Below are 115,343 nucleotides of genomic sequence, written 5' to 3'. Positions count from 1 at the left end.
GTTCTGTGGGGATGACGTTTCCCATTACCACATGGCCAACGGCTTCAGCTGGAACACCTGCACGTTCCAACGCAGCACCCACGGCGTGGGTAGCAAGGTGGCAGAGGGATTGGTCCTTTAGTGAGCCACCGAAACTGCCAATGGCTGTGCGTGCTGCACTGACGACATAAACCTGATTCTGAGACATACCCGTGTCCTCACTGATTGCTTCGGGAGAGTGAGCCGTTAGCCTTTCTCATTGTCCCGGTAGAAGTTCTGGATACTGGAAAAGTCCAGTGTTCCATTGCCCTGTTGGCCGTGGATTTGAAACAGGTTCCGGGCAAGCGATCCCAATGGGATGGGTGCCTTGTTGGTAACTGCATTGTCCAGTGCAAGGCCGAGATCCTTGCTCATCAGGTTCACCAGAAAGCCGCCCTGATACCCTTTGCTGGCGGGTGCATTTTCCATAACGCCTGGCCATGGGTTATAGCCGTTAAGTACCCAGTTTCCGCCAGAGCTTTGCTTCATGACTTCGGAAAGCACCTTCGGATCAAGCCCGTTCTTTTCCCCCAAAGCTAGGGCCTCGCTGGTACCACACATAAGAATGGACAGCAGCATGTTGTTGCAGATCTTTGCAACCTGTCCTGCTCCGTTAGCGCCGGCGTGGAAGATATTTTTCCCCATGGCTTTCAGAATTGGGTGTGCTTCATTGTAGTCACTCAGTGCTCCACCACAGATAAATGTAAGAGTGCCAGCGGTTGCACCGGCAACACCACCGGATACTGGCGCATCCAGGAACCGGATATCTGAACTTCGAGCAGCTTCAGCAACCTTGCGAGAGGTTTCTGGTGCGATTGTGGAGGAATCAATGACCAGGGTTTGAGCTTTCAACTTCTGCAATAGCCCCTCGTTCCCGAGATACAGAGATTCGACATGCTGTCCGGCAGGCAACATGGAAACCACTATAGTGGCTCCTTCTATTGCGGCGGTGGCCGACTCACATTTTCTGGCTCCAGCGTCGGCAACAACTTTAAGGGCAGCGTCAGATAGATCAAAAGCATTTACATGGTAGCCGGCCTTGACCAGGTTGCAGGCCATTGGCCCTCCCATGTTTCCGAGGCCGATAAACGCGATAGTTGTCATAACATGTTCCTTATTACTCAAAGAAGTGGTTGATCCAGGATGGCTCAAGATCCTCAATGGATGCGTAACGCCATCTTGGCTGCTTGTCCTTGTCAATTAGCAGGGCACGAACGCCCTCTGCCATTTCGCCTTTCTCCAGGCATCGAAGGGATAGCTTCCGCTCTTTTTCGAAGACCTCCAGAAGACTGTTGTAACGACACTCCTGATACTGTCTCCAGACTAGGGCTGCGGATGTTGGAGAGCCGGCTTCAAGCGTTGAAGCAGCTTTTTGCAGGGGTTTGGCGGCCCCCTTATAGCCAGTAATTCGTTTATGGATTACAGAAAGGGAAGTCGCGTCGGTCAGACTATCAATAGTGTCATACTCCTCCCAGATGACTGAGGGCGCCATGACTGACTGGCTCCGATCTTCCGCGTCACGGAGATGGGTGTCGATACACGTGCCGGGATCACTGGCAAGGGAGGTATCCGAGGTAATAGCTTCCATTACAGTGTCGCGGAGGCTGTGTTGAATACAGCGGTCTGCGAGGCCAACAAAGCGGGCGTCTTTTGCATTCAGGTGGATCCCTGTCAGCGCTATGAACAGGCCTGTCCGCCCCGGCATCCTGTTCAAAAACCAGCTGGCACCGACATCCGGGTACAAGCCAATAGTAATCTCTGGCATGGCTACCCGGGAAACTTCGGTGGCGACTCTGTGAGAAGCACCAGCCATCAACCCAAGACCGCCTCCCATCACAAACCCATTTCCCCAGACGATCAATGGCTTCCGGTACTGATGAATCAGGTAGTCCAGCTCGTACTCTTCAGTGAAAAAGCTGACTCCATCATTGAGGCGGTGTTTATTGGTCATGGATTCGTACAGGAAAACGACATCTCCACCAGCACAAAACGCTTTATCGCCTTCTCCCTCGAGCCAGACCGCTGCAATGCCTTTGTCGTCCTGCCAACGTTCAAGCTGTGGCTTCAGCATTCTGATCATTTCCAGAGTCAGAGCATTGAGTGACTTGGGCTGATTTAATCTGGCCACACCGATTTTCTTTCCACCGGCAGTATCGCGTTCTTCGAAAACGACTGATTGATTTGACATAGTTATTCCGGCCCTTACTGGTTTTTCCACTCAGGTTTGCGCTTTTCCAGAAACGCATTGACCCCTTCACGCTGGTCCTCTGTGTCGAACAGCTCCACGAACAACTCCCGCTCCATGCGCCAGCCATCCTCGTGGCTTCGACCGCTACGAGCACTCATAATCAGCTGCTTGCATCGTGCTATTGATGAAGGGCTTTGGTTGCAAGCTATCTGGGCTAATTCCATTGCCTGGCCGAAGGCTTCGCCTTTTGCAACAACCTGTTCCACCAACCCGATTCTTTCCGCAGTTTCCGCGGATATTCGTTCCCCACACAGAATCATCCGTTTGGCCCATCCTTCACCGACCAACCAGGGTAGATTTTGTGTGCCCCCGGCGCAGGGAAGTAGGCCGACACCGGCCTCAGGTAAAGCCATTTGGGATTGTTGTTCTGCAATTCGGATATCGCATGCCAGTGCGCATTCGAGCCCACCGCCCATGGCGTAACCATTAATGGCGGCTATGGATACACCTCTGAATTCGGTGAGTGCGCTGAAAGCATTACCAAAGGCTTGGGCCATTGCGTTCGCAGTACTTGTATTGCCTTCTGCAAACGTTTTGAGATCAGCCCCTGCAGAGAAGAATTTTTCACCCTCACCAGTAATCACCAGCGCATAGATCTCCGAGTCCTGATTCAGGCGTTTAACAGATTCCGCCAGTTGCTTAAGTGAAAATTCCGTCCAGGTATTGGCGGGTGGGTTGGCTATGGTCAGTACAGCGATGTGGCCTCGTTTTTCGAGTCTGACTTGTGCGTTCATAACAATGTCCTTACTGAATGGCTTCAACAACACCTGGCTCAAGCAATCGTCTCGCTGCGATCAGTCGCATGATTTCGTTGGTTCCTTCGAGTATCTGGTGAACACGAAGGTCCCTCACGTAGCGCTCAAGCGGGTATTCACGGATGTAGCCGTATCCGCCGTGAATTTGTAATGCGTCATTACAAACTTCAAAGCAGGCGTCAGTGGCAAAGCGTTTGGCCATTGCGCAGTGAAGGGTTGCTTCCGGATCCTGATGGTCCAGCTTCCAGGCACCGAGCCTCACCATCTGGCGGGCTGCAACCAGGTGGGTTGCCATGTCTGCCAGCTTGAACTGTAAAGCCTGGAAGGCGGCAAGTGGTTTGCCGAACTGCTGGCGCTCGTGCATGTAGTTTCGCGCTCGTAACAGTGCAGCCTGTGCGCCGCCCAGGGAGCAAGTGGCAATATTGAGTCGACCGCCATCAAGACCTTTCATGGCAATGGCAAACCCTTCACCTTCCTCCCCCAACCGGTTGCTGGCGGGAATACGCACCTGGTCGAAACTTACCAACCGGGTGGGCTGGCTATGCCATCCCATCTTATCTTCCGCCTTGCCGTAGTGAATACCCTCGGCATCTCCGGGGACGACAAAGGTACTGATGCCTTTGGCGCCACTGCCTGGTTCACCCGTGCGTGCCATTACAACCAATGCCTGGGTTGATCCGGCGCCAGAGATAAACACTTTTGAGCCGGTGATCAGGTAGTCATCTCCGTCCCGTTCAGATCGGGTCTTTAGGCTGGCAGCATCTGAACCGGCGCCCGGCTCCGTCAGACAGTAGGAGGCCAGGGACTCACCTGTCACCAGCTTTGGCAGAAATGATGCACGAACCTGGTCGCCACCAAAGTTGGCAATCATCCACGTCGCCATATTATGGATGGTTATGAATGCGGCAGTTGATGGGCATGCGGCTGCAAGCTCTTCCACTACCACCGAGGTGTCGAGCCGGCTAAGTCCCAAACCGCCATGATCTTCCGGAACATAGAGGCCGCAAAAACCCAGGGCGCCGGCTTCCCGAATGACATCAATCGGAAAGATGTGCTTCTCGTCCCACTCGGCTGCGGATGGAGCCATGCTTTTCTCGGCAAACGCCCGGGCGGCGTCCCGGAAAGCTTGTTGGTCTTCGGTCAGATTGAAATGCATTGATCACACTCTAAAAGTATTGATAATTATCATATGCTAGCATAGAGAATGGCGGCAGTGAACATTATCGAGCGTCGGCTTGTAGTTATAGTGCAAAGTATAGCAATGGTAACTGGTTGATCTATATATTAAATATTGAAATACAAGTTGACTTATTTATGATCTCATCGTTCTTCCTTGTTAAATATTTAAGCATTCGGTATGCTACCATACTATATTATTGGCTTTCCTGTATTGGCGGGCTGCATGTTGAAGAGAGGGTGTTATGAACTTCGCACTGACTGAAGACCAAATTGCTATCCGCTCAGCAATCGAGGATATCTGCAGAAATTTCGACGATGAGTACTGGACCCATAAAGACAAGGTTGGCGGTTTCCCGGAGGATTTCTATACCGCGATGGCCAGTGCCGGTTGGCTGGGCATTGCGATGCCGGAGGAATATGGCGGGGCTGGGCTGGGTATCAGCGAAGCGTGTCTGATGATGGAAACAGTTAGTGGCTCGGGGGCGGGTTTGTCCGGCGCCTCGTCCATTCATATGAATGTTTTCGGTTTGCATCCGGTGGTGGTTCACGCCAATGAGGAGCAAAAGGCACGTTGGTTGCCGCCGATTATTGAGGGTAAACAGAAAGCTTGCTTTGGAGTGACCGAGCCCAATACCGGACTCAACACCTTAAAACTGAAAACTACGGCAGTGCGCAAAGGCGACAAATACGTGGTTAATGGTCAAAAGGTGTGGATTTCAACCGCTCAGGTGGCTAACAAAATTCTGTTATTGGCCCGTACCACCCCCCTTGATCAGGTGAAATCCGCAGCCCATGGCTTGAGTCTTTTCTACACAGATCTGGATCGTAGCAAGATTGAGGTACACGAAATCGACAAGATGGGTCGCAAAGCGGTGGATTCCAACCAGCTGTTCATTGACGGCCTTGAGATCCCCGCAGAAGACCGGATCGGTGAGGAAGGAGAGGGCTTCAAGTACATACTTCATGGGCTTAATCCCGAGCGTTTGTTGCTGGCGGCGGAAGCAACCGGTCTTGGTCGTGCAGCTCTGAGAAGAGCTGCAAAATATGCGGGGGAGCGGGTTGTCTTCGACCGTCCGATTGGCAAGAACCAGGGTATCCAACACCCCTTGGCTGAGCGCTGGGTCGATCTTGAGGCGGGCACACTGCTGTATCAGCGCGGCGCGTGGATGTATGACCAGGGTTTGTCGTGTGGTGCTGAAGCTAATGCCGCGAAATTTTTCTGCGCCGAAGCCGGCTATCGTGCCTGTGAAACGGCGGTGATGACACATGGTGGCATGGGTTACGCCAAGGAATATCACGTTGAACGGTATTTCCGCGAATCGATGTTGCCGCGTATCGCTCCAGTCTCGCCCCAGCTGATTCTGTGTTTCATTGCCGAGAAGGTTCTGGGTTTGCCCAAATCCTATTGATCAAAATCCGGGAGAATTACCGTGAAACCGTTCTGGGAACCAACGTCTGAACGAAAAGCCAATGCTCGTCTTAGCCACTACACCCAGTGGTTATCCGAGCGTTCGGACAACACGGCCTTTAGTGATTACGACTCACTTTGGCAGTGGTCCGTGAGCGATATCGAATCGTTTTGGGGAAGTGTCTGGGAGTACTTCGGAGTAGAGTCCCCCGAGCCCTATTCAAGTGTTCTGGGCAGCCGGAAAATGCCCGGAGCAAAGTGGTTCCAGGGAGCCCGGGTTAACTATGTAAAACAGGTATTCAGACATGCTGGCAGCGACCGTCCTGCGATCATTTTTGAAGATGAAGCGGGCAATCGACAGCATGTTTCCTGGTCCGAACTGGAGCAGCAGGTTGCATCCCTGGCTTCATCCCTGAGGGCAATGGATGTGGTCGAAGGGGACCGGGTTGCGGCATTCCTGCCCAACCGCCTTGAAACCATTGTGGCCTTTCTGGCCTGCGCCAGCGTTGGTGCCGTCTGGTCCGTATGTTCTCCGGATATGGGGGCCATCAGCGTCCTGGACCGTTTCCGTCAGATCGAACCGAAAGTTCTGATCGCCTGCGATGGCTACAGCTACAGCGGCAAAATTTATGACCGCAGCAATGTGGTGAAACAGATTCGGGAACAGTTGCCGTCTCTTCAGCATTTCGTGTCTGTTCCGGTGCTGAATGCTGATGGGGCATCCGAGACGGCTGAGGATGCGCTTGACTGGCATGCACTGGTCGCGGACTCGGTTGAGCTTCAACCTGAGTGGCTGCCTTTCGATCATCCCCTCTGGATTGTCTATTCGTCAGGAACAACAGGCAAGCCCAAGCCGATTGTTCATGGCCATGGCGGCATCATTCTTTCCATGTCGGTGAGCTTGGGGCTTCATAATGATCTTGGTCCCCAGGACCGGTACCACTGGTACTCCACGACCGGCTGGATTATGTGGAACTGCCAAGTCGGTGGACTGCTTGTTGGCAGTACCGTCTGTATCTACGACGGCAATCCAGGGTATCCGGACCTTGGTCGGCTCTGGCGTTTTGCCGGTGATACCAGTGCTACGCTTTTTGGTGCAGGTGCGGCCTTCTATGAGTCCTGTCTGAAAGCCGGCATCAAACCAAAGAAAGAAGCCAACCTCTCCAAGCTTCGCTCAATTGGCTCCACCGGCTCACCTCTTGCCCCGGATTGCTACGACTGGATCCAGCAACAGTTGGGTTCAGACGTATGGATCGCACCCATGTCGGGTGGTACTGACCTTGCCGGCCCATTTATCGGGGGTAATCCCACCATGCCCGTCTATAAGGGGGAGATGCAGTGTCGGGTACTGGGTGCCGCTGTTCATGCCTTTGACGATGCGGGGAAGCCGGTGATTGATGAGGTCGGAGAACTGGTCTGTACCGAGCCCATGCCCTGCATGCCGCTGTACTTCTGGAACGATGAAGGCAATCAACGCTACCACTCGAGTTACTTTGATACGTTCCCAGGCATCTGGCGCCATGGCGACTGGATGAGTATCACGCCTCGCGGCGGTGTCATTATCTACGGCCGTTCCGATGCCACGATTAATCGACATGGCATAAGGATGGGGACCAGCGAGCTCTATCAGGCCATTGAGGTGTTGCCGGAAATAGTGGACAGCTTGGTGGTGGATCTGGAGTTTCTGGGTAAGCAGTCCTACATGCCCCTCTTTGTGGTGCTCAAAGAGGGAACGGTATTCGATCAGAGTCTTCGTGAAGAGATCAAGTCTCGAATTCGCAATGCGCTTACTGCGAGGCATGTACCTAACGATATTTTCGTGGTGCCTGCCGTGCCTCGGACCCTTTCTGGCAAGAAGCTTGAAGTACCGATCAAGAAGGTGCTTCTTGGCCAGCCCCTGGAGCAGGTGGTCAATCGGGACTCGCTGGCCAATCCGGAGAGTCTCGAGTGGTACAGAAAATTTGCTGAGCGATTTCTGAGCCAATCTCAAAACCAAGGCTGATTGTCTCGTTGCGCAGGACGCCTACACAAATCTTTTAAATTCCGAAAGGGTAAAGTATGTCACAGGGTAATATTCCAACGGTCAAGCTATTGATTGACGGCGAGTTTATTGAGTCCAGAACCGATCAATGGCGGGATGTTGTAAATCCGGCGACCCAAGAGGTGCTGGCTCGCGTGCCGTTTGCAACAAACGATGAAATCAATCGTGCTATTGAAAGTGCTAACAAGGCTTTCGAGAGCTGGAAGCGTACCCCAATCGGGGCCCGATCAAGGATTTTTCTGAAATACCAGCAACTCATTCGTGAAAACATGAAGGAACTGGCGGCTCTGCTAACAGCTGAGCAGGGCAAGACATTGGCCGATGCCGAAGGTGACGTGTTCCGTGGTCTGGAAGTTGTCGAGCATGCGTCTGCAGTCGGCAACCTGCAACTGGGAGAACACGCTAACAATGTCGCGGGTGGCGTGAACACCTATACCCTGCTCAAACCCATTGGAGTTTGCGCTGGAATCACGCCTTTTAACTTCCCGGCCATGATCCCGCTATGGATGTTCCCCATGGCCATCGCGACGGGCAATACCTTTGTGCTGAAACCGTCCGAACAGGATCCCATGGTAACCATGCGCCTGGTTGAGCTGGCTTTGGAAGCCGGCATCCCCGCCGGCGTGTTAAACGTTATCCATGGTGGGAAGGATGCGGTCAACGGTGTGTGTGACCACCCGGATATCAAAGCGGTTTCATTTGTGGGCTCGTCCCATGTAGGAACTCATGTTTATCACCGTGCCTCCCAATCCGGCAAGCGAGTGCAGTGCATGATGGGCGCCAAGAACCATGGTGTGGTTCTGCCAGACGCAAACAAAGAGCAAACTCTGAATAATATCGCCGGAGCCTCTTTTGGTGCGGCGGGGCAGCGCTGTATGGCATTGCCAGTAATGGTTCTTGTGGGTGAAGCTCAAAGCTGGCTACCTGACCTGATCGAAAGGGCGAAGTTATTGAAGGTTGGAGCAGGCATTGATGATGGAACAGATGTTGGTCCCGTCATCTCGAAATCAGCATTGGAGCGTATTCATGACCTGGTTCAGAAAGGTGTGGATGAAGGTGCTGATCTGGTTCTTGACGGCCGCAATCCAGAAGTGGATGGGTACGAAACCGGCAACTTTGTTGGCCCGACGATTTTTGCCAACGTGACGGCAGACATGACGATCTATCAGCAGGAAATCTTCGGCCCAGTTCTGTGTGTGGTTAACGTGGACACCCTGGACGAAGCGATCAAATTTGTTAACCGCAATCCGCACGGCAATGGTACCGCTGTCTTTACCCGTTCCGGCGGGGCCGCCCACCGCTTTGAAGAACACATCGATGTCGGACAGGTTGGTATTAATGTGCCAATTCCTGTACCTGTTCCTCTGTTCTCTTTTAGCGGTTCTCGGGGATCCAAACTTGGCGATTTAGGTCCATACGGCAAGCAGGTTATCCAGTTCTATACCCAAACCAAGACCGTTACCGCCCGTTGGTTTGACGAAGACGATGTGGGTGCTGGAGTGAATACCACCATTACCCTTAAATAAAGAAAGGTACTGATCTATGAAAGTCCTTGTCGCAGTCAAGCGAGTGATCGATTACAACGTAAAGGCGCGGGTCAAGCCAGACAAGTCAGGTGTCGACCTTAATAACGTCAAAATGTCCATGAACCCTTTCTGCGAGATTGCGGTGGAAGAAGCTGTAAGGCTGAAAGAGAAAGGCGTGGCCTCTGAAATTATTGTGGTATCTGTGGGTACCAAGTCTTCTCAGGAACAGCTCCGTACCGCAATGGCGTTAGGGGCAGACCGCGGTATCCTGATTGAAAGTGAGGACAACCTCAATGCTCTGCCAATCGCCAAGCTTCTCAAAAGCGTTGTCGCTAAAGAGCAGCCCAACCTGATCCTGCTGGGTAAACAGGCCATCGATAGCGACAGCAACCAGACGGGTCAGATGCTGGCGGCTCTGTCCGGCTTCCCGCAGGCAACGTTTGCCTCGAACATCGACGTCGTGGATGGCAAGGCAAAGGTTATGCGTGAAATAGACGGTGGCATGCAAACTGTAGAGTTGAACCTGCCGGCCGTTGTGACGACTGATCTGCGCTTGAATGAGCCGCGCTATGCCTCGCTGCCCAACATCATGAAAGCTAAAAAGAAACCATTGGATATCACAAACCCGGATGACCTTGGCGTAAACATCGATTCCACGTTGAAAATGTTGGAGGTGGAAGCGCCGGCGACGCGTTCTGCCGGAGTCAGGGTCGCGGATGTTGATGAACTTGTCGATAAACTCAAGAACGAAGCCAGGGTGATTTAAATGAGCATTCTTGTTATTGCAGAGCACGATAATGCCAAACTCAACGGTGCAACCCTCAGTGCTCTGGCTGCAGCGAAGCAAATCAGACAGGAAGACATTTCCGTACTTGTTGTCGGTAGCGGTTGTGGTGCTGTGGCAGAGGAGGCCGCTCAGTGTGAAGGCGTGTCGAGAGTTGTTATTTGTGACAATCCAGCTTATGAGCACCAACTACCGGAGTGCGTGGCGGATCTGGTGACTGAAATGAGCAAAGAGGCCAGTCATGTTCTGGTAGCGGCTACCACCTGGGGTAAAAGCTTCATGCCTCGAGTTGCAGCGCTGCTGGATGTTGACCAGATCTCTGAGATCATTTCAGTGGTGGATGAAGAAACCTTCAAACGCCCAATATACGCTGGTAATGCCGTTGCGACGGTCAAATCCTCCGCAAGTGTGAAGGTGATTACAGTGCGAGCGACGTCGTTTGATCCGGTGTCTATAAAGGACGATAAAGCCAATATCGAAAGCAGTGATTTGGTTCTGGGTAACGACAAATCCCGGTTTGTCGACGAGCAGCTAGCAACCTCAGATAGGCCGGACCTGGCCACAGCGGACATCGTTGTTTCAGGTGGTCGAGGCATGCAAAACGGAGATAACTTCAAGCTGCTTTATGGTCTGGCCGATAAGCTAGGTGCTGCAGTGGGGGCATCCCGAGCGGCTGTAGACGCCGGGTTTGTGTCCAATAACATGCAGGTTGGCCAGACCGGCAAAATTGTGGCACCGAAACTTTATCTGGCAGTGGGGATCTCTGGGGCGATTCAGCACCTAGCTGGTATGTCTGACTCGAAGGTCATTGTTGCGATCAATAAGGACGAAGAGGCGCCAATCTTTCAGGTTGCGGATTATGGGTTGGTGGCGGACCTTTTTGAGGCTATCCCCGAGTTTGATAGCAAGCTCTGATAACCGTTGCCCTCGATTCCGAGGATTTTTTGGGCATAGCGATAGGAGCTTGTAGTCATGCCCCTGATTAACCGGCTTCGTATCAGTTTTCGGATCCTGGTCTCAATTCTGTTTCCTGTTCTACTCACAGCATTTGCCATTGCGTGGGTGTCGATTGTCCAGATCAAGGCAATTGGAGAAGAAGAGCTTAATAGGCTCGAAACAAACTTGCTTGAGAGCCGGCGTTCTGGGCTAAAGGACACGGTGGATGTTGCTCACTCCGTAGTGATGGAGATCAAGGAATCGCCGGGCATTTCGGTTTCTGAGGCAAAAAGGCGAGCCCGCACAGCATTAAGGTCGATATCGTTTGGCAAAGATAACTATGTCATCGCCTTCGGACCCGAGATGGAAAATCTGGCTTACCGGCCAGATCCGTCCATGGAAGGCCCGACGGAAGATCCGAAGCTCAGGAAGTTGCTCACCGCGCTTGTCCAATCAACTAACGATGACGGGTTCCATACGTATACCTATATGAATTCGGAGTATGGCGAGATCCAGCCAAAACTTTCCTACCAGCGAATGATCACCGGATGGGGATGGCTGATTGGCGCTGGGGTTAATATTGCAGATGTCTCGGGAGCTCTGGAGCAAGCGAGGCGGGACATCACGGCCAGAATTTCCGAAACGCTAATGCTGATATCCTTGGTAAGCCTCGGGATCGTTGTGGTAGCGGTTCTGATTGGGATGTTTGCCAGCCGTAGCGTAAGCGCACCCATCGCCAAAATCAGCGCAATGATGCGAGAGATTGCCAGTGGGGAGGGTGATCTGCGACACAGGCTTCCAGAGTCAGGTGGTGATGAGTTGGCCGAGCTTGGCCGATGCTTCAACGCATTTGTTAGAAAAATACAACAAATAATCGGTGAAGTGGGGGTGACGACGAACAAAGTAGCGCATTCAGCAAAGGAACTGAGTCAGGTCGCAGCTGAAACCAACCACTCCGTTCAGGAGCAGGGGATTGAGACGGATCAGATTGCGTCGGCAATCAATGAAATGGCTACGACTATTCAACAGGTCTCAGAGAATGCCAACGGTGTAGAGTCTGCAGCATCTGATGCAGATCAGTTGGCGCGAGAGGGCGGGAGAAATATTGCCGAAACGCAAGAGGCTGTGAGGAAGCTGACTTCAGAGATACAGGAAAGCGCCACCAGCATTGAAGCGCTATCGGCAAAAACAGCGGGTATCTCACAAATACTTGATGTAATTCATGGCGTCACCGAACAGACCAATTTACTTGCCTTAAATGCGGCGATTGAGGCGGCCCGTGCGGGCGAGCATGGGCGGGGCTTTTCTGTTGTGGCGGATGAAGTGCGTCAACTTGCGCGCCGCAGTGCAGAATCTGCCGAGCAGATCCGTGAGATGCTAGACGGGTTTGTTGCAGAGTCCAGCAATGCTGTTGAACGCATGAAAACATCCCGAGGAAGTGCATTCGAAACCGTAGAACGGATTAACGGCGCTGCTGAAACATTGGGCACGATTGAGAAGTCAGTTGGTGATATTCACGATCAGGTTTCCCAGATTGCCACTGCAGCCGAGCAGCAAAGCCAGGTGGCGGAGGAGATCAATCAGAATGTTGTGCGCATTGTAGATGCGGCCCAACGAAGCGATTCGGGTGTCACGCGTACGAACGAAGCGAGCAGTGAGCTTGCACAGTTGGGCGATAATTTGCGCGAACTTGTCCAACAGTTCAAAACCTGACCCCTACGAGACTTTGTTCAGCGGACAAGTAAAAACTGGATGGTTGCAGCTGCGACTGGCTGGTCAGGGCTTTCCTGAAAGGCGATTACACGAACATTGGCAAATCGACGGCTTATTGATGAAATCGTGGCCCTTGCAAACGTATTTTTGGTGAGAGGGGAGCCAAGGTACTCGAGGCTGCAGCTCAGCATATGCGGGTGGACAGTGGCAGAAGTGTCTCGCGTAAGAACCATTTTTGCAGTGGCTTGTAATAGGGAGGCAACTGCGCCGCCGTGAATGGCAGGGACATAGGGGTTGCCAGTCAGATGTTCACGGAAAATCATATGTCCATCGGCTTTTTCTCTGTCGTTGTCTGGCCGGATACCCATCATTTGTTCGTAAGGATTTTCGGAAACCGAGCTATCGATTCTGGAGGCTGAATCGGCGGCATTACGAAAGCGAGCTGCTCCTGCACCAAACTTGTGAGGCTCGGCTACCCCCTGGAATATCGCAAACGTGCCGGTTGCAACCGCAATGGGGCTCTCCTCGTCGCTATCGTGCACCTTCGCGTGGGCGACACCAATATTCTGAGTAATCCTCAACGCACTCGCCTTGCAACATACTCCCTCACCGGGGCGAGCGCTCCTCAAAAAATCAATTCGTAAGTCCAGCGTGGCAGTCCTTCTCAGCTCTTCTCGCTGCGTCAGTATTACCGAGCCAGCCACCGCATCAACCAGCGACGTGATGCCACCCTCATTCAACGTGCGGGATTCCTTCGAGCCCACCAGATAATCTGCAAACGGCATATCTACCGAAAGGTGACCTTCCTGGCATTCAGTCACTTGGAATCCCAGAGCACTCTGGTGAGGGATGCAGTCGACGAAAAAATCCTGGAGATCTCGAAGAGGCCAACGCAATAGGGGACTCATTACCGACTAGCCCCCAGCATTCCAACAATACTGATAGCAGCTATACTATTATAGGGTACCCCGCCAAGGTTGTGACTAAGCCCCATGGTCATGTTTTTTAGCTGTCGTTCGCCGGCGCGCCCCTGTAGCTGCAGGTAGTTTTCGTAAACCATTCTCAGGCCACTGGCACCTACGGGGTGGCCGAAGCACTTTAGACCACCGTCCACCTGGCAGGGTACTTCGCCTTCCGCGTCGAACTTCCCTTCCAGTACATCGCGCCATGCCTGACCGTCCTCTGATAGACCAAGATCTTCCATGGTCACCAGTTCTGTAATGGAGAAGCAATCATGTACTTCCGTCATACTTAGTTGGGAAACCGGATCGGTTATCCCGGCCTCTTTATAGGCCGCCTTGGCGGCAAGCCGGGTGTTCTTCACATAACTACCGTCCCAGCCGCCGGTTGAAGATTCCCAACCACTGCTGGCGGAAAGCTGCAGAGCCTTGATCGTTACCAGATCATGTTTACCCAGGCTGCGGGCAATTTCGGGCGTGGTGATGATGGCGCAGGCCGCGCCGTCACTGACGCCGCAGCAGTCGAAGACGCCCAATGGATCGGCAATGATGGGGGCGCCGACAATGGTTTCCAAATCAATAGCTTTTTGCAGGTGGGCCTTGGAATTCTTGGCGCCATTCTGGTGGCTCTTCCAGGAGACACGGCCGATGGCCTGTTTCAGGTCTTCCTTACTGACACCGTATTTTTTGCGGTACCCGGAGGCGAGCTGTGCAAAACCGGCCGGTGCGGAAGAATAAGGCATCCAGAGGTCATTGAACGTGCCCTTGGTTGGAACCGGAAGCCCGCCAAAACCGGTGTCCTTGAGCTTTTCCACCCCAACAGCAATGGCGATGTCTACGGCGCCTGAGGCGACGGCATAAGCCGCGCCCCTAAGGGCTTCTGTTCCAGTAGCACACATGTTCTCAACCCGCGTAACCGGGATGCCTGTAATGCGCAGGGAGGTTGCCAGGGGAATGGCGGAGTTTCCGATATTGACCTGGTCCAGAGCGGAACCCAGCCAAGCTGCGCCAATTTGGGAGCGTTCGATACCGGCATCCTGTATTGCTTCACCGAAGGCTTCATTAATCAGTCCATCAGTGTCTGTGTCCCAGCGCTCACCAAATCGTGAACACCCCATTCCGATAATCGCAACTTTGTCTTTAATACCTGTAGCCATGGTTAGACCCTTACTAAATATTCCGTAGCTGGCGTGTGTTAGCCGTTCGTGGGCGTTGCTTTCCAGAAATACCGACTATAATTCCGCAGGTTGTCCTTCGCCTTGACCCTGAATACCATTCGCAATGGCGTGCCGACGTCTAGTTCCTGTTCGCCAACATCCACGATTTCCATGAGGACTCGTGCCCCAGAATTGAACTGAACAAGTCCAATGTATAAAGGAGGTGCCGGGCAGTATTGCAGCCAATCAGCGCTGTAGGTGGCGACTTCAGCCTTATCGTTGGCGAGGTGGAACGGCTTTTGGGTGTCTGGTGCGCTGCACTCGACACAATTGGTTGTGCTTGGGAATTGTACAGTGCCACAAGCGTGACATTTGCCACCTGTAAAGCTGAGAATCTGCTCGGCGGCCCGGTATTGCTGCGGGAATGAAGCTTTGGTATCAACTTCTGCTCTTGGTCCCCAGTCGACGTTGAGTTCGCCGTCGAAGGAGAGCATTTTAAGGTAGGAAGATTCCGGTATACGGTCAGCAAGTGTACCGGCTAGGCCTTTCTCAGGTTTGCGACTCCCACTCTCCTTACGGAATACAGCCACATCACACCCGGCGCCAAATGCGGCAATAACGATAATGTCTCCCGGGCTGGCTTCTTCAAAAGCTGCCGAGAGTTGCAGCATGGGATATGCAGTCCCTGTATCTCCAACATTTTCCTGAAAGTCCGGTAGGAGATTGGCGGGATCAATACCCAATTTCCTGGCAACGATTTTGTCGCTGCCTTTGGGGGCACCGGAAAGACCAAAATATTTCACTGCAGCAGTGTCGATCTCCGCGCGTTCCAGTAGCGTTTTAATGGATGTGGGTACCAGTTTGACCACGCCCTCATCGCGTATCCAACGCTCTTCCCCGTAGTAATCGTAGGGGTGACCGCTCATCCGGTAGTGATCCATAAAGGGAGTTGTTAGATGCGCCCCGCCGAGAAAGGAAGCTATCAAATCATCGTGTCCTACAAGCACCGCTGCCGCACCAGAGCCATAACGCATTTCAGCGGGACTTGCAGGTTGCGCCCGGCGACGGTCGCTGGCAATCAGTAGCTGGTCTTTCTCCGCTGGATTTACAAGGCTATCGATGAGACAGGCCAGACCTGCTCGCGTTGAACCCCCCGTATCCTGGCAGCCAATCCGGTGATCGAAGCTCAGTGCAGCCGCGATAATTCCGGAATTTTGAAGATCCGCAAAGGGCGCGGTGGTAGAGGCAAAGGTGACTTTTCCAATCTCGTCCTGATGGCTGCCCAGGCAGTCACGTGCAGCCTCTACGCCCAAGGTGATGGCATCCTCGTCCCATGAACAGATCGCTTTCTCACCCTTTCCCCGCATGGAGGGGAAAGCCCAGGAATGTGCATTGGCAATGGCTGCGCGGTCTAGCCGTAACCTGGGGATGAATGCGCCATAAGCCTTTATGCCAACAGTGCTGGTCTTGCTCATTATCCGGTCTCCGTTGTGTCCATGGCTGCGGGGAGAAGCGCTAGGCTCACCCTCGAAACTCTAAATTAGTCTAGCATATGGTATTGATGTATACTAAATTGGTTGAATGTAAAAGGCAATTTTGAAGAAGGTTTTTTATGTCTATCCCAAAGACGGATTCTCCCAGTATCAAAGAGCGCATTATTCGGTCCATCTTGTTTGTTCCGGCTGACAGCGACAGGAAGCTGATGAAATCCATTGATCTCGAGGCTGACGCGATCGCCTTTGATCTTGAGGATTCTGTCATGCCCGCAAACAAGTCTCTGGCACGGGACAAGCTTGGGGAGTTTCTGAAGAGTAACACCTGCAAGGCCCAACATTGGGTCAGGGTGAATGACGTGCGCTCCGGTGAATTGCTGAGCGATCTTGCCGCCGTTGTTCCGATGCAGCCGGTGGGTATTGTATTGCCCAAGATATACGGTCCAGAGGACCTTGATCTGGTTAGTCACTGGTTGGAAATGGCCGAAGCCATGGCCGATGTATCGGTGGGCCAGACTAAAATCCTGGCAGTTGCTACGGAGACTCCAGAGGCGGTTTTACGGTTGTCTGAGCTGGGTAACCGGCACAGGCCACGATTGACCGGGTTGATCTGGGGCGCGGAGGACCTGAGCAGCACCATGGGGGCCGGCGATCCTCGTAATGAGGATGGGTCGTGGCGTTTTCTCTATCAGCAGGTTCGTGGTCAGGTGTTGCTGGCCGCACATATGCTGGAGATTCAGGCAATTGATACCGTTTACGTGGACTTTAAAGATCCTGATGGTTGCCTGATCAATGCCAAAGAGGCGCGCCATGACGGGTTTACGGGTAAGGTGGCGATCCATCCCGGGCAGGTCGAGACGATCAACAGCGCGTTTACGCCGTCCGAGGACGAAATCGCATTTGCTAAACGAGTTATTGCGGCGTTTGATAAAGGAGAAGGTGTCGTTTCCCTGGATGGCAAGATGCTCGACATTCCTCACCTGAAAGCCGCACAACGTATACTGGCCAGTGTCGGACGAGGTTGAGCGCTGGCAGATAACCTAAAGGAGCCGAAGGCTTCTTTAGGTTATGAGGCCTGTTTGTTAAACCGGATCCCAGGTAAAGACTTCGCCTGAGCGATGCAGAGCATAGAAATCGTTCTCGAACATCGGGAAAACCCGCTCCAGAATGGTTTCCGGTGTCCAGCCATCTGAGGTATGGGCGGTGCGGATTGGGCGTGGCTGGGAGAACAGGTAAATCTCGTTGTTCCTCACGCCGAAAATCTGGCCGGATACATGGGCGGCCTGCTCGCTTGCCAACGCAGCCACAAAGGGCGCAATTTTTTCCGGGATCAGTTTCTTAAGGCCTTCCACTCGTTTCTTCTGTTCTGGTGTTTCATCCGGAATTGAGCTGACCATCCGGGTCCAGGCGAAAGGTGCAATGGTGTTGGAGCGCACGCCGAACTTTTGCATATCCAGGGCAATGGCTTTTGACATTCCAACGATGCCCATTTTTGCGGCACAGTAGTTCACTTGACCGAAATTGCCAATCAGGCCAGATGTCGAAGCCATGTGGACGAAGCAGCCGGATGCCTGGGCCTTGAAATGCGGAGCCGCCGCTCGGCTGACGTTGAAGCTGCCTTTGAGATGGACGGTAATAACCGCATCGAACTCTTCTTCCGACATCTTGTGGAAGATCACGTCCTTCAGGTTACCTGCGTTATTGACAACGATATCGATTTGACCGAATTTGTCGACAGCGGTTTGCACCATTTGCTGGGCCTGCGCCCACTCTGCGACGGAGTTCTTGTCCGCAACGGCTTCGCCACCGGCGTTAAGAATCTCTGTAACCACGGCGTCCGCTGGTGATTCGTTGGTAGGGTCACCATCGAGGGCGACCCCCAGATCGTTTACAACCACTTTGGCGCCAGCGGCGGCCAGTTCTAGGGCAATGCTGCGGCCAATACCTCGTCCGGCACCTGTGACCAGCGCTACCTTTCCGGTAAGTACACCTTCTGAATTGATGTTCATATATCCTCCTCACTCGACTTGGGGATGTTTGGTCATTGGTTGATGGGTACTAAAGGCCCCTGATAATGGCTTGCCACTCTTCGAATAGTTCATCTCTTCTTGATGGAGCAGCAATGGAAATGAGTGCCTCAGCGCGCTTATGTATTGATAGCCCGCGTAAGCTGGCGACTCCGTACTCAGTAATTACGAAGTCGGCGTCGTGTCTGGGCAGGGCAGTGCAGCATTTGCTGGACAGGGCAGGCACGATACGGCTGTGTTTCCCGTTATCGGTCGTAGACGGCAGAACTATGATGGAGCGGCCCCCTTCGGATAGTCGCGCACCGCCCACAAAACTGGGGAGGCCGCCGACACCGGCAAGTTGCCGGCCCTTGACCGAATCTGAGTTGACCTGGCCGAAAAGATCAACTTCCACAGCGGAATTAATGGCACAGAAGCCAGGAATATCTGCAATACGGCGGAGGTTGTGACTTTCGCTGACCGGCTGAAAGTAAAACGTGGGGTCTTTGCCGAGTCGTTTATAGAACTCCGAATCACCTAGGGCTACGCCGGCCCTCACAGCCCCCCACCCTTTGATGCTGCCGCTATCTATTAATGAGGTAACATTGGGCAGCACCATTCCCGAATAGATTTTCAGGTCGCGATGAGATGTAAGCCCCTCAACAATGGCGGAGGGAAGTTTGCCGATGCCCAGTTCCAGTGTGTCACCATCATCAACGAGGTTCACAACGTGTTCAGCAATATCGTGTTGAAGTGACTCAGGCACTGGGTTGCTGTAGTGAACCACATCGGATGTCTCCTCGCAGTAGACGTCGGCATCGCGATAACGGATACGGAAGGAGCCCTGGGTTCTGGGTAGGGCAGGGTTGATATGCAGTACCTTGATTTTGGCCTTGCCCCAGACTGCAGGTATGAAGTCTTGGGATAGTCCGAGCGAGCAAAACCCTTCAGCGTCCGGAGATGTTACCTGTGCAATGGCAAGGTCAATCTCAACATTCTGTTGGAGATCACGAAAAATGCCAGGGTAATCCAGAGGCAGGATTTCCGCGCGGCCATCTCCTAATCCTGCACGTAGACCAGGAAGCATAAAATAATTGCGCTGACGGGCCTCTGGGTGGAGTCCCAGATAATCCGACTGGTTTATCCCAGGGAAAAAGGCACCGACAAAGCGCACACCCCTGCATGCTTCCGGCGCTTCTTGCAGTGCTCTGTAAAAAGCCAGGCTCTCACCCGAAACGCCGGGCACGTAGACGGTCATGTCTGGTCGCAGTCGCTGGACAACGTTCCTAAAGGTTTCTGGCATCGGCATGATGGATTCCTTTTCAGGGAGCGACCGGGAGTGAGAGGTCGGCGAAGCCGGTAATCACTGTTTTATCAGTACTGTCGATACTTGCTTCGAGTTTCAGTACGATAACGGTGCTGTTCTTCTCTGCAACTTCCGCCCGGCATCGAATTCTGCTGCTCACAGGCATAATGGACACAAAACGTGAACTGAATCGCTTCAGGCTATCTGCCGGAAAAGTGTCGGTTAAAAGGTTGCCCAGAAGCGCCATCCCCAGCATGCCGTGAATAATCACATCGTCGAAGCCAGATCGCTGAGCGACCTCGCGATCCAGGTGGAGCGGATTGCTGTCACCGGAGGCTTCGGCATACGCAACAAGCATTTCATGGGTGATCGGACCAAAGACACGTTCCGCGACTATATCTCCAGGCTTTATTGTTTCCAGATTCAAGGGCATAACGGGCCTCCGTATTGTTAGAGTTGGCGAAGAATAATGACCTGACGGGATCTCCCTACCAGGTTGTGAGGCGCGATAGCTCTATGAATCTCAGACTCGACAACCAGAAACTCACGGGTACCATTTTTCTTGAAATAGTGATCCGACACCTTTCGTGAAACCTTTAGCCGGTCACCAGCACTAATCGGCTCCAGATAATCAAACTCCTGTTCCGCATGCAGGACCCGTTTCAGGTCAATATCCAGGTTTTCCAGAATCTTCCGGGAGCTGTCGCCCTGACCCTCGATAACTTTTTGAAAAGTGGGGGGAGCGATTGGTGCAGTTGCTGATGAGGGTTGTCCCCCAATGGACGCAATAAATCGGTTCAGGCTACTTTCAGTTACGGTGAAGTCGTAGGTCGGGTATTCGTAGCCAATATAGTGATTTTCAGTCATGCAAATCGTCCTTCTTCAGCCTTTTTGTTTCCGGTATTTGAAGGGGCCGCCGCTCCATGCCGGAAACACGCCGGCTAGTACGCATGCCACATCAACAAAGTTTGGGTCAGCCTGGTTGCTGGTAACGACATAATCGGAGGCAATTTGGGATGCTTTATCCAGAGGATTGTCGCCGGATGCTGCTAATTGGACGGTCTCTGCCAGGATTGGCATCAAGGGATGAGTGTGCTGTGTCAACAACGGCGCCGCGCCAAGCTTGCTGGCAAGCTTTAGTGCTGCATTAAGGGCACGACCGTCTTTTGGTTCGCCCTTGCAGAAAATCTCGGCGCTCTGTCCGTCAGCGGTTTTAGGGGAGAGCCAGAGGCCAACCTCGCCGTCCGCTATTGGCGTTGAGCTGGCGGTGATCAGCTTGACCGGAATGCCATTGTCGGCGACTTCACCATCAGCAATCAGCTGCAGGTCATCGCTTTTGAGTTCGTCGGCACTGACAATCTCGAATCGGCACTTTTCAAGTTGGGCCGCCAGCTTTGATGTGTCCGACTGGCTGATGATGGCAATGCGCTCTACCGGGCTTTCAATGCCGGCGGCCTGTTTGGCTGCTCGTTGGCGATCAAGGAATAACGTTCGCACCATATTGGCGGCGACTCGATCTTTGATCAGCTGTACGAAAACATCCATTTCCCAGGATACGGCTTTATCCATGGGCAATTTCAGGCCCTTTGTGACGCACTTCATGATGGCATCGTAGGCTGGGTAGTGGCTGTAGGTGTCAGGCTGAATATCGAGTTTTTCGTAAACAGGGCGGTAGGGGCTTCCATGCTCGCCTTCGAGTCCGATGTCTTCGGCCTGGAAGTCCTCGCTATACCAGGTTGCCTGCGTTCGCAAGGGTGACAGGGCCAGTATTTTGGCTTTTGCTATCAACTGATTCGCTTCGACGGCAGCGTCCACCAATCCTATCTCAAGCGCTTTTTCTGGATTCACCGGCTGCCCGGTCAGGAGCATATGTAGACCGATTTCATTGCCGACCAGTCTTGGCAGTCGCTGGGTGCCGCCAGCACCGGGAAGCAGCCCCAGCTTGATTTCCGGCAAGCCCAGCACTGCGCGATTGTCATCGACCACCACGCGCTGATGGCAGGCCAGCGCCAACTCCAGGCCTCCACCCAGTGCAAGGCCGTTCAACGCTGCGACAGTGGGTTTTTCAATTTGCTCAAGTCTTAGAAAAAGCCGTCCGAGTCGACCACAGAGATCGTGGAGTTGTTCGTCGGTATCCTTGGTCGCTCGCTCAGTGAACATCTTGATCATGCTCAGGTCAGCGCCTGCAAGGAACGTGTTTTTGGCTGAGGTAATGACCAAAGCCTTGATATCAGGATTCTGTTCAACCTCATTCATCAGGCTTTCCAGAGAATCCATCATATCGGCAGAAAACACGTTCATGGAGCGGCCAGGCATGTCGATGGCGGCTACCATAATTCCGTCGGATTCCAGTTCTGCTTTGAAGTTCAGGTCGGTAAACATGGCTCGGCTTTCGTTGAGTTTCGGTGGTCAGGAGGGCTGCACGATGAGGTACGCAGCCCTTTGCCCTGATGGGATAGTTACACGTATTTCTTGAAGTCAGGTTTGCGCTTTTCATTGAATGCGCGAACGCCTTCCTTCGACTCCTCACTCATGTAGTAGTGCTTCACTGACTGCACACCCATAAAGCTGATGCCGCGGATGTTCTCGCTATCGGCATTGAAGGAGCGCTTGCAGATAGAAATAGCTGAGGGGCTCATCTGGTTGATGTCGGCAGCCCACTCTTCAACTTCTTCCGCCAGTTTGTCGTGGGGGACAACCTTGTTGACCAGTCCCATGTCGCATGCTTCCTGCGCGCTATATTTTTTGCAGCGGAACCAGATTTCACGGGCTTTCTTTTCACCAACGTGACGAGCAAGTAGTGCTGTACCCCAACCCGGATCGGCAGAGCCAACTTTGGGGCCAACCTGACCAAATACAGCTTTTTCAGAGGCGATGGTCAGATCACAGAGGGTGGCGAATACGTTACCGCCCCCAATAGCGAAACCCTGCACCTGGGCAATAGACACTTTGCGCAGATCGCGAATGGCAGTTTGCAGTTCCTCAATCGGCAGGCCAACGGTGCCGCGAGGACCATAAAGACCATCTTCAGACAGGTGTGCCTTTTGGTCGCCGCCGGTACAGAAAGCTTTGTCGCCGGCGCCAGAAAGTACAACCGTATTGACCGACTTTTCTTCATTGGCGCGCTGGAACGCGACGATGAGTTCTTCCACCGTTTGCAGACGAAACGCGTTGAACACTTCGGGGCGGTTAATGATAATTCGAACGGCGTTTTCACCCACTTCGTAGAGGATATCTTTGAATTCATTGCTCATGTTTGTCTCCTATCAGGAAAGGTTGTGTTATCAACCGTGCATTGTCAGACCACCGGACACACTGATGGTCTGCCCGGTCATAAAGGAAGCATCGTCACTGGCAAAGAAAGCCACAAGTCCGGGGTAATCTTCCGGTTCACCAATGCGACCCAGTGGAACACCACGCACCATGGCATCCCGAATCTTCTGGCCCTCTTCGCCGGTGCCTACAAACGCGTCCATGGCGGGCGTGTTGGTGGGGCCAGGGCACACGCAGTTCAGCAGTACGTTCTTGCGAGAGACCTCGCGTGCCAGGGCTTTGGCGAACGCAATGGTTGCGCCCTTACAGCCGGAATAAACGACTTCGCCGGACGAGCCGACACGACCAGCATCGGAAGCAATAAACACAATGCGACCTCCGTTGCGCTCAACCATGCCGGGTGCAACCGCACGGGTCATGTGAAGGGGGCCGAGGTAGTTGATGTCCACCACCTTGCGCCAGAAGTCCGGTTCGGTTTTCAGAAACGGCATGGGACGGTCCCAGCCGGCATTGTTGACGAGCAACCAGGTAGGCCCGATCCGGTCTTCAATAGCGGCAACCGCAGCGGTGACGTTGTCAAAATCTGTGATGTCACACTTCTGGCAGTCTGCACTACCTCCTGCGTTTCTGATTTCTGTAACAACTGCTTCAGACGCCTTCTCATCAATGTCCAGAATACCGACGTGCATGCCTTCCTCAGCAAGGCGCAAAGCAATGGATTTTCCGATACCGCTGCCTGCTCCGGTTACCAGGGCTACTTTGTCCTTCAGTCCGCGCATAGTGGTTCCTCTTCAGTTGGGTGTGCCTATTAAATCAACATCACTAAAGTATGCATACATACTACATTTGAGTTGGTTGCGATGCAAGAAATAAAGCCTGGTTGAAAGGGTGGCCTTTGTTGGCAGAAATAGGTTGGGCGATTTTTTCGTAAGAACCTGTTGTATAGCAGAAAATATGGTGGCCAAGCTGTCTTGACGATAAGGGAGTAGCGGAATTTTGGTTTCCGGAGGAAGGCGCGAAGCTTTAAAAGCGCCTGACTTTTAAAGTATGCAGGTATATTACAATTCCTGTCTGTGAAAAAGGCCGGGGAGGGGCCTGCTGTGGAGACGGCAGGTAACATGTTTTGACCTGACTTTTGTCAGCTCCCCGGCAAAAGGGCTTGCGCCCGACAACAACTGTGACTTCAAACTATTAGGATATGGCTGTTACCCCTTGTTCTTTTTCGCTTCCTTGATTACATGTCGACCAATAATATGTTTCATGATCTCTATTGAGCCACCCGCAATCTTTACGATACGGGCATCGGCAAATGCTCGGGAAATTGGGTACTCCCACATGTATCCCCAGCCACCGAACAGTTGCAAACATTCGTCAGCCACCCGACAGTGAAGATTGGACAACCACATTTTTGCCATGGCGGCATCCACCTGATCCAGTTCTCCGTCCATGAACTTCTTGATGCACTCGTCAGTGAACACCCGGCCGATAACCGCATCAGTTTTGAGCTCGGCAATTTTGAACTGTGTGTTTTGGAAATCGGCGATGGTCTTGCCGAACGCTGCACGGTCGGAGGTGTAATCCACTGTAATGTCGATAAGGTGTTCTGCAACGGTGGCAGAACGTATAGCCTGAGCCAATCTTTCCTGCGAGAGCTTGGTCATCATGAGCTCGAAGCCTTTGCCTTCCTCTCCCAGCATGCAACTGGCGGGTACCCTCAGATCTTCGAAAAACAGCTCCGATGTGTCCTGTGCCTTCATCCCCAACTTGTCCAGGTTTTTACCCCTGTGAAAGCCGGGAAGGCTGGTATCAACGAGAAAAAGGGTGATGCCATTGTTCCGGTCAGCTACATCGGTTTTGGTCGCGAGAACCAGAACATCACAGAGCTGACCGTTGGAGATGAATACCTTCTGTCCGTTTATGACATAATCATCCCCATCTCTTACTGCCCTGGTGCGGATGTTCCGTAAATCTGAACCTGCGTGGGGCTCAGTCATACCCAGTGAGCCGATCGCCTCGCCACTGACCATCTTCGGCAGCCATTGTTGTTTCTGATCCTCTGTTCCAAAGGATTTGATGTAGGTTGCCACCAGATCGCAGTGTATTAGGAAACCCGGACCCGTGAAGCCGCTGCGGGCCATTTCCTCAAAGACAATGACATCAAACAGGTAGTCCAGTTCCAGGCCGCCGTATTGCTCAGGAATCGTGCAGCAGAGCATGCCAGCTTCTCCGGCCTTCAGCCAGAGATCACGAGGAACAACGCCATCTGATTCCCACTGATAGTGATAGGGTGCGATTTCCTTGTCGATAAACTTCCGAACCGTATCCCGGAACATTTCATGTTCTTGGTTGAAAAGCGATCTCTTAAACATAGTGTCACCGCATAGTCGGTTGATTTCAGTAAAGGCGTTATACCTCAGCTGCTTTCAGTACAGATCATGAGAGCTTGTCGTTTACATCGACAGACCACTTCGCCCTTCTGGTTAAACCCTTCGTGCATGAATGTAACAATTCCCGCGTTTCTCTTGGATTTACTTTTTCGGGTATCGACGACAGTTGTTACAGACTTGATTGTATCGCCGGTAAAGACCGGATTTGGGAAAGTGACATCACTGAACCCAAGGTTGGCAATGGTTGTTCCGAGTGTGGTGTCCTGAACGCTGACACCAACTACAAGTCCGAGAGTAAAAACCGAGTTGACCAGAGGTTTTCCGAATTCAGTTTTCGCACAATAGTCAGCATCGATATGAATCTGGGCAGGGTTGTAGGTTGCCGCGCAAAACCAACTGTTATCCGACTCGGTAACGGTTTTCCTCACCTCATGTTCAAAGACGTCATTGACGTTTAGTTGTTCAAAATATCGACCTGCCATCAGAAGTCTCCGGGAGTCATTGGGTTAAAGATATCTTGAAATCAGTTCTCGCATGATTTCAGACGTGCCACCATAAATGCGCTGTACTCGGGCATCGTTGAACAGGCGACTGATTTCGTATTCCTTCATGAATCCATAGCCACCGAAAAATTGCAGGCACTGATCAACAAGCCTGCCCTGCAACTCACTGCACCAAAGTTTTGCAATTGAGGCATTCGCTGGGGTGAGCTCCCCAAGCTCATGTTGTTTGATGCATTGATCTACAAATGCCCATCCCACAGCGAGGTCTGCTTTCAGGTCCGCCATTTTGTGGCTGTTAGCCTGGAATTTAAGAATCGGTTTTCCAAAAGCCGTGCGCTCTTCCATATAGTTGCGGGTGATATCAAAGGCATGCTGGGCTGCGCCGATGGAGGCAACAGCGATTGTGAGCCGTTCCTGGGGGAGTTCTGACATCAAGGCACCGAAACCGCTACCTTCAGAGCCAAGTAGATTCGATGCCGGAACCTCCAGATCAGAGAAGAAAAGCTCGGATGTGTCGGCGGAATGGTGGCCAATCTTGTCAAGGTTTCGGCCGCGTTCGAAACCACGCCTTGTGCTTTCCACCAGTATTAGGCTCACTCCCGCAGCTCCGGCCTCTTCTCCGGTCCTCGCAACAACGATCACGAGATCCGCATGTTGGCCGTTGGAGATAAAGGTCTTTGAGCCGTTGATGATGTAGTTGTCTCCCTCGCGTTTGGCTCGGGTTTTTATAGCTTGCAGGTCACTACCCGTCCCGGGTTCTGTCATGGCGATGGCGCACACGGTCTCACCGGAGACCATTTCGGGAAGCCAGGTTCTTTTCTGCTCTTCGGAGCCATAGCTCAACAAATAACCCGTGCATACATCACTGTGGACAGAAAAGTTGTTCACCGGACCGATGAATCCTTCACCGGTAAACTCTTCGATCACCATAGTGTTGTACTTGAAACTACATCCGGGGCCGCCATATTCTTCCGGTACCTGAGGGCACAGCAAACCAGCGGCTCCGGCTTTTTCCCAAAGCTCACGGCTTACGATGCCCTGCTCTTCCCAGCCCTGGAAAAAAGGCCTGACTTCTTTCTGTATGAATCCCTGCACGCTGCTACGGAACATTGAGTGCTCATTGGTTTCTTCAGTAAATCTGCCCATGCTGCCTGCCTCTCGTAGATATCAGGTGTGGAGTTACCTGTAATAAGCAATGGATCAATGATAATATGCAGAAGTATGATATGCAACCATACTATAGTTATGTGAGGTCGGCGGTCCCAATTAGAATGGTGATGGATACTTTAGCCTGCTGCACCTCCAAGCAGTCTGAGTGGTTGGCAGAAATTGCGGGGGCTTGTCTGCAGCAGGTTGAGGGGGCATTTAATCGAAATTGACTCTGTTACAATAAGGTCGCTTTGGATACCATATTGAAACTTACCTTGCTTAAGGCACTCGATTCGCTTGCGCTAACACCGTCTTAAGGAATGTCGGGAATGAGGATGTACGGAGAGTTACGTCAATGAAGGAAATATCAGAAGCAAACCTGGAGCTGGCTGCAGCGAATGCCAAAGCGGGCAAGAAAAATAGCCGGAGAGCCAATGTGAAGGACGATCGGAACTGGGAGTACCATTTAGGTTTTCTGATGCATGATGTCTCACGTTTACGTCGGACGGTGTTTGACAATTTCATGCGCCCACTTGGCGTCACTCGTTCGCAATGGTGGGTGCTAGCTTATCTCTCTCGCCACGACGGTATGGTTCAGAGTGATTTGGCTAACCTGCTGGAATTGGGTAAAGCCGCCTTGGGTGGGCTTGTGGACAGGCTTGAATCCTCGGAACTGATTGTCAGGCGCCCAGATAGTGAGGATCGCCGGGTTAAACGGGTGTTCCTAACCAGTAAAGGAAAGCAGGTTATCAAGGAAATGGCTGCAATGAGCCATGATATGAGTGAGCGCATTCTAGAGGGGCTTGATCATGACCAAAGAATTCAGCTATGCGAGATGCTGGAAACGGTTAAAAGCAACCTGGTTTCTATTAAGTCTCAAGAAGAGGGATAGGTATGATTTTTGGGCCAGTCAGTCTCAGCGGAAACGGGCTATCGTCGGAGCACCTTTGCCATTAGCAAGGTGGTGGTGATTGGCCTACGGTCATTTAGTCTACGCCCATCCGAGCAAGCAATTGTCTGGGCCCCCCGCGATTCGCATGGCACACCCCAGCCTCAAACGGAGACCATTTCAAAGGCCTCGGGGCTGAGTATATTTTGTGAGCAAGGTTCAAGAAGTGCATTTCATGCAATCTGGCACGCTTCGATTCTTCGGTTGAAACGCGGCTTCCACCTTCTTCTCCAGTGTTTCAATTTTTGCGGTGTCATATTCAGTGATCTGGCGGCCGGTTGAGAGCTCCAGCGCTAATAGTGCAGCACCATAGGCACCCATTATTTGCGGGTCCTTGGGTACTTGAATTTTTTGCTTAAGTGCCTTCTCCAAAAAATGCACTGCCGCCGGGTTTTTCGCTACACCACCGGTCATGATAATGGTGCTGCGCTTACCCACTTGCGCGACTAGACCTAGAGCTCTCTGGGCAATAGCGCTGTGCACTGAGGCTGCAACGTCGGCGGGATTTCTGCCTTCTGCAAGCAGTGAAATAATTTCAGTTTCTGCAAAAGTTGCGCACATGCTGCTCACTTCCAGGTCTTTGCTACCCTGCATTGCGAGCGCGCCGACCTCGGCAATGTCACACTCAAGTGCCCGAGCTAGGACTTCATAAAAACGACCTGTGCCGCTTGCGCACCGGTCATTCATAGCAAAGTTGTCTACTAGGCCTTGTCCGTCTAGCGCGATGACTTTACTGTCTTGGCCGCCGATATCTATAACTAGCTCTGCTTCGGGGAACATCGCTGCCACGCCTCTAGCGTGGCAGGTGATTTCGGTAAAGGTGCGGCCAACTCCTTGCACCAATCGCCGACCATAACCTGTGCCAATGATATAGCTGAGGTCTTGGTTGCCGATGCCTGCGCTCTCAAGGGCGCTTTCCACCGCCTGTTCCATACCTCGCTGGCTCACCGCTCCCATTTGTACAATGCAGGCGCTAAGCACCTTGGCATTGTCGTCCAGTATCACTGTCTTGGCGGTGGTGGAGCCCAGGTCGACCCCCATAAAATACGCGGTACTTGTGCTCATAATGGATTCCTTTTTTCTGCAGCGGATCTCACGGGGACACTTGAAAGCTCAGTTCGAGGCGATAAAGTTGCGAGACCGGCGCACATCAATGGCTTCTAACATGGCCTCCAAGCGGCTTTCCAGCAGTTCGCCTTTGTAAAAAGATTCATCGGCAACATCACCTTCAAAGAAGATCGATGGTATGCCCATTTCTTTTTTCATGGCTCGAGCCAGCATTTGCTGAGGTCCAGTAAATGCGCGACAGGTGCGAGTAGAATGAAAGACAATACCGTCCAGCCCGTAAAAGTCGCAGTCATTTTTGGTGAAGTTTTTGATGGTCTGAAAGCCATGATTGGTGGGGCACAGCAAGTAGTGCTGAGCCATACCGCGTATTGGGTCATCAGTATCGATTAATTGAGGCTCCTGCCAGAAGGGTTTGTGGGTGTAGCGCCCGGCGACAACGGCCACGTTGCGCTCGGCAAAGAGTTTGGCAAGGGTGCCCAGTTTGTTCCAATTCATGATACCGTCAAAGTACAGTCGGTACTTTTCGTCTTTAATTGCGCTTTCACCATTGGCAATACGCTGGGCAACTTCCTCGCGGATCTTGCTGAAATATTCAACCAGCTCAGGCCCTGCGGGTAAAAAGTTGATATGAGCAACACTGGCAATCCAATCCCAGAACGTGGCGGGCGCGGGCATGTTGGCGCACATGGCCATGGCTTCCCGACGGATTTCCGCTGCTTGTTTAATGTAGGTCATAGCTTCGCGCAGGGCCTCCCAGTCAAAGGGTCGACCGGTTTGTGCTTCGATAAAATCGATCAGTTTGTAGAGTTGGTCGGCAACATAGTCAGAGGCTTCTTCCCACTCCTTGCCTTTCAGATAGCCGGCGTCAGCGCCATTGCCCCAAAGAAACGGCAGTGACACGTTAAATATAGGCGTATCTTTGCCGAGCAACCGGTGAGTCATGTCATCCCATTGCTGGCCGGTACTGCAGCCGGCATAGCAGTTAACAATAAAGTTGGGCATAGGCAAGCGACTTGCCAAGTCGTCCCGGTCAGCGTTGTCAACAATTCCTTTGTCAAACTTTTCTCTGGCCTGCCTGGCCAATAAAGCTGTGCCTAAATGTGTGCGGGCGTATGAACATAGCTCGCCAACATAACCATATTCTTGGGCGGCCAGTTGGGCAGACTTCTCCAGTTTTTGCGCAGAAAGGCGGGCGGCGAAGGCCTCGCCGTGCGCCCATTCAAGCCCTGCAGCCTGAAAAATGGGGTTTAATGCTGCGCCGTTATACCAGACCACCTGGGCATTACGCTCATTGGCGGTAAAGATACGGTCCCAGTAATCACTGATCATGTTCCGCCCGGCGTCGTTGCTTTTTAGGCGGTTCACGCTGCTTTGTGTCGCGCTGCTCATTATGCTGACTCCTGTGTAGTCTGGCGAGTGGGCGATTTGCGGCGAATCCGCTCGATCGTGGCCTCTACTCGCGTGCGCAAAGTTTCCACTGGTATACCTTCGTGTTCGGTTTCGATGAGTAGGTGGGGTATGTTTTGGGCTTCTAATGCTTTGCGTAGCTCCGGGTAGTAAAACATATGGGCTTCGCAGAATTTGGCCATCATCACGATAACGCCTTCGGCTCCGCTGTTGTTCAGAGCGTTGATAAGGTATTCGTCCCAGTTCACCGTTTTTTGAACGCGAGTGGGACAGGGGATGTTTTCGTTTCGATCAAAGTACCAGCCCGCCAACGCGGCTCTGGGGGCTAGCGATTCTTTGACATCGGTAGATATATAACGGGAACCGGTATAAAGGTCGTCATCGACAATGACTGCACCGCATTCTTCCAGTAGATCAAATAGCTCTACTCTTGGTGCGTGACAGAAGTGGCCGGAGAGGTGCAGGCGTATGCGGTTGTCCCGGGGCTTGCTGGCAGCTTCCGCCAGCACAGTCTCCAGCAAAGCGGTGTGTTCGTCTTTATCCATAATCATGCTGGATACAATCATCGTCTGCAGTTCTGCGGGGGAGAATTGGGCGTCGCCATTTCGGCGCGCCTCAAACATCTGTCTCAGAAGTTGACGATTTCTGTTATTAGACTGGATGCAGCTTGTTAGGGCTTCGTCGCTGATACTTGTGCCGGTGATTCGTTCCGCTTCGGCGATAAAGGCATGGATTTTTTTCTGTACTTGCTCTTTGGTCCACGAGTCGTCCATTGCAGCAATCAGATGCTCAAAATACACCGGTTTGTCTGACAGCATCTCTCTAACCACATCCACAGCCCCCAATAGCTGAATACAGTGATCGGCATTCATGAAGGCGTCAAAAACATCCAGCTGGCCCTTCATGGCTTGGTCGGCAATGCTGCGGGTATAGCCGCAGTAAAACTCTGCAAGAATCGTATTGCCTTCAGAAATGGGCTCTCGACTGTCCTGAATGATGACCGGCAAGGCGCCAGTGGCGGCAATAATTTCCACGGGAAAATTCATAGGGAAGATGCCAATAACGAGCTGTTTGTGCCGCGCTTTCCACTCGGCCAGGTATTCATCGGGGTGCTGCGCGACATTCTTCATCACCTGAAACGCTTCTACGCTGCTTATACTCATGATTGCGGTGCTCTCGATTTGCAAAACAGCTCAGTGAGCGGTCATGACTTAGCATTTTTGCTCGGAGTGCTGTTTTTTTGTCCATGTTTGTGACCAAGGCGCTTTTGATGCGGCTGCCTTTTATGCCTCCAATACTAAGTGAGTTCAACTCAATGAGTCAAGCTCACTTACTTCGATATTCTTAGAGAGGAGGAATCAAGGGTTAGCGACTGTCCAAGCTTCGGGATGCACTTTAGTATTTGGCAGCTTACTTATCGGCGAAAAAATATGTTTACGACAATCGATAGTCACTCATGCCGTCTTTTTCTATTGACTAAGTGAGTTAGGCTCACTAGTCTTGTCTTTTATCGGGGCTTGATAGCCACCCAGTGTCTTCATAACGCAGAGGCGTGCATACATTGGGTAGAAAGTCTGCCGGTTGTCGTAGAGCAGCGTTGGCTAGTTCGCTATGAACGACAGTTGGACCGCCGGTGGAGGTAAGTTTCTGGAAGTACTTTCCTGAGCGATCAGGGTCGATTTTGTCGGTCGCTTCTGATCGCTATTGTCGTTAGTGGTCAGGGAATGCTTAGTCTGTTAATCAAAGTTGGAGCGGTTGATGTGGGCGTGTTGACTGGAGTTTGTGTTGTTGAAATGGCTGGGATAGGGCCAGGTCCCTTTTGCGGCATGTTGCTGGCTGACATGGGTGCTGACGTCATTCGGGTAGACAGGATTGACCAGGTAGATCGCGGCATTAATTTTCCATCTAAGTTTGATCTCCTTAACCGGAATAAACGCTCCATCGCCATTGACCTCAAGTCCAGGCAGGGACTGGAGACGGTCCATGAATTGGTAAAGAAAGCTGATGTTCTTATAGAAGGATTCAGGCCAGGTGCTATGGAAAAGTTGGGGCTTGGACCGGACGTATGTCTAAGCCTGAATCCAAAACTTGCCTATGGTCGCATGACTGGCTGGGGGCAGGATGGGGCAATGAGCAAAGCGGCAGGGCATGATCTTAACTTCATTGCCCTCACGGGTGTGCTGGATTCCATCGGTAAACGTGACGACTCTCCCACCATACCACTTAACCTGATAGGGGACTTCGGCGGTGGGGCTCTTTACCTTGCCCTGGGGTTACTGGCTGCCGTCATTGAAGCGCGAAGTTCGGGTGAGGGGCAGGTGGTGGATGCCGCGATTGTTGACGGCGTATCCAGCCTTATGACCATGCAATATGCGCTGAAGCAGATGGGGCAGTGGTCCGGTAGTCGTGGCACGAATCTTATCGATGGCGGTGCCCCTTTCTACAACGTATATGAAACCAGTGACGGGCTTTATGTATCCATTGCTCCAGTTGAAGGGCGATTCTATGGTGAAATGCTAAATCGCCTTGGGCTAGGAGATGAAGAGCTTCCAAAGCAGAACGATCCCAAGGGGTGGCAAAAGCTGAACTCCCGCTTTGCCGAAGTTTTCAAATCTCGGACCCGTGACGAATGGTGTCAACTGCTTCTAGGGACGGATGCCTGCTTCGCACCAGTACTTACAACCGATGAGTACATCTCTCATCCCCATAGCGTCGAACGTGAGGCGTTTGTCGAGATTGATGGTGTCACAAATCCTTCCCCAGCTCCCAGGTTCAGTCGGACTCCTTCAAAGGTTATTCGCGTACCGCCGAAAACTGGCCGGGATACGACCGAAGTTTTAAAGGATTGGGGAATTACTGACGAGCGAGTTGCTGAACTTAGAGCTCAAGGCGTAATCAATAAATGATCTTGAGCTGATGCTGTTCTCTAGTGAGGAAGGAGTTATGTCAGAAATGACAATCCATGAAGAATTCAGGAGACAGGTCCGGCGTCTGGCTGAGTCCGAAATCCGCCCGTATGCTGCGGTGGTGGATGATGATGGCCAGTTCCCCGATAAATCTGTTACTGCTTTTAAGAGTATGGAACTCAATGGCCTGCCTTTCCCAGAGCAACTCGGCGGCTCCGACGCCGACCTGTTATTGCAAGTCATTGCCGTCGAAGAGGTTGCACGAGTTTGCGGCTCATCTGCTTTGGTTTTGCTTATTCCCTGGGCAGCAATAACACCACTGGCCTGGTTTGGTAGTGAACAGCTCAAGCAGCAGATTATTCCTGAGATAGTGAGTGGGAATAGTGGCGCCAGTTTTTGCCTTACGGAACCTGGGGGTGGCTCTGACTTGCCCGGTTTGAAAACCAATGCCAAAAAAGTTGATGGCGGCTGGTTGCTCAATGGACAAAAACGCTTTATATCTAACGTAGGGTGGTCGAGCTGGTACGCAGTGTTAGCTCGCATATCTGAGCGGGAGTTTGGTGTGTTTATGGTGCACCGTGACGATCCGGGTTTCTCTATCGGGAAGCTGGAACGGAAGATGGGTATGCGCGGCAGCCCCACCGCTGACATTATGCTTGAAGACTGCCTCATTCCCGAAGGCAGAGTAGTCGGTGACCCTGGAAAGGGTTATGAATACATGATGCAGACACTGACTTACACCCGTCCTCTGGTTTCAGCACAGGCCCTAGGTCTTGCACAAGGGGCGCTGGAAGAGGCAATCAGCTATACCTCGGAGCGAAGCCAGTTCGGAACGAAGGTTTCGAGATTTCAGATGATCAGAGGCATGGTTGCTGATATGGCGATTGCCGTGGAGTCGTCCCGGTCAATGCTTTATCGGGCAGTAGAAGCCGCTGGGGATAATGATGATCGTGCGCGGGCTTTTGCGTCGATGGCGAAAACCTTCTGCTCTGATACCGCGATGTCTGTTACCACGGATGCGGTTCAGCTTCTTGGGGGGTATGGCTACATGAAAGATTATCCGGTTGAACGCATGATGCGGGATGCCAAGGTGTCACAGATCTGGGAAGGGACTAACCAGATCCAGAGATTGCTGGTGGCAAAGTATATGTATCAGGATTGATGTGAGAGCACACTATGAACGGATTTTCGATGGCCGAACAAAAGAAGCCTTTTCAGGGATACAGAGCGAGCCATTTTAAATGGGACTGCTCAGAAGATGGTCGGGTTGGCGTCATTACGTTGAGTCGACCGGAAAAGAAAAACGCTTTGAACATCTCCGTTATTGCCGAATTGACTCAGTTGTTTGACGGGCTAAGTCAGGCGAATGATGTTCGGGCAGTTATTATTACAGGGGATAACGGTGACTTCTGTTCTGGAGGTGACCTTTTCGAGGTGGTTGAACCTCTGACGAAAATGGGGGCTGCGGAGTTACTGGATTTTACACGCATGATGGGGAAGCTTGTTCGGGTTATGCGTCAGGCGCCACAGGTCATCATAGCCGCTATAGAAGGCGCTTGCGCAGGCGGTGGCGCTGCCATCGCCTTGGCTGCGGATCTTCGACTGGGGACACCCAATACCAAGACGGCATACCTGTTTAACCAGATTGGTTTATCCGGTGCCGATATGGGCGCCTGTGGTTTGTTACCGAGAATCATCGGGCAGGGGCGGGCGATGGAGCTGCTGATGACCGGTCGAGCAATGACGGCTGATGAAGGGCTAGCGTGGGGTTTCTTTAATGCGCTGTATGAATCTGATGAATTGGTTGAGCAGGCCCATGTGTTGGCACGAAGATTTGTCGACGGCCCATGGTTCGCCCATACTATGACGAAGTCGCTGGTGAATCAGGAGTGGACGATGAGCCTGGATGAGATTCTTGAGTCCGAAGCCAAATCGCAGGCCATATGTTTGGCAACGGGGGACTTTCAACGGGCATTCACTGCATTTTCCAACAAGGAAAGGCCCAGTTTCGAGGGTCACTGATCAGCGTTGGGCATCGGTTAATTCCGGCTTTGCCATACCTCGGAATATTACATTGGTGATGCCATCGGTGGTTTCGTCTACTGAGAAGTCGCCTTCATTTCTGAGATAGATCCAGGTTTGATGTTCTATACAGCCAAAGATCATATCCCGCAAAAGGCTGACAGACACGTCGTCACGGAAGACGCCTGTATCTATGGCCTCCTGAAGAACATCATTGATCTTGGCCGTGAAACGCTGATTCAGCCTATAGATTTTCATCTCTCGGTAGTTTGGGTCTGCTCTGAGTTCCATGAGAATAAAGCGCGTAAGCGAAGGTTCTTTACGGACTATAGAAAGGCTTTGCCAGATGAGTTGCCTCAGGCGCTCACGAATACTACCGTCGCGTGCTGTTGAAGCGTTTACTAGTCCGAGAATTTCCTCAAACCATTCCTCCGAAACTTTGATCAATAGTTCTCTGATACTACTGAAGTATTTGAAAATAGTTCCCTCGGATATCCCGCAACGCTCCGCCACCTCAGCTGTGATGACCTTTTGATAGCCTTTTTCAGCAAGTAACTGGCGAGTCACCGACATGATCTCTGTCGTGCGCTCTTCTGGAGTCAGCCGTGAACGGGTTTTCAATGGAAGCGTGGATTCAACCATGGGAATTCCGAATAACGAGTGCGTGTAGGGAGCGCCTAGGCCAGTTGCTGGAACTGATCAGGCGATACCAGTTAAGAGATATATTCTAACATGAAAGTCCGACTGGGCTCTGTGCTGTCCCTACATGTTCTATTGAAAGCATGGGGAAATTTACCCCCGTTCTTCCATCTGGTAGAACGACTACGCGGCCGAAATACCACCATTCACACTTATGGCTTGACCGGTGATCTTCGCACCTTGCGGACTGGCAAGAAATACAATCATGCTGGCAAGGTCTTCTGGTTGAACAACGCCAAGATGAGCCATGGACGCAGCCCGTTCGAAAATTCTCCAGCTGAAGGGGTCATTGCGGATACGGTCATACGTCATGGTGCCTTCGATGAGCGATGGCGTCAGCGCGTTCACCCTGATACCGGTCCGCTTCGCTTCAATCGCAAGCCCCCGTGAAAACATAATAATGCTTGCCATGGCCGCCCCGATGACGGATTCACCAGGTGTCGCCACCTTTCCTGCATCGGAAGCGATGTTCAAAATAACGCCGCCGTTACGTTCTCTCATTCCGGGCATAACAGCATGGCTCATAACGATGGGCCCGAGAGCCTGCTGGGTCAAAATGTCAGCAAGCTCTTCTCTGGGGATATCGTGGAACAGTTGTGGGCCGGCGGAACCGACAGTCGAGTTGATTAGGATATCGACGCTACCGAGCTCAGACGTCGCCTGCTCCACGGCCTTTTTAGCCTCGTTCGCATCATTGGCATTGGCAGAAATAAATGAAACCTTGATGTGGGGAAACTCCTGACCGATTTTTTCCTTCGCATTTTGTCCCCGTTCCTTGTTTCGTCCAATAAGACCAATTCTGGTCACTCCTACTGCGGCAAACTGTCTGGCGGTTTCAAACCCGACTCCGGAGGTGCCTCCTGTGATTAATACTGCGGCTTCATTTAGTTTCGGAACCCAGATTGCTTTTTTGTCACCCATTGTAAAATCCTGAATTTTGGTTGTTTGCAAGGTATTGTTTCCGGGATAGCTTTGGTTAGTGTGAGCCAGATGCTAAGTCGTCGGAAAATGAAGTGCTGCCTGCGAGATAATTTTTATCCAGCAAGCCTGGTGAAAACCGTTCCCACGTAGAGATAATTTGTTCGTATGGTACTCCGACGAACAGACCATGGTAGTTCAGGTATTCCATATGTCTCCGGTCGTTGTCGAACGAGTGAAAGATCGAGTCATTGCGCCCGTCGAACTCTAATGGTGTTAAACCGGTGCGTTCACATAGCTCACGATCAAATGCCGGTGTTGCTTTCACCCATTTATCAGTAATAAAAAGTTCGCAGTAGGCATGCCATCGGAAGACATCACCATTGCACGCCTCAATCATTCGTTTCGAGGCGAGGTGGTTCTTAACATCGGCGAAACCCAGACGGGCAGGAATGTTTTGTGCTCTAGCGCATGCGGTAAGTAGTGCGGCTTTTGGAATGCAGAAACCGCGCCCCCTTGTCAGGGTGTCTCTGGCAGAAAAGACACTCTCTTTTCTGAAGTCCTGGTATGGGTCGTAAGCGATACCATCACGCACAGCGTTATAAAGCCTTACGGCTATCTCAACGTCAGTCGTAGAGCCTGAAGCTGTCTTACGTGCGAACGCTATGATCTCGGACGTGTCGCTTTCAACCAGATGCGCTGGTTGGAGGTACGTTTCTTCCAAAACACATACTCCAAAATCGGTTCTCTACAGGATATCGATGGAGAAGAGAGGCCGAGGCCATTTCTTCTCCTTCTGATTGGCAAAAACAATCGAATCGCCTGTGTAAATAATTATCAATAAAGAAAACTCTGTTGAAAATATAGTACCATACGATATGCTAGTCAAGAAAGTCAGACGGATGTCTCCTGACGGGTCGAGCTAAGCCTTTGGAGCATCGTCAGTCATAGAAAACAAGAACCAGAGGGTATGGTTATGACGGATCCCAACATGAACACCGAGAACGTTTTCGCAGCGGCAACTAACGTGTGGTTGCCTGGCGGAGAACCCGGGCCAGGAAAAATTGCGAGGGCCAGATTGCAGACAGATGAGCATCGGAACGCGATACAGGCTTATCAGCCAGACCAGTTGCTGCCTGCACAGACCACATATGAGTGCATTCGCGCTGCTGCCGTTCTCGAGCCGTCGAAGCCGGCGATAGTCCAGCTGTTATCGGCGGATACGGGTGTCGCGCCCAGAGAAATTAGTTACAAGCGCCTGGTTGATTTAATCGAAAAGTCGGCCAACCTGTTCAATGAACTGTCCCAGGGGCAGCCTGTAGCGGTCGGTTTGATGTTGCCAATGGTTCCTGAAGCGCTGATTGGAACCTGGGCTGCCCAGACTGCAGGTATAGCATGTCCAATTAATCCCTACCTGGACGCTGACGTTGTTGTCAGCATTCTGAATGCAGCTTCGGCTACCGTTCTGGTGACTGGTACCTCTGCTTTTGGCCCGGGATGCTGGGATAAGTTGGAGGATATTCGTCGCCGTGTCCCCAGCCTGAGGAAAGTGTTGCTGGTGGACTCAATCGACGATAACAATGAGTTCATGAGAGCTGTGGAAGCTTCCGCGGGTGGTCGGCTCGAGTTTGAATCTGTCGCAGATACAAATGCCGATATCATGTATTTACCGACAGGAGGGACGACTGGAGCTCCCAAGCTCGTAAGAATGAATCATAGAGGGCAGCTATTGAATGCCTGGAGCGTTGGGGCAGTGATGGGTTCGGAGCAAGAAGGTGTTGTCGGTCACGCCATGCCAAATTTCCATGTGGGTGGGCTCGTTGTTGTGGCATTGCGAGCAATTATTTTTGGTCAGACACTAGTGACACTGACGACAGAAGGGTTCCGTAACCCGGGCGTTATCAAGCATTTTTGGAGCATTGCGAAACACTTCAAAATGACCTCCGTGCTTGCAACACCAACCACGGCATCTGCAATTTTGGCTGTTCCGGACTCGGATTCGGAAGGGCATTCAATTCACACATTCAACTGTGGTGCCAGCACGGTTCCGGTTGAGTTGATGCGGTCGTTTCACCGCCGCTTTGGGGTTTGGTTGCGAGAAGTGTGGGGGATGTCGGAAATTCACGGCGTCGTGACCGCCAATCGTCCTGATGGAAAAGAGCCCTCGGTTGGCTCTGTCGGTAAGTTTCTTCCTTATCACTCCGTTATGGCTGTTGAAGTGGATGACAGTAATAACTTTGTTCGGCAGTGCGCTCTTGGGGAGCGGGGCGTTTTGGCAATTAGTGGGCCGGGTATTACTCCAGGGTATGTTGACCCCTCCCTGGACAAAGATTTTTTTGTGAACGGTCTGCCGGATGGTGGACGCCTTGCGAATACCGGTGACCTCGGGACCGTGGATGATAACGGAAGTGTATGGATTTTTGGTCGCGCAAAGGATGTGATTATCCGGGGGGGGCATAATATAGACCCCAAGCTAGTGGAAGAGGTGCTTGCCGGTCACCCTGATGTATTGAGTGTTGCGGCAGTTGGCCGGCCTGATCCTGTAAAGGGTGAAATGCCCATTGCCTATGTTGAGTTGAAAGACGGCAGCATGGTGACTGCTGAAGACCTGCTGGAGCTGTGTCGGGAAAAAGTACAAGAACGTGCCGCAATACCTGCCGAGATCATTTTGCTCGAGAAGCTGCCATTAACTGCGGTTGGCAAGATCAATAAACCTGTGCTCCGCAAAGACGCGATGTGTCGAGTTTCAGAAAGTGTTGCGATGCAGGTCGTTGGCGCTTCTGGCCTCGTCAATGTGACATTGGATGAGAATGGTAAGCGTCCGAAGGTCTGTGTGCACATCCAGTTGAAGGAAGGTAATCCTTCCCATTTTGAAGCCGCTCTCAAGTCAGAGTTTGAAGGCTTCACTTACGATACGACAATCAGTATCCGTTAAGCACAACTGATCTGTATTGATTTTGGGGAGCCGCTGGCTCCCTTTTTTTGTCCTGAAGTGTGTCTCTATCAACCCAGGCTGAGTCGATACAAAAAAAAGATGCATCAATATGGAATGCCTGCATACGCTATGCTAGCATACGAAATAAGGAATGCATTTGTGTGTTCTTTGGCTCAGCCTTCAGGGCGTATCAGATTTGGCAACGCGTTCGCCCGACAGGCTCAAGGTACAAAAACAGTTGATTTACCGGAGGGTCGAAATGTTAACAACAACAAGACCGACAAAGCTTGATAATACGAATAGCAGGCAGACGCCTGATTTCAGGTTCTCTGCCCTGGCGACAGGTGTGGCACTTTCTTTGGGGCTGGTTGCGTCCGCTCAGGCGTTCCAGGTGGATACAGGTAATCGCGATATTGAGATTGCATGGGATAATACGCTTCGATACAACCTTGGTGTGCGGGCAGAAAATATCGGCCAGGTAGGTAACAGTTCAATCTCCGACGAAGGTGAGCACTTCGCAGACAAAGGCGATATTGTTACCAATCGCGTCGACGTGCTTACTGAGTTTGATTTCATCTACAAGGGAAATTATGGCTTCAGAGTGAGCGCAGCCGGCTGGTATGACCACGCCTACAGGGATGCTGAATCAACCAGAAACCCTGACCTTAATGCGCCGGGTAGTTATGAGGATGACGAATATAGTAGCTATACCGAGAGATTCTATAAGGGGCCCTCAGGCGAAATACTGGACGCGTTTACTTTCGGTCGCTTCTACATCGGTGAAATGCCACTGACGGTAAAGGCAGGACAGCACACCGTCTACTGGGGGGAGTCTTTATCTCTGGGGGCAGCGATAAATGGTATTGCTTACTCCCAATCTCCCTTAGACTTGATTAAGGGTTTCGCTACACCAGGTGCTGGTGCAAAGGAGCTCTTTCTTCCCCTAAACCAGGTATCTACGCAGCTGATCGCAACAGATACTGTTTCCATTGCTGCTAACTATTATTTTGATTGGGAACCTACCCGAATTCCAGAAGGTGGCACTTACCTTGGTCCCGCCGATTTCGTTGCCTACGGTCCCGACGGACTTATACCGGGTACAGTGAATAATGAAGGAATAAAAGAGCCTGATAGCACTGGAGACTGGGGTGTCCAGACCCTATGGCGTCCAGGATGGCTTGATGGAACGCTTGGATTCTACTACCGCAATTTTACCGACAAGATTCCAGCATTTTTCCTCATCGGTTCTGATTATCGCTCCTATTTTGGTGAGGACATTGACCTGTTCGGTGTCAGCCTTTCGAAACAGGTGGGTGATATGAGTCTTGGTGCCGAAGTTTCATACCGAAATAACATGCCCTTGGCTGCCAGAACTCTTGGCCAGGTAGCCTTTGATCCCACCCTCCATCCCAACGGAGCACCGGAGCTTATTGATAATTCGTTTCAGGCGAGAGGTAAGACACTCCATGGCTCTGCCAGCCTTCTCGGCCTTTTGCCCAAAAGCCCACTGTGGGATTCAGGTACCTTTCGTGTCGAGGCCATTTATGCTCGACTCCAGAGTGTTGACGAGAACGAAGATATGTATCACGGCGTAGGCCATGGCACCTGTGATGAGAGTCGCCGGAACGAACTAGGCGCTAACTTCCGGGATGAGGGCGATCAGTGTGCCACCGATGATATGTGGGCCGTCTCGGTAACTGCTGAGCCGACCTGGCTTCAGGTTTTTTCGGGCGTAAATCTCTCGATGCCAATGGCATATTCGCAGACCATTGAAGGGAACGCGCCTACTCAGCTAGGCGGGAATGAAGGTAACGGCAATTACAGCATTGGTGTAAGTGCTGATTTCTACTCTAAATATACCGTTGACCTCAAATACGTTGATTACTTTGGTGATGTAAAGAGATCACAGAACGCAAATGGTGATACGGCGATCACTGGCGCAAACGGTTTGAGCACCCTATTGAGAGACCGCGGCTGGGTTGGCCTAACCGCAAAAGCGACCTTTTGATCCGATTCCCGAGGAGAACTGGATATGATTATCAAGAAAGTACTTCTAAGCATTACAGCCCTGATGTATGTGGGCGCTGCCGTCTCAGCGGTTTCTGACGAAGAAGCTGCCAAGCTGGGTAATGAACTCACTGCGGTAGGCGCTATCAAGGCTGGGAATGATGATGGAAGCATTCCCCCCTATACCGGTGGTCTTAAAGATATACCTGAAGAGTTCGAGGAGGGTAGCGGTGTTCGGCCCAATCCGTTCAGTGACGAGTCGCCATTATTCTCAATTGATGCCAGCAACATGTCTGAATATGAAGACAAGCTGACTGAGGGAACAAAGGCTTTGATGGAAAACCATTCGGATTTCCGTATCAATGTCTATGAAACGCACCGGACTTCCGCTTTTCCAGAATACATACTCGAAAATACAAGAGACTGCGCGGTAACGGCTGAAACCTATAACGGTGGTCTTTCGATGAAAGGGTGTCACGCCGGCGTCCCGTTTCCGATACCACAAACTGGGTTTGAGGCAATGTGGAACCACCTGACTCGCTATCAGGGCCGCAGTGCAGTTCTCAATTTTGAGGCATATTATGTGGATTCTGACGGCGACCGGGTAATCACTTCGGGGGGTACCTACTCAACAGACTTCCCTTACTATGACGAGAACCCCGACTCGGAGTTGTTCTCCAGGGTAAAAAGTGAATACAAGAAGCCTCGTCGTCGTAATGGTGAGACCATCATGGTCCACGATGCCCTGAATCCGACAGAACAGGGCCGCCGTGCCTACATCTACCTGCCTGCGCAGAGAAGGGTGAAACTAGCACCTTCCGTGAATTTCGATACGCCAAACCCCTCAATGGGTGGATTTGCGACCTATGATGACACGTTCATTTTCTTCGGGTCGATGGAGCGGTTTGACTTTAAACTGGTTGGTCGCAAGGAGATGTATGTCCCCTATAACACCTACGAAGCGGCGTACCACACAACGGCAGATGAACTGCTAACCGCAAATTATTTGAATCCCGACCATGTCCGCTGGGAGCTTCATCGGGTCTGGGAAGTTGAGGCAACTCTTCGGGATGATAGCCGTCATCTTTATAGTAAACGCACGTTCTATCTTGATGAAGACTCCTGGGTCGCTTTGGCATCTGATCAGTATGATCAAAGCGGAGAGCTCTACCGTCCCGCCTTCGCGATGATGACCCCAAGCTATGAGGTTCCCGCGTCATTCTCTGACAACTTCGTTGTTTACGATTTGGACGCAGGTGTTTATGCGATCAATTTCTGGACAGCGACCAGCGGCGGGGTCGAGTACGTTGATCCCATGCCTGAGCGTGCTTGGTCTCCTTCGGCTTTGACCGGCGCTGGTATTCGGTAAAACGACCCGGCGGTAGGGTGCTTTGTACTCCGCCGCCCTCATGTCAGACAAACACTCTGTTTTGAGCGTGCGTGATGCAAAACTATTCGAGAGTTACGGTTATTGTGGTTCTGCTTTTGGCCGCGGTCGGGAGCCGAGTATCCTGGGGCTTTACAGATCCCCTTGATTCGGCCTCGGCTTTTAGCCCATTGGCAGCAAAGAGCCTGTTGAACGGAGTTGCATCGGCTGGTGATCGTATCGTCGCTGTAGGCCAGAGAGGTCATGTTCTTTATTCGGATGATGACGGTGAATCATGGCAGCAGGCGCAGGTGCCCGTAAGTACCGACCTGACCGATGTTCATTTTTCGACACCAACTCATGGTTGGGCAGTGGGCCACGACGGTGTTGTTATCAAGACAGTCGATGGTGGAGAAAGCTGGATAAAGCAATTAGATGGTCGTTCTTTTGGTCAGATTTTTGAGGATTATACGGTGCCTCAGGGGCTTGACGAATTTGAATCGGAAGCACTTCAAATGGCTGCCGATCGGTTTCAGGCCCAGGGGCCAGAAAACCCCCTTCTTACAGTTTGGTTTGAAGACGAAAATAACGGATTCGTTTTTGGTGTCTTCAACCTAATCCTCCGAACCTCTGACGGAGGCAAGAGCTGGATCCCATGGATCGCCAAAACCGACAACCCAGAGGAGCTTCACTTTTATTCTGCAAAACGTATAGGAAATGAACTTTATCTGGTGGGGGAGCGAGGATTGGTCCTCAGGCTGGATCGGGAAAAGAATCGATTCGTTGATGTCTCGGTTGATTATCGGGGGACTCTGTTTGGTTTAGCGGGTGATAGCGACGTGCTGCTGGTTTTTGGTCTTAGGGGTAACCTTTTCCGAAGCGATGATGATGGTGTCAGTTGGTCAAGCGTTGAGACCGGTATGAGAAGTTCAATTACGAGCGGAACGGTTATGCCTGACGGCACAATTGTCATTGCTAATCAGAATGGTGAGTTGCTTCGGTCTGAAGACAGCGGCGGTGATTTCAAAAAAATTCGAACCGGGACCAAGCTTCCAGTAACTGACATTGTTGCTGTTGGCAGGGACAAAGTATTGGTGGTGGGTGTTCGTGGTCTGGCTGTTCAACCACTCGAACGCTCGTCACAGACTGATAACAGCGAAGAGTGACTGCTATGACTGATACTAAAAGTGGTCGTGAAGAAACACCTGTCATTTCAAACCTGAATGACTTTGATGTTAACTCCGGAAATTTACCAGAGCGCCTGATATTTAAAAATCGCATTCTGGTGGCTTTTATCTGTTTCATTATAACAATCGTTCTGGGTTATTTTGCAGCCACCAAACTGGAGATGAACGCCAGTTTTGAGAAAATGATTCCCCAGAACCATCCCTTCATTCAGAACTATCTTGACTATAAGTCAGAACTACCCGGCTTGGGTAATGCTATCCGAGTTGTGGTGGAGAACACGGAAGGCACTGTGTTCAGTGAAGGTTATCTAGAGAAGCTGCGGCAGATCACCAGGGACTTATCACTGACCGATGGTGTTCATAGGGTAGGGGTGCAGTCACTTTGGCAACCTTCTGTACGTTGGGTTGAAGTGACGGAGGAAGGTTTCCGGGGTGATGCGGTTATTGGTGACTTTTACGATGGTTCCCCCGAAAGTATTGAGCAACTGAAACGGAATGTAGCGCGCTCCAGAGTTGCTCGTGATCTCGTGGGGGATGATGAGAAGTCCAGCATGATTTTTGTGCCTTTAATGGAGCAAGATCCCAGAACGAAGGAGCCGCTGGATTATCGGAAGTTTGCTACAGAACTAGAAGAGAACATTCGTGCAAAGTATGCAAACGGGGATTCCGGGCCGGAAGTAAAAATTCGGATTATCGGGTTTGCCAAGCTTGTTGGTGACCTTATGGATGGACTTGCCAAGGTCGCGACGTTTTTTGCACTTGCTGTGCTTATTGCTGTGGTTATTATCTATAGCTACTCCCGTTGTGCTCGCAGTACCTTCGCGGTGGTGGGTGTTTCTTTGGCTGGTGTCTTATGGCAACTGGGAGTTGTTTCGGCGCTGGACTTTGTGATTGATCCATTCACTATTCTTGTGCCATTCGTGGTTTTTGCCATTGGTGTTTCTCACGGTGCGCAAATGATGAACGGCATATTGAAGGACGTGGGGCATGGTGCTCATGCCCTCGTGGCAGCACGCCATACCTTCAGACGCCTCTTCACACCCGGTGTAACCGCTTTGATCTCTGATGCTGTTGGGTTTGCTGTGTTGATGGTGATCGATTTTCCCATCATCAAAGACCTGGCAATCACAGCAAGCATTGGCGTAGCCATTCTGATTGTCACAAATCTTATCGTATTGCCGGTTTTTCTTTCATATACGGGTGTAAATAAGGCCGCTGTTCGTCGTGATCTTCAGCATTCGAGTGAGAAAGAATATGGCAAGGGAATCGGCCACGTATGGGTGCTGCTGGAAAAACTGACAGAACGGCGCCTGGCGCTGCCAACCCTCATTATCGCAGGATGCGTAGCTGCTGGGGCCTACGTAATTGGCCTAAATCTTGAGGTGGGTGACCTTGACAGCGGCGCCCCTGAGTTGCGTGCAGACTCTCGATACAACATCGATAATCGCTACATTACTGAACATTACTCCATGTCGACAGATCAGTTCGCGGTTATCGTCGCTACACCCGAGGGTGAGTGTTTAAGTTACGAGGCGTTAACCGAGGCTGATCGTCTGGCCTGGCGCCTACAGCATGTTCCGGGCGTCCAATCTACCGTAGCGTTGCCGGATGCAATCAGAACAATCACGGCGGGTGCCTACGAGGGTAGTGCAAAATGGATGACCGTTGCACGCAGTCAGGGAATACTCAATTTCGCAGGGAACCAGGTGCTCATTCATAATCCGGAACTGGCCAATACCGAATGTTCGGTTTTCCCTGTAATCGCTAACCTCACGGACCACAAGGCAGCAACACTGGAACGTGTTTCAGAGGCTGCGCTTGGTTTTGCGGAAGCGCATAGCACGGATGACCAAAAGTTCCTTCTGGCCGCGGGTAGCGCTGGTATCGAGGCTGCCACCAACAGCACAGTTGAGCAAGCGAGTACAGAGATGAAATTATATGTGTATCTCGCCGTTATTTTACTTTGTTTGGTGGCGTTCCGTAGCTGGAGAGCCGTTGTTGTTGCCGTTGTGCCACTGTTTATAACAACGTTGTTGTGTGAGGCTCTGATGGTGGTATTAGGCCTGGGCATAAAGGTTGCCACCCTTCCAGTGATTGCGTTGGGGGTCGGGATAGGCGTTGACTACGCACTCTATTTACTTTCAACTCAACTGGCATTTCAGAGAAGTGGGTTTACGCTCAGAGAGTCCTACCACAAAGCTTTACAATTTACAGGCCGAACTGTCGCGCTGGTGGGCGCTATGCTGGCAGTTGCCGTCATAACCTGGGCCTGGTCACCCATCAAGTTCCAGGCGGATATGGGAATCCTCCTTACCTTTATGTTTCTTGCCAATATGGTGGGGGCCCTGGTTCTCATACCGGCGTTATCGCACTTCTTGCTTAACCCTGCACCGATTGTTGTCTCGGATGAGAGTGAACGACAGGACACTATTCCAAGCGATGGTAATGAGAGTAATTCTGAACGCCAGGCCTTATGCGAAAGCGTCTGACGCAGAATGAACAAGGCTCGAATGCTGTTGGAAATATACGGCTACGGAGTCTTGGTCGGTAGTTAACCAAAACACCCTGGAGGATGATATGGGGTATCAATCTGTATTTCGCGACGGACTTTTTGATGGTCAGGTTGCGATCGTTACTGGTGGTGGTAGTGGTATTGGTCGTTGTACTGCTCATGAACTCGCTTCGCTGGGAGCGACCGTGGCCATTGTAGGCCGCGACCCGGAAAAGCTTGCATCTGTGAAAGCAGAGATTGAATCAGGTGGCGGAGTTGTCAGTACTCATGTGTGTGATATTCGAGAAGAATCCATGGTTGTGCAGACTGTGGAAGATGTCCTGACCAAACATGGAAGAATCGATGCGCTGATTAACAACGCAGGCGGCCAGTATCGACAGGCTCTGGAAGATATAAGCACGAACGGATTCGAGGCCGTGGTACGGAATAATCTGACCGGTGGTTTTATCTTCATGCGGGAGGTCTATAACCGGTGGATGAAAGAGCATCGTGGCAGTATCGTAAATATTATCGCTGATATGTGGCACGGTTGGCCCGCATACGCGCACTCAGGCGCTGCACGCGCAGGCATGTGGAACCTCACAGAAAGCGCAGCTTCTGAATGGGCCTCAGCTGGTGTACGGATTAACGCGGTGGCAGTAGGCGGCGTGGCCAGTAGTGGCTTTGACACATACACTCCTGAGGCCCAAAAGGAAATTCTCAAATTTCCCACCAAGATTCCCCTACAGCGCTACGGGACTGTTTCCGAGATATCCGGTGCCATTGTCTATCTGCTTTCTCCGGTGGCTGCCTATATAACTGGCACCTGCATTCGAGTGGATGGGGGTGGCCCTAACGCCCGTTTTTGTTACACCGATCTTAAGCCCCATCAGAACTCGGATCCATTTAACGGATTTCATTTAGACGAGCCGCCGAAACTGTTGACGGAGGGGCCGAAGAAAGCATGATAGGGAGAGCCCGACACTCGGCCATCAGTCTGCTCTGCAAGCCTGCAGCACAAGTATATCCAAGGTGATCGTGTAAGTGCTGCAGTTGTAATCTCAGAGTCTGTTGGCAATTATTGGTCTAGTCAAGAAACGTGAGAGCGTGGGTGTATGGGTACCAAGAAAAAGGGTCGGTCGAGTCTTGGTGTGGTGGTAAGTAGTTGAAAAAATAAAGAAAAATGGCCATATAGAGAGGGTTCGAACCTCTGGCCTCTGCTTCCGGAGGGCGCCGAAACTTAATCCGGATCCGTTGGTTGGTAACTGATTTTTTCAATTTCCCAGTATTTTTCATCATCGGGCGTTTTGACGACGATCTCGTCTCCTTCGCACTTGCCCAGGCACGCCCTGACAATGGGGGCGTTGACGGAAACGTAGTTCTTTTTGCCGTAGATCTCATCAACTCCGACAATTCTGAATGACAAGGTATGGTCATCGTCATCCACCAGGGTAACCCAGGCGCCAAAAAAGGCCTTTCCTTCCTGAGCAGGACTGTAATCAACAACACGCAATTTGGATAACCGCTGTCGCAGGTATCGGACTCTTCGATCAATTTCCCTGAGTCTTTTCTTATTGTATTGGTAGTCCGCGTTTTCGGAACGATCACCGAGACTGGCTGCCCACTGCACCTTCTTGGTGACCATGGGCCGTTCCTCGCGCCACAGATAATCAAGCTCTTTTTTGAGTTCTTCGTGGCCTTCCCGGGTAATTACATTGGTGTCCATGTGAACCTGTAAATATATGAGAGCTTTATTGGCGACATTGTAAACCTCGCTGGTTTTCCTTGATACCCGGGGTAGTCACAGTGAAAACCGTCACAAACCTGACGACTCGTTGAGTTTTTTGTCGCCTTTGGCGATAGACTGATCAAAAATTGACTCACGGATCGGGTTTGGTATGGGTTCTTTCTGGAAATTCACAGGTGGTTTTGTGCTGACTCTGGCCCTGTCGCCCGCGTCACTGCTGGCGCAGACGATGGCTGAAGGTGAGGGCGGCGAAGCCTTTGACTACCGCGAGCGTTCCACGATGGAAACGATCCCCCTGCGGTCCATGGCTGAGGACACCCTGGCCAATACCGTCATCGAGGGTGGGCTGGAAGCGCCTGCGGCCGGGGTGCCGGTACAGCCACGCACCGATGAGGACTTCTATCTTGATCCCCTGGCCTTGCAGCCAAGGGATCCTCGCACCGACCTGGGCCGCAGCGAAATTCCAGTGGAATTCCGCTTCAGCAACCCCAAGGTGATTCCCGGCCAGACCCACAGCAACAACTATACGATCCGCCCGCCGGAGAACCGTACCTATGAGGCGCAGAACATCAATATGATTGAGCGTTAGGCGGCTGCGGTCTGTTCGGCTGGTGTCTTCCCGAGTACATCCTCATAGAAAAACGTCAGGGCCTGGCTGGCCTGGTTCAGGCGTGCCCGTGACAGCTGAATACGGTCCTTCAGGTAGGTCAGAAACAGTTGGCGGTCTTTGGTTTCCAGGTGCTGCGGGTCCTTCAACTCGTGAAACAGCACGAACCGTGATATCCAGTGCAGGTAGGTTTGCTTTGCCCGCTGGTTCAGTTGGTGTTTCTGGATTGCTTCGTTAACGCGGCCGACAAGGCCCGGCTGGGTTTGTTCCAGCGCCTCGGTAATGTCCATGGCTACTCTTCCGGATGCATTGTTGTTTTTATGTTGCGCGCATCTTATGACAATCATTTGAATGTCGCAAAATATTTAGGGCGGGTTGCCGGCATCGGGGCCTGATCCGCTGATAGTGGGCGCCCCGGCCGGCAAAGGTCTGGGCAGGATTATTTCAGGGCGTTGAGCTTGTCGATGTATTTCTGCATGGCTTCCTCGCCTGAGGTGCCTTTCAGTTCGGCCCAGGCGTCGTACTTGGCGCGACCCACGAAGTCCATCATGCCCGGGCGCTTGCCGCTGACATCCCCTTCGGTTGCCTGCTTGTAGAGGGCGTAGAACTCCAGCTTCACTTCGTTGGATGGCTTGAAATCGCCTTCAGCGGTCTGGATATAGTTAACCGCTTCGTCAAACTGGGCTTTCAGGTCACTCATGGCTGTTTCCTATGTTATTGAGAGGGTTATCCGTGAACTACGGTTTTGCCGAGTATAGCCACAGAGGTGACGGGCGTCATTGACTGAACGTTCCTTTCCTTCGACGAATGGGTTATTGTCCTGCCTCAAAATTTCAGCTAACTGGAGAGACGTCCATGGCCGCCACCAACAAACTGGCCGGTATTGTCGGCAGAATCAACAAACTACCCACGTTTGCCCGGTCGCGGGCGCTGACCCTGTTTTTTGGCAAAGTGGTGCCGTTCACGGGTACTGCCGGTATTCGCATTGAGCACCTGGACGCCGAGCGTTGTGTCATCAGTATTGCCAACAAGCGCCGGGTGCAGAATCACATTGGTGGTGTTCATGCCGTGGCGTCCCTGTTGCTGGCGGAGTCCGCGACCGGGTTCCTGGTGGGTCTGAACGTGCCGGACGACAAGATCCCCGTGATCAAGACCGCCCATGCGGAGTACACCCGTCGCGCCAAGGGTGACATGACCGTGGAAGCCCGCCTGACCCCGGAACAGCGGGAGCGGATGCAGGTGGATGACAAGGGGGACACCTCCGTACCGGTCACCATCCGTGACAGCGAAGACCAGCAGCCCATCGAGATTGAAATGATCTGGGCCTGGACGCCAAAGCGTCGTTAATTGCGGACACCAGAGGTGTTAATCCGGGCTTTGTTTGGCAAAACTTTGCCCGGGCGCACATTTTTGCCATGCGCTGGCCAATTTTTGCTTGAGAATGGATATCATCCTGTGTAGAGTTTTGACCGTTGCGTAGCAGGACGGTACGCATCAGGGATTGAACTACTGCAAATGATTTGCACAGGGAGCAAGCGCATGTCTTCAAAAGACGGTTCCGTCGCGCCGAAAGAGCGCATCAATATCAAATATGTCCCCGCCACTGGTGATCAGCAGGCTGAAACCGAACTGCCACTGAAAATGTTCGTGGTTGGTGATTTCAAGGGACAGCCCGAAGAAACCCCCATCGAGGACCGAAAGGCCATCTCCGTCGACAAGAACAACTTCCGTTCTGTCATGAAGGAAGCCGATCTTAGCCTCACCACCACGGTATCCAACCAGCTGGATGACAACGCCGACGAACTGCCGGTGAACCTGGCATTCCAGACTCTGGACGACTTTTCCCCGGATGGCATTGCCCGCCAGGTACCTGAACTGAACAAGCTCATCGAGCTTCGCGAAGCCCTGGTTGCCCTCAAGGGCCCGCTGGGTAACGTGCCGTCATTCCGGTCCAAGCTGCAGGAACTGCTGGACAATGACGACGCCCGGGACAAACTGCTGGCCGAACTGGAACTGGCCACAGACAGCGACGAATAACCGAACGTTCGCCGTCAATCTCCGACTTAATTCAAAACGTACTGAAGGGATGTGGTATGTCTGACACTGCTGAGCAGCAATCTGCTGCCTCCGAATCCGTAGCGGAAGGGTCCTTGCTGGACCAGGTCATGGCCAACAGCCGAATGGCGCCGGCCGACGAAGGCTACGATGTGGCCCGCAAAGGGGTGGCGACTTTTATTGCCAACCTGCTGAAAAGCGATGAGAAAGGCCAGCCGGTCAACAAGGCGCTGGTGGATCAGATGGTGGTCGAGCTGGATCGCAAGATCAGCGCCCAGATGGATGAAATCCTGCACGCGCCCAAGCTGCAGGAGCTGGAATCGTCCTGGCGGGGCCTGAAGCTGATGGTCGATCGCACCGATTTCCGCGAGAACATCAAAGTGGACATCCTCCACGCCACCAAGACCGAGCTGCTGGAAGACTTCGAGTTCGCCCCGGATGTCACCCAGGCTGGTTTCTACAAGCACATTTACTCTACCGAGTACGGCCAGTTTGGCGGTGAGCCCGTGGGCGCCGTGGTTGGCAACTACGCCTTCACCCCGTCCACCCCGGACATGAAACTGCTGCAGTACGTGTCCTCCGTGGGAGCCATGGCCCATGCGCCGTTCCTGTCGTCCGTGGCGCCGTCCTTCTTCGGCGTTGACAGCTACCAGGAACTGCCCGCCATCAAGGAACTGAAAGCGGTCTTCGAAGGCCCGAAATACGCCAAGTGGCGCTCCCTGCGTGAGTCCGAAGATGCCCGCTACCTGGGCCTGACCTCACCGCGTTTCCTGCTGCGGGTGCCTTACGACCCCACTGAAAACCCGGTGCGCAGCTTCAACTACAAGGAAGACGTGTCCGGCGACCACGAGCATTACCTGTGGGGCAACACCGCCTATCTGTTGGCCACACGCCTGACTGAAAGCTTTGCCAAGTACCGCTGGTGCCCGAACATCATCGGCCCGCAAAGTGGCGGTGCGGTAGAAGACCTGCCGGTGCACCTGTTCGAATCCTTCGGCCAGCTGGAAGCCAAGATTCCGACCGAAGTGCTGATCACCGACCGTCGCGAATACGAAATGGCCGACGAAGGCTTCATCGCCCTGACCATGCGCAAGGGTAGCGACAACGCGGCGTTCTTCTCCGCCAACTCGGTGCAGAAGCCCAAGCAGTTCCCGAACACCAAGGAAGGCAAGGAAGCGGAAACCAACTACAAGCTGGGTACGCAACTGCCTTACATGATGATCGTGAACCGCCTGGCGCACTACATCAAAGTACTGCAGCGGGAACAGATCGGTTCCTGGAAAGAGCGCCAGGACCTTGAGCGGGAACTGAACACCTGGATTCGCCAGTACGTCGCCGACCAGGAAAATCCGCCGGCGGATGTCCGCAGCCGTCGCCCGCTCCGCGCGGCGCAGGTGACCGTATCCGACGTCGAAGGCGATCCGGGCTGGTACCAGGTATCCCTGGCGGTTCGGCCCCACTTCAAGTACATGGGCGCCAACTTCGAACTGTCACTGGTTGGCCGACTGGACAAGGATTAATCCGTGTTCAATCACCCGGCCAGCGACGGATCGCAGGCCAGCAGCGGCAGCCTGTTCGAACGACTGGAACAGGCCGCCGAGCCGGCCGGCCAGAGCATGGGGGAAGTCTCCCACGTTGTTGAATCCATCAAACGCCACCTGGTCCGCCTGCTGAATGCCCATCCGGGTAACAGCGCCAGCGTACCGGACCTGGGCCTGCTGGACTTCAACGACGCCACGCTCGGCACTCACGATCTGAGCGTTCAGATCCGCGGCGCGATCCGACAGTGCATTGAGAAGTTTGAACCCAGGGTGAAGCGGGTGGATGTCGTCAACCTGCCGCAGGGGCCAGACCCCTTGCAGTTGCGGTTTCAGGTGACGGTCTACCTTCGCGTTGGTTCGGAAGACGATAAGACGACCATCGATTTGTTATTGGATGACAAGCGCTACTATCGAGTGATGTAGCGGGCAAGGATGAGAGGGGGAGGGGGATGCTTTTCTGGCGGGAATAAAGGTGTCTGAGCGCAGCGAGTTCTTTTTCCCAGAAGAAAAGCATCCCCCTCCCCCTCGGACCCAGACTGGTGCAGTAGTTATGAAGTTGAACCGATTTTACAGGGACGAGTTAAGTTTTCTCAGGCTTCAAGGCCGGGAATTCGCGGATGCCCATCCGCAGCTGACAAGGTTTCTGTCGGAGCAAAGCACCGATCCGGACGTTGAACGGCTGCTGGAAGGCTTTGCCTTTCTGACCGGCAAACTCCGCGAAAAAGTCGAAGACGAATTCCCCGAGATTACCCACTCGCTGCTGAACATGCTGTGGCCGAACTACCTGCGGCCGGTGCCAAGCTGCACCATCATGCGGTTTGATCCGCAGTTGCACTCCATCAGCGAGCGCCAGCGGGTAGACCGGCATACCGAAATCAAAAGCCGACCGCTGGGCGATGCCACCCGCCAGACCCAGTGCCGGTTCCGTACCTGCCGCGCTGTCGACGTGTATCCAGTGAGCGTAGCGGCGGCGCACGCCGAGCACTCGAGGGAAGTATCCTCCGTGACCGTGGATCTGGCGTTGCATACCGATCAACCGCTGTCGTCACTGGGAATGGACAGCCTGCGGTTCTACCTGGGTGGCGAGAGCCATATTGCGGAAACCCTGTTCCTCTGGCTGAACCACTACCTGGAACGGATTGAACTGGTGGTGGGCGAATCCGTCTACCGTTTGCCGGCGTCCCTGCTACAACCGGTCGGGTTCGGGAATGACGAAGGGTTGCTGCCGTATCCGAAGAACGCCTACCCGGGTTATCGGATATTGCAGGAGTACCTCAGCTTCCCCGAGGCCTTCCGATTCGTGGATATCCACGGCCTCGCGCGGCGGTTGCCGGCGGTACAGGCGGACGAGATCAGCCTGCGGTTTCATTTCAGCCGGATCCTGCCGCCGGACGCCAAAGTGCGGGAAGAGAATTTCCAGCTCTACTGCACGCCGGCGGTGAACCTGTTCACCCACGAAGCGGAGCCGGTAGACCTGAACGGGCGGCAGACCGAATACCGGATCTCGCCCTCCAGCCGCTCGCCGGATCACTACGAAGTGTTCAGCATCGAACAGGTGGAAGGCTGGCTGGAAGGCCGCTCCGGGCGGGGCGAACCGCGCATCTATACCGCGTTCGAGAGCTTTCAGCACGAAGTGGAACGGGATCGTGGCCGCACCGCACTGTATTACCGGGTGCGGGCGCGGGACAGCGTTCGCGGTGATGGCTTTGATCATTACATGTCGTTTGTGCGGGGCGACGAGTCCGAGTGCCTGAGTCGCCAGGAAGCCATCTCCCTGACGCTCACCTGCACCAACCGCCAGTTGCCGAGCCAACTGGCGGTGGGGGAGATCTGCATGGCGACGGAGAGTACGCCGGCGTTCGCCACCTTCAGCAACATTACCCGGCCCACGGCCACATTGAGGCCGACGCTGGACGGCAGCCTGCTGTGGACGCTGATCTCCAACCTGTCGCTGAACTACCTGTCCATGCTGGATGTGGACGCTCTGCGCACGGTGCTGCGGGTTTACGACTTCCGTGCGCTGGTGGATCGCCAGGCCGAGCGCGTGTCCCAGAAGCGGTTGTCCGGCATTGCGGGCATAGAAACCTCACCGGTGGATCGCATGGTGCGGGGATTGCCGGTGCGGGGGATTCGGTCAGTACTGAAGCTGGACCAGACAGCGTTCGCCTCGGAAGGCGATCTGTACCTGTTTGGCACGGTTCTCAGCCAGTTTTTTGCGCTTTACGCGAGCATTAACGCCTTTCACCAATTGGAAGTGGTGAATACAGACAATCAGGAACGGTATACATGGACGTTACAGCAAGGTCAGCAGCCGCTGATGTAGCCGAGCTGCAGCCGGTTCTGGGCAACGCACGGCGCTACAGTTTCTTTCAGCTGGTGGATCTGATTCACCGGCACCACGGGGATGACCTCGAGCGGTCCCAGGATGACCTGCCCCGGCGTGAGCGCATTCGCTTCTCGGCATCGGCCGGGCTGGGGTTCCCGGGCAGCGACGTGGTCTCGGCGTTCTCGCCGGAGCATGAGCACGCGCCTTACCAGATGGAAGTCAGCTTTCTGGGGCTGCACGGATCGCAGTCGCCGCTGCCCGGTTACTACCTGGAAGATCTGGCCTGGGAAGCGGGTCAGGAGCTGGGCATTCGCCGTCACTTCCTGGACTTTTTCAATCACCGGCTGGTGACCCTGTTTCACCGGGCCTGGCGCAAGTACCGCTATTACGTGCGTTTCAGACCCGGCGCGTCGGACGGTTTTTCCGACCACATATTCGCCCTGGTGGGCCTCGGCGACAGCCGCCTGCGGGACGCAACCCCGGTCAACTGGTCAAAGATGCTGGCCTACGCCGGATTGATGGCCGGCCGCAGTCGTTCTCCGGAAGTGGTCAGCGGCATTGTTGCCCACTGTTTCGATCTGGATGACGTCAGTATCGAGCAGTGGGTGTTGCGTCGGGTGGCCATCCCGGACGACCAGCAAACACAGCTGGGGCGTGCCAACGCGGCGCTGGGGCACGACACACTGGTCGGCAACGGTATCCGCGATCGCAGTGGCAAATTCATCCTGCGCATTCGCAACCTGGATCGTCAGCGCTTTGCCGACTTCCTGCCCAATGGCAAGGACCATCAGCGGCTGGTGAAACTGGTGGAGTTCACCACCCGGGAACAACTGGCCTACGACCTGGAACTGCAGATGCGGCCAAAAGATGTGAAGCCGATGCAGACAGGGGCAGAAGTACGGCTGGGCTGGAATTCGTTTTTGACCCCGGAGAAGGCCCGCAAGCTGCCGGCGGTTCGCCTCCAGATTCGCCGCTGAGCCAACGACAAGGAAACCGGACATGGATGAACGTCAGTCACTGAAGCTGGAAATCAGCAACCCGGCCAGCATGGGCAGCGGCCTGGTGCCGCAGCATGTTTTCACCATGGCGGGGGGATCCATTGGCACCGCGGAGAACGACACTTGGAAGTTGTCATCTCATCGCACCGGGGCCATGGCTGGACACGCCGAGGTGCGATTCATTGACGGGGTATTCTGCCTCATCGATCGCAGTGGCCGCACCTATATCAACAGCGCCAGCCAACCCATCGGCCGTGGTCGCCGGGCGCGTCTGAACAGCGGTGACACCATCACCATCGGGCGTTACCAGATCCGCGCCGAGCTGATGCGCGGTCGCCAGAGCGGCTCCGGCCCGGCTCCGTTCGGCGAGGGTGAGGATCGTACCCTGGTGGATGTGGAGGAAAGCGGGCTGGTCCGGGGAGAGGGCAGGGAGCTGGAAACCGCGGGCCATGAGCCTTTGCAGGGGCTGGCGCCGGCCCCGGGGCAGTCGGTCAGCACGGATCCGCTGGATCACTGGGCGTCGGATGACACCAGTCAGTCGGAAGAGACCAGCACCCGCGAGGCGGATCTGTTGGCAAGCAAGCCCGAATGGTTCGCTACCGAGGGTGAAGTAACCGATGAATACCGGGAACATCGTGATGTCGCGGTCGGACTGCCGGTCAGACAAGGAGAGCAGGACAGGATGTCAGTACAACTACCCCGTAAAACGAAACAGGAAGCCACCGACCAGAGTCGCCAGCACATCAGTGGCGCGCCGCTGCTCAAGGGCATGGAGTCCGAACTGGGCTTTGATGACAGCGACGAGATGCGGTTGTTCCTGGAAGAGGCCGGCCAGACCCTGAAAGCCACGGTGGAGGGCCTGCTGGCGCTACACCAGGGCGAGGACAGCCGCCACCAGGCGCTGCGCACGCGGCTGCAACCCATTGAGGACAACCCGCTGCGTCTGGGGCAGACCTACCAGGACACGGTCCAGACCCTGTTTGCCAGCCAGCGCAGCCCCGTTCACCTGTCCGCGCCAGCCGCCGTGAGCGAGAGCCTGCAGAGTCTGCGTCACCATCAGATCGCCACCAGCGAAGCCATTAGCGAAGCGCTGGACGCCATCCTTCACGCCTTTTCCCCGGAGGCCCTGCTGCGCCGTTTCCACGGTTACCGTCGTGGGCTGCAGCAGCATGAGGACGAAGGCCGCTGGGCCTGGGACATGTACCAGCATTATTACCGCGAACTTAAATCCAGTCGTCAGCAGGGGTTTGAGCGTCTCTTCCAGGAGGTGTTCGAACAGGCTTACGACCAGCACTTGCGTCAACTACAGAGGGAGAATCTGTCGTGAAATACAGTAAAGGGATTTTACTGGCCGTTGTCTTTGCGATGGTGGGGTGCAGCACACCCTACAACGCTGTCTCGAAAACCGCCAAGGTACTGTGGGACCCGGATATCCCCGTGGGCTATCCAGAGGATCTGCCCAGCCGCGTGGATCTCACCATGCTGGCGGAGCCGGACGTGAACCCGAACGAGTCGCTGGCGCCGACCCCGATTGCGTTCCAGGTAATCGAAATGCGGGACAGATCCATGCTGATGGCCGGGGATTTTGACCAGTTACTGAACGACCTGGAGGACTCACTGGGGCAGAACTACATCGATCACGATGATTATTCCCTGGTGCCCGGGCAGTTCCGGTTTATCGAACCGTTCGAGATCAGCGAGGATACGCGCTTTATCGGCATCATCGCGTTCTATGCCTACCCCAACCTGTCCCAGTGGAAGAAAGTGGTGAAGGTGGATCCCATTGGTGGTCGTTATCACCTGCTGGTCAACCTGCGCGAGCGGGAAGTTCAACTCAGAAGATCGGATGAATCCTGATGGCTGTCATGAATCGAGTGGTCTGGAGTGACGGGCTGTTCATCAAACCCCAGCACTTCCAGCAGCAACAACGATACCTGGAACACCAGATCAACGAACGGGCGCTGGCGATTTCGGATTACCTGTACGGCTTTGGCGATCTGGAACTGAACGCTGAATACCTGAGTTTCGGACGTATCGGCCTGGTGCATGCCAGCGGGCTGTTTCCGGATGGAACCCGTTTCAGTCTGCCCCAGGATGACGTGACGCCGGAGCCACTGGAAATCACCGACGCGTCCGTCGCCAACCAGGTGGTGTATCTGGCGCTGCCCCTGAGCAGCGACGCCCTGGCGGAAGTGGAATGGCCGGAGGCCGCCGTTTCCGGGCGGTTTCGTGCCCAAACCGAGGAAGTCCGTGACCTGCACTCCATTGACGGAGACGCCCATGCCATTGATGTGGCACGGGTGGCGCCGCGACTGATGCTGGAGCGTGAGGACCGTAGCGCCTACGCCGCCCTGGCCATCGGCCGGATCCTGGAGAAACGCCCGGACGGCAGCCTGGTGATGGACCCCAACTTCATGCCCACCATGCTGAGCGTGCGGGCGGCTCCGCGCCTTCAACGGTTCGTCGGCGAAATGGCAGGGTTGATGAAGGAACGGGCAAGGAACATTGCCGAACGTGTCGGCGCACCGGGGCAGGGTGGCGTCGCCGATGTGGCGGATTTCATGCTGCTGCAGATGCTCAACCGGGCCCACCCCCGCTTCATGCACCTGGCCCGCCTGCGCCAGCTCCACCCCGAGCGGCTGTATGAGGCCCTGCTGGAACTGTGCGGTGAGCTGGTAACGTTCACCGATGAAAACCGGCTGCCCCGGGAATACGCGGCCTACGACCATGACCTGCCGGAAGCGTCGTTCACGCCGCTGATGCAGGTGCTAAGGCAGTCCCTGAGCACGGTTCTGGAGCCGCGCGCACTGGCGATCCAGCTGCAGGAGCGGCAGTACGGCCTCACCGTGGCGCCCATCCAGGATACCCATTTGCCGAGCAGTGCGGAGTTCATCCTGGCAGTGAAAGCAGACATGCCACTGGACGACCTGCGCAAGCAGTTCACCCAGCAGTGCAAGGTGGCCTCGGTGGAGAAGATTCGCGATCTGATCAGCTTGCAGTTGCCGGGTATCCCGCTGTCGGCACTGCCGGTGGCGCCGCGTCAATTGCCGTACCACGCCGGCTTTGTGTATTTCCGTCTGGACGACCAGAGCCAGGCCTGGCAGATGCTCGACAACGCCAGCGGTTTTGCCTTCCACGTGGCCGGCAGTTTCCCCGGTATGGAAATGCAGTTCTGGGCAATCAGGAGCTAAATCATGGCAGATGCACCGGTGATGGATTCACCCAATGGCAACATGGAAACCGATGGCAGTGCGTTCAGTGACCTGATGTTTGCGGACAGCGGTGACAACGACCGCGCCGTCAGCCAGGGTTTTGCCAACCAACAGTTCCAGCTTCGTGGTCTGGAAGACAACCGGCTGATCGATGCGGCCACGCCGCTGCTGGGCCTGGTCATCCGGGTGCGCCGGCTGGCGGATTTCCGGGAAGTGGAAACGCTGTACCGGCAGGTGGTGGACGAAGTGGCAGCCATCGACCGGGAACTGGTGGAGCAGGGTTATGAGCGCCCGACGGTGGTGGCCTATCGCTACGTGCTCTGCGCCTTCATCGACGAGGCAGTGCTGGGTACGGACTGGGGCGCGCACAGCGTGTGGTCCCAGCATTCCCTGCTGTCCCGCTTCCACAACGAAACCTGGGGCGGTGAAAAGGTCTTCGCCATCCTCTCCCGCATGGAACGGGAACCGGCGCGCTACCGGGACATGCTGGCGTTTATCTACCTGTGCCTGTGCCTGGGATTTGAGGGCCGCTACAAGGTCATGACCAATGGCCGCGAGGAATACGAGGACATTATCCGTGGTCTTCACGAACAGCTGAAAAGCCTGCGGGACAACGACCAGGACCAACCCCTGGCGGATGCCCTGGCGAATGTCACCCCGGCACGCAACCACCTGCGCAGCGGCTTGCCGATCTGGGGGATTGGCGGCCTGTTTGTGTTGGCCATGGCCGGAATCTATTCGCTCTACAACATGGCGCTGAACGAACGCATCAGGGATGTGCTCAGCGTACTGGAACAACTACCGAAATAAGGATATCACTGTGATTCGGGTAGAACTGCCGGCGCTGATCGGGCGCCTCAACGACATTTGCCGCCAGGGGCTGGAATCCTCTGCGGCCCTTTGCATCAGCCGTCAGGGCGCGGAAATCACCCCGGCCCATATGCTGTTCAAGCTGCTGGAAACACCGTTCTCCGACGTGCGCCAGATTCTGGACCATGCCGGCATCAACCACCTGGAGTTTCAGCCCCTGGTGGGCGACAGCCTCAATGGCGAGCCCCAGACGGCGGAGCCCTATCCCTCGTTCTCACCGTTGCTGGTGGACCTGCTGCAGGACGCCTGGCTGCTGGCTTCCACCGAACTGGGCCACAAGGAATTGCGTTCCGGTGCCATTTTCCTCGCCCTGCTGATGAACGCGGACCGTTACCTGATGCCCCGGGTCAGCCAGCAACTGCGCGACATCAACCGCGAACAACTGCGTCGCCAGTTCGATGCCATGACCGTCGGCTCCGCTGAACGCCCGGAACTGGAACAGGGCGATGGCAAGGCGCCGCTGGCCGAGACCGACATGGACCCGCTCAAGCGTTACGCCACCGACTTCACCGCGCTGGCCCGTGGCGGAAAGCTGGACCCGGTGGTGTGCCGCGACGCCGAAATCGACCAGATGATCGACATCCTCTGCCGCCGCCGCAAGAACAACCCCATCGTGGTGGGCGATGCCGGCGTGGGCAAAAGCGCCGTGGTGGAGGGCCTCGCCCTGCGCATCGTCAACGGCGATGTACCGGAGCGCCTGACCGGCGTGGAACTGTGGACCCTCGACATGGGCGCGCTGCAGGCCGGCGCTTCCGTCAAAGGCGAGTTCGAGAAGCGCCTCAAGGGTGTTATCGAAGCCGTGAAAGGCTCTGCCACCCCGATCATCCTGTTCATCGACGAAGCCCACACCATAATCGGCGCCGGCAACAGCGAAGGCGGCTCCGACGCCGCCAACCTGCTGAAACCGGCCCTGGCCCGTGGCGAGCTGCGGACCATCGCCGCGACCACCTGGCGCGAGTACAAGAAATACTTCGAAAAAGACCCGGCCCTGAGCCGCCGCTTCCAACCGGTGGCCCTGGACGAACCGACGCCGGGCGAAGCGGTCCACATCCTCCGTGGCCTGCGCACCGTCTACGAAAAAGCGCATAAAGTACTGATCGCCGACAGCGCCCTCAAAGCCGCTGCCGAAATGTCCGCCCGCTACCTGGCTGGCCGACAGTTGCCGGACAAAGCCATCGACGTACTGGACACCGCCTGCGCCCGGGTCAGCCTTAACCTGAGCACCCCGCCGCGTCGACTCAGCCACGTGCGCAGCGAACTGCACCAGCTGGCCATGGAACAGGACCTGCTCAGCCGCGAACACACCCTGGGCCAGACTGTCGACGCCGACCGCGAGCGCGAACTGGAAGCACGGATCGCCGCGCTTGAGGAAGAAACCGCGGAACTGGAGCAGAGCTGGAACGACCAGCGAGAACTGGTCAACCGCCTCGTGGACATCCGCGAGCAATTGCTGACCGACGACCAAACCGTTGAGGGCACTTCCGGCGAAGAACCTGAGGCCACTAACGAAGAACGCCCGGACCTGAAAAGCGAGGCCGCCGCCATCGAACAGGAACTGGCCGAACTGCAGGCCGACGAACCGCTGGTCCACGCCCGGGTAGACTCCCGACAGGTCGCCGAAGTCATTGCTGACTGGACCGGTATCCCGGTCAATCGCATGACCACCGATGAACTGGAAAAAATCACCCACCTGCCGGCGTACCTGCAGGCCCACATCAAAGGCCAAGACACCGCCATCGACAGCCTGCACCAGCACCTGCTCACCGCCCGCGCCGACCTCCGTCGCCCGGGCCGCCCCATGGGCGCATTCCTGCTGGCCGGCCCCAGTGGCGTGGGTAAAACCGAAACCGTGGTGCAACTGTCCGAACTGCTCTACGGCGGCCGCCAGTTCCTCACCACCATCAACATGTCCGAATACCAGGAGAAACACACCGTTTCCCGCCTGATCGGCTCACCCCCGGGCTACGTCGGGTTCGGCGAAGGCGGCATCCTCACCGAAGCCATCCGCCAGAAACCCTACTCCGTGGTGCTGCTCGACGAAGTCGAAAAAGCCCACCCGGAAGTCCTCAACCTGTTCTACCAGGCCTTCGACAAGGGCGAACTGGCAGACGGCGAAGGCCGCCTGATCGACTGCAAAAACGTGGTGTTCTTCCTCACCTCCAACCTCGGCTACCAGACCATCGTCAACCACGCCGAAGAACCGGAGAAAATTGAAGAAGCCCTCTATCCGGAACTGGCCGACTTCTTCAAACCGGCGCTGCTGGCCCGCATGGAAGTGGTGCCTTATTTGCCGCTGGGCGAAGACACCCTTAACCGCATCGTTGGCGACAAACTCGAGCGCCTGGCGGACCAGATCAAGAATCGCTACCACACCGAAGTGGTGCTGGAAGACGGCCTGGTTGAAGCCATCCGCAGCCGTGCGACGAGAAGCGAAAACGGCGCGAGGATGCTGGAGTCGATTATTGAAGGTGAGCTGTTGCCACCCGTTTCACTGGCGTTGCTGGAGAAGCTGGCAGCAAGAGAACCGGTTAAAAGTGTCACTTTAGGCGTAGAGAACGAGAAATTCACCGGGGTTGTTGCTTAAGGCAACTGGGAAGTAGCGGGCCCTGTGGTTCGGCTTTCCAAATACCCTGCGGAGCCATGGATGGCGGAGCGGAGCGTACAGGGATGTATTCACAGCGTGTTTTGGAAAGCCGAACCACAGGGCCCGCGATCGGCGAACTCAACATCTCAGGGAAAAGAAACATGGGACGGATGCAGACGGAACTGCACACCGGCATCGATATGGCGGTGGCACTGATCCGACAGGACAACCTGCCGGCGTTGCTGAAAACCGCCACCAGACAGCTGGAAAACGCCTTCGGCCTCACCCGCTGCTGGGCGCTGGAACTGGACCTGAGCGGCCGCACCCTCCATTGCGCCGAGCTGGACCAACACGGCGAATTCGACTGCGGCGACTTCAGCCACCCCTTCGCCCACGTACTGCAAAGCTGCAAACCCCGGGAACTGACCCGCGCCGCCAGCTACCGCCTCGACCACAGCGGCTTCCAGGCCCTGCTGGACGCCAGCGACCGTCCGCGCTCCTTCTGGCTCGAACCTATCAAGGGCGACGACGGCCGCACGCTGGGTATTCTCGTGCTCTGCCACGATGAGCCTGAGTGGGACGGCATCACCTCCATGCCGCTGTACCAGGGCCTCAAACAGCTGCTTACCCACCAATGGGTCAGCCAGCTCCAGAACCGCGACCAGGTCTGGCAGCGGCGCCTGCTCAAGCGCTCGCTGGACCACCTCCACGATGCCGAAACCGTGCGCCGCCGCTGCGAGCAACTCGCTGGTAGCCTGGTGGGCGGCTCCGCCGACATGGTCAACCTGCGGTCACAAATCATCCGCGCCGCCGGCAGCCAGCTCTCCGTGCTGGTGCAGGGCGAAACCGGCTGTGGCAAGGATCTGGTCGCCAAGGGCATCCACGAATTCTCCGACCGCGCCAATGGTCCGCTGGTGGTCGTTAACTGCGCCGCCATCCCCGACACCCTGCTGGAAAGCGAACTGTTCGGTCACACCAAAGGCGCGTTTTCAGGGGCGGACAAGGCCAAAGAGGGCCTGCTGGCCCAGGCTGACGGCGGCACCCTGTTCCTGGACGAAATTGGCGACATGCCCATGGCGCTGCAGTCGAAACTGCTACGAGTGCTGGAGAGCCGGCAGTTCCGGCCACTGGGCGCCCAGCAGGAACAGCACTCCGATTTCCGCCTGGTGGCCGCGACTCACCAGCCGCTGCAACAAGGCATCGAAGACGGAGGCTTCCGCCGCGACCTGTTCTACCGCCTGAGCCAGTTTCCCCTTCGGGTTACCCCGCTTCGCGACCGGCCGGAAGACCTGGCACCGCTGTGTCGGCACTTTATTTCCCTGTACCAGCAGCGGGAGGGGGCCGGTCCCATGGGCATCAGCAGTCATGCGCTCCATACCCTGTCGGGATATGCCTTCCCGGGCAATGTCCGCGAACTGAGAAATATTCTGGAATTCGCCTGCCTGCAGACACCGGTTGGCGACGATATTCAGCCGGAAGTGCTGCGCCTGGACGACCTGTTCTCCGACCAACCAGGCCCGGTTTCAGGGGAGGCTATACCGGCCACCCTGCCCGGGGTCCCTGTAGCCGATGACATCCGTGACCTTAAAGCAGCCGCCCAGGCTTTCGAAGCGGCGGTGATCCGCGAACGGCTGAAACAGTACGACGGCAATCGCGCTCAGGCGGCGGAAAGCCTCGGCTTGCCGAAGCGCACCCTGGCCCATAAATGCCTTAAATATCAGGTATCTGAAGAATGATGACCGCTCATTTCCCCAGCCTTCGCTGTTGGCTGGCCATAACACTGCTTATCAGCGGGTTTGCACCGGTTGCGGCCAGCCAGCTGGACGACGCCCGGGAATGTACCCGGGAATCCCAGCGGCTGGAGCGCCTTGCCTGTTTTGATTCGGTATTCGGCACGCCCCTCGAGACGACAAGTGTCACCGGCGCACCGGAGGCTAACCGGCCAGAGCGATGGCTGCAGGCGTACGCCCAGGAACAGGCAAGGGAGCCTGGTGAAGGCCCCCTCTACCGGGACACCGGGGATCGTGCCGGGCAACTGGTCACGCTGGGTGCGCTGGGCAGCCAGCCACCACGCCCGATCCTGGCCTTGCAGTGCCATAACAACATCACCGAGCTTTCCCTGATGTTGCCCGCGGCACTGGAGGCCGAACGGGTGAGTATCGGTTTTGGCGCGCAACGGGATGCATGGCGGGTACGGGATAACGGCTTCGTTGTCAGCAGCGGTCGCGGCTTGCCGGCCATCCGGGTTGCCAAGGCGCTGCTGGGGCGGGGAGATGCCCGGATCAGCTCCTCCCATGGCGCCCTGGATGGCCTGATGTTCGACCTGGAAGGCTTCCGCGACGCCATCCGACCGTTGCGCGCCGAGTGCGGCTGGTAACTGAACTGGAAACGATCGAAAGGCAGATTCGAATGCAGGTTGTTGAACAACATCCCTATGTGGAACAGGTGCTGGAAACGCTCGGTGGCGAGTCCTACATGGGCGAATCGCTGGCTGACGACGACACCCTTGAATTCCTCGAAGACGAGATCATGAAAGTGGGCTCGCTGGCCCATAACGAGATCGACTGGAGCAAGGTTGAAAGTGAGTCCCTCAGACTGCTGTCGGACCGGAGCAAAGACCTGAAAGTACTGGGGTTCCTGCTGCTGAGCCTGCAGCGGGGCGGCGATGGCGAGCGTTATGCGCTCTCCCTGTTCCTGCTGCACCAGGTACTGGACTCCTGGTGGGAGCAGGCCTGGCCCTATCCGGGTGACAAGGGTAAGCGGGCGCGCAGAATGATGTTTACCCAAATGCTTCAGCGTGCCGTCAAGGAAGTGGATTCACTGAGGTTTGACCGTGAAGTGGGGGATGGTCGCAGTTATTGCCTAGGGATGATCGACAACCTGATTGGCCAGGCCGGGGATCGGGAACTGGCGGATGACGGGTTATACGAGATCAAGCGCGGCGTAGAAAAATTGCCGGCTGACCCGGCGCCGGCCGCCACCGGAGAGCAGCCGTCGGCAAAGCCGGCCACCAGCGCCGCCGCTACATCCATCAACACGGCACAGCGGGCCTCTCTGGGGGAGCTGACCCTGGATCCCGCAAACGAACGGGCGACCCGCCAGAGCCTGCTGAAAGTGGCGGACCTGTTGGTGGCGTCCGAGCCGGATACACCCTTGGGCTACCAGTTACGCCGTTACGCGATCTGGCAGGGAATTACCTCAGTACCGCCTTCCCGTGACGGGGTAAAAACCGACCTGGCGGCGGTGAGTGCGGATCGGGTCGCCGAGTACCGTGAGGCGCTGGACAAGGCCCCGGATGTGGAACTGTGGCAGCGTATCGAGCAGAGCCTGTCGGTCAGCCCGTTCTGGCTTGATGGTCACTGGCTCAGTGCGGGCGTGGCCGATGCGCTTGGCCATGGTCCCTGTGCCGAGGCGATACGGGAATCCGTCCTGGGCTTTGTCGAGCGGTTACCGCAGCTGGCGGATATGACATTTAACGACGGCACGCCGTTTCTGTGCGCGGAAGCGGCGGACTGGATGCAGACAGCGCCGGCGAAGGCGGGTGTTGCCGGTGGCGCCAGTCCCTGGGAGCAGGCCTATGAACAGGCCCGGGAGTTGGCTGGCCAGAAAGGCCTGGCGAAAGCGATGCAATTGCTGGAAGACGGCCTGGCCGGCGCCCGGGAACCGCGGGAGCGCTTCCACTGGCGGCTTGCCAGTGCCCGCCTGCTGAAAGACAACGGGCTGAAAACCCTTGCCGGCCAGCAGATTCAGGATCTGCACCAGCAGACCCGGGGCCTGGCCCTGGAAGACTGGGAACCAGGGCTGATCTCGAAACTGGAAAAACTGGTTTAACGCCTTCAGGAATCACTCAGATATCTCAATTTCAGGAATGGACGCCATGTGGAGAAAAGCATTACTCATCGGTCGAAGGATTCTTCCGTACCTGCGCAGCGCCGCGCCGATTACCCTGGCCCTTGGGGTCATCGTGTTGTTGGGAGCTACCTGGTGGTTGGGGCCCCGGCTCGAGATAAACGGTGAATACCCGCTGGCCGCCTGGCAGATGCGAGCCCTGGTCACCCTGGGGGTTGTGTTGCTGGTGGCCATGATATGGGGAACCCTGCTGGCGCGTCGTCTGGGCAAGATCAATGCCGCCAAGGCCGATGAACAGCGGGAAGAGGAAGATCCCATTCTGCCGCTGGAGCGGCGGCAGAAACGCCTGCTGGATCGTCAGTTGCAGGCGCTCAAGAGCAACCTTCCGGGTCGCAAAGAGTTGTATCGCCTGCCGTGGTATCTGGTGATGGGGCTGGAGGACGCCGGCAAGACAAGCCTGATTCAACGCTCTGGCCAGACCTATACCCTGACCAACGTGACCCGCAATCCCCGGTCGGATCGTAACCCGTATGGGTTTGAATGGTGGATTGGCGACCACGGCGTGCTGATTGATCCCGATGGTGAATTGCTGAGCCAGAATAACGGTGAAGGCGCCCGTCACGAATTGCAGCAACGGTTGTGGCAGCACTTTATGCAGTGGCTGGAGAAAAACCGGCCCCAGCGCCCGCTGAATGGCGTAGTGCTGACTATTGATCTCGCCAGCCTGAGCACGGGCAGCGATCAACAACGTCAGGCCCAGGCGATTCTCCTGCGCACTCGCCTGCGGGAGCTGATGGAACAGCTGGGATCAAGGCTGCCGGTGTATGTCAGTTTTACCAAGCTGGATCTGCTGTACGGTTTCGGTCCCTTTGTGCAGACCCTCACCAAGGCAGAGCGGGAACAGCCCCTCGGGTTTACCTTCCCGCTTGAAGCACAGCTGGAAGGGGATGACTGGCTGGAAGACTTCTCGGAACGTTTCACCGGTCTGGTCGAGCAACTGAATGCCCGTCTCCCGGATGTGCTGGCAGTTACCCGTGATGCCGAGGAGCGGGCGTCGGTCTATTCCTTTACCCGGCAACTGGCAGGCCTGAAGCCGGTACTGGAGCAGTTCCTGGCGGATCTGCTGTCAGAAGATGCGTTTTCGACCCCGGCTCTGGTGCGTGGTACCTACTTTACCTCGGTGATTCAGGAAGGTGTGCCGGAGGATGCCTTTGTGTCCGCCGCAGCCGCGAATTACCAGCTCTCGGACCCGATCCAGCCTGCCCAGCGCAAGGGCCAGTCGGCCAGCCTGTTTACCCACGGTCTGTTCCCGGATGTGATTTACCGGGAGTCCGGACTGGCCGGCGATAATCGACGGGTTGTCCGCAGCCGCCAACGCCAGGTGGCCGTTGCCGCCGTGGTGGCGGTTGCGGCGGGTCTGGGTATGACCGCAGGCTGGCAACACTACTTCATCAAAAACGCGGAAGCGGCCACGGCCGTCGAACAGCGGGTACGGAGCTTTATCGACAACTGGCGGCCGGTTGGTTACGAACCGGACACCACCGGAAGCAATCTGCTAGAGCCACTGGATGAGCTGCGAGAAGCCACGCTCGCCTTTGGCGATTACCGGAACAGCTGGCCCCTGGTGACCGATATGGGATTGTACCAGGGCCAGCGTGTGGGCCCGGAAGTGGAATCTTCCTATCTGGATATGCTGACTTACCAATACCTCCCGACGTTGATGCTTGGTGTCATGGGGGAGATGGGCCGGGCGCCGGATAACAGCCCGGAACGGCTGGACCACCTCCGGGTGTTGCGCATGCTCTACGATGCCAGTGGCCGCCGGAACGATATCGTAACGGACTACATGGCCAAGTACTGGCAGGCCCGGTTCCCCGGGCAGGGCGACAGGCAGCAACGGCTGCGCCGCCACCTGGATTACGCCCTTGCCCACACCGATCTGGCGGAGCAGGTCCGTCAGGGAGACGTGACCGCAGACATGGCGCTTGCGCCCTTCCGCAGCAGCGTGCAATGGGCGCAGCATGAGCTGGGCCGCATCTCCACCACCGATCGGGTGTACGACGACCTTGAGAAAGAGGCCGCCCGGGAATTCGGGTCGCCGTTGGATCTGGCGAGGAAATCGGGGCCGGCCTTCAGCACCGTGTTCACCAATCTCGACGAGGGTGGTGAACCCTTGCAGGAGGAAAGCCTGGAAGAGGACCCGCTGGTGATTCCCTCACTGCTCACCCGCGAAGGGCTGAACAGCTGGTTCCTGCGCAAATCCGATTCCGTTACCGAACTGGCCCTGGTGGACGCCTGGGTTCTGGGGCGTCGGGACGATGTGGATTTCAGTGAATCCGACGAGGAACAGCTGACGGCGGAGCTGCAATCCTTGTATGCCGACCGTTACGCGGATGCCTGGCGCAAAGCCCTGAGCCGGGTTGATGTGCAGAGCTTCAGTGATCTCAACCACGGGGTGCGGGTGCTCGAGAGTCTGACCAGTGGCCATCAGCCCCTGCAGCAGCTGGTGGGACAGGTAACGCATCATACCCGGCTGGTGCCTGAGGTGAGTGATGAGGAAGACGCTGGTGCGGTAGCGGCCCGTAAGGTTCTGGAACAATCCTCCCACTTTGCCATGATCCAGGAAATTGACCGCCAGTTTGCGGAACTTAACCACCTGAACCAGAAGCAGGGCGATAACCCTTCTGGCATGGAACAGCTGATGGGCGTGATAGGTGACCTGCACGAATACATGCGGGGCATCCAGGAAGCGCCGGATAGCGGTAAGGCAGCCTTGCAGGCCGCCCGTGCGCGGATGGGATTGCAGGGCGCCGACCCGATATTCACCCTGCAGCGACTGGCTTCAAACCAGCCGGCGCCATTGAACCGGATGCTGGACAAGCTGGCGGCGGAAAGCTGGCGCGTGGTTCTGGATCAGGCCGTTGCGCAACTGGAGCGCCAGTGGTACCGGGAAGTGTACCAACCGTTCCAGCAGTCCCTGGCTCGGCATTATCCATTCAACCCCGGAGCCGGCCGTGACGCTGCCCTGCAGGACTTCGAACGATTCTTTGCCCCGGAAGGCGTGCTGGACACTTTCTATACCGATAACCTGAAACTGTTCCTGGAAGATCATCCGGAGCACGTGGCCGGATCACGGCGGGCGGGCCTGGTTCGGGCCGACGTCCGGGCGGCACTGGAGAAGGCCAAAACCATCCGCAGGGCGTTCTTCACCCGTGGTGGTTCCCTGGATGTGGAGTTCGCACTGGAGCCCCTGAACCTGTCCTCCAACAAGCGCCGCAGTGTGGTGAACGTGGATGGACAGCTGGTGGAATTCAGCCACGGACCCAGCCAGAGCATACCGCTGGTCTGGCCAAATACGTTGCGTGACAGCGTGGAGAGCCGTGTGACCCTGGTGCCGACCCAGGTGAACCGTTCGCCCCGTAGCCTGTCTGAAAACGGACCCTGGGCCTTGTTCCGGTTGCTCGACCGGGCGGATATCACCGGCGTCAGCAGCAGCGCGGTGGACGTGAAGTTTGCGCTGGATGACGGCGAGATGCGCTATCGCCTTCACGCGGCCAGTAATACCAACCCGTTCACACAGGAACTCCTTGCGGGGTACCAGATACCACGCAGTCTGTATTAGACTATGGGTCGCCCTGCACAGGACCGTGTAGGGCGGCCAGCGTTACTGAGCCTTTAATTGCACCACATTCTTCAGGGACCGAAGACATGCCCCAGGCAAGCGGACTGCAGTTCACCGCCACCATTGGCGGATTTTCCTCTGATCACTTTTCCGTTGTCGGCTTCGAGCTGACCGAGAACCTTTCCGAGCTGTTTCACGGCAAGCTGGCGCTGGCCAGCACCGATCCGTCGGTAGCGGCAGCCGATGTACTGGAACAGGCCGTGGACCTGGTGGTCTGGCAGGACGGCGCGCCGTTGCGTCGCTTCACCGGTGTGGTCAACGAATTCGCCCGCGGTGATTCTGGCCACCGCCGCACCCGCTACGAACTCATCATCCAGCCCCCGTTGTGGCGCCTGGGCCTGATGCACAACAGCCGCATCTTCCAGACCCAGACCACCGACGCCATCGTACGCACCCTGCTGGAAGAGCGGGGCATCGTAGATACCGTGTTCGATCTCAAGCGTAACCCGGAAGAGCGGGAATACTGCGTCCAGCACCGGGAAAGCGACCTGGATTTTGTAGAGAGACTGGCCGCCGAGGAAGGCTGGCATTACCGTTACCACCACGGCTCGGTAGACGGCGAAGAACAGCCGGCCCTGATCATCGCCGATCACCACGGCGACGCCCCCAGGCTCGAGTCCGTGACTTACAACGGCAAGGCCGGCGGCAGCACCCAAACCCCCTGCGTGTTCCGTTTCGCCCACCAGGAGCGGGTCCGCGCCAGTGCCGTGGCGATGAAGGATTACACCTTCAGGAACCCGGCCTATGCCCTGATGCACGACAGTGCCGCGGGTGATGTTCAGCACCGGGAAGACTATCAGCACTACGACTACCCCGGTCGCTTCAAACAGGACGCCAGTGGCCAGCCCTTCACCGAAGCCCGGCTGGACGCCCTGAGAAACGACGCCAGCACCGCCAGTGGCAAGAGCAACCGCGCCGACTTCACCGCCGGCGCCAAAGTGGCCCTCACGGACCACGACAGCGAGACCCTGAACCGGGAATGGCTGCTGACCGCCATCACCCACACCGGCAAACAGCCCCAGGCGCTGGAAGAAGAGGGCGGTTCCGAGCCCACCAGTTACAGCAACCAGTTTAACGCCATCCCCGCCGACCGCACCTGGCGCTCGCCAATCAAACACCCTCCCAGAATGGACGGCCCGCAGATGGCCATCGTCACCGGCCCGGAAGGCGAAGAGATCCACTGCGACGAACACGGCCGGGTGAAAGTGCGGTTTCCGTGGGACAGATACAGCAAGAACGACGAACACAGCAGCGCCTGGCTGCGGGTCAGCCAGGGCTGGGCCGGCGGCCAGTACGGCTTCATGGCCCTGCCGAGAATCGGCCACGAAGTCATCGTCTCCTTCCTGGACGGCGACCCGGACCAGCCCATCATTACCGGCAGAACCTATCACGCGACCAAAACACCGCCGTACGCGCTGCCGGAACACAAGACACGCACCACATTGAAAACCCAGACCCACAAGGGCGAGGGCAGCAACGAACTGAGATTCGAGGACGAGGCAGACAAAGAACAGATCTACGTCCACGCCCAGAAAGACCTGGACCTGCTGACGGAAAACAACCGCACCGAAGTCATCAGGAACGACAGCCACCTGGCCGTGGACAACCACCGTAAGGCTCACACCAAGGGCGATGACCACGCCACAGTGGATGGCGAGAAGCGGGAACAAACCGGCAAGGACCACAGCTTCAACGTCACCGGCACCCTGCACCTGAAAGCCGGCACCGCCTGGCTCAGCGACTCCGGCACCGAACTGCACATCAAGGCCGGCCAGAAAGCCGTTATCGAAGCCGGCGCCGAAATCACCCTCAAGGCCGGCGGCAGCTTCGTGAAAATCGACCCCAGCGGCGTCGCCATGGGCGGGGCGGCCATCAAGATGAACGCCGGCGGTGCTCCGGGCAAAGGCAGTGGGCAGAAGGTTCAGGTGCCGGAGATGCCTGGGTTGGTGGAGAAGAATGGTTGGGCTGTGGCGCCAGTAAAACTTGCTGATGTCCACCAGCGAGGTAATGGCCAGCCGGATGCCCAGATTCGCGCCCTGCAGGAGGGAAAGGCCCTGACGTCAATTTGCCAAGCGGACGACGAAACGGCCAAGGGCGACGCCAATGCTTGATGTATACGGCGGTCCATCCAGTGAGAGGGCATCGGCCCGGAATATTCACATAAACTATGTTCTGATAGATGGCAGCAAGCGTGCGGAAGCGGAGCAATGGCTCTATGAGCTCGTTGACGCCCCGGACTATAGCAACCTGTTCGACGGAACAGAATGGGCGTCCATTCGACAGGTCGCACCACTACTGGTGCGTACTGAACCATCTCATCCCCAATTGGGGCAGTTACTGTCAGAAGTGAAAGTATTGGAGTGTGGGTACGGTATCGTCAGCGAAAAATCGCTGGATACGGTGGCTGATCACCTCCGCCAATTTCACAAAGTGCGCCACCCACTGGGGCATGAAGTCATGCTGCGGTTCGCAGATCCGACTGTTGCCAGGGTGTTACTGGCACCTTCTGGCGAAGGCGGTGTGCCCGAATACTGGTCAACACTTGAGGCGGTGAATCTACCGGACGCGTTGTGGGATGGTTGGCATATCAAAGTGCAGCCAGAACCGCCGGGAGCCGGCTTGAAAAAGGGCGAAGCTGCCCCTTTTCAGATAAGTGAACTTACTCTGAGGGGCTTAGTGGACACCGATCGGCGAGCAACCTTGGTGAAGTTGTTCCAACACCTGGAAATGTATTTTCCAGATCGGTTGGCAACGACCCCCAGGGCAGAAGTGATTTCAATGTTGCGTGCCATGATGAACCAGGCGATCAACAACGGCTACACATCACTTCAGGCCTTGACGCATTGGTCTACGGTTTTCGGCTACCTTGGCGATGCGGACCAATGGCACAGAGTCGCCCCGGATATTCACCAAGTGTTTCATTCTCGTCCTTCGGAAGCCGGTGGTTCTGAGGCGCGAATGGCAGCTTTGGCAGCGATGGAAATAGCCCAGATGCAGAATGCAGGGAGAGCACAGTCATGGGAATGATGGTATCTAATCCGATTGCCGCAGGAGATCGGCGAAGTCAGGCGGACATCACTGCAGAAGGTGCGTGCCCGCTGACCCGCACCGACATTCAGTTAATCCCGGTCCGTTATGCTTATACTGATGATGCGGCGAATCACGAGGCGTTGGACCCCAGATACGATCTCGAATTCAAGCCTATAGGTATCCGCCAGGTACGGGATGGTTACCTCTATCTGTTCCATTCAGATGCTCCCGACATTTTGCATGAATACGAAGTCAAGGATGGCGGTGCGGTCAGAAAGCGCCTTTGGACGGATGGAGAAGCCGCGAGAGATCAACGATCCGGAGTGGCTGATACTCCCGCGATCGTGGTGCCACGCAAAGGCCACATTGATGTCCTGTTTTCGTCCACCCAATTGACGGCAAAAAAATGCAGTATGTTGATCCAGTGGGACAACTACCGCAGTGATGTGATGAGGCGGGTGGATCTGTCTGGCTATTGTCCGGTTACTGGCAAGCCCCAGTTGCTGACTAAACCCGACCTCGAAGCCCTACTTACGCACCCTGAAGCGCAGACAGTCCCCATGGACGGCCAAATCGAGCTGGCACCCTGGTATTGGGCCCAGCCCTCATTGGAGAAAGGGCCAGAGCCCTTCGCCCATCGATTGGCCGCTTACGAACAAGATCATGCCTACCTGATTGTCGACGATCTGGTGGGCCACCTCGATGACCTTATGGATGCCTGGGCGGTTGTTGATACCAACCACAATGCCTGGCTGGAGAAAGAGGACGCAAAATACTATCCGGCATGCTTCATCAGTGATCTGGTTCGCCTGGACGGTGAACGGGTTGGTGAAATAGCCAAAGCCTTTGCAGAGAACGCTGAGGACGAAGACGCTAAGGAACTATTTGGGCAGATTGCTCAGGCCAACAAGGATCAGCAGGCCCGATTAAAAACACTGGCCGAGGACTTTCCTGAGTATCAGCAAAGTACCCAGAAGGTGGCTGGACCAACCACCTATAATTACACCCCGTCCGATCGAGACCGGGTGAAGGCAATGCATGACGCGGCTCAGGTGTTGGCTGACGAGCTGGGTTTAGGGCGGCGGGAGATCCTCAACGTCGCGGAAACGATAGCCGACTATCAGGAAAACCTGGTGGATGGTTCGGCCTTCAGTGGCCAACAGGGTATTGCCGACCTGGTGAAACTGGACGACATGCAGGCTTATCTGGCACAGGCGCAGCAAGATCTTTCCTGGTTTGATGAAGAGAAGCAGCGGATTGTCGCCGATATCGAGAACTTATTGGAAAGCTTTTACCTTCACGGTCACTTGCACGACAGGGCAAGTGAAGCCAGTTATCTCGCGTTTCTGGAAATGGACAACGCGCTGATTACGATACTCACGGAACGGGCGCAATCCGACGGTGACTTTACGTTCCTCAAGAAGTTTTACTTTGAGGAGATCGGTCACCAGCACTTGATTTCACTTGACCTGAAACCCGAGATCATCTCCGGTACTTTGAAGGATCTTCTCGACGTGCTCAAAAGCCTGATGGAGGCCAAGAAGGGCCCCGCAGCTTACCGAGAATGGGTTCAGCTTGTTGATAACAGCCCTTACCTTCAATTTCCAACGCTGCCCCCGGGCGCAGCCGAACAGCTCAGTCACCACGTGGCCGGACTTGGTATCACAGCGCGTCTGGCCCTGTTCGAATTGGTTGATGCTGCCGACGCAGCGGATTTGCATGGGCGGCTGAGGCAAGTTTTTCAACGTATGAAACCAGGCCTTCGCGCTCATATCTTTGAAAATCAGCGGCTCTATGAGATCGACCTGGATATCGCCGATGCCGATAGCCTTGCAAAGCATGAATCCACGGTCCAGGAAATCGAGCGGTTGGCGGAACTGCATGAAGAGGCATTGAGTGAGGAAAAACGCCTTGAAAAGCGCCAGAGAGAGGCAAATTCCCGGGACCGTCGACGGTACAAGCAGGAGTATGACCAACAGATCGGTGAAATTCGGGCCCGCAAGCAGTTGTTAGCTGAGGAGCTGAAAGAGCGAGGCTTTCACTTGATGGATACTTCCCCGGTTGAGGGCAATAACCATAGTGGCGCCCTCCTGATCGGTGGTATAACCCGGACGACTTATGGCCGTGCCGTGCAGTCTGAAGTTGACGAGCTTAAGCGTTTGAAGGATCGAGGTGGCCTCAACCGTATGTTGGACTTTGGACGGGGCATGGTTCACGGAAAGGACAAGTTGGACCTATCCACTCGCATCGGTGGGCTGGGGTTGGTCTCGTTTATGGGGATGATTGGGGCAGTTGGGGCCTGGGATGCCTTTAAAAAGTGGAATAAGGATGGTGATGAGGCGGAACTTTGGTCATTTGTTAGTGGCACCGCCGGCACCATCGGTGCTGCCGCTAGCGTGTTGACCATTGTTGGAAGCGCTCGTCTTAATTATTACTACCAGAGCATCTCCCAGGCGGATGAAGTGTTGGGTCGGCTGGCTCGGGTGAATGTCTGGGGTGGGACTATTGCGGCTTGGGCGGGTTTCTTTGCAGCGGGAGCGGATTGGTTTAAGCAACTTTCTTTAATGTTTAAGTCTGCGAATTCTAGAGGCACTCGAGTGGGGGCCGGTGTTGCATTTGTTGGTGACAGTTTGCTCGTATATGGCAGTTGGAAAATGGCGAGAAATGGATCCGCTGGCATCTCTCAAGTACTCCGTGAAGTCTCCGAAGACATAACCTGGAAATCGGTCAACCGGGGTATGTTGGATTTGGCTGGCGGCGTATTTCGCGGCCTTAATGCCTATCTTTGGGTGGGTACGATTCTGGTTTGTGTCGGCAACTGGGTACAAAACTATTTCAAGCGCACAGATATACAGCGTTGGTGTGAACAGAGTATCTGGGGCAACGAGTCCAAAGAGTGGGATGCGGATCAGCAGCGCCACGAATTGTCGAAAGTCATCTACCAACCAACCCTGTTGGTGAAGGCCGAGCGCGAGGCTTTGGCTGGGCGCACGAGTTACTGCGCATTCCGCCTGGAATTGCCCGGCCTGTCCACCCTACAAGCGGACAACATGGAGTGGTCGGTACTGCGTCAGCAGGGCACGGTTTGGGAGCCTGATCACGATTACTGGAGTCAGGCGGTTATCAGGAAGAGTATGGGTACGGCCGGGTTTGCTCTGGAGGTGTCTCTGACGGGGGCCGATCTGGATAACTCAAAAGGCTTCTATCTCGCGTTTCGATACAAAGCAGCGAATACCAGTGATTGGTTGCCTGAGGCTGGCGAGGCCTACCATTATAAGTTGTTGTTGCACGAGAATGGTGATCTCCCGATGGTGGGTGCCAACGAAGATAAAAAATGGCAGTCGATAAAGCCACTGGATAAACCAGACAGTCGACTGACCGCTTTGATTACCAACTTCCATGCTCTGATGAGCGACCCCAGTAAGACGTGACTATGACCACAGATAAACAAAATTCCTCGTCAATAGACACATCCACTGGCTCGATCTGGGAACCTGGCGCTCGTCGCACTTCTCAGGAAGGTCAGTTATTGGCATTAAGTCCAGCACCGGTGACGACAGGTGAACGGGCAGTGGATGCCAATTCCTGGATCCGGCGAAAAACCGAGGGCTGGTTGGATTTACAGGGAGGCAACCTGTTGTTCGGCGCCGAATTTGCGTTGATGTTCTTAAGCCTTACCGTCTTGGTGATGCTGGGCGGCTTGGCCATGACTATTCATTTTTATTTAGGTCACCATGAATTGAATTGGGACCCAATTCTCTTCTTGGGAGGGATGAACCTTCTAATTACGGTGCCTTGGGGGCTCTACATGCATTTCCTGGGCAATAAAGCGGTTAGAGAGAGCCCGCCGGTGAGGTTGAATCGACAGCGTCGGGAAGTGGCCATGCCTCGCTGGATGGGGGGGCGAGAGTTAAAGTTGCCATTTTGGAATGACAGTGCCGCTGGTGTCGCGTACATCGCATATATCGGTACGATTGCCGCTGTAATTATGCCTTTTACACTGGAAGGAGAGTCTCCAGAGTATGTTCGTAAATTGGTGGTTATCTTCGCAACGGCTTTGGTAGTAGAAACATTGCTGATAGGCGCATATTTTTTTATCGCCCTCCGTCTGAAGAAAAAACACGCCCCTCGCCTTGTCTACGAGGTCCACCCTTGGGAAAAGCTGGTCGCCTTCATTGAAACCCAGCAGAACATCGGCCCCAGCCTGATGGCCACCCACACCTTCCTCACTCTAGCCATCCCCAAGCCGGATGACCCGGAATCGGCGCTGGCGGCCGCCAAAATCAACGTGGGTCACGAAACGGCGGGCCTGGCCCAGTGGGAGTGCATTCGCCGGTTTATGGAAGATGGGCCGGAGGCTTGCCCGGATCCCAAGGACGATGAAACCCTGGCTCACTACAAGGCCAAGTGCCGCCAGGCCCGAAAGGAGATGTCGTTGGTGCCCTGGCTCTGGAAAAAAGTGGGTGACTGGTTCTTCCAGCGCTACCTGGCCCACATCATCACCGAACGCCGCATCAAAACCCTGGCCTTGCGGAGCTTGCCGACGGAATTGAAGGCCTGGTCGGAACCGCTGCCGGAAGCCCAATGGGCCAAACCGTCCGAGGCACTGCAGGCCACCAACGAACAACTCACCCGCGCTTATGAACGCGGCCTGACCTTCGCCCGAATGGGCCCGCTGTCCCAGTGGCAGGCAAGCCGTGAGGAAGGACGACAACAGAAACGGGGCCGAGGTCGTTACCAGACCAGAGCGTCGTCTTAAGTTAAGTCTTAGCAGACTTTATGGAAGAGGAACGAAGCCAGGGAATGGGAATTACTGGCGATAAAGGTGGCCCCGGTGGCCACGCGGGGTAAACCCCCTCGAATAATTTGTTCAAAAAAGGAAGCAGTAATGTCCACAAGCCGCGATTACCTCGAACTGTCATTCAGATCCATTCAATGCTTTGCCGACGACGGGCAGCTCGATGCAAAAGAGTTGGGCGAACTTGTTCGTATCGCTGAACGCGATGGTGTGATTGATGAGAACGAAATCCGGGTTCTTCGCAACATCATCTCGCGGATCAAGCCCGAAGAGATTGATGACGCAATGAAGCGCCGACTGTCGGAGATAGAGCGTAAACTGGCCACGGCCTGACGGCAGCCACGACCAGAATCACGGAAGATGGCTGCGTGCCAACGAGCGCGGAGTCCCGTTGACGGAAACCAATTCGGCATGGAAGGGACGTGGCGCCCATGTCGTTTTCCCGGGTAGAGATCAGCCGTTCTGGTATCGTCAAAAGGTTCAGGGAAATGTTGAATAATTCTTCCAGCACTGCCCGCGTCGGTGATTACTACGGGCAGTATGTTTATCGTTCCGATGCCATTCCTCCCCAGAAGAATCAAATGGAGGAGTTGAACCGTACGGGTCTGGATAGGTCCGCCAGCCTCCGGCTGCCTTGGGGCAATACCCGTGAGGTCATGCCGCCGACATTTATGTCCGGAAATCCTCCCAAGAAACTGCGAAGGCTGGAAAAAAAAGAAGATCAGGCGGACAAGCTCGGACTCTACGTTGAGAACAGTCACCAATGTTTTCGGCATGCACCTCTGGCATTTCAGGCGCGTTTTTTCGACATGATTTCTGTTCTGGGAAAAGTGTGGGCCTACATCGTGTCTCCAATAGTCTTGATTGTTTTGTTCTTGGTCTCCCCTTTGTTTGGCACCCGAGAAGAAACTTGGCCTGAGTTCATGCAAGGTTTGTTTCCAGTGGAAGTTATCTTTCTAATGGGCGGCTGGGTTCTTATACTAATCTCCGACCTAGCCTTCCGCCTCTTTCCCAAATGGCTCCACCAAAACGGCCGCGGCCCCGAATGGGAATTCAACCGCCGCACCGGCATGATCAAGGTCTGGCAGTATTCCCGGAAGTTCCCGTTCCTGCCCAGGAAACCTCCAGTAGTCATCGAAAAACCCTTCTACGAATTTGATGCCTGGTGCTGTGCCCGGGTGGATCGGTTCGGTACCCTGTTTGATCTCGTGCTCTCCCACCGTTACAGCAAGCTGGACGTCACCGTTGGCGATATTCTCGGCGCCCACGGCAGCGCCACCATGTGTTACGCCTACTGGGATTTTATCCAGAACTACATGGATATCACGAAGCCGCTGCCGGAGCTTCCGATGCTGGAGCGATACCGCCCGCTGGATCCAACCACTGCAGAACATGATCAAAAAACCGGTCGGCCACCACGTTACTGGCGGGATATGGACGATGAAACCTTCAAGAAGAAAGTGGACCGGATGTTCACCGATGTCACCATCATCGACACCGCCCAGCGGCGTAATTTGATGGCAGAGAAGTTGAACTACGCCTCATGAGAAGAGGCGACCATGTCAGGAATGATGAGAATAGATTGATTGCGAAGCCCTGTGTATACTCGCGACTTTTGAAACCACTGCAGGAAGCAGTGCGAAACTGGAAAAGGATGATCCTATGTTGTTTGCCCCTGAAATCAGATACCAGAGCATTTCTGCCGAAGACCTCCAGAGCCTAGCCGAGGATCTCCAGCGGGCGCTTCCCGGCGCCACCGTTACATCCGTTAATCAGCGTGGCAGGCCCACGGATTGGCAAAGCGGCGATGTCGTGGCATTGCAGCTGAAACACGATGATCGCAAAAAACCTTTCATGATGTTGGCAGTGAAGGGAGCGGATATTGCACCTCAACACTCCGATCCGGATACCCTGACGACAGCCCTGAAATTGCTCTCAGAAAAGCTCGAGCTCCAGAAGCCTGGGGATGCCGCCGGTGGCGTGATTTGTACGATTGGGTTTCTTGCCATGTTTGGATTCTTTCTGGTGGAAAGAGCCGTTCCTGAACACATGACGATGGCAAGTATCTTCGGTGCCGGTGTTTTCCTGTTTGTTGTCGGGCTGGTCATGTTCGGATTGAGAGGCTGTGCCGCGCCTCGCAAGGGAGTCAGCAAGCTGTCGCTGTTTTTGATCATTCCCGGTTTTCTAATGGCGGCGCCTTTAAGTTTGCTGAATCTCCCCTTGATCAATTACCTCAGGCGCTTGCAGGGCAGTCGGTTGTTCAATCAACTGGCGTGACTGGCATGGCCGACTCCAGCGCTAGTGATTATTACGAGCCGTTTGCCTACCGTTCCGATGCCATTCCTGCTCAGAGCAACCAAACGGCGGAACTGAACCGTGCGGGGCTGGATCGGTCCGCAAGCTTCCGGATGCCTTGGGGAAATACCAGGGATGTAATACCACCCATTGTATTCTCGAGAATCTCCCCGAAAATATTGAGGCGGGTTGAAAAGCATGGTGATCTTTTCGATGGCATTGGCTTTCAGGGTCGGGCGGATCATGAGTGCCTGCGCCATGCGAAACTGGCTTTTCGTTCAAGGGTTATTGATGCCCTTGACGTTTTTGGTAAAGGCTTTTTCTTGATTTCAGTACCAATTGTGTTGGTTTCCGGTATTTCATTCGAGCTGCTTGTGGACAAGAATGAAAGCTGGCCCACGCTGTTCTGGAACTTTTGTCAGTACTTCCTGGTTATTTCAGGCCTACCTGCGCTGATGTGGCTTTCCTCAGCCATCCTCTTCAAGCTCTTCCCCAAGTGGTGCATAAAAACCGGTCGAGGCCCGGAATGGGAGATTAGTCGCCGCACTGGTCTGGTAACGTCTGGCAGTACCCACGAAAACGTTTATTCCGGAAACGGGAAGAGCCTACGGTTACCCAATACCCGTTCTATGAATTTGATGGCCGGCCAGTGCGTTACTGGCGTGACATGGACGACAAGACTTTCCGGGAAAAAGTGGATGAGATGCACAGCAAGGTCAAACGCATAGACACCGAACGGCGGCCCGGGCAACCCGGACGGGACGAGAAGCCGCTAAGTAGTTATACAGCTAACCAGAATTCCATTTCACAATAAGGAGATAATGATGTCCGAAAGCCGCGATTACCTCGAACTGTCATTCAGATCCATTCAATGCTTTGCCGACGATGGAAAGCTCGATGCAAAGGAGTTGGAAGAACTTGTCCGTATCGCTGAGCGCGATGGCGTGATTGATGCGAACGAAATCCGGGTTCTTCGCAACATCATCTCGCGGATCAAGCCCGAGGAGGTTGATGACGCGATGAAGCGCAGATTGTCGGAGCTTGAGAACAAATTGGTCACTGCCTGACGGCAGTCAAGAGCTAGTCACGGAAGATAATAGAGGCGTGCCAACGAGCAACTGAACCGCGCCTTTGAAAGCGGCATGACTGTCGCCCGAAAGGGTCCGTTGTCTCAGTGGCAGATACGGCGCCAGTCAACACAACAGCGGAAGCGAGGCGGGGCGACTCAGGGTAGCGCCCTACTGTAGTAGGTTTGTGGGGTTGAGGAGTAAATTGAATGGAGTCAATGTATAAGGATATGCCGGTCATCAGGACCCGAGTCTACCTGAAAGATAAGCCTTCAATTTACGTGACGGGCGTGATGTTTCTCGGGGTGGCAGGTTTGGCCGGTTACTTAATGTATGAGGATACATCCTTTGTTTTTGCAATGGGGTTTATGCTATTCGCGGGTCTATTCCTTTTCAGTATCTGGTATCGCGATTTTAAAGTTCGCAACAATGTTATTGAGATCACCCCGCAATTCCTGAGAATTGACGACTGTGAATTCAAAGAGATTCCGTGGTCGGACATTTCCCACTTTGAAGTCGTTGATCACTTCAGCACGCGCCTTGGCCGCTTTGTGCATCTTGTTATCTATGCGAAAAACAATGATAAGTACATTAGTGCGAAACGGGGGCGTTTCTTCAGTCGGCAACGGGCTGATGGCGGCATATTTGCCACAGATCTCTACAATTACGTCGAGGGCCACAAGAAGATTCGTAAGGATTTGTCTGATGCATTGGAAAATAGCCGTTTCATATCCTGGCCGGAATGAGCTTCATGAGTTTACAAAGAGCACCGTGAAATGCTGAGGCGAACATGATGAACCCCCTGATTCTTTGAAACATCATCTCGCGGATCAAACTCGAAGAGATTGATGACGCAATGAAGTGCAGACTGTCGGAGATAGAGTGCAACCGGACCACAGCCCGAGGGTAGCCACCACGATAATTTCGAGAGATAATAGTCGCGTGCCAGTGAGCGCGGCCAGCATGGCCGCAGATTTCCGCTCTCAGGAACAGTAGAAACACAAGGAAGACAACAGGAGTAAAGGAATGGAATCCCCCTCTAAGCGTCAGCTCACAATAGCTGACCTGCCTTATCGTATTAAAGATTTCCCTCTCATCGAAAAGCTGGAATCCCGCCAGAAAGTCGGTGGTTTTTTTAATGTTGTTGGCATTGTCATTGCGATCATCGGTGGGCTGATCATGATCGGCGGGCCGAGCTCTATCCGGGTCGGTTTGGGTGGGCCCTCATTCGGTGAAATTCTACTGCTTAACCCGGGTCTGGTGGTTTCAATGGGGGTGCTTCTGATGTTTATCGGCAGCCAGATTGTGCCTCCGGTGATTCAGGAAATCGACACTTTTATCGCGGACAACTTCACCCTGGTTGATGATGAAGGCAACCCTTCGCTAGAGGGCGTGATTCATGGCCAGATCGAGGATGAAGGCCATTTGAAGTTGGTTTTCGTGCCCACTTCTGACAAACCACTGGTAGAGCAGGGTGTGTGATGGCGGGGCCGGATGTTGCAGGGCTTCGCAAAGCTCTGGATGAGAATGACAAGAAGCACTTGTTGGGCGTTTGGGCCGAGCAGCCCTTTTTTGCGTTGTTTTGCCCGGACCAAGACGGTGTTGAGCGGCCAATTTCGGTACTCTTTGGCGATGAAGTTGCCCTTCTTATAAGCCTGACCGAGGACCAGGCGACGAACCTGATTTCGTCGGTTGATTCAGGGGATTTCGGCAAGCCCACCGTGAAAGCAGTTCCACTTTGGGAGCTGGCCCGCCTGGCCTATTCGGATGGTGGCACACTGGCCCTGGTCAGTGAAAGCATACTGTTTCAGCGGTCAACACTATTGCTGCTTGGTTATACCGTTCTGCTAGAAAGCGGGAAGGGCGAACCGACTTATTGCCGCATTAAAACCATCTCTCTGGAAGGCGAGGCGGGTGTGGATATGGCGCCTGGCTGCGTCCAGCAATGGTCTTTCACATCCGGCACCAAAGTGGACAAAGCTCCCAGACTGATATTCGACGATTCTCTGGATTGGCATCAGAATCCATACCTGCCAAGGCTGCCGGGAGAGGCCGAACCCGCGTCGACCCTGTCTGCGCAGGAACGTGCTGTTTTTGATAGTAGGGCAAGACCAAGCTTCAAGAACGTCTCTCCGCCAAAGAAAACCGCTAATGTTGGCGATGGCAGGGAGCCCGCAACCAATCAGGCGCTGCCAGACGAATACCTCAGCGGCCCAACGCAGATTTATTCGCTGGTGGAAGAGTACCTGTTCCCGGTTGCCAAGCGGCTCAAGCTTGAGGTTCGGCCAATCGGTACGGATCTGACCCAGTTTGATATTCAGTACCTTGATGAGGCCTACACGATTAACGGCATCAGAATTACGCCCGTCAGCCTCTATAAGGAATCCATCCGTATCGATCAGTTGGGTGATCTGCCCTGCCAGCTTCCTTCTGCACCAGGCCTCCATCCGGTTCCCGGAGCATTGAAAGGCCAGTTCAAGCGCTATCTTGCCTGGGGAATGTTTGCTGAATCCCTACGATTTGACGGCAGCTTCAATTTTCTTGGCGGCCAGCTAAGAAACCTTCTCTGTGCCACACCGGACAATGGAGACACTCCGTTTTTCTGTAATCCCGAAGATCGTCGTTTCCCCTATCTGGCTCGCTTCAATTGCGCCGGAAAGGCGGTTCCTGTCATGGTTCTCGGCGCTCAGGGCGATCACTATGTCTGCAACCCTCTCGAATGCGCGGAGATTCCAGAAGAGCAGGTTCCGGTCGACATGCCCCGGCGTGAGGATCTGATTGTTAATGGCTTTATGAGGTTGTGGGAGCTTTCCGGTTCTGTTCTGTTGCCAACTGATTATCTGGACTGCCCGGAGCGTTTGTACAAAGGTGTGCATCTTTCGGCCCGATACATGTTGTCTGATGCCAGGACTGAAATTGCCATGCTGAGCCACGCCCTGAAGGGTGGGAGAGCGGCCTGAGTCAGGCATTCAAGCGGTAGTCACGGCGCTCGAGCAGCCAGCTAACGGTCTGGGAGATTGCCCAGGCCGCCAGCAGGTATAGTTGGCAGGCAAAGAATAAGCCCCCGGTGCTGCTGACAAAGTGAATAATCGCCAGCGGGATGTTGATGAACACAAACAGCGCCATCAGCGAGCCGTCTTTGGCTTTTGTCGTGAAGTGTTCTTTGAGGCTGAGGGGCTGCCATTCGGGAATGTCGTTCGCCTCTTCCGGCTCCAGTTCCGAAACGGTTCTGGTGTCAGCTTCCAGGTGCCAGCCGGAATCCAGTGGCTCTTTCAGTTCCAGTGCATCGCCTTCGGCCCGTTGACGCAGTTCCAGTGCCAGCGATGTAGTCTGGCCGGAGTTCAGGTGGGTAATGGTGCGTTGAGCAAGGTCGACGTTGTACATGTGTCGCCCCGTGCCGGCAATCAGGGTGACAAGGGTCAGCATAAGCCAGGCTGCGGACCAAATGGCCAGAATCAGCAGCAGGTTGTTCTCTCCCCAGGCGGTAAAGGTGAAAGGCACCACGAACCCGTAACAAAGCACGGCAAACACGGGAAACCAGATAACCAGAAGGCTGGTGATGGCGCTGCTGTTCCCGGTCAGCAGGAACTGTGCGGTGTTATTCTGGCCATCCGGTACACGTTTCAGTGTGTTCAATGGGGTAGCCGCCTGGAGTGACGTTTCGGCAATGTCAGTTGTCATGATTTACAGATTCCTTTCAACAGGCAAAAACACCAGATTGTAATGTTGCCCGGAGCTGAGAAGTTGCGCGTCCTTGTGCATCTCGTCCGGCGCGGTGTCTGAAAGTGCGATGGCATACTGCGAATTTTTCGTGGCCAGGGTGTGGAGCAAAAACATTGGCGCACCGGGTGGTTTGTAGGGATCCCATGAGCGCGTTGCGGTAACCGGCCGGATCAGGCCCTGGGCAAAGGGGGGCAGGGCGTCTTTTTCGGAGATTTTCTCCAGCAGGTCGCTGGTGCCGGCAAGGGAACCTGATTGCAGCAACAGTTTGCCTTCACGGCGAAGCCCAACCACTGCGTCCGGCCAGGTCAGCTGGCGCCATTGCTCAAGTCCGGCGAGGGAGATGTGCTCCTCCGCCGGCATGTTCTCCCAGAAAGCCTTTAATTCGTCGATGCCAGACTCAGGCAGAAAAGTGAAGGCACGCTCATAAGGGCCGAGGGGATCGCCGTCATGCCAGATCGTTTTATATTCCACCTTTCGGGCAGAGTAACGGTTTAGGGAAGAGTCGACGGCCACGCCACGAATGGAGACGATCTGTCCGGTGTTCCAGCTGCCTTCGGTGTTTTCCCATGATGTCACTGTCTGAACGCCAACCACCTGGAAGCTAATGAGCTGGGGCGATACGCAGCGAACCAGAAACCGGGGAGAGGGGGCTGCCTGGGCCGGTATCGGGCGGCTGCATTGCTCTGATTTTATTCCGACGTCTTCGTGGGTGAGCGGTTCGTCTTCGTTGGGCATAAGCCAGCGCAAGGATTCAGGTGCTTCCGTAAGCGTCTGGTGCAGGTCTTCGGCAAGTTGCTCCGTTGAGGTTTCCGCCTGTGCAGGTGCTGTGACAAAGCAGCCAATAACCAGTATCAGGCGAAGGTAAGTGCGTGTATGCATGGGTGGTCAGCTCCTTGCGGCCTGCATGGTTTGCTTGGCAGTCGCCCCAAAGCCACCCCGCCGGGTTGTGCCGGTGTAGGTTTTGCCGGTATTGGCCGCCAGCTGTGTACGTGCCCGGGTAACGGGGCCGCGAAGGTTCTTGTTGCCAAGATACTGCCCGTTGGCTGCTACATAGTGCCAATAAAAGGGAACGTGACTGTGATGTGAGGCGTTATCGTTGTCGCCGGTGTTGTTCAGGGTGTGGTCGGAAATGCCATACACGGGTTGCAGCTGGCTTCCATCCAGTGATTCCGGCGCAGGTTGTTCGCCCTCATAGGTGCCATCAATCACAGACTGGTCAACCAGGAACGATGTATAGGGTGGCCGGTAGTAACCGTCCCCAGTGCTCTCGCAGGTGGACAGGCTCTCAGTGCTGCACCAGCCGCTCGCACAGGATTCTTCACCGGTGACATGGGCAAAATCTGCTTCACACTGATGTCGGGAGGTGTACCTGGGGGCCATTTCCGGGTGCCGGGATGCTGCTTCCGCGTCAAGGCTTTCACAGTAACCAGGGGCAGAGGAGAGTGCTGCCTGGCAGGCTTGCAGGTTCTGAAAAACACGCACGTCGGTGTGTAGTGGATCAAGGCCGAGCACGGCGAACGGCGTGGCGCCCATGAGTACCAGGGTGGCAGCCTGGGAGCGTTTCTGACGACGGGTGCGGGGTTGCAGGGCGGCGCTCATCTCTTCCTGAGTGGCCATGGAGTATCCTTCTCCTGAGTGCGATTTTTGGCAGAAATTTATAGCAAGTGACAGGAAAGGTCAATCCGGGCGATAGCGCGCCGCTTCCCTGATGGCGTGATTCTGGTTAGACTCCCGCGCTTTTGGTTTGTATCGGACTGACACGCTCAGGGAGAAGGAAGCTCCATGAAACGCATTCAGATTGCCCCCCGCCCGGACTGGTGTTCCCAGGCAGAATCCTTCGGATTTCATTTCCACACCCTGGAAGGGGAGCCCTACTGGGATGAAACCGCCTGCTATCAGTTCACCCTCCGGGAGATTGAGGAAGACATCGAAGCGCCGACAGAGGCTCTTCATGCCATGTGCCTTGACCTGGTGGCAGAGGTTGTCTCCAGTGAACGCCTGATGAGGCGACTGGCGATCCCTGAGAAAGCCTGGGATTTGATTGCCGACAGCTGGAAGTTTTCAGAGCCCTCGCTCTATGGCCGCATGGACTTTTCCTACGATGGCCAGGGTCCGGCAAAATTCTACGAATACAACGCCGATACGCCAACCTCACTTTACGAAACCGGCTTCTTTCAATGGCTTTGGCTGGAGCAGCAAATCGGACGGGGGCAGTTAGCGGCAGGGGCGGATCAGTTCAACCGCCTGCAGGAAGCCCTGATCGAGCGACTGGAAATGATTGGCCGCGCCGGGCAGCCGTTCCACCTTGCCTGTTGCCGGGACCACCCCGAGGATGCGGGCACCATCGAGTATCTCGCGGACTGCGCGGAGCAGGCCGGGCTCAAGCCTTCCACCCTGTTCGTTGATGAAATCGGCCTTGGCGCCGGCGAGCGCTTTATTGGTCTTGATGACGCCCCCATTGATCAGCTGTTCAAGCTCTACCCCTGGGAATGGATGTGGCAGGAGGCCTTTTCTGATCACGTTGCCACCGGCGGCGCCCAGTTCGTGGAACCTCCCTGGAAGCTGATCCTCTCCAACAAGGGCATCCTGCCGCTGTTATGGGAACGACACAAAGGCCACCCGAATCTTCTGCCCGCATGGTTTGAGGGAGACAAAGTCTGTGACCCGGCACCGGAGCGCTGGGTGCGCAAGCCTCTGTTCTCGAGAGAAGGCGCGAACATCTCGATTGAATCGGGAGCCGGCGTGGAAGCTCAGGTGGAGGGACCGTATGGGAGTGGGCCAACGATTCTCCAGAGCTGGTGCCCGCCTCCCCGATTTTCCGGGCATTACTGTCTGATCGGCAGCTGGGTGGTTGGCAGCGAAGCCGTTGGCATGGGAATCCGCGAAGATAACACGGCGATCACGCGGGATACCTCGCGGTTCGTGCCTCATTTCATTCTGGACTGAACGGAATGGTTGCCCCGGCCGATGATTTTTGGGTCCGGAGATTGTCCAAAACTGGTAAAACCTGAACAGGAGTATGAAACAGTGATCAGGGAAGATGGTGCTGTGCCGACGGGCTCGGAGTTCTTCGAGTTATTGAATCAAAAAGACTACCTCAAGCTCATCCGCGATTGGCGGGATGTCATTTTTCACACGGTATTCGTGAAGAAAAAAGACGGCCTGGAGTTGCCTATGTTGCTTGATCTCCAGGGCAATCAGGCGTTTCTGGCCAGCCCCGACCCGGTGGGCGTGAGAGCAGCTCTGGCGGATTTTGAGGCGCCGGAGGGGGCGGATGTCTTTATCAAGCCTGTACCGCTGGGAGAGCTGGCGAGAAACGCGTTTATGCTGGGAGCGTGGTTGTCGTGGCTCGGCGAAGAAATAGTCATGAATGAGTCGCTGATGAGCTTTCTTGGCATGAAAGCCGTTGGCAGGAATCACAGGGGCGTAGAGTGCCTTTATGAATCTCAGGTGCTCAACCTGCAGAAAACTGGCGGGGAAGGCGGTCCCGAAGTGATGAAGGCGCAGCAATGGCATCTCAGTACTATTTCTGATGGCGTCGTTTCCCGGGAACCGGAAGTCGCATACGTTTACGATGACGAGGTCAGCGTGTTGTTGGGTGCGGATACGACGCTGCTTAACCGCTCGAAAGGCCGTAGCCAGCTTTCCCAAGAGGAGCAGGCGCTGTTCGACTATTGGAACCAGCCAGTATACGACTTTTCCGCCCTGGCTGATTCGACGGTTGAAGAGAGCGGCCCGGAGCCGGAGGATTCCTATATCCCACGACCTTCCCTGATCAGTAACGAGCAACTGGACTCCTTCTTTGATCTTGAGCGAGCGGTTCACAATCAACTGATGCCAGTCAGTGACCGATTGGAACTGGAGGTGCTGGAAGGAAAGGCAATGTCAGAAAAGGATACATCCGGAGACGCGGATATCGAGTGGGTGGAATCTCGCGAGTACCGGATCCGTTTTATGGATCACTCGGACTGGTTGCTGCCATTGGGAGGGAGTGGCCTGCCAATGGAGGAGTTTTCCGAGCAGATTGCTCTGCCGTCTCAGCCAGGAAGCTACCCGATGCCGGAGAATCTCAAGTCCCGTCTGGTTCGCCATATTGCCTGGGTGCTGTTCTGGAAGGGCAGGGATCCCGGCAAGCCTTTTTCTCTGGTGCTTGGGCAGTTTTACCCGGCGATACCTTATCGCCCCGATAACCTGAAGCGTCTATTTGTTCCCGACTACGACAACCCTCATTTCCCGTTTCTGGCGAGTATGGCTTGTGGCCCCCACAAATTGCCGGTTCTTGTTCATGGTGAAGTACCGGAAGGCTACGTCTGTGAGTCTCTTGAAAAGTGGAAGGTCCCGGCCCGGGACTTGCCTCGCGGGATACCTGACCGGGATTCGTTGCTCATAAATGGGGTGTTGTCTTTTGGAACGATGTGCTCGTCGCTTGTTGTGCCCGTGGATGCGATTGAGTTTCCGGAAGCATGGTATCAGGGCGTTCGTACCTCCAATACCCAGCTCATTTCCGATTTCCGGTATTTCCTCAAGGCGAGGGCAGCAGGCGGCAAAATCAGCGGCAGTAAACCGGAGGCAAGCGATCCAGGTAGCATTGGAAAAGTTCTGATGGCTGGCCTTTCCTTCGTTGCGTTTATAGCGTTGTTGATTGTGATGACTGGCTGAGAAAGGCGGCGCTCATATTGGAGCGCCGCTTCTTACCCGGCAACCACCTGGCCTGTCTCTGGTCACCGTCGCAAAACCGCCTCCGGCTGATTCAGCATCGCTATCAGCGGATTCTTCCGGTGCACATAGTCTTTGAGTAAATACCCCAATAGCAGGCCCAGCGCGAACCCGCCAAGGTGTGCCGCCCAGGCAACACCGCCCTGGCCGGTAAACATGCCGAACAGGTTGATCAGGCTCCAGATCAGGAAGTACCAGTGGGGCGCCAGTTTCTTCTGGTACACCACGATCATGAACGTGAGGCTGGCATGGCGGAACCACATCAGGTAGAGGCCGAACAGTGCAGCGATGGAGCCGCTGGCGCCGACCAGCAGTAAAGGCCCCTGAGCGCTATCGAAAAACAGCAGTTCAGCCAGGGCGGCCATAACGCCGGCAAACAGGTACAGGGCGAGGAAGGCGCCATGGCCCAGGGCGTCCTCCAGGTTGTCACCGATGATCCAGAGGAAATACATATTGCCAGCCAAATGCATCAAGCCGCCATGGACAAACTGATAGGTGATCAGCTGCATCACGAAGTGGGTCGGTTCCTGGGTGTTCGAGTTCAGGCCGAGGTTTGTGAAAATCCACTCGTTGGCCGCTGGCGTGAGTATGCCGGCGAGATAAACCAGGCCGCAGATAACCAGCAAAGCGCGGGTCACCCAGGGAGTTCGGTGAGGCCGGATGTTGTATTCCACGGGCATTGCCGTGAAGAACTGGAACAGCCAGGATTTCCAGTTGACGCCTTTGTTCAGGTTGCCCAGCGCCTGCTTCAACCTCGGAGAGTGCATCACTTGATCCACTTCCGGTTTATCAAGCCATGCGCCGTCGCAGCGTGGGCAGCAGTCGATTTCGGTGGTGTAGTTTTCCAGTAGCTGGTAGTGAATCATCGGAACGTTGCAGCGGCGGCACAAGCGGTCGCTGTTGCGCAGGGCGGGGCCCAGGTGCTGTTCGTGATCGTATTCGTCAATGTCCGTGTGCTTATTGGCAATGGCCCGGTTGAGGGCGCCATCCTCAAACCACAGGCCGTGACAGTGCCGGCAATCGAGTATTGAAGGGTTGCTGGTTGCCACCAAACCATCGGTGGTGCAGGCGGGGCAGCGCTTATAATGTGTTCTGGGCATGACGTCCCTTTCCTGTGCTAATGCTTATCCCTGGTACATTGCCCTGGTCGGCCAGAGCCCAGATTATTTGTCCGGTTCGGTCAGGTAGGAACGGGCAAACGCCTGCAGCTCCTCCGCCACCCGCAGTCGAATGGCCGCCCGGTCCTCGGGCGCGAGATTATATTTCCGGGCCAGTACGTCAAAATCCTCATCCCGGAGGGTAACCGTCAGCCGTGGCCGGGCCCGGTTCTTTCGGTAGGGCAGCTGCAGGACTTTGCGCACCATGTCAGCGGTGTTCATGTCCTGCAGCGCCGCAGAAACGCGGAAGGCCCGCTGAATGTCGTTGGAGAGGTCGAAGGCCATTTGCATGGCCTGAACTGCACGTTCCTCTTTTGACCAGTCCCGTGTCTTTGCCATTGGCTTAGCCTGGGTATTGCGCCCCCTGTTCATGGGGGCGCCAAATTTACTGCGCCGGGTTACCTTTCAGGCGGGCAAGAACGTCGTTGACGGCGTCTTTCTCGCTGTCGATTCCGGCAGCTTTGAGCTTTTCATCCAGATCGGCGCCGGTGAGCTCTTTTTCGAGGCTGGCGCTGGCATTCTGGCGGTCTTCCTCCCGGGCCTGGCGATCACGGATGCGCTCCAGGGTTTCCTTGGCGGTGCTGAAGGAGGACTGGTTGCTGTTGATGTTGGTATCAATCTGGGCAGTGGTGCGCAACACCCGTTCATTGGTTTTGACCACCTGAAGTTCGCGGCGGTAGTCGGCCAGCTGTTTTTCTGCCCCTTTCACCCGCTCTTTCAGGCCGGTGATGCGCTGTTGCAGCCGTTCGCGAGTCTGGGTCAGTTCCGCTGCGCGACGCTCATGGCCGACGATTCGTTCAGCCACTTCCCGGGCCAGTTCTTCCTGGCCGGCGGCCAGGGCTTTGCGGGTGTCTTGCTCGCGCTTGCTGGCGCTGTCCAGTTCGGAGCGGATCTGCCGGGCCAGGGAGGCGGACTCCGCCATCAGGCTTGCCAGCTCCTGCTTGGCCTGCTTCAGTTCCTGTTCGGCGTCCCGCAGTTCCTGTTCCAGAATCCGGTTGCCCTGGCCATCTACAACAGCTTCGCCCAGTTCGTTAACACCACCGCGCATGGCGGTCAGAATTTTTTTCAGTACCGTTCTCATGTCTCACCCCTTACTCAAGCCAGATAGTCTTCAAATGTCTGTAACAGGTCGATGGCATTCTCGGCGAGCGTGACCAGTTCCTGCATGATTTCCGCTGTGCCTGAGGTCGGGCTCAGGGCGCCGTACACCACGTAATGGTCGCCGGTTTTGCCCAGAGCGCTCAGGGGCATGGGCACGCTGATTCTCAGCATGTTTTCATGCAGGTCATTCAGCTGCTCGGGGTTCAGTTCCTGTTTGTCAAAAAGATACGCGAGGCACAGAATCTGGGTATCGGTTACGGTAACGTATACGGGCGTTTCTTCGGCGCCGGAAACCGTGACCTGAAGCACCGGTTCATCACCGGCAACGGGTAAGACATCGAAGGTGCGGCCGGCATGGGTAGCATCACCCAGGGCCAGGGTGAGAGATTGGGTATCCACGAATTGCTCCTTCCTGTGGCATTGAATCGGTTCGGCCGATCCGGACGAACCTTGTCCTGTGGCTTGACATTTTATGTCAATGAGTCGAGTCTAAACCGCTCGATTAAATGTTTGCAAGAAATAGTTTGTTTGCGTTATAAACAACTTTCTTTTGACAAGAACTGTCAAATATTGGATTTACCGGAACGGATATCTGGTCGCGTATGGAAACATTCTTCGCAGTTGCGTTCTCCTTCCCCACGGCGGTTTTCTCCGTTCTTCTCTGTGTTGCCATTATCTATTGGCTGATTTCACTATCCGGTATGGGCGATGTGGATGCCGAGGGCGATATCGATGCGTCGGGTGATTTCAGCGGCCTCATGGTGACCTTGGGGCTGCAGGGAGTTCCCCTGCCGCTGGTGCTCACACTGCTGTTCCTGATCAGTTGGCTGACCAGTTATTTTATTGACCTGGCGTTCGGGGCGCTGGTACCCGCAGGTCTGCTGCATTGGCTCTATGCGCTGGCCATCATTGCTGTCGCCCTGGTGGTTGGAGTGCTGGGCACCTCCCTTCTGGTACGTCCGCTTCGACCGCTGTTCCGCCGCGCCTATCGGCAGCCCCTGCAGAAACGAATTATCGGTACGCCCTGTGTGGTGATCTCATCCACGGTCACTGAAACGGCTGGCCGTGCGGACGCCATCCTTGATGGCGCTCACCTGGTGCTGCAGGTACGTAGCCATACGCCGCTATCCCATCGGGAACGGGCGGTGCTGATCGAACATATTCCGGATAACAACGCATGGTGGGTGGTGTCGGAATCCGAATTTCTGTCCACCGAATCCGCCGGATAACCCCGCGCTTACTTCCTATTAATCAATGCAGGAGAACGACTAAATGGATTTATCTTGGATTATGCCGGCAATAACCGCCGTCGGTGTCTTGGTTCTGCTCATACTGGGTATCCTTACCCTGTTCAAGGCGTTCTACCGGAAGGTGGACCAGGGGCAGGCGTTGATCGTCAACGATCTGTCGCCCACGCCAAAGGTGTACTTCACCGGTGCCATGGTACTGCCGGTTATTCACCGATCCGAAACCATGAAGATTTCGGTGATCACCCTGGAGCTGAACCGTACCGGCAAAGAAGGGCTGATCTGTAAGGACAACCTGCGTGCGGACATCACCGTTGCCTTCTACCTGCGAGTGAATGAAACGGCGGAAGACGTGCTTCGGGTCGCCAAGTCGGTGGGCGTTGGCCGGGCTTCAGACCGGGAAGCGGTCAACCAGTTGTTCAATGCCAAGTTCAGCGAAGCGCTCAAGACGGTTGGTAAGAAGCTGGAGTTCATGCAGCTCTTTGAAGAGCGCCAGCGATTCCGGGATTCCATTGTCGAAACCATTGGTGAGGATCTCAACGGCTACGTGCTTGAAGACGTTGCCATTGATTACCTGGAGCAGACCCCGAAAACCTCCCTGGACCCGAACAACATTCTGGACTCCGAGGGCATCAAGCGGATTACTGAAATCACCGCGACGCATAACGTGGAGACCAACCGCCTGGAGCGTGACCAGGAGCTGGAAATCCAGCGTAAGAACGTGTCCGCCCGTGAGGCGTCACTGGAGCTTGAGCGCAGCCAGTCCGATGCGGAAGCCCGTCAGCGACGTGAGATTGAAACCCTGCAGGCCCGGGAAACGTCCGAAACCGAACAGGTACGCGAGCAGGAACGTGCCCGTGCGGAGGCGGCTCGCATCAAGACGGATGAAGAGCTGGCCATTGCGGACGAGAACAAGCAACGCCAGATTGAAATGGCCATGAAGGCCCGTGAGCGGGCGGTTCAGATTGAGGAAGTGCGGATTCGCCAGGCCCGTGAGCTGGAGGACGTAAATCGCGAACGCGCCGTGGAAATTGAACGTATCGGCATGGAGAAAGCGCTGGAAGAAGAGCGTAAGGAAATTGCCGACATTACCAGCCAGCGTATTGCCGTTGAGCGCAACGTGGCGGAAGAGGAAGAGAACATCAAGGATGTTCGCAACCAGTCTGAAGCGGATCGCCTGAAGGTCAAGAAGGTCGTTGCTGCCGAGGCGGAAGCGGAAGAGCTGAAATTGATGGATGTGAAGGCCGCCGAAGCGGCGTTCGAACGCTCCAAGTTGGAAGCCGAGCAGGTTCGCGTGAAGTCCCAGGCTGACCTGGATGCCGCCGAGAAGAAATCGGTGGCGGATGAGAAACTGGCCCGTGGTCGTCAGGCCATGGCTGCGGCCGATGGTCTTGCGGAAGCGCAGGTCAAGGAAGCCCAGGCGTCGGCTATCCGAGCTGACGGTCTGGCCCATGCCGAGGTCAAGTCTGCGACTGCCAAGGCGGATGAAGAAGCGGGTATGGCCGAGGTCCGCGTACTGGAACAGCGGCTTGAAACCGAAGCCATGGGTGAAGAGAAGCTGGGTGTTGCCAAGGCTGATGCCCGCAAGGCGATGGTGCTGGCCGATGCCGAAGGCGAGCAGCGTATGGGCCACGCCCGTGCCGACGCCCGCGAGGCGATGGCCAAGGCGGAAGCAGCAGGCCTGGTAGAGAAGCTGAAAGCCTACGACGTCATGTCTGAGGAATCACGCCACTTCGAAGAGTTCCGCATGAACCTGGAAGTTCATGAGAAGGAAGTGATGGCTCAGATCGAGGCCCAGAAAGCCGGAATGCTGGAGAATGGCCGGGTGATGGCGGCAGCTCTCAAGGATGCCAAGTTCGAGATGATTGGCGGCGATGGCGGCATTTTCGAGAAGTTTGCCCAGGGTCTTGGCTACGGCAAGAGTGTTCAGGGGGTGTTGGACAAGTCTCCCTCCCTTCAGGCGGCCCTGTCGGGTCTCGCCGGGCGGGTGGCTGGTGACAAGGCCAACCGGAACTCTGAAACCGCCTAAAGCCTCCGGTATCGCCGGCGCCTGAAGGGGCGCTGGCGATACCTTTTTCCATTCAGGTTTTTCCTCAGTTCAGGATGATTGGGTATGTCGACGGATCGCACCGGCCTCGAGAGCATTGTTCAGGAAGGCTCGGCCTTTGAAACCATTCAGCGACGGCTGAAAGACCAGGGCGGACAGCTCCGGGAGCGGGTTTCGGAGCTGAACCAGGCTCGGGAAGAAATCTTTGGCAGCGCCGGTATGAGCGTGCTGGGCCGCGCCAGGGCAAGAACCGAAAGCAATGCGGTTGCACGGGATGTGGTGCGGCTGGGGAACAGGCTGCTGTTCGGTTTCAACCTGCAGCTGGGGCTTCGTAAAACCCTGGCGATCGAGGATGTCTTCAGGTTGTATCACCTGAACGATGGCGACAGCGGTTTCGAAATGACCGAAGCCGGCATTGACGGCTCCTTCCTGACCAACGACCGCTTTGTAACCGACTTCCGGGAACTGCAGCAGTACTACAACACAGCCACCCTGTCACAGCTGGTCATCCTCAATGGCATGCTGTTAATGGCATTCCGCATTGGTGACAAGCTGGACGACCTTCGGATATTCCGGTGGGAGCTGAAACCCGACGGCGAAGTGGGCCGGTATATCGACAACCGTGGCGAGCGGGACCTTACCTTTCCGGATCGTTTCAGCTTTCCCTGGAAAACCGTCGGTCGGGACAGCCAGGTTCAGGGGCGTTCACCGCACCTCAACATTGCCGACACCCTGTTTGTGGATAACCTGCGGGGCGACATCACCTTCAAAGTCGAGAACAATACCGCGACGGGCGAGGGTATCTATTCAGACCCGGTAACGTCCGATTCACAGTCCCTGGACGACGCCTCATTCGACTACGCCGATCTCGGTGAAATCCTGCTGGTCAGGATCCTGCCCTTCAACGAAGAACGCTGGCGTTACTACCTGTTCAACCGCGGCCAGCGCAAGATAGAGCGCGTGGATGCCATGGCCGGCTCGGTGGCTTCGCTGCCGGACAATCATGGCCTTATCTTCCCCTCCGGCTCGTACCTGACCACCGGTGAACTGAAAACCTTCCAGATTCCGGACGGAGATTTTCGCCTCAAGCGCACCCTGCGGGCGCCCAATGGCGAGGATATGCTCTACGTGTTTTACGAGCAGCTCACCGGGCAGGTCATCCTTTACCGTTATAACCTGATCCGCAAGCAGGTGGATGTGCCCCTCATCGGACACGGCTACGCGCTGTTCGAGAACGGTCATCTGGTGATCTTCAATGCGGACAACGAGCCCACCCTGGTGCACCCGCTGCAGGTGTGGGAAACCCCGTTTACGTCAGAAACCTTCCATGCCGAGGCCGGCGTCGCTAACGACTCGGAGCTGGCGCGAATCGGCAACCCGGAGCTGGTGCGTGGTATTGCCGAGCTCAATACGATCATTGGTCTGGTGGATTCGGGGAGTGCCAGTGAACGCCATTTTACTGGCCTGATCCGCACCATTGATCGTATTATCGACCAGTTTTTCTGGTTGACCGGGCGGCAGGAGGAGCCGCCATTTGCCGGGCTCCATCAGCAGCTGACCACCATTCGCGGTACGGCCGAACTGGTGCTGGACGAGTACGAAAAAGTCCAGAGCATCCGCGCCCAGACCGAAGCCGCCATCAAAGAGGTGGCGGATGAGCAGGGCGCCTTGATGAGGGACCTGAAACCCGATAGCTGGAAAGCCCCGGATCAGTTCGTCAGCTTCCTGGCCCGCCTGCGGGAACATCGGGGCCGGGTCCGCACCCTGAACGACCGTCGCTATGCCGACAAGGCCCGGATTGAAACGCTGGAGAGCGAGTTGTCCGAAGCGGAAGAGCGCCTGACCGAGCGCACCTTCCGCTTCCTGGCCTCGCCCGAGGCGTTGGATGGCTATCGTAAAACGTTGAACGAGCTTCAGACCGACCTGGCAGAAGCGGAGAACCGGGACAGCCTGGAGAAAATAGTCAAACGCTACCGGGAGCTGACTTCGGGCCTTGATATGATCCAGGGCATGCTGGCATCCATGGCCGGTGACGATGCGGCACTGGAAACCGCGATTACCGATAACATTTCCGGTATCTACGCCACCATCAACCAGCAGCGCTCGGAAGCGGAAATCCGCCTGAAAGAGCAGGGCAGCGCAGAGGCCCGGGCCCAGTTCGCCGCTCGTCTGCGGCTATTCGAGCAAAGCCTTGCCAATGGTGTCAGCGCCCTCACGGATGTACGGGAATGTGACGGGCTGATGACCCGAATGCTCGATCAGCTTCAGGAGTTGGAAAGCCAGTTTGGTGAGTACGATGAGTTCCTGGCCGCCATTCTGGAGCAGCGTGAAAACGCCCACGAAAGCATTGAAGCCCGCCGTCAGCAGTTGCAGGATCAGCAGCAGCGCCGGATCACCACCTTGACGGATGCAGCCGAACGCATCCTGAAGAACGTCGGTCGCCGTACCGAGCGTTTTTCCAGCCCGGAGGAGTTACACGCCTTTTTTGCCTCGGACGCCATGGTGGCCCGGTTGCGCAGCATGGCCAAGGAGCTCCGTGAACTGGGGGCGGCCATGGAGGCGGACGATTGTCTGGGCCAGTTGAAGGCCGCCCAGGACACCGCTCTTCGCAGTGTTCGGGATAAGGCGGATATCTTCGAGGATGGCGGTGCCGTTATCCGCCTGGGCAAGCACAAGTTCAGCGTCAACCAGCAGGAGCTGGACCTCACCCTGATCCCCCGGGATGACCATGTGCTGCTGCACCTGACCGGTACCCAGTATAACGAGCGGCTGGACGAGCCAGAGCTGGACCGCCTGCGGGGCTACTGGAACATGAGTCAGCCGTCGGAATCCGACAAGGTTTACCGGGGCGAATACCTGGCGGCGCTGGTGATCGAAGAGTTCCAGAAAGCACCCGATCTGCCGGTGAATGTGGCCGATCTGGAAGAGCTGACCGGCCACATTCGCGCGTTTGCCTCACCCCGTTATCGGGAGGGGTACGAAAAGGGCATCCACGATCACGATGCGGCGTTGATTGTCAGTACCCTCTGGCCGGCCATCCAGAGTGCAGGCCTGCTCCGGTTCAGTCCCCGGGCCCGGGCTTTGGCGATGTTGTTCTGGGCCAGGTTGAGTCAGCAGGAGGAGTTTGCGCAGCAAGTTCGGGCCCGTTGCCTGTCGGCCGGTATTCTCAGCCGCCTGATGCAATCGAATGAACTGCTGCAATCCCTGGAACAGGAGCTTGGTCCCAGGCTTTCCGGATTCGTGGAAGAGCACGGCCTGTTGCTGGCGGACAAGGGCAGTGCCGAGCGCACGTTGATCGACTCCGCTGCCCAGTACCTTGTGCGGCAACTGGCGGAAGAAACCGATGCCTTTGAGATTACCCGTTATGCCAGTGAACTGGCCTCCGGTTTCAGCGAAGCCCTGAAACGGGACAACCAGTTCGCCCAGTACCAGGATGCCCTGAGGGTGGTGGCAGACCAGCCCGCAGCGCGTTGGACCATCACCAGCCACTGGCTGAAGGCCTGGATGAGCAAAGCAGACCAGCAACACCTTCTGCACTACCTGCCGGAAGTGGTGGCGATACTGAACGTGGGTGAGGCCCTGAAAACCAGTGTGCGTAGCGTGGAGCTGGCGTTCCATGTGGGGGGGCTGCTTGGTCAGCATTCCCGAATTGAAGAACGCACACTCAGCCTGCAACTGGATGAGTTTGATGAACGCCTGCGCTATCACCGTCAGGAAATCATTCCTGGCTGGCAGCAATTGCAGGAGGTTCGCCACACGGTACTGGAGCGTTGGCGCGACCAGCTTCGTCTGGAGGAATTCCGCCCAAGGCCGCTGTCTTCTTTCGTGCGCAACAAACTGATCAGCGAGAGTTACCTGCCCATCATCGGTGACAACCTGGCCAAGCAGATGGGCACCGCCGGCGAAGACCGCCGAACCGACCAGTCCGGCCTGCTGATGATGATCTCGCCGCCCGGTTACGGTAAGACCACCCTGATGGAATACGTGGCCAACCGCCTGGGCCTGATCTTCATGAAGATCAATTGCCCGAGCCTGGGGCACGATGTTACGTCTCTTGATCCGGAGAAGGCGCCGCATTCCACCGCCGAGGCAGAGCTGATCAAGCTGAACCTGGCGCTGGAAATGGGCAATAACGTGATGCTGTATCTCGACGATATTCAGCACACCCATCCGGAATTCCTGCAGAAATTCATCTCTCTGTGTGACGGCACCCGGCGCATTGAAGGCGTATGGCGTGGCCGCACCCGCACCTACGACATGCGGGGCAAACGCTTCTGCGTGGTCATGGCCGGTAACCCCTACACCGAGAGTGGTGAGGTGTTTAAAGTGCCGGACATGCTGTCCAACCGGGCGGATATCTACAACCTGGGGGATGTGTTGTCAGGCATGGAACATGCCTTTGCCCTGTCGTACATTGAAAACAGCCTGAGCTCCAACCCGGTGCTTGCGCCGCTGGCCACCCGGGGCATGGCGGACTTCTACCGGTTCGCGGATCTGGCCGAAGGCAAAGCCGTGGCGGATTCGGACTTCGAGTACGATTACAGTGCGGCCGAGCGGGATGAAATCGTTTCCCTGCTCCAGAAAATGATCCGGGTGCGGGAGACCGTGCTCCGGGTAAACCAGGCTTACATCGCCTCCAGTGCCCAGGCGGAAGCCTACCGCACCGAGCCGACCTTCAAACTGCAGGGCAGTTACCGCAACATGAACAAGCTGGCGGAGAAGCTCTCGCCGGTCATGAGTGATGCTGAACTCGAAGCTCTGATTGACGATCACTACCAGGGCGAAGCCCAGTTGCTGACCCAGGGCGCCGAGGAGAACCTGCTCAAACTGAAGCAGATGCGCGGCACTCAGACTGATGCCGAAGCGGCCCGCTGGCAGGCGATCTGTGAGGAATACCGCCGCCGTCAGGCGGCCGGTGGCGATGAGGAAACGGGGGTGAAGGTGGTACGGCAGCTTGGCCTCATTGCCGAGCACATGCAGCAGTTGGCACAGCAGCTGGTTGCGGGCGCGGATAACCGCGAGGAACAGACGCCAGATATCGAGAAGGCTTTGAGCCAACTGTCGCGATCCCTGGAAACCGGTCTGACCGAAGGCTTGCAATCAGTCCAGCTTAACCCCGCCGTTACCGTTAACCTGGACAGCCCACCGCAGGTAGGCGATGCCCTGATGGCCTTTGCACGGATCTTTGAACAATCTGTCGTACCCCTGGTGAAAACCATGGATGGCAAGCTGAATCTGGACCTGAAAACCCAGAATGAAATGAGCCGTGTGTTACGAGTGGTTCGAGAGTTGCAGGAGCAGCTATTGCCTGACAATGGTTAAAAAAGGAGTTCAATATGCTGTTAAGGACATTGCTGACATTATTGATCCTCTTACCCGCTGTCAGCGTGGCCGAGGTCTACCGCTGGGTCGACGCAGAAGGCCGCACCCATTTTGGTGACCGCCCGCCGGCGCAGGCTGCCAGTCAGGAAGTCAAAGTGGAGTCCGCGCCGGCCAGGGTGGATAACTCCGCCCGTGACCGTCAGCAGAAGATGAATGCGTTCCTGGAACAGAAGCAGCAGGAGCGCGACCAGCAGCGTGCGGCGGACGCCAAGGCAGAGAAGCAGGCAGCGAAACGGGCGGAACAATGCTCCAGGCTTCGCGCACGCCTCAAGCATATGGACAGCGTTTCTACTTTCTACAACCTGAATGAGCAGGGTGAGCGGGTGTTCGTCAGTGAATCCGAAAATACCCGGATTCGGGAGCAATTCCGCAGGAAGGTAGAGAAAACCTGCAGTCGTTGATCGAATTGAAATGAGTTTTTACGGGAGGCAGGAAGCCTCTCGTCCTGTCTGATGCAAGGGATTTGCGATGTTTTCACGTCTGTTCACGACGGCTTGTCGTTGTGCTCTCATTGTTCCGTTTCTGTTTGTCGGGGTTTCCGGGGCGTCAGAGCCGGGTGTGCCGCTGGCGGACGTTTATCAGCAGGGGATGTCCCTCAAGGGTTACTGGGTCAGCGAGAAATACGATGGTGTCAGGGTCTACTGGGATGGCTTCCGGCTGCTGTCCCGGCGGGGCAATGTGTTCCATGCACCTGACTGGTTTACCCGGGACCTGCCTGATCGGCCGCTGGATGGCGAACTCTGGATGGGGCGTGAACGGTTCGCGGAGTTGTCGGGAGCCGTTCGGCGGCTGGAGCCCCGTGACAGCGATTGGCGGGAGATTCGGTTCATGGTTTTTGATATGCCGTGGGGTGAGCGGCCATTCAACGAGCGTTTGCGGGCACTGAGGGCCGAGATCAGCGATGCCGGGGTTGATCACTTGGTTCTGGTCGAACAGAGTGCGGCAACGGACCATGAACAGTTGATGCATCAGCTGGACGAAGTGATTGCCCGCGGTGGCGAGGGGGTGATGCTCAAGCATGGGGACAGTCTGTACCGTGCCGGGCGATCCCGGGATCTCCTGAAAGTGAAGCGTTTTCAGGATGCCGAGGCGGTGGTCCTCGGGCATCTGCCGGGTAAGGGGCGATTGACGGGGAAAATGGGAGCGCTGTTGGTGGAGCTCGACAGCGGCCGGAAGCTTCGCATTGGTACTGGTTTCACGGATGAGGAGCGTGACGATCCACCTCCCGAAGGTGCCGTCATCACCTTCCGGTACAGTGGCCATACGAGTACCGGCCTGCCAAGGTTCGCCAGTTATGTGCGAATTCGTGATGATGAGCCTGTTGTCTCGGTAATCGATTCTGATTAAGTATTGTCACACAAAGCGCGGGAGCCTGTGCTACGTTTAAAGGGGTCTCGCCTGAGTTTTCTGGTTCAGCGGGATCAATGTGAAGTCGTCATCGGAATGCCAACACGCAGTGTCAAACTGACAGGAGGCAAGAAATGGAAGCGAAATCCGCACAAAACGACTACAACCGTGTCAAAGACGACCTTCAGGCGCTGAGGGAAGACCTCGCGAAACTGACAAAAGCCGTTGCTGATGGGCAGAAACACAATATCAGCAGCCTGAGGGACGAAGTTCTTCGCGAGAGCCGCGAAGCGCTGGATCATGTGCGTAAGCGTGGTGACGAAGCCGTGAATCGCGCCCGTGAGGCGGGAAGCAAGGCGGTTCATGATGTGGAGCACCAGATCGAGGAACGGCCTTTCCTCAGCATTCTCATCATGTTTCTTGCCGGGATTCTGGTCGGCCGTCTGCTCGATCGTTGACCATGCTTGATTCCCCGAAAGTTCAGAGTGCCGTGCGCAAGGCCGTTGCCGCTGTGCTGGGTTTTATGCTGGCGCTGGTTTTGCTCACTGCACTGCTGATTACCGGGTTCTACATGCTGGTCACCGCCGCAACGCTGGCCCTGACGCCTCTCATGGGGGAGTCAGCGGCCATGGCGGTGGTCGGCGTTGGCTGTTTCCTGGTGCTTGCCCTGGTGTTCTATCGCCTGACGCGTCCGGCCCGGAGCCTGTCAAAAGGGGCTTCATCACAGTCGGGTTCTGATTCCCCAGTGCAGATGTTGCGTGAACTGATTCGTCGTAATCCCCTGGAATCCGCGCTGGCGGCTTTTGCCCTTGGGATCGCCGAACAGGGTGATCCGCGCCTGAAGTCCCTGCTGTTGCAGGGTGGCATGGTGCTGATGAAAGAGGCGGAAGCCGAAGCGGAGCAGGACCGGGAGACTGCCGGGGAAACGTCTGCCGAAGGCAAGGCCGCCTGATCGGTAGTTGCCGCCACGCCTGTATCTGGTGAAGGTTCAGCCAATCGCCCGGTGGGTTATCCGGGTACACTGGTGAGACTACATCATCAGACGGTCACCTATGAGCATGAATTCAGACACCAGCCCGGTGTGGCAAAGACACGCCTCGGCGATCCTCAGCGGGTTCCTGGGGGATTGGCTGGAGGAGCGTAATAACCCGCTGGCGGTACCCATGGAGGTTTTCCACGGACCCGCACCGCTGGATTGCCGGGCTCCGCGCCTTGACGCCCCGGGCTCCACTCTCTGCCTGTCAATTCACGGGCTGATGGAGCTGGAATCCGTGTGGACATTTCCCGGGCAGAGCCGCTTGAGTTACGGCTCCCTGCTGACCAGTGCCTCCCGCGAAATTACCCCGCTGACGCTGCGCTACAACACAGGGCGACCCATTTACCGCAACGGTGAGGAGCTGGCGGATTTACTGGAAACGCTGGTGTCCGCCTGGCCGGTGCCGGTGGAGCGCATCATCCTCATGGGCCATAGCATGGGCGGGCTGCTTATCCGCAGCGCCTGTCACCACGGTCAGGCTATGAATCACGACTGGGTTTCACGCCTGACCGATTGCGTGTATCTGGGGTCGCCCCACGATGGTTCCTGGCTCGCCAAGGGGGCAAAGGCGACGGCGGATTTGCTCAATCGCGCTCCCCGTGACTATCTGCGGGTAGCGGGTGAGGTGATAGATTTGCGCAGTGAAGGTATCCGCAATCTGTCCCGTGGCGAGGTCGTGCCAGCGGAGCAGGGGGAACCTCCCCTGGTTCCCGGGGTGCGGCATTTCGTGGTCTGTGGTTTGTTGGCCCGTTCCCGTACGCATCCGGTGAATGCCCTGTTCGGAGATGCACTGGTTCATGAAGCCAGCGCCCGTGGGGAGGAGCGTACCGGGTGGAAGCTCGCCGGCATGGCGAGTTTTCCGGGAGTGGATCATATTCGCCTGGCGCATCATCCCGATGTGGCTCGGCAGTTGGTGGAGTGGTTGCTATGAAAACCCGAAATGAACAGCGCCATGAGTGGTGGCTGGGACTTGCGGATGTCGTGATTCACGGTGTGGCGCAGGGGGTTCACAAGCTTGAGCGGGTGCATCTGTCCATAGCCGATGAAACCTTTAACATGCTCGATCGTGTGCCCGTCACGCGACCCTGGAGTGAGACTGTGCGGTTCACTCACCACACGGTGTCACGTCTCTCCTACCGCAGCGTTGCGGCGGTGGCAACCGGTGCGGGGAAGCTGCTTCCCGCACCGGAGGCGCAGCGCTAAGTTACTTACATAACGCACTATTTTCAGAGCTGACATGAACAAGACATGACTGAATCTTAGTGGAGGTTTAACCCCCCGGACGATTTTTGGCTAGTACGCTGAATCCATGCAATTGAGCGATTGGTTGCTCAGTTGCGCTCAGAGACGAATGGAATTCTCAACTCACGAGGATGAAAGCGTATGAACTATAAAGCCAGTTTTGCATGTGCCACAGTTCTGACCACGGCGGTATTGGCTGCACCGGCGGCCTGGGCCCAGGACAACACGGCCCGGGACAGTTCCGGCTTCTTCATCAGCGGTAGTTACGGTGGTTACAAATCCCACGGTGGTGAATTCGATGACGACAACGACCTGCTGGGCGCCTCTCTCGGTTATCAGTTCAATGAATTCTTTGCCCTGGAAGCGGACTATATTGATTTCGGCAAGTTCGGTGATGACGATGTCCGGGCCAAGCTCAAGGGTGTCGGTCTGGGCGTGATCGGTCGACTGCCGGTTACGGACACCTTCGGGGTTTACGCCAAGGCAGGCGCTTTCGCCTCCGCGCTTGACGTGGATGCTTTCGATGAAAGTGAGACTTACGACGAAGTGAATCCGTTTGTCGGCGCCGGTGTGGATTTCCGCGTGACCGAGCAACTGACGGCGTTCGCGGAGTACGATCGCTACAACGTCGATATCGATGAAGACGACTTCAATGGTCAGGTGACCAACGACGGCCCGGACTTCGATACCGGTCGGGTCGGCATGCGGTTCCAGTTCTAGGGCTGGATAGCTGCAGCACTGCCAGCGGGCTCCTGTCCCGCTGGCAGTGAGTATTCCTTACTGAACGTTTTCCTGTTCGCCAAACTGATCCGCAAACAGCGCGGACGACAGGTAACGTTCCGCCGAGTCAGGCAGCACCACGACGATATTCTTGCCCTTGTTTTCCGGCTGTTTACTGACCCTGATCGCCGCAACTACAGCAGCGCCGCAGGAGATCCCGCACAGAATCCCCTCTTCCTGAATCAGTCTGTGTGCCATGGCAATGGCATCGTCGTTACTGACGGTTTCTACCTGGTCGACCAGGTCCAGATCGAGGTTTTTGGGCACAAAACCGGCGCCGATACCCTGGATTTTGTGAGGGGAGGGTTTCGGCTCCTCGCCCGCCATCACCTGGGTAATGATCGGGGAATCCGCGGGCTCAACAGCCACGGACGTAATGTCCTTGCCCCGGGTCTGCTTGATGTACCGTGATACCCCAGTCAGCGTGCCACCGGTGCCAACGCCGGCGACGAAGATATCAACGGCGCCCTCGGTATCGTCCCAGATTTCCGGGCCGGTGGTGTCCTCGTGAATGCGGGGGTTGGCCGGGTTATCGAACTGCTGCGGCATGAAGTGGTGTTCGGGATCAGAGGCCACAATTTCCTCGGCACGGGCGATGGCGCCCGGCATACCCTTGGCCGGCTCGGTCAGGACCAGTTCCGCGCCGAGGGCCTTGAGGACCTTGCGGCGTTCCAGGCTCATGGATGACGGCATGGTCAGGATCAGTTTATAGCCCCGGGCGGCTGCCACGAACGCCAGCGCGATGCCGGTATTGCCACTGGTGGGCTCGACGATGGTGGTGCCCGGTTTCAGGACGCCCCGTTTCTCGGCATCCCAGATCATCGCTGCGCCAATGCGGCATTTCACCGAATATGCCGGGTTCCGACCCTCAATTTTGGCCCAGATGGTGGCACCGTCATTGACCCGGTTGAGCCTGACCAGCGGGGTATTACCGATCGACAGAGAGTTATCTTCGTAGATGTTCGCCATGGGATTCTCCTTGTGATTGTTTCCTGAAAGATGTGACGACTATTTTGAGACCGATTTGACCTCCAGGCGGTTCCGGCCATTTTGTTTGGCAAGATACAGTGCCTGATCCGCCTGCCGGAGGAATTCATCCGGCTCGGTCGTGGTATCGGGAGTGCCAATGGCAAGCCCGATGCTAATGGTGAGCTGGATATCCGGATTGTCACTGACGGAAAGGCTGTGACCGACCGACGCGCGGAAGTCGTCAAGCCGTTTGATCGTGTCACCCCGATCCTGGTACGTGGTGAAGATCACAAACTCTTCGCCGCCAAAGCGGGCTATCCGGTCGGTTTCGCGCCGGAAATGGGCGCGCATGCTGTCAGCCAATGCCTTCAGGCACAGATCGCCAGCCTCATGGCCATAGGTGTCATTGATCCTCTTGAAGTGATCGGCGTCCACCATGGCCACTGCGAAACCCGCGCGGTGGCGTAGGCACCACTGGAAACTCTGGTTGAACTCACGATCAAAATAACTGCGATTGCCCAGCTGCGTCAGATCGTCCGTAACGCTCAGATGCTGCAGGGTGGCGTTGGCGATTGCAAGTTTCCGGTTCAGGCGCCCGAGCTTCCGGTTCCAATAGAACAACAGACCAAGGATAACCGTTGCAATCACCATCAGTTGCCACAGCAGAGTATAGTCCACGGTTTGTTCCAGCTGCACCGTACGCCACTGGTTGTCCAAATGTTGCCTTTCCTCGGCGCTCAGGCTGGCCACCAGCTTTTGCATAATACTTAGCAGGATTGGCTCATCGTTGCGGGTGGCAACGGACAGGGTCCAGTCAGCAGGGATACGCCCGATCACCTTCAGATCCGCCAGTCCCATTTCCTGCATGTGGTGACTGGCGGTAGCCAGCGTTGCAATACAGCCATCCAGGTCGCCCTGTTGCACCAGCCGCAGCCCCGCACTTTCACTGGCAACCTCCACCAGGTGGATGCCAGGCTGCCTTTGCCGTATCAGTTCAGAGAAAGCGTACCCTTCGACAATACCGATGCGTTTACCCTCCAGATCTTTCAGGCGTTCCATGAACGGCGCTTCGATCCGGCCAATCACCACATTCGGGACCTGGAGGTAAGGGGCCGTGAAATCCAGGAAGCGGGTTCGTTGCGGGGTATCCATCGCCAGGGGCAGGATGTCGCAGCGATGTTCCCTGACTGCCTGCACGGCCGACTGCCAGTTGGTGCTGGGCAGAACGTCGAAATGGATACCGGAACGCTCGGCGAACAGGCGGAAAACCTCGGCTGACAGCCCGATGTGCCGGCCCTGTTCACTGATACCCTCCAGGGGCATCCAGTCCGGGTCAACACAGAGGGTCAGTTGATGCTCTCGCGCTTCAAGCCATGTCTGCTCCCGGTCGGTAAAGGTAATGGCGCCAGTGGCGTTAACAGGACGGTTGGGGGCGGCGCCGAGCCAGCGGTCTTCGATGGTTCGCATCTCGGTCGCGCTTATGGCGGCGAGGGCTGTGTCCATGGCCTCCGCCAGTGGCGCCAACGCGGGGCGAATACCGAACCGCAGATCTTCCCCCGGAATGTGCTCAAGAGGCAGCTCACCCGCAATGCGCACGCCGGGTATACCCAGCTCACGCACCCAGTAATTGCCGTTGGGCAGCGCCGCGAGGACAATGTCCACGCGACCGTCGGCGAGCGACTGGAACATGACCTGCTGGGAGGTGAATGTGCGTACGTTCTCTCCGAGCTGATTTTTCACTGCCTGTTCGTAGTAGATGCCGGAGCCGAGGGCGACGGTGAGGTCCGCCAGTTCGTCCAGACGGTCAAAATACAGGTCATCCCTGAGGGTGAAGGCGACGTTGGGAATGACATGGTAGGGTTCGGTGAAACGTGTAAAAACCTTCCGCTCGGCATTGAGGGACATGTTGGCCATGACGTCAATTTCGCCCTTGCGGAACATTTCGAAGAGCTCTGACCACTGCCCGCCGACGGGGATCACCTGCAAGCCGGTCAGGTCGGCGATGCGGTTGAGGACGTCCACCGTGAGTCCCTGCAGGCGCCCGCCGTCCTCGAAACTGAAGGGGGCATAATCCCGCATGATACCAACCCGCACCGGTCCGGTCTGCTGGAGCAACAACTGGTCAGTGGTGCTGATGCTGAATTCCCGGGCTTCGTTGAGGCGCGCGCCGCCATACTCCTGCCAACGCTCCAGCAGGGTGTCGATACGCTCCCGGGGTACGGCTTCCAGGCCTGCCTGTATCTGTTCAAACAGGGCCTGATTACTCTTCAGCACGCCGATGCGGAAATCTTCCTGGGACAGGGGGCCGAGCGGCGCCGGGCCGGCAACATCCAGGAACCGGAATCCCAATTGGTGGGCGTAGTACTTCAGTGTCAGCTCCGGTCCGATAATGGCATCCACCCAGCCAAATGCCAGCGCCCGTATCTGGCTGGCAAGGGAGTCATAGGTTTTCACATTGATGCCGTTGTCCAGCAGCAGATCCCGGTAGTAGACATCCCGGACCACGCCAATGGTGAGGGCTTTCAGATCCTGCAGGGAGTTGACCTGATCGATGGGTTTCTCCGTGTCATGCATCAGGTAGGTCTGACGGACGTGGTAGGGGTCAGTGAACAGGATTTCTTTTGCGCGCTCCCGGCTGAATGAAATGCCGTCGATGGCGTCCAGCTCGCCTCTCATGAAGGCCGAGTAAACCTCCGGCCAGCTGCCGGCGCGGTATTCAAAACTGATTCCGGCGTGGCGCTCCACTTCCTCCAGAACATCAATGGAGAAACCGGAGGCCTCGCGACCGGATATGGAAGAATAAGGCTGATTGTCCGATACGATACCAATGGATACCGGGGGCGCCGCCCTGACCGGTGTTGTGACAAGAAGCGCCAGCAGCGCAACACAATACAGCGGATACCACGCCCTCCGGGGGCGAGAGAGCGGAATGGAGAAGGCGCTCATCAGGTCGTTTACAATCCTTTACATACCGAATGGACAGTGTAGACGTCCACCTGCGGTTTTTCCTGTCCTGTTGCCTGCCAGTGGGTACAAATGTACCCGATCCGGAAGCGTCTGGTGGTAGCATGGCCATTTTGAACACCTATTGGAAGCTGCGTATGGGCCTTATGTTTGAAGAAATCGACAGCCAACCCTCACTGCTGGGGGAGATAACCCTGCGGCGTCGGCGGATTCCCGCCCTGGGCGAGCGGGATATCTATGAAGTGAAGCTGGGCGATGAGTTCCTGATGTCCAGTATGTTCGTGGACGCCGAGGTGGCCCTGGCGGACCTTGGACTGGAGATGACCGAGGGGCAGGCGCTGAAAGTGGTGGTTGGCGGCCTGGGCCTGGGATACACCGCGGAAGCCGCACTCCGGCACGATCGGGTGGATGAATTGCTGGTGGTCGATGCCCTGGATACCGTGATCCGCTGGCACGAACAGGAAAAAGTCCCCCTGGGCAAAGTGCTCAACGCGGATGACCGCTGCCGCTATGTGCTTGGCAGTTTCTTTGATCTGGCGGTGTCCGAAGCCGGATTTGATCCCGAGCAGCCGGGGAAGGTGTTCGATGCCATCCTGCTGGACATCGACCATTCCCCGCGAGCGCTTCTGCACGACTCCAACGCCAGTTTCTACACCGGAGAAAGCCTTGGTAAAATGGCGGCCCACCTGCGTCCGGGTGGGGTATTCGCCATGTGGTCCAATGACCCGCCGGATGAGGCGTTCATGGCCACCTTGCGAACCCTGTTCACCGATGTGGACGCCCGGGTGGTGTCGTTTTTCAATCCGTTCCAGAACCGGGAGTCCACCAACACGGTGTTCCTTGCCCGTAAACCACTCAGCTGACCTTGCGGCCGGTGTAGTCGGAAAAGTCCGGTTTGAGGGGGTGGTGCCGGTCATCGGTCATGTAGGCGGATGTGAGAATGAACTCCGCCGTGGCGCGGTTGCAGGCCACCGGAATGTTCCACAGGGCAGCAATGCGCAGCAGGGCCTTGATGTCCGGATCGTGGGGCTGGGGTTCCAGGGGATCCCAGAAAAACACCAGCAGGTCAATTTCGCCCTCGGCAATTTTCGCCCCGATCTGCTGGTCACCGCCCAGCGGGCCGCTTAGCAGGCAACGGATGTCATCACGCCTGAGGTTCTCAGCGAGTAACCGGCCTGTGGTGCCGGTGGCGTAAAGAGACAGTTGTGCAAAGCGGGTCTCGTTCTCGGACACCCACTCAACCAGTTCTTTCTTCTTGTTGTCGTGCGCCACCAGGGCAACGGATTTCACAGCCATTTGCGGTAAAGTCTCCTTGATTTGCGATCAATCTGTCGACCAGTGTTTCATAACCGGACGACATGCGGAATAGGACAGAGGTGTGATGAAGACAACTACCATTGATTGGGCGACCACTCCGGCTGCCGTCTGGCGCCGCCACCGATCCGGCCTCCGGGTCATCCGGCGGCTGGATCCGGTACAGTGGCAGGCGCTGACCGGCATCGAGCGTCAGCAACAGGCGCTGGCGCGGAATACCGAGCGCTTCCTCGCCGGAGAGCCGTCCAACAACGCGTTGCTCTGGGGGGCCAGGGGGACCGGCAAATCGTCCCTGATCAAGGCACTGCTGAACCGTTACCGGGATCGGGGATTGCGGATGATTGAGGTGGACAAGGACGACCTGGTGACCCTGCCGGAGATTGTGGATGACATCTGCGACTTGCCGTTCCGCTTTGTGATCTTCTGCGATGACCTGTCGTTTGACGTGGGCGAGTCCGGCTACAAGGCCCTCAAGAGCGTGCTGGAAGGTTCGCTGGAGCTGCCGCCGGAAAACGTGCGGGTCTATGCCACCTCCAACCGCCGACACCTGATGCCGGAGTTCATGTCCGACAACCTGAAAAGCGAGATGCACGATGGCGAGCTGCATCCGGCGGAGGCCATTGAGGAGCAAGTCTCCCTGGCGGACCGGTTCGGCTTGCAGTTGTCGTTCTATCCGTTTTCCCAGGACGTCTATCTGCAGGCTGTGGACGCCTTGTTTCCGGAGGTGGCAGACCGGGATGAGTTGCACCGGGAGGCGATCCGCTTCGCCACCGCCAAGGGCGTGCGCAATGGTCGCACCGCCCAGCAGTTCTACCGGCAGTTTGCCGGGGACGACCAGTCGAACCAGTAAAGGGGCCCTGGCTATTGCCGTTTTGCCATGCGGATAAAGCGATGGTGTACCACCCGGACGCCCGTGTACACCAGAACCATAACCACGGGAATGGCAATGCCCAGTACCAGTGATTTGTTGATATCGAACCCGGCTTCGTACACGGAATCCAGTCCCAGTTTGAGCAGGCCGATCAGGTAATAGGTGATGGCCACCACCGAGAAGCCTTCCACGGTGTGCTGCATCATCAATTGGATCTTGGAGCGCCGGTCCATGGAACTCAGTAGCTGCTGGTTCTGGTTCTGGATCGCCAGATCCACCCGGGTGCGCATCATTTCCGAGGCACGGTCAACCCGGCGGGACAGGTCTTCCAGCCGCTCACTGACGGCTTTGCAGGTTTCCACCGCCGGGGTCAGGCGCCGGGTCATGAACTCGGTGATGGTCAGGTGTCCGGACAGCTCATCTTCACGGAGCGCGTCCAGTCTTGTCAGCACCAGCCGGTGGTAAGCCCGGGTCGCCGAGAACCGGAAGGTGGAATGGGCCCTGAAGGCCTCGATACGGGCCGCGATGGCGGTCAGCTGGGCCAACAGTGCGGGCTCATCAACGTCGTCATTGTCCGCCAGGGACTGGGTGATCACCGCCAGTTTCTGGTCCATGTCGTTGAGGGACGGGGAGGTTTCCCTGGCCAGCGGCAGCGCCAGCAGGGACATCAGGCGGTAGGTTTCGATTTCTATCAGGCGCTGGGTCAGACGGCCAAGCTGGCTGTCGGACATATGGTGGTTCATCACCAGGAAACGGCCAAAATCGTCACTGTGAAGCTGGAACGTGCCCCATACCCGGGCCGCCCCATTCTGGGGACTGCTGCCCACCAACCTGCGCCCTTCAAAGTGCTGGCGGACGTAATCCAGATCTTTCATACCTTGCCCGGCCTGTGTCTGTAGGTGGACATGAAAGGCCGCAATTACGGTACCTGTCAGCTTATCCAGCCAGCTCTCCGGCAGCAGGCTGATGCCGGTTTCCGCAAAGGGCGCGCCAGCTTCTGTGGGATCCAGGTTGATGAAGGTGTAGGCCGCAAACTCCATGTGCATTTCGCGCCGTACCCGGAGATTGCCAAAGGTTTTCTCGAAGCAACTGACTTCCTGTTCGGGTTCCGGCTCGCCCAGCAGGCGATGCAGCTCCTGTAGGTGCCGGAACTGGGCCTCGCGCTGCTCGGGGGTGGTGAGGACGGCAATGTGGGTCACCCGGGCAGGCGTTGGCAGTACCTGGAACGGGCGGGAATGCAGCTCGTTATACAGATCGTCCCGTAACGGGTGAATGGCAAGGGCTGAAAGGCTTGATCCCACGCTGGCTGGTCTCCACGGTGTCAGTTGGCTTGAATCCCGGATAGGTCACAAGGTTAGGGTAAAGTCGGTCGGGGGGAAATACGACCAGTGGCTGGTCTGCATCGTCTGAAAGTCGCTCACTGGCCCGGTACGGGGGTGTGCGTGGGCAGGCTGACGGTGAACAGCACACCGTTGGCCTCATTGCCCGCGGTCACCGATCCGCCGTGGTGTTCAGTAATCAGCTTCACGATCAGCAGGCCTTGCCCCAGGTGTCCTTCCTGCGTGCCTTTTCGTATGGATACAAACGGGTTGAAAATGTCGGAGCTCAGGTGCTCCGGCAGCGGTGGCCCCTGATTAAACACGCCCAGTTCAAGGGTCTTGGCCTTTGGTGAAAGGCGGATTTCGATCAGATCTCCCGTGGTGGTGAAGTCCCGGGCATTGTCCACCAGCTTATCCAGCAACTGGACGATCAGCTCCGGTGACCCGTGCAGGGTGCAGCCACCGGCAGGCCCCTTATAGACAATCCGGTGATCCGCATCCAGCTGTTGATAGGCGTGGGTGGTCTGCTCCATCACCTCCGCCAGATCGAAGCGTTCCTTCTCGGCGTGGTCGAAACTCTGTTCCAGCCTGGCGGCTTCGCTCATGCCATTTAGAATCTGGCTGAGTCGATCGGTGGCGGTGGTTGCCCGCTCTATATAGCTGGTGCGTTCACTGTCGGATTCGGCGTGGTGCAGATTTTCCAGGGAAGAGCGTACTACAGCCACCGGCGTTTTCAGCTCATGGGACAGCCGGCGGGAGAAGCTTTCCAGGTATTCGTTATAACCGTGCAGTCGGTCGACCATCTGGCCAAAGTGCTGGTGCAGCTGTCCCAGCTCGTCGCGAGCGCGGGTATCCGGCAAAGTACCGATGATACGTCCATCATCGTCAACGCTGGCACTGACCGCCCGCTGCAGTCGGGTGATCCGCCAGGACAGCCAACTGACATAGCCCAGCAACACCAGCATCAGCCCCACCACCAGCAAGGTGCTGCGGGCGATCACCGAGCCCAGGGTATTGCCGGCCAGCGACAGCAACTGGTCCAGCGATTGCTCAAGAACCAGGATGCGGCCGCTGAACACCGGTTGTGTCACCATCAGGAAGCTTTTGCCATCCTGGTGACGCACCAGACCCTTATCCGGCAGGGTTTGCGGATCAGACCGGATGGCGGTGTCGTCAACCGGTCGGGGATCCGGCTGGTAGAAACGAACCAGTGCTCGCAGGCCATTGAGGGCAATCTGCTCCACTACTTCCAGCGGGCTAAGGGAATCGAATGCCGGCCGCTTGTGCTTGTCCGCAACGGCCTGACTGGCGATCACCCAGCCTCCGGCTTCCAGTACGCGCACTTGCTGGCCGCTGGCCATCTGGTTTGATAGCTGTTGCTCCAGCAGGGGCAGTCGCGTCACTAGCACCGGAGGCGGGTTAAGGCGTGTGCCGGCGGATTCGATACCGTCCGTTCCGGGCCATTCGGCAACAACACCGAGGCGAATGCCTTGTGGAGGGAGCGGCAGCTTTAACTCCACCTGGTAGCCCTGGCCTACGGTTTCCCACTGCCCGGTTATACGGTAATCCCGCTCGTGGTTTCGATCCGGGACTATGGCGGTGACGCCCCCTGGAGCCGGGGTGCGGATCAGGCGTTCAATCTGTTCCCCATTATGGAATTGAATCAAGCGCAGGCGATCGTGGGGTTGGTCGGGCGAGCCAGGGTCAAAATAACGGATGTCGGGACGCGACACCCGCACAAGAAGGTACAGGTGCCGTTGATCAGTTGCTGCTTGCCAGCGCAGGGGGGAAAGGGTGGTTGTCTGGTGGGATTCCTGCCATTGCTGTTGTGACTGTTCTTCGTCGTATCCCGGCCAGTCTCCGCCATAGCCGTCTACATGGAGCTGCCTTTGAATCGGGTGGGCATAGATCACCGGTGCATCCGCCGGCACCACAGTGTTGCCGATCAGGCGATCCCCGGCGGTTTCCGCCATGCGTCTGGCCTGTTCTTGTAACTGCTCCGTGGCCTGTTCCCGCAGCGCTTCATCCAGCCCCAGCACGAACTGCAGACCGGCCCAGGGAATAAGCAGCATCAGCAGACCGGCGACGAACAGCTGGCGCTTGAGACTCAAGGCTTACACCTCATGGGCGTTCCAGCGGTATCCCATGCCATAGGCGGTCTGGATGCCGTCAAAGTGGCTGTCCAGTTGCTGAAACTTGCGGCGGATGCGTTTGATGTGGGACGTCACGGTATTGTCGTCCAGCACGGTGCTGGCGGCCTCCATCAGCTGATCGCGGCTGCGTACGTGGCCGGGGTGCTGAACCAGGGAGTGGAGCATCCAGAACTCAGTGACGGTCAGATCGACAGGCTGGTTTTCCCAGTCAGCCGTCATGCGATCCACGTTCAGGGTCAGCTTGCCCCGCTGGAGCACTTCGTCGGGTTTTTTCAGCGCCTCCGCCCAGGCATCGGCCCGGCGCAGCAGGGCGGTGACCCGTGCCAGCAGGTGATCCAGGCTCATGTCCTTGGTGACGTAGTCGTCCGCCCCCAGGCGCAGGCCATGAACCGAATCGATGTCGCTGTCCCGCGCCGTGAGGAAAATGATCGGCAGGGTCTTCGACAGGCTCCTCAGGTCCTGACACAGGGTGAAACCGCCCTCCGGTTCGTCCCCCAGCCCCACGTCGATGATGGCCA

General features: G+C 55.8%; 99 protein-coding genes (2 of these 99 running past the window's edge). 59 read left to right on the top strand and 40 right to left on the bottom strand.

The window, feature by feature from the left end; translation table 11 throughout:
- The 5 genes in view from ACJO5Y_RS18115 to ACJO5Y_RS18095 are tightly spaced (at most 38 nt apart) and all read right to left on the bottom strand, a layout consistent with a single transcriptional unit that may run on beyond the window.
- Window positions 1-187, bottom strand: the 5' portion of a protein-coding gene (locus ACJO5Y_RS18115) for an acetyl-CoA C-acyltransferase family protein (protein ID WP_406989178.1). The gene continues 1,001 nt to the left of window position 1, outside the view; the window shows 187 of its 1,188 coding nt (coding positions 1-187); the start codon lies at window positions 185-187; its stop codon lies beyond the left edge, outside the window.
- Between the two features lie 38 nt (window positions 188-225).
- A complete protein-coding gene (gene mmsB, locus ACJO5Y_RS18110) occupies window positions 226-1,122 on the bottom strand; it encodes a 3-hydroxyisobutyrate dehydrogenase (protein ID WP_406989176.1) in 897 nt (298 codons plus the stop codon).
- 13 nt (window positions 1,123-1,135) lie between these two features.
- Window positions 1,136-2,236, bottom strand: coding sequence for an enoyl-CoA hydratase/isomerase family protein (locus ACJO5Y_RS18105; RefSeq protein ID WP_406989175.1), 1,101 nt, complete (start codon window positions 2,234-2,236; stop codon window positions 1,136-1,138).
- Window positions 2,221-3,000, bottom strand: a complete 780-nt coding sequence (locus ACJO5Y_RS18100; protein WP_406989174.1) for an enoyl-CoA hydratase — start codon at window positions 2,998-3,000, stop codon at window positions 2,221-2,223. Before ACJO5Y_RS18100 ends, ACJO5Y_RS18105 begins: the two co-directional genes overlap by 16 nt.
- A gap of 10 nt (window positions 3,001-3,010) precedes the next feature.
- The gene (locus ACJO5Y_RS18095) at window positions 3,011-4,177 is read right to left on the bottom strand and encodes an acyl-CoA dehydrogenase family protein (RefSeq protein ID WP_406989172.1); all 1,167 of its coding nucleotides are present in this window, start codon (window positions 4,175-4,177) and stop codon (window positions 3,011-3,013) included.
- 265 nt (window positions 4,178-4,442) lie between these two features.
- Between ACJO5Y_RS18095 and ACJO5Y_RS18090 the strand changes: the two genes are divergently transcribed.
- From ACJO5Y_RS18090 to ACJO5Y_RS18065, 6 genes are read left to right on the top strand one after another with little or no spacing between them, the layout of a single operon-like run.
- On the top strand, window positions 4,443-5,609 hold the full coding sequence (locus tag ACJO5Y_RS18090; RefSeq protein ID WP_406989171.1) for an acyl-CoA dehydrogenase family protein: 1,167 nt from the start codon (window positions 4,443-4,445) through the stop codon (window positions 5,607-5,609).
- 21 nt (window positions 5,610-5,630) lie between these two features.
- A complete protein-coding gene (locus tag ACJO5Y_RS18085; protein WP_406989170.1) occupies window positions 5,631-7,610 on the top strand; it encodes an acetoacetate--CoA ligase in 1,980 nt (659 codons plus the stop codon).
- Window positions 7,611-7,666: 56 nt separating this feature from the next.
- Window positions 7,667-9,175 carry a CoA-acylating methylmalonate-semialdehyde dehydrogenase gene (locus ACJO5Y_RS18080; protein WP_406989169.1) on the top strand — a complete coding sequence of 503 codons (1,509 nt, stop codon included), beginning with the start codon at window positions 7,667-7,669 and terminating at the stop codon, window positions 9,173-9,175.
- A gap of 16 nt (window positions 9,176-9,191) precedes the next feature.
- Window positions 9,192-9,941 carry an electron transfer flavoprotein subunit beta/FixA family protein gene (locus tag ACJO5Y_RS18075; RefSeq protein WP_406989168.1) on the top strand — a complete coding sequence of 250 codons (750 nt, stop codon included), beginning with the start codon at window positions 9,192-9,194 and terminating at the stop codon, window positions 9,939-9,941.
- Window positions 9,942-10,874, top strand: coding sequence for an electron transfer flavoprotein subunit alpha/FixB family protein (locus ACJO5Y_RS18070; RefSeq protein WP_406989167.1), 933 nt, complete (start codon window positions 9,942-9,944; stop codon window positions 10,872-10,874).
- Between the two features lie 57 nt (window positions 10,875-10,931).
- Window positions 10,932-12,608 (top strand): methyl-accepting chemotaxis protein, encoded by a 1,677-nt coding sequence (locus tag ACJO5Y_RS18065; RefSeq protein ID WP_406989165.1) that lies wholly within the window; start codon window positions 10,932-10,934, stop codon window positions 12,606-12,608.
- A gap of 17 nt (window positions 12,609-12,625) precedes the next feature.
- Here the strand turns inward: ACJO5Y_RS18065 and ACJO5Y_RS18060 are convergent, their stop codons facing one another.
- From ACJO5Y_RS18060 to ACJO5Y_RS18050, 3 genes are read right to left on the bottom strand one after another with little or no spacing between them, the layout of a single operon-like run.
- A complete protein-coding gene (locus tag ACJO5Y_RS18060; protein WP_406989164.1) occupies window positions 12,626-13,516 on the bottom strand; it encodes a PaaI family thioesterase in 891 nt (296 codons plus the stop codon).
- Window positions 13,516-14,724 carry an acetyl-CoA acetyltransferase gene (locus ACJO5Y_RS18055; protein WP_406989163.1) on the bottom strand — a complete coding sequence of 403 codons (1,209 nt, stop codon included), beginning with the start codon at window positions 14,722-14,724 and terminating at the stop codon, window positions 13,516-13,518. The genes ACJO5Y_RS18060 and ACJO5Y_RS18055 overlap by 1 nt, the downstream gene beginning before the upstream one ends.
- A gap of 38 nt (window positions 14,725-14,762) precedes the next feature.
- Window positions 14,763-16,199, bottom strand: coding sequence for a 3-oxoacyl-[acyl-carrier-protein] synthase III C-terminal domain-containing protein (locus ACJO5Y_RS18050; protein WP_406989161.1), 1,437 nt, complete (start codon window positions 16,197-16,199; stop codon window positions 14,763-14,765).
- Window positions 16,200-16,336: 137 nt separating this feature from the next.
- Between ACJO5Y_RS18050 and ACJO5Y_RS18045 the strand changes: the two genes are divergently transcribed.
- Complete coding sequence (locus ACJO5Y_RS18045) at window positions 16,337-17,242, top strand: HpcH/HpaI aldolase/citrate lyase family protein (RefSeq protein ID WP_406989159.1); 906 nt, start codon at window positions 16,337-16,339, stop codon at window positions 17,240-17,242.
- 57 nt (window positions 17,243-17,299) lie between these two features.
- Here the strand turns inward: ACJO5Y_RS18045 and ACJO5Y_RS18040 are convergent, their stop codons facing one another.
- The 10 genes from ACJO5Y_RS18040 to ACJO5Y_RS17995 all read right to left on the bottom strand — a co-directional run bounded on the left by ACJO5Y_RS18040 (window position 17,300) and on the right by ACJO5Y_RS17995 (window position 26,838).
- Window positions 17,300-18,226 (bottom strand): SDR family NAD(P)-dependent oxidoreductase, encoded by a 927-nt coding sequence (locus ACJO5Y_RS18040; RefSeq protein WP_406989158.1) that lies wholly within the window; start codon window positions 18,224-18,226, stop codon window positions 17,300-17,302.
- 49 nt (window positions 18,227-18,275) lie between these two features.
- Complete coding sequence (locus tag ACJO5Y_RS18035) at window positions 18,276-19,532, bottom strand: acetyl-CoA hydrolase/transferase family protein (protein ID WP_406989156.1); 1,257 nt, start codon at window positions 19,530-19,532, stop codon at window positions 18,276-18,278.
- Between the two features lie 13 nt (window positions 19,533-19,545).
- Window positions 19,546-19,962 carry a MaoC/PaaZ C-terminal domain-containing protein gene (locus ACJO5Y_RS18030; protein ID WP_406989155.1) on the bottom strand — a complete coding sequence of 139 codons (417 nt, stop codon included), beginning with the start codon at window positions 19,960-19,962 and terminating at the stop codon, window positions 19,546-19,548.
- A gap of 17 nt (window positions 19,963-19,979) precedes the next feature.
- A complete protein-coding gene (locus tag ACJO5Y_RS18025) occupies window positions 19,980-20,396 on the bottom strand; it encodes an FAS1-like dehydratase domain-containing protein (protein ID WP_406989154.1) in 417 nt (138 codons plus the stop codon).
- 15 nt (window positions 20,397-20,411) lie between these two features.
- Entirely contained in the window at window positions 20,412-21,911 is a 1,500-nt protein-coding gene (locus ACJO5Y_RS18020) for an enoyl-CoA hydratase-related protein (RefSeq protein WP_406989152.1), read from the bottom strand.
- A 77-nt stretch (window positions 21,912-21,988) separates the two neighbouring features.
- Complete coding sequence (locus ACJO5Y_RS18015) at window positions 21,989-22,783, bottom strand: enoyl-CoA hydratase-related protein (protein WP_406989150.1); 795 nt, start codon at window positions 22,781-22,783, stop codon at window positions 21,989-21,991.
- Window positions 22,784-22,813: 30 nt separating this feature from the next.
- The gene (locus ACJO5Y_RS18010) at window positions 22,814-23,581 is read right to left on the bottom strand and encodes a glucose 1-dehydrogenase (RefSeq protein ID WP_406989149.1); all 768 of its coding nucleotides are present in this window, start codon (window positions 23,579-23,581) and stop codon (window positions 22,814-22,816) included.
- A 426-nt stretch (window positions 23,582-24,007) separates the two neighbouring features.
- Window positions 24,008-25,171, bottom strand: a complete 1,164-nt coding sequence (locus ACJO5Y_RS18005; RefSeq protein WP_406989147.1) for an acyl-CoA dehydrogenase family protein — start codon at window positions 25,169-25,171, stop codon at window positions 24,008-24,010.
- Between the two features lie 44 nt (window positions 25,172-25,215).
- Entirely contained in the window at window positions 25,216-25,671 is a 456-nt protein-coding gene (locus ACJO5Y_RS18000) for a MaoC family dehydratase (RefSeq protein WP_406989145.1), read from the bottom strand.
- A gap of 24 nt (window positions 25,672-25,695) precedes the next feature.
- Window positions 25,696-26,838 carry an acyl-CoA dehydrogenase family protein gene (locus ACJO5Y_RS17995; RefSeq protein ID WP_406989144.1) on the bottom strand — a complete coding sequence of 381 codons (1,143 nt, stop codon included), beginning with the start codon at window positions 26,836-26,838 and terminating at the stop codon, window positions 25,696-25,698.
- A 358-nt stretch (window positions 26,839-27,196) separates the two neighbouring features.
- Here ACJO5Y_RS17995 and ACJO5Y_RS17990 point away from each other — a divergent pair, with 358 nt between their 5' ends.
- Window positions 27,197-27,733 (top strand): MarR family winged helix-turn-helix transcriptional regulator, encoded by a 537-nt coding sequence (locus ACJO5Y_RS17990; protein WP_406989142.1) that lies wholly within the window; start codon window positions 27,197-27,199, stop codon window positions 27,731-27,733.
- 216 nt (window positions 27,734-27,949) lie between these two features.
- Here the strand turns inward: ACJO5Y_RS17990 and ACJO5Y_RS17985 are convergent, their stop codons facing one another.
- From ACJO5Y_RS17985 to ACJO5Y_RS17975, 3 genes are read right to left on the bottom strand one after another with little or no spacing between them, the layout of a single operon-like run.
- Complete coding sequence (locus ACJO5Y_RS17985; protein ID WP_406989141.1) at window positions 27,950-28,855, bottom strand: acyl-CoA dehydratase activase; 906 nt, start codon at window positions 28,853-28,855, stop codon at window positions 27,950-27,952.
- A gap of 48 nt (window positions 28,856-28,903) precedes the next feature.
- Window positions 28,904-30,247, bottom strand: a complete 1,344-nt coding sequence (locus ACJO5Y_RS17980; RefSeq protein ID WP_406989140.1) for a 2-hydroxyacyl-CoA dehydratase subunit D — start codon at window positions 30,245-30,247, stop codon at window positions 28,904-28,906.
- Entirely contained in the window at window positions 30,247-31,428 is a 1,182-nt protein-coding gene (locus tag ACJO5Y_RS17975; protein WP_406989139.1) for a 2-hydroxyacyl-CoA dehydratase subunit D, read from the bottom strand. Before ACJO5Y_RS17975 ends, ACJO5Y_RS17980 begins: the two co-directional genes overlap by 1 nt.
- Before the next feature lie 561 nt (window positions 31,429-31,989).
- Between ACJO5Y_RS17975 and ACJO5Y_RS17970 the strand changes: the two genes are divergently transcribed.
- The 3 genes from ACJO5Y_RS17970 to ACJO5Y_RS17960 are packed head-to-tail and all read left to right on the top strand — an operon-like array spanning window position 31,990 to window position 35,193.
- Window positions 31,990-33,171 carry a CaiB/BaiF CoA transferase family protein gene (locus ACJO5Y_RS17970; RefSeq protein WP_406989138.1) on the top strand — a complete coding sequence of 394 codons (1,182 nt, stop codon included), beginning with the start codon at window positions 31,990-31,992 and terminating at the stop codon, window positions 33,169-33,171.
- Window positions 33,172-33,208: 37 nt separating this feature from the next.
- On the top strand, window positions 33,209-34,333 hold the full coding sequence (locus tag ACJO5Y_RS17965; protein WP_406989136.1) for an acyl-CoA dehydrogenase family protein: 1,125 nt from the start codon (window positions 33,209-33,211) through the stop codon (window positions 34,331-34,333).
- Between the two features lie 29 nt (window positions 34,334-34,362).
- Window positions 34,363-35,193 (top strand): enoyl-CoA hydratase family protein, encoded by an 831-nt coding sequence (locus tag ACJO5Y_RS17960; protein WP_406989134.1) that lies wholly within the window; start codon window positions 34,363-34,365, stop codon window positions 35,191-35,193.
- Here ACJO5Y_RS17960 and ACJO5Y_RS17955 read toward each other — a convergent pair whose 3' ends face one another.
- The 3 genes from ACJO5Y_RS17955 to ACJO5Y_RS17945 form a co-directional block, all read right to left on the bottom strand.
- Entirely contained in the window at window positions 35,194-35,835 is a 642-nt protein-coding gene (locus ACJO5Y_RS17955; protein ID WP_406989133.1) for a TetR/AcrR family transcriptional regulator, read from the bottom strand.
- Window positions 35,836-36,015: 180 nt separating this feature from the next.
- A complete protein-coding gene (locus tag ACJO5Y_RS17950; protein ID WP_406989131.1) occupies window positions 36,016-36,843 on the bottom strand; it encodes an SDR family NAD(P)-dependent oxidoreductase in 828 nt (275 codons plus the stop codon).
- A 25-nt stretch (window positions 36,844-36,868) separates the two neighbouring features.
- Window positions 36,869-37,534 (bottom strand): transglutaminase-like domain-containing protein, encoded by a 666-nt coding sequence (locus tag ACJO5Y_RS17945; protein WP_406989129.1) that lies wholly within the window; start codon window positions 37,532-37,534, stop codon window positions 36,869-36,871.
- Window positions 37,535-37,801: 267 nt separating this feature from the next.
- Between ACJO5Y_RS17945 and ACJO5Y_RS17940 the strand changes: the two genes are divergently transcribed.
- From ACJO5Y_RS17940 to ACJO5Y_RS17915, 6 genes are all read left to right on the top strand, one after another.
- On the top strand, window positions 37,802-39,745 hold the full coding sequence (locus tag ACJO5Y_RS17940) for an AMP-binding protein (RefSeq protein ID WP_406989128.1): 1,944 nt from the start codon (window positions 37,802-37,804) through the stop codon (window positions 39,743-39,745).
- A gap of 259 nt (window positions 39,746-40,004) precedes the next feature.
- Window positions 40,005-41,753 carry a DUF1302 domain-containing protein gene (locus ACJO5Y_RS17935; protein WP_406989126.1) on the top strand — a complete coding sequence of 583 codons (1,749 nt, stop codon included), beginning with the start codon at window positions 40,005-40,007 and terminating at the stop codon, window positions 41,751-41,753.
- Between the two features lie 24 nt (window positions 41,754-41,777).
- Window positions 41,778-43,121, top strand: a complete 1,344-nt coding sequence (locus ACJO5Y_RS17930) for a DUF1329 domain-containing protein (protein WP_406989125.1) — start codon at window positions 41,778-41,780, stop codon at window positions 43,119-43,121.
- 74 nt (window positions 43,122-43,195) lie between these two features.
- Window positions 43,196-44,284: a WD40/YVTN/BNR-like repeat-containing protein gene (locus ACJO5Y_RS17925; protein ID WP_406989123.1), complete on the top strand. Its 1,089-nt coding sequence runs from the start codon at window positions 43,196-43,198 to the stop codon at window positions 44,282-44,284.
- Between the two features lie 5 nt (window positions 44,285-44,289).
- Complete coding sequence (locus tag ACJO5Y_RS17920) at window positions 44,290-46,794, top strand: efflux RND transporter permease subunit (RefSeq protein WP_406989121.1); 2,505 nt, start codon at window positions 44,290-44,292, stop codon at window positions 46,792-46,794.
- 88 nt (window positions 46,795-46,882) lie between these two features.
- Window positions 46,883-47,764 (top strand): SDR family oxidoreductase, encoded by an 882-nt coding sequence (locus ACJO5Y_RS17915; RefSeq protein ID WP_406989120.1) that lies wholly within the window; start codon window positions 46,883-46,885, stop codon window positions 47,762-47,764.
- Window positions 47,765-48,036: 272 nt separating this feature from the next.
- On the opposite strand, the gene greB is transcribed toward ACJO5Y_RS17915, so the two are convergent.
- Window positions 48,037-48,522 (bottom strand): transcription elongation factor GreB, encoded by a 486-nt coding sequence (gene greB / locus ACJO5Y_RS17910; RefSeq protein WP_406989119.1) that lies wholly within the window; start codon window positions 48,520-48,522, stop codon window positions 48,037-48,039.
- Between the two features lie 172 nt (window positions 48,523-48,694).
- On the opposite strand from greB, the gene ACJO5Y_RS17905 reads away from it, so the two are divergent.
- Entirely contained in the window at window positions 48,695-49,132 is a 438-nt protein-coding gene (locus ACJO5Y_RS17905; protein WP_406989118.1) for a hypothetical protein, read from the top strand.
- On the opposite strand, the gene ACJO5Y_RS17900 is transcribed toward ACJO5Y_RS17905, so the two are convergent.
- Together ACJO5Y_RS17900 and ACJO5Y_RS17895 are read right to left on the bottom strand one after the other, a co-directional pair.
- Complete coding sequence (locus ACJO5Y_RS17900) at window positions 49,129-49,440, bottom strand: phage integrase N-terminal SAM-like domain-containing protein (RefSeq protein ID WP_406989116.1); 312 nt, start codon at window positions 49,438-49,440, stop codon at window positions 49,129-49,131. The two genes, ACJO5Y_RS17905 and ACJO5Y_RS17900, sit on opposite strands and share 4 nt — an antisense overlap.
- Before the next feature lie 149 nt (window positions 49,441-49,589).
- Complete coding sequence (locus ACJO5Y_RS17895; protein ID WP_406989115.1) at window positions 49,590-49,850, bottom strand: acyl-CoA-binding protein; 261 nt, start codon at window positions 49,848-49,850, stop codon at window positions 49,590-49,592.
- A 155-nt stretch (window positions 49,851-50,005) separates the two neighbouring features.
- On the opposite strand from ACJO5Y_RS17895, the gene ACJO5Y_RS17890 reads away from it, so the two are divergent.
- The 27 genes from ACJO5Y_RS17890 to ACJO5Y_RS17760 all read left to right on the top strand — a co-directional run bounded on the left by ACJO5Y_RS17890 (window position 50,006) and on the right by ACJO5Y_RS17760 (window position 84,417).
- Window positions 50,006-50,497, top strand: a complete 492-nt coding sequence (locus ACJO5Y_RS17890) for a DUF4442 domain-containing protein (RefSeq protein WP_406989113.1) — start codon at window positions 50,006-50,008, stop codon at window positions 50,495-50,497.
- A gap of 192 nt (window positions 50,498-50,689) precedes the next feature.
- On the top strand, window positions 50,690-51,187 hold the full coding sequence (tssB, locus tag ACJO5Y_RS17885) for a type VI secretion system contractile sheath small subunit (protein ID WP_406989111.1): 498 nt from the start codon (window positions 50,690-50,692) through the stop codon (window positions 51,185-51,187).
- A 56-nt stretch (window positions 51,188-51,243) separates the two neighbouring features.
- The gene (gene tssC, locus ACJO5Y_RS17880) at window positions 51,244-52,725 is read left to right on the top strand and encodes a type VI secretion system contractile sheath large subunit (protein WP_406989109.1); all 1,482 of its coding nucleotides are present in this window, start codon (window positions 51,244-51,246) and stop codon (window positions 52,723-52,725) included.
- 3 nt (window positions 52,726-52,728) lie between these two features.
- Window positions 52,729-53,169 (top strand): type VI secretion system baseplate subunit TssE, encoded by a 441-nt coding sequence (gene tssE / locus ACJO5Y_RS17875; protein WP_406989108.1) that lies wholly within the window; start codon window positions 52,729-52,731, stop codon window positions 53,167-53,169.
- Window positions 53,170-53,296: 127 nt separating this feature from the next.
- On the top strand, window positions 53,297-55,069 hold the full coding sequence (gene tssF / locus ACJO5Y_RS17870) for a type VI secretion system baseplate subunit TssF (RefSeq protein WP_406989107.1): 1,773 nt from the start codon (window positions 53,297-53,299) through the stop codon (window positions 55,067-55,069).
- A complete protein-coding gene (gene tssG, locus ACJO5Y_RS17865) occupies window positions 55,033-56,049 on the top strand; it encodes a type VI secretion system baseplate subunit TssG (RefSeq protein ID WP_406989105.1) in 1,017 nt (338 codons plus the stop codon). Before tssF ends, tssG begins: the two co-directional genes overlap by 37 nt.
- 22 nt (window positions 56,050-56,071) lie before the next feature.
- On the top strand, window positions 56,072-57,397 hold the full coding sequence (gene tagH, locus ACJO5Y_RS17860; protein ID WP_406989104.1) for a type VI secretion system-associated FHA domain protein TagH: 1,326 nt from the start codon (window positions 56,072-56,074) through the stop codon (window positions 57,395-57,397).
- Window positions 57,394-57,927 carry a type VI secretion system lipoprotein TssJ gene (gene tssJ / locus ACJO5Y_RS17855; protein ID WP_406989103.1) on the top strand — a complete coding sequence of 178 codons (534 nt, stop codon included), beginning with the start codon at window positions 57,394-57,396 and terminating at the stop codon, window positions 57,925-57,927. The genes tagH and tssJ overlap by 4 nt, the downstream gene beginning before the upstream one ends.
- Entirely contained in the window at window positions 57,927-59,261 is a 1,335-nt protein-coding gene (tssK, locus tag ACJO5Y_RS17850) for a type VI secretion system baseplate subunit TssK (RefSeq protein WP_406989102.1), read from the top strand. Before tssJ ends, tssK begins: the two co-directional genes overlap by 1 nt.
- A gap of 3 nt (window positions 59,262-59,264) precedes the next feature.
- Window positions 59,265-60,092, top strand: a complete 828-nt coding sequence (icmH, locus tag ACJO5Y_RS17845) for a type IVB secretion system protein IcmH/DotU (RefSeq protein ID WP_406989101.1) — start codon at window positions 59,265-59,267, stop codon at window positions 60,090-60,092.
- Between the two features lie 10 nt (window positions 60,093-60,102).
- Window positions 60,103-62,736 carry a type VI secretion system ATPase TssH gene (gene tssH / locus ACJO5Y_RS17840; RefSeq protein WP_504928341.1) on the top strand — a complete coding sequence of 878 codons (2,634 nt, stop codon included), beginning with the start codon at window positions 60,103-60,105 and terminating at the stop codon, window positions 62,734-62,736.
- Between the two features lie 170 nt (window positions 62,737-62,906).
- On the top strand, window positions 62,907-64,472 hold the full coding sequence (locus ACJO5Y_RS17835; protein ID WP_406989185.1) for a sigma-54-dependent Fis family transcriptional regulator: 1,566 nt from the start codon (window positions 62,907-62,909) through the stop codon (window positions 64,470-64,472).
- Entirely contained in the window at window positions 64,469-65,113 is a 645-nt protein-coding gene (gene vasI, locus ACJO5Y_RS17830) for a type VI secretion system-associated protein VasI (RefSeq protein WP_406989097.1), read from the top strand. The genes ACJO5Y_RS17835 and vasI overlap by 4 nt, the downstream gene beginning before the upstream one ends.
- Window positions 65,114-65,145: 32 nt before the next feature.
- Window positions 65,146-66,567, top strand: a complete 1,422-nt coding sequence (tssA, locus tag ACJO5Y_RS17825) for a type VI secretion system protein TssA (RefSeq protein WP_406989096.1) — start codon at window positions 65,146-65,148, stop codon at window positions 66,565-66,567.
- 37 nt (window positions 66,568-66,604) lie between these two features.
- Window positions 66,605-70,207 carry a type VI secretion system membrane subunit TssM gene (tssM, locus tag ACJO5Y_RS17820; RefSeq protein WP_406989095.1) on the top strand — a complete coding sequence of 1,201 codons (3,603 nt, stop codon included), beginning with the start codon at window positions 66,605-66,607 and terminating at the stop codon, window positions 70,205-70,207.
- A gap of 86 nt (window positions 70,208-70,293) precedes the next feature.
- Window positions 70,294-72,378, top strand: coding sequence for a type VI secretion system Vgr family protein (locus ACJO5Y_RS17815; RefSeq protein WP_406989094.1), 2,085 nt, complete (start codon window positions 70,294-70,296; stop codon window positions 72,376-72,378).
- On the top strand, window positions 72,371-73,294 hold the full coding sequence (locus tag ACJO5Y_RS17810) for a DUF4123 domain-containing protein (RefSeq protein WP_406989092.1): 924 nt from the start codon (window positions 72,371-72,373) through the stop codon (window positions 73,292-73,294). Before ACJO5Y_RS17815 ends, ACJO5Y_RS17810 begins: the two co-directional genes overlap by 8 nt.
- Window positions 73,285-76,728, top strand: a complete 3,444-nt coding sequence (locus ACJO5Y_RS17805) for a toxin VasX (protein ID WP_406989090.1) — start codon at window positions 73,285-73,287, stop codon at window positions 76,726-76,728. The genes ACJO5Y_RS17810 and ACJO5Y_RS17805 overlap by 10 nt, the downstream gene beginning before the upstream one ends.
- 2 nt (window positions 76,729-76,730) lie before the next feature.
- Window positions 76,731-78,056, top strand: a complete 1,326-nt coding sequence (locus tag ACJO5Y_RS17800) for a hypothetical protein (protein ID WP_406989089.1) — start codon at window positions 76,731-76,733, stop codon at window positions 78,054-78,056.
- Window positions 78,057-78,185: 129 nt separating this feature from the next.
- The gene (locus ACJO5Y_RS17795) at window positions 78,186-78,428 is read left to right on the top strand and encodes a hypothetical protein (protein WP_406989088.1); all 243 of its coding nucleotides are present in this window, start codon (window positions 78,186-78,188) and stop codon (window positions 78,426-78,428) included.
- A gap of 98 nt (window positions 78,429-78,526) precedes the next feature.
- Window positions 78,527-79,642, top strand: a complete 1,116-nt coding sequence (locus ACJO5Y_RS17790) for a hypothetical protein (RefSeq protein WP_406989087.1) — start codon at window positions 78,527-78,529, stop codon at window positions 79,640-79,642.
- Window positions 79,643-79,757: 115 nt separating this feature from the next.
- Complete coding sequence (locus tag ACJO5Y_RS17785; protein ID WP_406989086.1) at window positions 79,758-80,372, top strand: hypothetical protein; 615 nt, start codon at window positions 79,758-79,760, stop codon at window positions 80,370-80,372.
- Window positions 80,373-80,377: 5 nt separating this feature from the next.
- Window positions 80,378-81,118, top strand: coding sequence for a hypothetical protein (locus ACJO5Y_RS17780; RefSeq protein ID WP_406989084.1), 741 nt, complete (start codon window positions 80,378-80,380; stop codon window positions 81,116-81,118).
- A 96-nt stretch (window positions 81,119-81,214) separates the two neighbouring features.
- Window positions 81,215-81,457: a hypothetical protein gene (locus tag ACJO5Y_RS17775; protein WP_406989083.1), complete on the top strand. Its 243-nt coding sequence runs from the start codon at window positions 81,215-81,217 to the stop codon at window positions 81,455-81,457.
- Between the two features lie 209 nt (window positions 81,458-81,666).
- On the top strand, window positions 81,667-82,203 hold the full coding sequence (locus tag ACJO5Y_RS17770; RefSeq protein ID WP_406989082.1) for a hypothetical protein: 537 nt from the start codon (window positions 81,667-81,669) through the stop codon (window positions 82,201-82,203).
- A gap of 280 nt (window positions 82,204-82,483) precedes the next feature.
- A complete protein-coding gene (locus ACJO5Y_RS17765) occupies window positions 82,484-82,939 on the top strand; it encodes a hypothetical protein (protein ID WP_406989081.1) in 456 nt (151 codons plus the stop codon).
- On the top strand, window positions 82,939-84,417 hold the full coding sequence (locus ACJO5Y_RS17760) for a hypothetical protein (RefSeq protein WP_406989079.1): 1,479 nt from the start codon (window positions 82,939-82,941) through the stop codon (window positions 84,415-84,417). The genes ACJO5Y_RS17765 and ACJO5Y_RS17760 overlap by 1 nt, the downstream gene beginning before the upstream one ends.
- A gap of 1 nt (window position 84,418) precedes the next feature.
- On the opposite strand, the gene ACJO5Y_RS17755 is transcribed toward ACJO5Y_RS17760, so the two are convergent.
- Genes ACJO5Y_RS17755 through ACJO5Y_RS17745 form a run of 3 tightly spaced genes read right to left on the bottom strand, consistent with a single transcriptional unit; the run spans window position 84,419 to window position 86,797 of the window.
- Window positions 84,419-85,138 (bottom strand): hypothetical protein, encoded by a 720-nt coding sequence (locus tag ACJO5Y_RS17755; RefSeq protein WP_406989078.1) that lies wholly within the window; start codon window positions 85,136-85,138, stop codon window positions 84,419-84,421.
- A 3-nt stretch (window positions 85,139-85,141) separates the two neighbouring features.
- Window positions 85,142-86,059: a hypothetical protein gene (locus tag ACJO5Y_RS17750; protein ID WP_406989076.1), complete on the bottom strand. Its 918-nt coding sequence runs from the start codon at window positions 86,057-86,059 to the stop codon at window positions 85,142-85,144.
- 6 nt (window positions 86,060-86,065) lie between these two features.
- Window positions 86,066-86,797 carry a DUF1190 domain-containing protein gene (locus ACJO5Y_RS17745; RefSeq protein WP_406989075.1) on the bottom strand — a complete coding sequence of 244 codons (732 nt, stop codon included), beginning with the start codon at window positions 86,795-86,797 and terminating at the stop codon, window positions 86,066-86,068.
- A 165-nt stretch (window positions 86,798-86,962) separates the two neighbouring features.
- Here ACJO5Y_RS17745 and ACJO5Y_RS17740 point away from each other — a divergent pair, with 165 nt between their 5' ends.
- Window positions 86,963-88,126 (top strand): glutathionylspermidine synthase family protein, encoded by a 1,164-nt coding sequence (locus ACJO5Y_RS17740; RefSeq protein WP_406989074.1) that lies wholly within the window; start codon window positions 86,963-86,965, stop codon window positions 88,124-88,126.
- Window positions 88,127-88,207: 81 nt separating this feature from the next.
- Window positions 88,208-89,839 carry a hypothetical protein gene (locus tag ACJO5Y_RS17735; protein WP_406989072.1) on the top strand — a complete coding sequence of 544 codons (1,632 nt, stop codon included), beginning with the start codon at window positions 88,208-88,210 and terminating at the stop codon, window positions 89,837-89,839.
- A 62-nt stretch (window positions 89,840-89,901) separates the two neighbouring features.
- On the opposite strand, the gene ACJO5Y_RS17730 is transcribed toward ACJO5Y_RS17735, so the two are convergent.
- The 4 genes from ACJO5Y_RS17730 to ACJO5Y_RS17715 all read right to left on the bottom strand — a co-directional run bounded on the left by ACJO5Y_RS17730 (window position 89,902) and on the right by ACJO5Y_RS17715 (window position 92,553).
- Window positions 89,902-90,996, bottom strand: a complete 1,095-nt coding sequence (locus tag ACJO5Y_RS17730; protein ID WP_406989070.1) for a rhomboid family intramembrane serine protease — start codon at window positions 90,994-90,996, stop codon at window positions 89,902-89,904.
- Window positions 90,997-91,059: 63 nt separating this feature from the next.
- On the bottom strand, window positions 91,060-91,392 hold the full coding sequence (locus tag ACJO5Y_RS17725; RefSeq protein WP_406989069.1) for a hypothetical protein: 333 nt from the start codon (window positions 91,390-91,392) through the stop codon (window positions 91,060-91,062).
- A gap of 46 nt (window positions 91,393-91,438) precedes the next feature.
- Window positions 91,439-92,134 carry a PspA/IM30 family protein gene (locus ACJO5Y_RS17720; RefSeq protein ID WP_406989068.1) on the bottom strand — a complete coding sequence of 232 codons (696 nt, stop codon included), beginning with the start codon at window positions 92,132-92,134 and terminating at the stop codon, window positions 91,439-91,441.
- 14 nt (window positions 92,135-92,148) lie between these two features.
- On the bottom strand, window positions 92,149-92,553 hold the full coding sequence (locus ACJO5Y_RS17715; protein ID WP_406989067.1) for a YjfI family protein: 405 nt from the start codon (window positions 92,551-92,553) through the stop codon (window positions 92,149-92,151).
- Between the two features lie 203 nt (window positions 92,554-92,756).
- On the opposite strand from ACJO5Y_RS17715, the gene ACJO5Y_RS17710 reads away from it, so the two are divergent.
- The 10 genes from ACJO5Y_RS17710 to ACJO5Y_RS17665 all read left to right on the top strand — a co-directional run bounded on the left by ACJO5Y_RS17710 (window position 92,757) and on the right by ACJO5Y_RS17665 (window position 105,175).
- Window positions 92,757-93,383, top strand: a complete 627-nt coding sequence (locus ACJO5Y_RS17710) for a hypothetical protein (RefSeq protein WP_406989066.1) — start codon at window positions 92,757-92,759, stop codon at window positions 93,381-93,383.
- 43 nt (window positions 93,384-93,426) lie between these two features.
- Window positions 93,427-95,430: a flotillin family protein gene (locus ACJO5Y_RS17705; RefSeq protein ID WP_406989065.1), complete on the top strand. Its 2,004-nt coding sequence runs from the start codon at window positions 93,427-93,429 to the stop codon at window positions 95,428-95,430.
- Window positions 95,431-95,514: 84 nt separating this feature from the next.
- The gene (locus tag ACJO5Y_RS17700) at window positions 95,515-100,770 is read left to right on the top strand and encodes a DNA repair ATPase (protein WP_406989064.1); all 5,256 of its coding nucleotides are present in this window, start codon (window positions 95,515-95,517) and stop codon (window positions 100,768-100,770) included.
- 14 nt (window positions 100,771-100,784) lie between these two features.
- Window positions 100,785-101,231, top strand: coding sequence for a DUF4124 domain-containing protein (locus ACJO5Y_RS17695; RefSeq protein WP_406989063.1), 447 nt, complete (start codon window positions 100,785-100,787; stop codon window positions 101,229-101,231).
- Window positions 101,232-101,298: 67 nt separating this feature from the next.
- Window positions 101,299-102,177 (top strand): DNA ligase, encoded by an 879-nt coding sequence (locus ACJO5Y_RS17690; RefSeq protein ID WP_406989062.1) that lies wholly within the window; start codon window positions 101,299-101,301, stop codon window positions 102,175-102,177.
- Window positions 102,178-102,311: 134 nt separating this feature from the next.
- Complete coding sequence (locus ACJO5Y_RS17685) at window positions 102,312-102,635, top strand: ElaB/YgaM/YqjD family protein (RefSeq protein WP_406989061.1); 324 nt, start codon at window positions 102,312-102,314, stop codon at window positions 102,633-102,635.
- A 2-nt stretch (window positions 102,636-102,637) separates the two neighbouring features.
- On the top strand, window positions 102,638-103,129 hold the full coding sequence (locus tag ACJO5Y_RS17680) for a hypothetical protein (protein WP_406989060.1): 492 nt from the start codon (window positions 102,638-102,640) through the stop codon (window positions 103,127-103,129).
- A gap of 100 nt (window positions 103,130-103,229) precedes the next feature.
- Entirely contained in the window at window positions 103,230-104,144 is a 915-nt protein-coding gene (locus ACJO5Y_RS17675; protein ID WP_406989058.1) for a lipase family alpha/beta hydrolase, read from the top strand.
- Window positions 104,141-104,416: a hypothetical protein gene (locus ACJO5Y_RS17670; protein ID WP_406989056.1), complete on the top strand. Its 276-nt coding sequence runs from the start codon at window positions 104,141-104,143 to the stop codon at window positions 104,414-104,416. The genes ACJO5Y_RS17675 and ACJO5Y_RS17670 overlap by 4 nt, the downstream gene beginning before the upstream one ends.
- Window positions 104,417-104,596: 180 nt before the next feature.
- Window positions 104,597-105,175 carry an outer membrane beta-barrel protein gene (locus ACJO5Y_RS17665; RefSeq protein WP_406989055.1) on the top strand — a complete coding sequence of 193 codons (579 nt, stop codon included), beginning with the start codon at window positions 104,597-104,599 and terminating at the stop codon, window positions 105,173-105,175.
- A gap of 57 nt (window positions 105,176-105,232) precedes the next feature.
- Here ACJO5Y_RS17665 and cysK read toward each other — a convergent pair whose 3' ends face one another.
- Together cysK and ACJO5Y_RS17655 are read right to left on the bottom strand one after the other, a co-directional pair.
- Window positions 105,233-106,204 carry a cysteine synthase A gene (cysK, locus tag ACJO5Y_RS17660; RefSeq protein WP_406989053.1) on the bottom strand — a complete coding sequence of 324 codons (972 nt, stop codon included), beginning with the start codon at window positions 106,202-106,204 and terminating at the stop codon, window positions 105,233-105,235.
- Window positions 106,205-106,243: 39 nt separating this feature from the next.
- Window positions 106,244-109,150, bottom strand: coding sequence for a transporter substrate-binding domain-containing diguanylate cyclase (locus ACJO5Y_RS17655; RefSeq protein ID WP_406989051.1), 2,907 nt, complete (start codon window positions 109,148-109,150; stop codon window positions 106,244-106,246).
- A 122-nt stretch (window positions 109,151-109,272) separates the two neighbouring features.
- Between ACJO5Y_RS17655 and ACJO5Y_RS17650 the strand changes: the two genes are divergently transcribed.
- Complete coding sequence (locus ACJO5Y_RS17650; RefSeq protein ID WP_406989050.1) at window positions 109,273-110,031, top strand: polyamine aminopropyltransferase; 759 nt, start codon at window positions 109,273-109,275, stop codon at window positions 110,029-110,031.
- On the opposite strand, the gene ACJO5Y_RS17645 is transcribed toward ACJO5Y_RS17650, so the two are convergent.
- Window positions 110,024-110,464, bottom strand: coding sequence for a methylglyoxal synthase (locus tag ACJO5Y_RS17645; protein WP_406989049.1), 441 nt, complete (start codon window positions 110,462-110,464; stop codon window positions 110,024-110,026). The two genes, ACJO5Y_RS17650 and ACJO5Y_RS17645, sit on opposite strands and share 8 nt — an antisense overlap.
- 85 nt (window positions 110,465-110,549) lie before the next feature.
- Between ACJO5Y_RS17645 and ACJO5Y_RS17640 the strand changes: the two genes are divergently transcribed.
- The gene (locus ACJO5Y_RS17640) at window positions 110,550-111,332 is read left to right on the top strand and encodes an ATP-binding protein (protein ID WP_406989184.1); all 783 of its coding nucleotides are present in this window, start codon (window positions 110,550-110,552) and stop codon (window positions 111,330-111,332) included.
- Window positions 111,333-111,343: 11 nt separating this feature from the next.
- Here the strand turns inward: ACJO5Y_RS17640 and ACJO5Y_RS17635 are convergent, their stop codons facing one another.
- The 3 genes from ACJO5Y_RS17635 to pdsR all read right to left on the bottom strand — a co-directional run.
- Window positions 111,344-112,654, bottom strand: a complete 1,311-nt coding sequence (locus ACJO5Y_RS17635) for a DUF3422 family protein (protein WP_406989048.1) — start codon at window positions 112,652-112,654, stop codon at window positions 111,344-111,346.
- Between the two features lie 116 nt (window positions 112,655-112,770).
- Complete coding sequence (locus ACJO5Y_RS17630) at window positions 112,771-114,783, bottom strand: ATP-binding protein (RefSeq protein ID WP_406989047.1); 2,013 nt, start codon at window positions 114,781-114,783, stop codon at window positions 112,771-112,773.
- Between the two features lie 3 nt (window positions 114,784-114,786).
- A protein-coding gene (gene pdsR, locus ACJO5Y_RS17625; RefSeq protein ID WP_406989046.1) for a proteobacterial dedicated sortase system response regulator crosses the window boundary here: on the bottom strand, window positions 114,787-115,343 show its 3' portion. Its footprint extends 145 nt past the window's final position; 557 of the gene's 702 nt are visible here — the last part of the coding sequence; the start codon falls outside the window, past its right edge; the stop codon is at window positions 114,787-114,789.

The sequence above is a fragment of the Marinobacter alkalisoli genome (assembly GCF_045449855.1).
Lineage (GTDB): Bacteria > Pseudomonadota > Gammaproteobacteria > Pseudomonadales > Oleiphilaceae > Marinobacter.
Note: the sequence above shows the minus strand (reverse complement) of the source record. Positions and strands in the feature narration are given on the sequence as shown.

Excerpts from the sequence above, each read along its gene's own strand:
- mmsB (WP_406989176.1), bottom strand. The coding sequence starts at position 1,122 with ATGACAACTATCGCGTTTATCGGCCTCGGAAACATGGGAGGGCCAATG.
- ACJO5Y_RS18100 (WP_406989174.1), bottom strand. The coding sequence starts at position 3,000 with ATGAACGCACAAGTCAGACTCGAAAAACGAGGCCACATCGCTGTACTG.
- ACJO5Y_RS18095 (WP_406989172.1), bottom strand. The coding sequence starts at position 4,177 with ATGCATTTCAATCTGACCGAAGACCAACAAGCTTTCCGGGACGCCGCC.
- ACJO5Y_RS18090 (WP_406989171.1), top strand. The coding sequence starts at position 4,443 with ATGAACTTCGCACTGACTGAAGACCAAATTGCTATCCGCTCAGCAATC.
- ACJO5Y_RS18080 (WP_406989169.1), top strand. The coding sequence starts at position 7,667 with ATGTCACAGGGTAATATTCCAACGGTCAAGCTATTGATTGACGGCGAG.
- ACJO5Y_RS18075 (WP_406989168.1), top strand. The coding sequence starts at position 9,192 with ATGAAAGTCCTTGTCGCAGTCAAGCGAGTGATCGATTACAACGTAAAG.
- ACJO5Y_RS18070 (WP_406989167.1), top strand. The coding sequence starts at position 9,942 with ATGAGCATTCTTGTTATTGCAGAGCACGATAATGCCAAACTCAACGGT.
- ACJO5Y_RS18065 (WP_406989165.1), top strand. The coding sequence starts at position 10,932 with ATGCCCCTGATTAACCGGCTTCGTATCAGTTTTCGGATCCTGGTCTCA.
- ACJO5Y_RS18060 (WP_406989164.1), bottom strand. The coding sequence starts at position 13,516 with ATGAGTCCCCTATTGCGTTGGCCTCTTCGAGATCTCCAGGATTTTTTC.
- ACJO5Y_RS18055 (WP_406989163.1), bottom strand. The coding sequence starts at position 14,724 with ATGGCTACAGGTATTAAAGACAAAGTTGCGATTATCGGAATGGGGTGT.
- ACJO5Y_RS18050 (WP_406989161.1), bottom strand. The coding sequence starts at position 16,199 with ATGAGCAAGACCAGCACTGTTGGCATAAAGGCTTATGGCGCATTCATC.
- ACJO5Y_RS18045 (WP_406989159.1), top strand. The coding sequence starts at position 16,337 with ATGTCTATCCCAAAGACGGATTCTCCCAGTATCAAAGAGCGCATTATT.
- ACJO5Y_RS18040 (WP_406989158.1), bottom strand. The coding sequence starts at position 18,226 with ATGAACATCAATTCAGAAGGTGTACTTACCGGAAAGGTAGCGCTGGTC.
- ACJO5Y_RS18035 (WP_406989156.1), bottom strand. The coding sequence starts at position 19,532 with ATGCCGATGCCAGAAACCTTTAGGAACGTTGTCCAGCGACTGCGACCA.
- ACJO5Y_RS18030 (WP_406989155.1), bottom strand. The coding sequence starts at position 19,962 with ATGCCCTTGAATCTGGAAACAATAAAGCCTGGAGATATAGTCGCGGAA.
- ACJO5Y_RS18025 (WP_406989154.1), bottom strand. The coding sequence starts at position 20,396 with ATGACTGAAAATCACTATATTGGCTACGAATACCCGACCTACGACTTC.
- ACJO5Y_RS18020 (WP_406989152.1), bottom strand. The coding sequence starts at position 21,911 with ATGTTTACCGACCTGAACTTCAAAGCAGAACTGGAATCCGACGGAATT.
- ACJO5Y_RS18015 (WP_406989150.1), bottom strand. The coding sequence starts at position 22,783 with ATGAGCAATGAATTCAAAGATATCCTCTACGAAGTGGGTGAAAACGCC.
- ACJO5Y_RS18010 (WP_406989149.1), bottom strand. The coding sequence starts at position 23,581 with ATGCGCGGACTGAAGGACAAAGTAGCCCTGGTAACCGGAGCAGGCAGC.
- ACJO5Y_RS18005 (WP_406989147.1), bottom strand. The coding sequence starts at position 25,171 with ATGTTTAAGAGATCGCTTTTCAACCAAGAACATGAAATGTTCCGGGAT.
- ACJO5Y_RS18000 (WP_406989145.1), bottom strand. The coding sequence starts at position 25,671 with ATGGCAGGTCGATATTTTGAACAACTAAACGTCAATGACGTCTTTGAA.
- ACJO5Y_RS17995 (WP_406989144.1), bottom strand. The coding sequence starts at position 26,838 with ATGGGCAGATTTACTGAAGAAACCAATGAGCACTCAATGTTCCGTAGC.
- ACJO5Y_RS17990 (WP_406989142.1), top strand. The coding sequence starts at position 27,197 with ATGAAGGAAATATCAGAAGCAAACCTGGAGCTGGCTGCAGCGAATGCC.
- ACJO5Y_RS17985 (WP_406989141.1), bottom strand. The coding sequence starts at position 28,855 with ATGAGCACAAGTACCGCGTATTTTATGGGGGTCGACCTGGGCTCCACC.
- ACJO5Y_RS17980 (WP_406989140.1), bottom strand. The coding sequence starts at position 30,247 with ATGAGCAGCGCGACACAAAGCAGCGTGAACCGCCTAAAAAGCAACGAC.
- ACJO5Y_RS17975 (WP_406989139.1), bottom strand. The coding sequence starts at position 31,428 with ATGAGTATAAGCAGCGTAGAAGCGTTTCAGGTGATGAAGAATGTCGCG.
- ACJO5Y_RS17970 (WP_406989138.1), top strand. The coding sequence starts at position 31,990 with ATGCTTAGTCTGTTAATCAAAGTTGGAGCGGTTGATGTGGGCGTGTTG.
- ACJO5Y_RS17965 (WP_406989136.1), top strand. The coding sequence starts at position 33,209 with ATGTCAGAAATGACAATCCATGAAGAATTCAGGAGACAGGTCCGGCGT.
- ACJO5Y_RS17960 (WP_406989134.1), top strand. The coding sequence starts at position 34,363 with ATGGCCGAACAAAAGAAGCCTTTTCAGGGATACAGAGCGAGCCATTTT.
- ACJO5Y_RS17955 (WP_406989133.1), bottom strand. The coding sequence starts at position 35,835 with ATGGTTGAATCCACGCTTCCATTGAAAACCCGTTCACGGCTGACTCCA.
- ACJO5Y_RS17940 (WP_406989128.1), top strand. The coding sequence starts at position 37,802 with ATGAACACCGAGAACGTTTTCGCAGCGGCAACTAACGTGTGGTTGCCT.
- ACJO5Y_RS17935 (WP_406989126.1), top strand. The coding sequence starts at position 40,005 with ATGTTAACAACAACAAGACCGACAAAGCTTGATAATACGAATAGCAGG.
- ACJO5Y_RS17930 (WP_406989125.1), top strand. The coding sequence starts at position 41,778 with ATGATTATCAAGAAAGTACTTCTAAGCATTACAGCCCTGATGTATGTG.
- ACJO5Y_RS17925 (WP_406989123.1), top strand. The coding sequence starts at position 43,196 with ATGCAAAACTATTCGAGAGTTACGGTTATTGTGGTTCTGCTTTTGGCC.
- ACJO5Y_RS17920 (WP_406989121.1), top strand. The coding sequence starts at position 44,290 with ATGACTGATACTAAAAGTGGTCGTGAAGAAACACCTGTCATTTCAAAC.
- ACJO5Y_RS17915 (WP_406989120.1), top strand. The coding sequence starts at position 46,883 with ATGGGGTATCAATCTGTATTTCGCGACGGACTTTTTGATGGTCAGGTT.
- greB (WP_406989119.1), bottom strand. The coding sequence starts at position 48,522 with ATGGACACCAATGTAATTACCCGGGAAGGCCACGAAGAACTCAAAAAA.
- ACJO5Y_RS17905 (WP_406989118.1), top strand. The coding sequence starts at position 48,695 with ATGGGTTCTTTCTGGAAATTCACAGGTGGTTTTGTGCTGACTCTGGCC.
- ACJO5Y_RS17900 (WP_406989116.1), bottom strand. The coding sequence starts at position 49,440 with ATGGACATTACCGAGGCGCTGGAACAAACCCAGCCGGGCCTTGTCGGC.
- ACJO5Y_RS17895 (WP_406989115.1), bottom strand. The coding sequence starts at position 49,850 with ATGAGTGACCTGAAAGCCCAGTTTGACGAAGCGGTTAACTATATCCAG.
- ACJO5Y_RS17890 (WP_406989113.1), top strand. The coding sequence starts at position 50,006 with ATGGCCGCCACCAACAAACTGGCCGGTATTGTCGGCAGAATCAACAAA.
- tssB (WP_406989111.1), top strand. The coding sequence starts at position 50,690 with ATGTCTTCAAAAGACGGTTCCGTCGCGCCGAAAGAGCGCATCAATATC.
- tssC (WP_406989109.1), top strand. The coding sequence starts at position 51,244 with ATGTCTGACACTGCTGAGCAGCAATCTGCTGCCTCCGAATCCGTAGCG.
- tssF (WP_406989107.1), top strand. The coding sequence starts at position 53,297 with ATGAAGTTGAACCGATTTTACAGGGACGAGTTAAGTTTTCTCAGGCTT.
- tssG (WP_406989105.1), top strand. The coding sequence starts at position 55,033 with ATGGACGTTACAGCAAGGTCAGCAGCCGCTGATGTAGCCGAGCTGCAG.
- tagH (WP_406989104.1), top strand. The coding sequence starts at position 56,072 with ATGGATGAACGTCAGTCACTGAAGCTGGAAATCAGCAACCCGGCCAGC.
- tssK (WP_406989102.1), top strand. The coding sequence starts at position 57,927 with ATGGCTGTCATGAATCGAGTGGTCTGGAGTGACGGGCTGTTCATCAAA.
- icmH (WP_406989101.1), top strand. The coding sequence starts at position 59,265 with ATGGCAGATGCACCGGTGATGGATTCACCCAATGGCAACATGGAAACC.
- ACJO5Y_RS17835 (WP_406989185.1), top strand. The coding sequence starts at position 62,907 with ATGCAGACGGAACTGCACACCGGCATCGATATGGCGGTGGCACTGATC.
- vasI (WP_406989097.1), top strand. The coding sequence starts at position 64,469 with ATGATGACCGCTCATTTCCCCAGCCTTCGCTGTTGGCTGGCCATAACA.
- tssA (WP_406989096.1), top strand. The coding sequence starts at position 65,146 with ATGCAGGTTGTTGAACAACATCCCTATGTGGAACAGGTGCTGGAAACG.
- tssM (WP_406989095.1), top strand. The coding sequence starts at position 66,605 with ATGGACGCCATGTGGAGAAAAGCATTACTCATCGGTCGAAGGATTCTT.
- ACJO5Y_RS17815 (WP_406989094.1), top strand. The coding sequence starts at position 70,294 with ATGCCCCAGGCAAGCGGACTGCAGTTCACCGCCACCATTGGCGGATTT.
- ACJO5Y_RS17810 (WP_406989092.1), top strand. The coding sequence starts at position 72,371 with ATGCTTGATGTATACGGCGGTCCATCCAGTGAGAGGGCATCGGCCCGG.
- ACJO5Y_RS17805 (WP_406989090.1), top strand. The coding sequence starts at position 73,285 with ATGGGAATGATGGTATCTAATCCGATTGCCGCAGGAGATCGGCGAAGT.
- ACJO5Y_RS17800 (WP_406989089.1), top strand. The coding sequence starts at position 76,731 with ATGACCACAGATAAACAAAATTCCTCGTCAATAGACACATCCACTGGC.
- ACJO5Y_RS17795 (WP_406989088.1), top strand. The coding sequence starts at position 78,186 with ATGTCCACAAGCCGCGATTACCTCGAACTGTCATTCAGATCCATTCAA.
- ACJO5Y_RS17790 (WP_406989087.1), top strand. The coding sequence starts at position 78,527 with ATGTCGTTTTCCCGGGTAGAGATCAGCCGTTCTGGTATCGTCAAAAGG.
- ACJO5Y_RS17785 (WP_406989086.1), top strand. The coding sequence starts at position 79,758 with ATGTTGTTTGCCCCTGAAATCAGATACCAGAGCATTTCTGCCGAAGAC.
- ACJO5Y_RS17780 (WP_406989084.1), top strand. The coding sequence starts at position 80,378 with ATGGCCGACTCCAGCGCTAGTGATTATTACGAGCCGTTTGCCTACCGT.
- ACJO5Y_RS17775 (WP_406989083.1), top strand. The coding sequence starts at position 81,215 with ATGTCCGAAAGCCGCGATTACCTCGAACTGTCATTCAGATCCATTCAA.
- ACJO5Y_RS17770 (WP_406989082.1), top strand. The coding sequence starts at position 81,667 with ATGGAGTCAATGTATAAGGATATGCCGGTCATCAGGACCCGAGTCTAC.
- ACJO5Y_RS17765 (WP_406989081.1), top strand. The coding sequence starts at position 82,484 with ATGGAATCCCCCTCTAAGCGTCAGCTCACAATAGCTGACCTGCCTTAT.
- ACJO5Y_RS17760 (WP_406989079.1), top strand. The coding sequence starts at position 82,939 with ATGGCGGGGCCGGATGTTGCAGGGCTTCGCAAAGCTCTGGATGAGAAT.
- ACJO5Y_RS17755 (WP_406989078.1), bottom strand. The coding sequence starts at position 85,138 with ATGACAACTGACATTGCCGAAACGTCACTCCAGGCGGCTACCCCATTG.
- ACJO5Y_RS17750 (WP_406989076.1), bottom strand. The coding sequence starts at position 86,059 with ATGCATACACGCACTTACCTTCGCCTGATACTGGTTATTGGCTGCTTT.
- ACJO5Y_RS17745 (WP_406989075.1), bottom strand. The coding sequence starts at position 86,797 with ATGGCCACTCAGGAAGAGATGAGCGCCGCCCTGCAACCCCGCACCCGT.
- ACJO5Y_RS17740 (WP_406989074.1), top strand. The coding sequence starts at position 86,963 with ATGAAACGCATTCAGATTGCCCCCCGCCCGGACTGGTGTTCCCAGGCA.
- ACJO5Y_RS17730 (WP_406989070.1), bottom strand. The coding sequence starts at position 90,996 with ATGCCCAGAACACATTATAAGCGCTGCCCCGCCTGCACCACCGATGGT.
- ACJO5Y_RS17725 (WP_406989069.1), bottom strand. The coding sequence starts at position 91,392 with ATGGCAAAGACACGGGACTGGTCAAAAGAGGAACGTGCAGTTCAGGCC.
- ACJO5Y_RS17720 (WP_406989068.1), bottom strand. The coding sequence starts at position 92,134 with ATGAGAACGGTACTGAAAAAAATTCTGACCGCCATGCGCGGTGGTGTT.
- ACJO5Y_RS17710 (WP_406989066.1), top strand. The coding sequence starts at position 92,757 with ATGGAAACATTCTTCGCAGTTGCGTTCTCCTTCCCCACGGCGGTTTTC.
- ACJO5Y_RS17705 (WP_406989065.1), top strand. The coding sequence starts at position 93,427 with ATGGATTTATCTTGGATTATGCCGGCAATAACCGCCGTCGGTGTCTTG.
- ACJO5Y_RS17700 (WP_406989064.1), top strand. The coding sequence starts at position 95,515 with ATGTCGACGGATCGCACCGGCCTCGAGAGCATTGTTCAGGAAGGCTCG.
- ACJO5Y_RS17695 (WP_406989063.1), top strand. The coding sequence starts at position 100,785 with ATGCTGTTAAGGACATTGCTGACATTATTGATCCTCTTACCCGCTGTC.
- ACJO5Y_RS17690 (WP_406989062.1), top strand. The coding sequence starts at position 101,299 with ATGTTTTCACGTCTGTTCACGACGGCTTGTCGTTGTGCTCTCATTGTT.
- ACJO5Y_RS17685 (WP_406989061.1), top strand. The coding sequence starts at position 102,312 with ATGGAAGCGAAATCCGCACAAAACGACTACAACCGTGTCAAAGACGAC.
- ACJO5Y_RS17680 (WP_406989060.1), top strand. The coding sequence starts at position 102,638 with ATGCTTGATTCCCCGAAAGTTCAGAGTGCCGTGCGCAAGGCCGTTGCC.
- ACJO5Y_RS17675 (WP_406989058.1), top strand. The coding sequence starts at position 103,230 with ATGAGCATGAATTCAGACACCAGCCCGGTGTGGCAAAGACACGCCTCG.
- ACJO5Y_RS17670 (WP_406989056.1), top strand. The coding sequence starts at position 104,141 with ATGAAAACCCGAAATGAACAGCGCCATGAGTGGTGGCTGGGACTTGCG.
- ACJO5Y_RS17665 (WP_406989055.1), top strand. The coding sequence starts at position 104,597 with ATGAACTATAAAGCCAGTTTTGCATGTGCCACAGTTCTGACCACGGCG.
- cysK (WP_406989053.1), bottom strand. The coding sequence starts at position 106,204 with ATGGCGAACATCTACGAAGATAACTCTCTGTCGATCGGTAATACCCCG.
- ACJO5Y_RS17655 (WP_406989051.1), bottom strand. The coding sequence starts at position 109,150 with ATGAGCGCCTTCTCCATTCCGCTCTCTCGCCCCCGGAGGGCGTGGTAT.
- ACJO5Y_RS17650 (WP_406989050.1), top strand. The coding sequence starts at position 109,273 with ATGGCCATTTTGAACACCTATTGGAAGCTGCGTATGGGCCTTATGTTT.
- ACJO5Y_RS17645 (WP_406989049.1), bottom strand. The coding sequence starts at position 110,464 with ATGGCTGTGAAATCCGTTGCCCTGGTGGCGCACGACAACAAGAAGAAA.
- ACJO5Y_RS17640 (WP_406989184.1), top strand. The coding sequence starts at position 110,550 with ATGAAGACAACTACCATTGATTGGGCGACCACTCCGGCTGCCGTCTGG.